The sequence below is a fragment of the Alcaligenes sp. PF14 genome, assembly GCF_037150615.1.
In the GTDB taxonomy this organism is placed as follows: domain Bacteria; phylum Pseudomonadota; class Gammaproteobacteria; order Burkholderiales; family Burkholderiaceae_B; genus Alcaligenes; species Alcaligenes phenolicus.
In genome coordinates this window covers 403,320-518,662 of record NZ_JBAGRS010000003.1, presented here as the reverse complement: position 1 = coordinate 518,662, position 115,343 = coordinate 403,320, and the positions used below count along the sequence as shown (strand labels likewise).

Annotated in this window: 103 protein-coding genes, 2 tRNA genes, 1 pseudogene and 1 riboswitch (2 of these 107 cut by a window edge); of the genes and pseudogenes, 32 read left to right on the top strand and 74 right to left on the bottom strand. The window is 56.8% G+C overall.

Annotation, left to right across the window (positions count from 1 at the left end; all coding sequences use genetic code 11):
- Positions 1 to 3,789, bottom strand: partial view of an ATP-dependent RNA helicase HrpA gene (gene hrpA, locus WFM49_RS09395; RefSeq protein WP_254499571.1) — the 5' portion only. The gene continues 3 nt to the left of window position 1, outside the view; 3,789 of the gene's 3,792 nt are visible here — the first part of the coding sequence; its start codon is at positions 3,787 to 3,789; the stop codon falls past the left edge of the window.
- A gap of 72 nt (positions 3,790 to 3,861) precedes the next feature.
- Here hrpA and argA point away from each other — a divergent pair, with 72 nt between their 5' ends.
- From argA to WFM49_RS09380, 3 genes are all read left to right on the top strand, one after another.
- On the top strand, positions 3,862 to 5,217 hold the full coding sequence (argA, locus tag WFM49_RS09390) for an amino-acid N-acetyltransferase (RefSeq protein ID WP_009461662.1): 1,356 nt from the start codon (positions 3,862 to 3,864) through the stop codon (positions 5,215 to 5,217).
- Between the two features lie 70 nt (positions 5,218 to 5,287).
- Positions 5,288 to 5,560 carry an oxidative damage protection protein gene (locus WFM49_RS09385; RefSeq protein WP_009461661.1) on the top strand — a complete coding sequence of 91 codons (273 nt, stop codon included), beginning with the start codon at positions 5,288 to 5,290 and terminating at the stop codon, positions 5,558 to 5,560.
- A gap of 368 nt (positions 5,561 to 5,928) precedes the next feature.
- Positions 5,929 to 7,215 carry an EAL domain-containing protein gene (locus tag WFM49_RS09380; protein WP_009461660.1) on the top strand — a complete coding sequence of 429 codons (1,287 nt, stop codon included), beginning with the start codon at positions 5,929 to 5,931 and terminating at the stop codon, positions 7,213 to 7,215.
- Positions 7,216 to 7,276: 61 nt separating this feature from the next.
- Here the strand turns inward: WFM49_RS09380 and phoU are convergent, their stop codons facing one another.
- From phoU to alr, 12 genes are all read right to left on the bottom strand, one after another.
- On the bottom strand, positions 7,277 to 8,011 hold the full coding sequence (phoU, locus tag WFM49_RS09375; RefSeq protein ID WP_009461659.1) for a phosphate signaling complex protein PhoU: 735 nt from the start codon (positions 8,009 to 8,011) through the stop codon (positions 7,277 to 7,279).
- Positions 8,012 to 8,098: 87 nt separating this feature from the next.
- Entirely contained in the window at positions 8,099 to 8,782 is a 684-nt protein-coding gene (gene rpiA, locus WFM49_RS09370) for a ribose-5-phosphate isomerase RpiA (RefSeq protein ID WP_009461658.1), read from the bottom strand.
- A gap of 38 nt (positions 8,783 to 8,820) precedes the next feature.
- The gene (locus WFM49_RS09365; protein ID WP_009461656.1) at positions 8,821 to 9,165 is read right to left on the bottom strand and encodes a Spx/MgsR family RNA polymerase-binding regulatory protein; all 345 of its coding nucleotides are present in this window, start codon (positions 9,163 to 9,165) and stop codon (positions 8,821 to 8,823) included.
- Between the two features lie 27 nt (positions 9,166 to 9,192).
- Positions 9,193 to 9,999 (bottom strand): ABC transporter permease subunit, encoded by an 807-nt coding sequence (locus WFM49_RS09360; protein ID WP_009461654.1) that lies wholly within the window; start codon positions 9,997 to 9,999, stop codon positions 9,193 to 9,195.
- Complete coding sequence (locus tag WFM49_RS09355; protein WP_254499573.1) at positions 9,996 to 10,916, bottom strand: ABC transporter permease subunit; 921 nt, start codon at positions 10,914 to 10,916, stop codon at positions 9,996 to 9,998. Before WFM49_RS09355 ends, WFM49_RS09360 begins: the two co-directional genes overlap by 4 nt.
- Positions 10,913 to 12,043 (bottom strand): ABC transporter ATP-binding protein, encoded by a 1,131-nt coding sequence (locus WFM49_RS09350; protein ID WP_009461650.1) that lies wholly within the window; start codon positions 12,041 to 12,043, stop codon positions 10,913 to 10,915. Before WFM49_RS09350 ends, WFM49_RS09355 begins: the two co-directional genes overlap by 4 nt.
- A gap of 5 nt (positions 12,044 to 12,048) precedes the next feature.
- Complete coding sequence (locus WFM49_RS09345) at positions 12,049 to 13,143, bottom strand: polyamine ABC transporter substrate-binding protein (RefSeq protein ID WP_376739611.1); 1,095 nt, start codon at positions 13,141 to 13,143, stop codon at positions 12,049 to 12,051.
- An 89-nt stretch (positions 13,144 to 13,232) separates the two neighbouring features.
- Positions 13,233 to 13,952, bottom strand: coding sequence for a 3-deoxy-D-manno-octulosonic acid kinase (locus WFM49_RS09340; RefSeq protein ID WP_336972912.1), 720 nt, complete (start codon positions 13,950 to 13,952; stop codon positions 13,233 to 13,235).
- A 9-nt stretch (positions 13,953 to 13,961) separates the two neighbouring features.
- The gene (locus WFM49_RS09335; protein ID WP_336972911.1) at positions 13,962 to 14,741 is read right to left on the bottom strand and encodes a sulfite exporter TauE/SafE family protein; all 780 of its coding nucleotides are present in this window, start codon (positions 14,739 to 14,741) and stop codon (positions 13,962 to 13,964) included.
- A gap of 5 nt (positions 14,742 to 14,746) precedes the next feature.
- Positions 14,747 to 16,132, bottom strand: coding sequence for a DNA repair protein RadA (radA, locus tag WFM49_RS09330; protein ID WP_026484350.1), 1,386 nt, complete (start codon positions 16,130 to 16,132; stop codon positions 14,747 to 14,749).
- Between the two features lie 9 nt (positions 16,133 to 16,141).
- Positions 16,142 to 16,858, bottom strand: coding sequence for an SDR family oxidoreductase (locus tag WFM49_RS09325; RefSeq protein WP_009461640.1), 717 nt, complete (start codon positions 16,856 to 16,858; stop codon positions 16,142 to 16,144).
- Positions 16,859 to 16,876: 18 nt separating this feature from the next.
- On the bottom strand, positions 16,877 to 18,007 hold the full coding sequence (gene alr / locus WFM49_RS09320) for an alanine racemase (RefSeq protein WP_045931122.1): 1,131 nt from the start codon (positions 18,005 to 18,007) through the stop codon (positions 16,877 to 16,879).
- A gap of 70 nt (positions 18,008 to 18,077) precedes the next feature.
- Between alr and hpnC the strand changes: the two genes are divergently transcribed.
- The 3 genes from hpnC to hpnE are packed head-to-tail and all read left to right on the top strand — an operon-like array spanning position 18,078 to position 21,091.
- On the top strand, positions 18,078 to 18,938 hold the full coding sequence (gene hpnC / locus WFM49_RS09315; RefSeq protein ID WP_336972910.1) for a squalene synthase HpnC: 861 nt from the start codon (positions 18,078 to 18,080) through the stop codon (positions 18,936 to 18,938).
- A gap of 6 nt (positions 18,939 to 18,944) precedes the next feature.
- Entirely contained in the window at positions 18,945 to 19,808 is an 864-nt protein-coding gene (gene hpnD, locus WFM49_RS09310; RefSeq protein WP_009461634.1) for a presqualene diphosphate synthase HpnD, read from the top strand.
- Complete coding sequence (gene hpnE, locus WFM49_RS09305) at positions 19,805 to 21,091, top strand: hydroxysqualene dehydroxylase HpnE (RefSeq protein WP_336972909.1); 1,287 nt, start codon at positions 19,805 to 19,807, stop codon at positions 21,089 to 21,091. The genes hpnD and hpnE overlap by 4 nt, the downstream gene beginning before the upstream one ends.
- 310 nt (positions 21,092 to 21,401) lie before the next feature.
- On the opposite strand, the gene speG is transcribed toward hpnE, so the two are convergent.
- From speG to alaC, 4 genes are all read right to left on the bottom strand, one after another.
- Positions 21,402 to 21,959 (bottom strand): spermidine N1-acetyltransferase, encoded by a 558-nt coding sequence (speG, locus tag WFM49_RS09300; RefSeq protein WP_009461630.1) that lies wholly within the window; start codon positions 21,957 to 21,959, stop codon positions 21,402 to 21,404.
- A gap of 311 nt (positions 21,960 to 22,270) precedes the next feature.
- Positions 22,271 to 23,680, bottom strand: coding sequence for a threonine synthase (gene thrC / locus WFM49_RS09295; protein WP_060185754.1), 1,410 nt, complete (start codon positions 23,678 to 23,680; stop codon positions 22,271 to 22,273).
- Complete coding sequence (locus tag WFM49_RS09290) at positions 23,680 to 24,978, bottom strand: homoserine dehydrogenase (protein ID WP_022983573.1); 1,299 nt, start codon at positions 24,976 to 24,978, stop codon at positions 23,680 to 23,682. Before WFM49_RS09290 ends, thrC begins: the two co-directional genes overlap by 1 nt.
- Positions 24,975 to 26,162, bottom strand: a complete 1,188-nt coding sequence (gene alaC, locus WFM49_RS09285) for an alanine transaminase (RefSeq protein ID WP_026484343.1) — start codon at positions 26,160 to 26,162, stop codon at positions 24,975 to 24,977. Before alaC ends, WFM49_RS09290 begins: the two co-directional genes overlap by 4 nt.
- A 167-nt stretch (positions 26,163 to 26,329) precedes the next feature.
- On the opposite strand from alaC, the gene WFM49_RS09280 reads away from it, so the two are divergent.
- From WFM49_RS09280 to WFM49_RS09260, 5 genes are all read left to right on the top strand, one after another.
- Positions 26,330 to 26,773 carry an Mth938-like domain-containing protein gene (locus WFM49_RS09280; protein ID WP_009457563.1) on the top strand — a complete coding sequence of 148 codons (444 nt, stop codon included), beginning with the start codon at positions 26,330 to 26,332 and terminating at the stop codon, positions 26,771 to 26,773.
- Positions 26,770 to 27,237, top strand: a complete 468-nt coding sequence (locus WFM49_RS09275; RefSeq protein ID WP_009457565.1) for a peroxiredoxin — start codon at positions 26,770 to 26,772, stop codon at positions 27,235 to 27,237. The genes WFM49_RS09280 and WFM49_RS09275 overlap by 4 nt, the downstream gene beginning before the upstream one ends.
- 52 nt (positions 27,238 to 27,289) lie before the next feature.
- Positions 27,290 to 29,014, top strand: coding sequence for a PhoH family protein (locus tag WFM49_RS09270; protein WP_336972907.1), 1,725 nt, complete (start codon positions 27,290 to 27,292; stop codon positions 29,012 to 29,014).
- A 116-nt stretch (positions 29,015 to 29,130) separates the two neighbouring features.
- Positions 29,131 to 30,123 (top strand): 4-hydroxythreonine-4-phosphate dehydrogenase PdxA, encoded by a 993-nt coding sequence (gene pdxA, locus WFM49_RS09265; protein ID WP_336972932.1) that lies wholly within the window; start codon positions 29,131 to 29,133, stop codon positions 30,121 to 30,123.
- Positions 30,120 to 31,091, top strand: coding sequence for a bile acid:sodium symporter family protein (locus tag WFM49_RS09260; protein WP_022983571.1), 972 nt, complete (start codon positions 30,120 to 30,122; stop codon positions 31,089 to 31,091). The genes pdxA and WFM49_RS09260 overlap by 4 nt, the downstream gene beginning before the upstream one ends.
- 144 nt (positions 31,092 to 31,235) lie before the next feature.
- Here WFM49_RS09260 and WFM49_RS09255 read toward each other — a convergent pair whose 3' ends face one another.
- The 12 genes from WFM49_RS09255 to WFM49_RS09200 all read right to left on the bottom strand — a co-directional run bounded on the left by WFM49_RS09255 (position 31,236) and on the right by WFM49_RS09200 (position 40,830).
- Entirely contained in the window at positions 31,236 to 32,606 is a 1,371-nt protein-coding gene (locus WFM49_RS09255; protein ID WP_009457570.1) for a replicative DNA helicase, read from the bottom strand.
- Between the two features lie 226 nt (positions 32,607 to 32,832).
- Positions 32,833 to 33,288, bottom strand: a complete 456-nt coding sequence (rplI, locus tag WFM49_RS09250) for a 50S ribosomal protein L9 (protein WP_009457571.1) — start codon at positions 33,286 to 33,288, stop codon at positions 32,833 to 32,835.
- An 18-nt stretch (positions 33,289 to 33,306) separates the two neighbouring features.
- Entirely contained in the window at positions 33,307 to 33,579 is a 273-nt protein-coding gene (gene rpsR, locus WFM49_RS09245; protein WP_003802444.1) for a 30S ribosomal protein S18, read from the bottom strand.
- Positions 33,580 to 33,668: 89 nt separating this feature from the next.
- Positions 33,669 to 33,986 (bottom strand): primosomal replication protein N, encoded by a 318-nt coding sequence (priB, locus tag WFM49_RS09240; protein ID WP_009457572.1) that lies wholly within the window; start codon positions 33,984 to 33,986, stop codon positions 33,669 to 33,671.
- Between the two features lie 13 nt (positions 33,987 to 33,999).
- Positions 34,000 to 34,398 (bottom strand): 30S ribosomal protein S6, encoded by a 399-nt coding sequence (rpsF, locus tag WFM49_RS09235; RefSeq protein WP_009457573.1) that lies wholly within the window; start codon positions 34,396 to 34,398, stop codon positions 34,000 to 34,002.
- A 143-nt stretch (positions 34,399 to 34,541) separates the two neighbouring features.
- Complete coding sequence (gene folE2 / locus WFM49_RS09230; RefSeq protein WP_022983570.1) at positions 34,542 to 35,345, bottom strand: GTP cyclohydrolase FolE2; 804 nt, start codon at positions 35,343 to 35,345, stop codon at positions 34,542 to 34,544.
- Positions 35,346 to 35,494: 149 nt separating this feature from the next.
- On the bottom strand, positions 35,495 to 37,360 hold the full coding sequence (gene dxs, locus WFM49_RS09225) for a 1-deoxy-D-xylulose-5-phosphate synthase (RefSeq protein ID WP_336972904.1): 1,866 nt from the start codon (positions 37,358 to 37,360) through the stop codon (positions 35,495 to 35,497).
- A 113-nt stretch (positions 37,361 to 37,473) separates the two neighbouring features.
- Positions 37,474 to 38,382 (bottom strand): polyprenyl synthetase family protein, encoded by a 909-nt coding sequence (locus WFM49_RS09220; RefSeq protein WP_022983568.1) that lies wholly within the window; start codon positions 38,380 to 38,382, stop codon positions 37,474 to 37,476.
- A 1-nt stretch (position 38,383) separates the two neighbouring features.
- Complete coding sequence (locus WFM49_RS09215; protein WP_003802451.1) at positions 38,384 to 38,650, bottom strand: exodeoxyribonuclease VII small subunit; 267 nt, start codon at positions 38,648 to 38,650, stop codon at positions 38,384 to 38,386.
- Positions 38,651 to 38,829: 179 nt separating this feature from the next.
- Positions 38,830 to 39,681, bottom strand: a complete 852-nt coding sequence (locus tag WFM49_RS09210) for a sulfurtransferase (protein ID WP_022983567.1) — start codon at positions 39,679 to 39,681, stop codon at positions 38,830 to 38,832.
- A complete protein-coding gene (locus WFM49_RS09205; protein ID WP_336972903.1) occupies positions 39,674 to 40,582 on the bottom strand; it encodes a DMT family transporter in 909 nt (302 codons plus the stop codon). Before WFM49_RS09205 ends, WFM49_RS09210 begins: the two co-directional genes overlap by 8 nt.
- A gap of 89 nt (positions 40,583 to 40,671) precedes the next feature.
- Positions 40,672 to 40,830, bottom strand: coding sequence for a hypothetical protein (locus WFM49_RS09200; protein ID WP_155624324.1), 159 nt, complete (start codon positions 40,828 to 40,830; stop codon positions 40,672 to 40,674).
- Between WFM49_RS09200 and htpX the strand changes: the two genes are divergently transcribed.
- Positions 40,829 to 41,710, top strand: coding sequence for a protease HtpX (gene htpX, locus WFM49_RS09195; RefSeq protein WP_009457574.1), 882 nt, complete (start codon positions 40,829 to 40,831; stop codon positions 41,708 to 41,710). The genes WFM49_RS09200 and htpX overlap by 2 nt on opposite strands.
- A gap of 133 nt (positions 41,711 to 41,843) precedes the next feature.
- Here htpX and WFM49_RS09190 read toward each other — a convergent pair whose 3' ends face one another.
- The 4 genes and pseudogenes from WFM49_RS09190 to WFM49_RS09180 all read right to left on the bottom strand — a co-directional run.
- Positions 41,844 to 42,302 (bottom strand): GNAT family N-acetyltransferase, encoded by a 459-nt coding sequence (locus WFM49_RS09190; protein WP_336972901.1) that lies wholly within the window; start codon positions 42,300 to 42,302, stop codon positions 41,844 to 41,846.
- Between the two features lie 64 nt (positions 42,303 to 42,366).
- Positions 42,367 to 43,311 carry an alpha/beta hydrolase gene (locus WFM49_RS09185; protein WP_336972899.1) on the bottom strand — a complete coding sequence of 315 codons (945 nt, stop codon included), beginning with the start codon at positions 43,309 to 43,311 and terminating at the stop codon, positions 42,367 to 42,369.
- A gap of 186 nt (positions 43,312 to 43,497) precedes the next feature.
- Positions 43,498 to 43,632 (bottom strand): hypothetical protein, encoded by a 135-nt coding sequence (locus WFM49_RS18640; protein ID WP_425541749.1) that lies wholly within the window; start codon positions 43,630 to 43,632, stop codon positions 43,498 to 43,500.
- 38 nt (positions 43,633 to 43,670) lie between these two features.
- A pseudogene (locus WFM49_RS09180) lies at positions 43,671 to 44,853 on the bottom strand (transketolase-like TK C-terminal-containing protein); the annotation flags it as partial.
- Between the two features lie 175 nt (positions 44,854 to 45,028).
- On the opposite strand from WFM49_RS09180, the gene WFM49_RS09175 reads away from it, so the two are divergent.
- Positions 45,029 to 45,478 (top strand): MarR family winged helix-turn-helix transcriptional regulator, encoded by a 450-nt coding sequence (locus WFM49_RS09175; RefSeq protein ID WP_250756909.1) that lies wholly within the window; start codon positions 45,029 to 45,031, stop codon positions 45,476 to 45,478.
- Positions 45,479 to 45,538: 60 nt separating this feature from the next.
- Positions 45,539 to 47,203, top strand: coding sequence for a Na/Pi cotransporter family protein (locus WFM49_RS09170; RefSeq protein ID WP_026484327.1), 1,665 nt, complete (start codon positions 45,539 to 45,541; stop codon positions 47,201 to 47,203).
- 94 nt (positions 47,204 to 47,297) lie between these two features.
- Here WFM49_RS09170 and polA read toward each other — a convergent pair whose 3' ends face one another.
- Complete coding sequence (polA, locus tag WFM49_RS09165; RefSeq protein ID WP_336972897.1) at positions 47,298 to 50,015, bottom strand: DNA polymerase I; 2,718 nt, start codon at positions 50,013 to 50,015, stop codon at positions 47,298 to 47,300.
- On the opposite strand from polA, the gene WFM49_RS09160 reads away from it, so the two are divergent.
- From WFM49_RS09160 to hisM, 4 genes are all read left to right on the top strand, one after another.
- Positions 50,014 to 50,682, top strand: coding sequence for a TIGR00730 family Rossman fold protein (locus WFM49_RS09160; RefSeq protein ID WP_336972896.1), 669 nt, complete (start codon positions 50,014 to 50,016; stop codon positions 50,680 to 50,682). The genes polA and WFM49_RS09160 overlap by 2 nt on opposite strands.
- Before the next feature lie 102 nt (positions 50,683 to 50,784).
- Positions 50,785 to 51,579: an ABC transporter substrate-binding protein gene (locus WFM49_RS09155; RefSeq protein ID WP_009457593.1), complete on the top strand. Its 795-nt coding sequence runs from the start codon at positions 50,785 to 50,787 to the stop codon at positions 51,577 to 51,579.
- A gap of 16 nt (positions 51,580 to 51,595) precedes the next feature.
- On the top strand, positions 51,596 to 52,285 hold the full coding sequence (locus WFM49_RS09150) for an ABC transporter permease (protein ID WP_009457595.1): 690 nt from the start codon (positions 51,596 to 51,598) through the stop codon (positions 52,283 to 52,285).
- Positions 52,285 to 52,986: a histidine ABC transporter permease HisM gene (gene hisM, locus WFM49_RS09145; RefSeq protein WP_022983563.1), complete on the top strand. Its 702-nt coding sequence runs from the start codon at positions 52,285 to 52,287 to the stop codon at positions 52,984 to 52,986. The genes WFM49_RS09150 and hisM overlap by 1 nt, the downstream gene beginning before the upstream one ends.
- A gap of 76 nt (positions 52,987 to 53,062) precedes the next feature.
- Here hisM and WFM49_RS09140 read toward each other — a convergent pair whose 3' ends face one another.
- From WFM49_RS09140 to scpB, 10 genes are all read right to left on the bottom strand, one after another.
- The gene (locus WFM49_RS09140; protein WP_009457599.1) at positions 53,063 to 53,521 is read right to left on the bottom strand and encodes a DUF1641 domain-containing protein; all 459 of its coding nucleotides are present in this window, start codon (positions 53,519 to 53,521) and stop codon (positions 53,063 to 53,065) included.
- Positions 53,522 to 53,535: 14 nt separating this feature from the next.
- The gene (locus tag WFM49_RS09135; RefSeq protein ID WP_035275100.1) at positions 53,536 to 54,726 is read right to left on the bottom strand and encodes an NAD(P)/FAD-dependent oxidoreductase; all 1,191 of its coding nucleotides are present in this window, start codon (positions 54,724 to 54,726) and stop codon (positions 53,536 to 53,538) included.
- Between the two features lie 363 nt (positions 54,727 to 55,089).
- On the bottom strand, positions 55,090 to 56,907 hold the full coding sequence (gene typA, locus WFM49_RS09130; RefSeq protein ID WP_009457601.1) for a translational GTPase TypA: 1,818 nt from the start codon (positions 56,905 to 56,907) through the stop codon (positions 55,090 to 55,092).
- Between the two features lie 3 nt (positions 56,908 to 56,910).
- Positions 56,911 to 57,663, bottom strand: a complete 753-nt coding sequence (gene truB, locus WFM49_RS09125) for a tRNA pseudouridine(55) synthase TruB (protein ID WP_022983561.1) — start codon at positions 57,661 to 57,663, stop codon at positions 56,911 to 56,913.
- A gap of 33 nt (positions 57,664 to 57,696) precedes the next feature.
- Positions 57,697 to 58,110 carry a 30S ribosome-binding factor RbfA gene (gene rbfA, locus WFM49_RS09120; protein ID WP_009457603.1) on the bottom strand — a complete coding sequence of 138 codons (414 nt, stop codon included), beginning with the start codon at positions 58,108 to 58,110 and terminating at the stop codon, positions 57,697 to 57,699.
- Positions 58,111 to 58,113: 3 nt separating this feature from the next.
- Positions 58,114 to 61,170 carry a translation initiation factor IF-2 gene (infB, locus tag WFM49_RS09115; RefSeq protein WP_009457605.1) on the bottom strand — a complete coding sequence of 1,019 codons (3,057 nt, stop codon included), beginning with the start codon at positions 61,168 to 61,170 and terminating at the stop codon, positions 58,114 to 58,116.
- 67 nt (positions 61,171 to 61,237) lie between these two features.
- A complete protein-coding gene (gene nusA, locus WFM49_RS09110; protein WP_026484319.1) occupies positions 61,238 to 62,722 on the bottom strand; it encodes a transcription termination factor NusA in 1,485 nt (494 codons plus the stop codon).
- On the bottom strand, positions 62,719 to 63,210 hold the full coding sequence (gene rimP / locus WFM49_RS09105) for a ribosome maturation factor RimP (RefSeq protein WP_009457607.1): 492 nt from the start codon (positions 63,208 to 63,210) through the stop codon (positions 62,719 to 62,721). Before rimP ends, nusA begins: the two co-directional genes overlap by 4 nt.
- Before the next feature lie 323 nt (positions 63,211 to 63,533).
- Positions 63,534 to 65,366: a 23S rRNA pseudouridine(2605) synthase RluB gene (rluB, locus tag WFM49_RS09100; protein ID WP_336972892.1), complete on the bottom strand. Its 1,833-nt coding sequence runs from the start codon at positions 65,364 to 65,366 to the stop codon at positions 63,534 to 63,536.
- 2 nt (positions 65,367 to 65,368) lie between these two features.
- Positions 65,369 to 66,292, bottom strand: a complete 924-nt coding sequence (scpB, locus tag WFM49_RS09095) for an SMC-Scp complex subunit ScpB (protein WP_442893030.1) — start codon at positions 66,290 to 66,292, stop codon at positions 65,369 to 65,371.
- A gap of 132 nt (positions 66,293 to 66,424) precedes the next feature.
- On the opposite strand from scpB, the gene WFM49_RS09090 reads away from it, so the two are divergent.
- From WFM49_RS09090 to WFM49_RS09080, 3 genes are all read left to right on the top strand, one after another.
- Positions 66,425 to 66,501, top strand: a tRNA-Met gene (locus WFM49_RS09090).
- A 134-nt stretch (positions 66,502 to 66,635) separates the two neighbouring features.
- On the top strand, positions 66,636 to 66,809 hold the full coding sequence (locus WFM49_RS09085; protein WP_336972890.1) for a hypothetical protein: 174 nt from the start codon (positions 66,636 to 66,638) through the stop codon (positions 66,807 to 66,809).
- Between the two features lie 523 nt (positions 66,810 to 67,332).
- A tRNA-Met gene (locus tag WFM49_RS09080) sits at positions 67,333 to 67,409 on the top strand.
- A 7-nt stretch (positions 67,410 to 67,416) separates the two neighbouring features.
- Here the strand turns inward: WFM49_RS09080 and WFM49_RS09075 are convergent.
- Positions 67,417 to 67,593 carry a hypothetical protein gene (locus WFM49_RS09075; RefSeq protein WP_254002828.1) on the bottom strand — a complete coding sequence of 59 codons (177 nt, stop codon included), beginning with the start codon at positions 67,591 to 67,593 and terminating at the stop codon, positions 67,417 to 67,419.
- Between the two features lie 374 nt (positions 67,594 to 67,967).
- On the opposite strand from WFM49_RS09075, the gene WFM49_RS09070 reads away from it, so the two are divergent.
- Together WFM49_RS09070 and WFM49_RS09065 are read left to right on the top strand one after the other, a co-directional pair.
- Entirely contained in the window at positions 67,968 to 68,330 is a 363-nt protein-coding gene (locus WFM49_RS09070; protein WP_336972889.1) for a hypothetical protein, read from the top strand.
- 72 nt (positions 68,331 to 68,402) lie between these two features.
- Positions 68,403 to 69,428: a DUF3829 domain-containing protein gene (locus WFM49_RS09065; protein ID WP_035270781.1), complete on the top strand. Its 1,026-nt coding sequence runs from the start codon at positions 68,403 to 68,405 to the stop codon at positions 69,426 to 69,428.
- Between the two features lie 131 nt (positions 69,429 to 69,559).
- On the opposite strand, the gene WFM49_RS09060 is transcribed toward WFM49_RS09065, so the two are convergent.
- The gene (locus WFM49_RS09060; protein ID WP_324577929.1) at positions 69,560 to 70,525 is read right to left on the bottom strand and encodes a hypothetical protein; all 966 of its coding nucleotides are present in this window, start codon (positions 70,523 to 70,525) and stop codon (positions 69,560 to 69,562) included.
- Between the two features lie 140 nt (positions 70,526 to 70,665).
- Between WFM49_RS09060 and WFM49_RS09055 the strand changes: the two genes are divergently transcribed.
- Positions 70,666 to 71,808: a GNAT family N-acetyltransferase gene (locus WFM49_RS09055; protein ID WP_324577930.1), complete on the top strand. Its 1,143-nt coding sequence runs from the start codon at positions 70,666 to 70,668 to the stop codon at positions 71,806 to 71,808.
- A 3-nt stretch (positions 71,809 to 71,811) separates the two neighbouring features.
- Here the strand turns inward: WFM49_RS09055 and phaR are convergent, their stop codons facing one another.
- The 5 genes from phaR to WFM49_RS09030 all read right to left on the bottom strand — a co-directional run bounded on the left by phaR (position 71,812) and on the right by WFM49_RS09030 (position 76,764).
- Positions 71,812 to 72,354 (bottom strand): polyhydroxyalkanoate synthesis repressor PhaR, encoded by a 543-nt coding sequence (gene phaR, locus WFM49_RS09050; protein WP_009457627.1) that lies wholly within the window; start codon positions 72,352 to 72,354, stop codon positions 71,812 to 71,814.
- Positions 72,355 to 72,413: 59 nt separating this feature from the next.
- Positions 72,414 to 73,151, bottom strand: a complete 738-nt coding sequence (phbB, locus tag WFM49_RS09045; RefSeq protein WP_009457629.1) for an acetoacetyl-CoA reductase — start codon at positions 73,149 to 73,151, stop codon at positions 72,414 to 72,416.
- 124 nt (positions 73,152 to 73,275) lie between these two features.
- The gene (locus tag WFM49_RS09040; protein ID WP_009457630.1) at positions 73,276 to 74,907 is read right to left on the bottom strand and encodes a PHA/PHB synthase family protein; all 1,632 of its coding nucleotides are present in this window, start codon (positions 74,905 to 74,907) and stop codon (positions 73,276 to 73,278) included.
- Between the two features lie 142 nt (positions 74,908 to 75,049).
- Entirely contained in the window at positions 75,050 to 75,817 is a 768-nt protein-coding gene (gene pgeF, locus WFM49_RS09035) for a peptidoglycan editing factor PgeF (RefSeq protein WP_009457632.1), read from the bottom strand.
- On the bottom strand, positions 75,799 to 76,764 hold the full coding sequence (locus WFM49_RS09030) for an RluA family pseudouridine synthase (RefSeq protein ID WP_026484310.1): 966 nt from the start codon (positions 76,762 to 76,764) through the stop codon (positions 75,799 to 75,801). The genes pgeF and WFM49_RS09030 overlap by 19 nt, the downstream gene beginning before the upstream one ends.
- A 95-nt stretch (positions 76,765 to 76,859) precedes the next feature.
- Here WFM49_RS09030 and WFM49_RS09025 point away from each other — a divergent pair, with 95 nt between their 5' ends.
- Positions 76,860 to 77,657, top strand: coding sequence for an outer membrane protein assembly factor BamD (locus WFM49_RS09025; protein WP_026484309.1), 798 nt, complete (start codon positions 76,860 to 76,862; stop codon positions 77,655 to 77,657).
- Positions 77,658 to 77,909: 252 nt separating this feature from the next.
- On the opposite strand, the gene WFM49_RS09020 is transcribed toward WFM49_RS09025, so the two are convergent.
- The 6 genes from WFM49_RS09020 to WFM49_RS08995 are packed head-to-tail and all read right to left on the bottom strand — an operon-like array spanning position 77,910 to position 83,195.
- A complete protein-coding gene (locus WFM49_RS09020) occupies positions 77,910 to 78,590 on the bottom strand; it encodes a TetR/AcrR family transcriptional regulator (RefSeq protein WP_022983556.1) in 681 nt (226 codons plus the stop codon).
- Positions 78,591 to 78,641: 51 nt separating this feature from the next.
- Positions 78,642 to 79,937, bottom strand: coding sequence for a TRAP transporter large permease (locus tag WFM49_RS09015; protein ID WP_022983555.1), 1,296 nt, complete (start codon positions 79,935 to 79,937; stop codon positions 78,642 to 78,644).
- A 2-nt stretch (positions 79,938 to 79,939) separates the two neighbouring features.
- Positions 79,940 to 80,446 carry a TRAP transporter small permease gene (locus WFM49_RS09010; RefSeq protein ID WP_009457636.1) on the bottom strand — a complete coding sequence of 169 codons (507 nt, stop codon included), beginning with the start codon at positions 80,444 to 80,446 and terminating at the stop codon, positions 79,940 to 79,942.
- A gap of 20 nt (positions 80,447 to 80,466) precedes the next feature.
- On the bottom strand, positions 80,467 to 81,459 hold the full coding sequence (gene dctP / locus WFM49_RS09005; RefSeq protein ID WP_336972885.1) for a TRAP transporter substrate-binding protein DctP: 993 nt from the start codon (positions 81,457 to 81,459) through the stop codon (positions 80,467 to 80,469).
- A gap of 48 nt (positions 81,460 to 81,507) precedes the next feature.
- Entirely contained in the window at positions 81,508 to 82,833 is a 1,326-nt protein-coding gene (locus WFM49_RS09000; RefSeq protein WP_254499587.1) for an NAD(P)/FAD-dependent oxidoreductase, read from the bottom strand.
- Entirely contained in the window at positions 82,830 to 83,195 is a 366-nt protein-coding gene (locus WFM49_RS08995; RefSeq protein ID WP_031233022.1) for an ethanolamine utilization protein EutQ, read from the bottom strand. Before WFM49_RS08995 ends, WFM49_RS09000 begins: the two co-directional genes overlap by 4 nt.
- 358 nt (positions 83,196 to 83,553) lie before the next feature.
- Between WFM49_RS08995 and WFM49_RS08990 the strand changes: the two genes are divergently transcribed.
- A complete protein-coding gene (locus tag WFM49_RS08990) occupies positions 83,554 to 84,033 on the top strand; it encodes a hypothetical protein (RefSeq protein ID WP_009457651.1) in 480 nt (159 codons plus the stop codon).
- Between the two features lie 130 nt (positions 84,034 to 84,163).
- Here WFM49_RS08990 and WFM49_RS08985 read toward each other — a convergent pair whose 3' ends face one another.
- Complete coding sequence (locus tag WFM49_RS08985; protein WP_026484303.1) at positions 84,164 to 86,218, bottom strand: ATP-dependent DNA helicase; 2,055 nt, start codon at positions 86,216 to 86,218, stop codon at positions 84,164 to 84,166.
- 160 nt (positions 86,219 to 86,378) lie between these two features.
- On the opposite strand from WFM49_RS08985, the gene WFM49_RS08980 reads away from it, so the two are divergent.
- From WFM49_RS08980 to WFM49_RS08970, 3 genes are all read left to right on the top strand, one after another.
- The gene (locus WFM49_RS08980) at positions 86,379 to 88,727 is read left to right on the top strand and encodes a Tex family protein (RefSeq protein WP_336972884.1); all 2,349 of its coding nucleotides are present in this window, start codon (positions 86,379 to 86,381) and stop codon (positions 88,725 to 88,727) included.
- Positions 88,728 to 88,730: 3 nt separating this feature from the next.
- Entirely contained in the window at positions 88,731 to 89,243 is a 513-nt protein-coding gene (locus tag WFM49_RS08975) for a hypothetical protein (RefSeq protein ID WP_009457658.1), read from the top strand.
- Positions 89,244 to 89,478: 235 nt separating this feature from the next.
- Positions 89,479 to 90,138 (top strand): CatB-related O-acetyltransferase, encoded by a 660-nt coding sequence (locus WFM49_RS08970; RefSeq protein WP_009457660.1) that lies wholly within the window; start codon positions 89,479 to 89,481, stop codon positions 90,136 to 90,138.
- Positions 90,139 to 90,521: 383 nt separating this feature from the next.
- Here the strand turns inward: WFM49_RS08970 and WFM49_RS08965 are convergent, their stop codons facing one another.
- The 5 genes from WFM49_RS08965 to WFM49_RS08945 all read right to left on the bottom strand — a co-directional run bounded on the left by WFM49_RS08965 (position 90,522) and on the right by WFM49_RS08945 (position 98,935).
- Positions 90,522 to 91,844, bottom strand: coding sequence for a tryptophan--tRNA ligase (locus tag WFM49_RS08965; protein ID WP_022983551.1), 1,323 nt, complete (start codon positions 91,842 to 91,844; stop codon positions 90,522 to 90,524).
- A gap of 76 nt (positions 91,845 to 91,920) precedes the next feature.
- Positions 91,921 to 93,012 (bottom strand): cell division protein ZapE, encoded by a 1,092-nt coding sequence (gene zapE / locus WFM49_RS08960; RefSeq protein ID WP_336972929.1) that lies wholly within the window; start codon positions 93,010 to 93,012, stop codon positions 91,921 to 91,923.
- Between the two features lie 217 nt (positions 93,013 to 93,229).
- A complete protein-coding gene (gene lpdA / locus WFM49_RS08955) occupies positions 93,230 to 94,657 on the bottom strand; it encodes a dihydrolipoyl dehydrogenase (RefSeq protein ID WP_009457672.1) in 1,428 nt (475 codons plus the stop codon).
- 161 nt (positions 94,658 to 94,818) lie between these two features.
- Complete coding sequence (gene odhB / locus WFM49_RS08950; RefSeq protein WP_009457673.1) at positions 94,819 to 96,033, bottom strand: 2-oxoglutarate dehydrogenase complex dihydrolipoyllysine-residue succinyltransferase; 1,215 nt, start codon at positions 96,031 to 96,033, stop codon at positions 94,819 to 94,821.
- Positions 96,034 to 96,067: 34 nt separating this feature from the next.
- Entirely contained in the window at positions 96,068 to 98,935 is a 2,868-nt protein-coding gene (locus WFM49_RS08945; protein ID WP_009457674.1) for a 2-oxoglutarate dehydrogenase E1 component, read from the bottom strand.
- A gap of 520 nt (positions 98,936 to 99,455) precedes the next feature.
- Between WFM49_RS08945 and WFM49_RS08940 the strand changes: the two genes are divergently transcribed.
- Positions 99,456 to 101,750, top strand: coding sequence for an NADP-dependent malic enzyme (locus WFM49_RS08940; RefSeq protein WP_336972882.1), 2,295 nt, complete (start codon positions 99,456 to 99,458; stop codon positions 101,748 to 101,750).
- A gap of 274 nt (positions 101,751 to 102,024) precedes the next feature.
- On the opposite strand, the gene WFM49_RS08935 is transcribed toward WFM49_RS08940, so the two are convergent.
- The 3 genes from WFM49_RS08935 to WFM49_RS08925 form a co-directional block, all read right to left on the bottom strand.
- Complete coding sequence (locus WFM49_RS08935; protein WP_009457675.1) at positions 102,025 to 102,783, bottom strand: class I SAM-dependent methyltransferase; 759 nt, start codon at positions 102,781 to 102,783, stop codon at positions 102,025 to 102,027.
- Positions 102,784 to 102,937: 154 nt separating this feature from the next.
- Positions 102,938 to 104,179: a voltage-gated chloride channel family protein gene (locus tag WFM49_RS08930; protein WP_336972881.1), complete on the bottom strand. Its 1,242-nt coding sequence runs from the start codon at positions 104,177 to 104,179 to the stop codon at positions 102,938 to 102,940.
- Between the two features lie 80 nt (positions 104,180 to 104,259).
- Positions 104,260 to 104,332: riboswitch (Fluoride riboswitch) on the bottom strand.
- 45 nt (positions 104,333 to 104,377) lie between these two features.
- On the bottom strand, positions 104,378 to 106,141 hold the full coding sequence (locus tag WFM49_RS08925) for an L-lactate permease (RefSeq protein ID WP_137431269.1): 1,764 nt from the start codon (positions 106,139 to 106,141) through the stop codon (positions 104,378 to 104,380).
- A gap of 241 nt (positions 106,142 to 106,382) precedes the next feature.
- Here WFM49_RS08925 and lldR point away from each other — a divergent pair, with 241 nt between their 5' ends.
- The gene (gene lldR, locus WFM49_RS08920) at positions 106,383 to 107,162 is read left to right on the top strand and encodes a transcriptional regulator LldR (protein WP_009457683.1); all 780 of its coding nucleotides are present in this window, start codon (positions 106,383 to 106,385) and stop codon (positions 107,160 to 107,162) included.
- Between the two features lie 260 nt (positions 107,163 to 107,422).
- Here the strand turns inward: lldR and gltA are convergent, their stop codons facing one another.
- From gltA to WFM49_RS08885, 7 genes are all read right to left on the bottom strand, one after another.
- Positions 107,423 to 108,727, bottom strand: a complete 1,305-nt coding sequence (gltA, locus tag WFM49_RS08915) for a citrate synthase (RefSeq protein ID WP_022983549.1) — start codon at positions 108,725 to 108,727, stop codon at positions 107,423 to 107,425.
- An 18-nt stretch (positions 108,728 to 108,745) separates the two neighbouring features.
- A complete protein-coding gene (locus tag WFM49_RS08910; RefSeq protein ID WP_003802528.1) occupies positions 108,746 to 109,006 on the bottom strand; it encodes an FAD assembly factor SdhE in 261 nt (86 codons plus the stop codon).
- Between the two features lie 18 nt (positions 109,007 to 109,024).
- Positions 109,025 to 109,741 (bottom strand): succinate dehydrogenase iron-sulfur subunit, encoded by a 717-nt coding sequence (locus tag WFM49_RS08905; RefSeq protein ID WP_003802530.1) that lies wholly within the window; start codon positions 109,739 to 109,741, stop codon positions 109,025 to 109,027.
- A 13-nt stretch (positions 109,742 to 109,754) separates the two neighbouring features.
- Positions 109,755 to 111,533 (bottom strand): succinate dehydrogenase flavoprotein subunit, encoded by a 1,779-nt coding sequence (gene sdhA, locus WFM49_RS08900; RefSeq protein WP_022983547.1) that lies wholly within the window; start codon positions 111,531 to 111,533, stop codon positions 109,755 to 109,757.
- A 3-nt stretch (positions 111,534 to 111,536) separates the two neighbouring features.
- Complete coding sequence (gene sdhD, locus WFM49_RS08895; RefSeq protein WP_003802535.1) at positions 111,537 to 111,920, bottom strand: succinate dehydrogenase, hydrophobic membrane anchor protein; 384 nt, start codon at positions 111,918 to 111,920, stop codon at positions 111,537 to 111,539.
- A complete protein-coding gene (gene sdhC, locus WFM49_RS08890; protein WP_009457694.1) occupies positions 111,920 to 112,333 on the bottom strand; it encodes a succinate dehydrogenase, cytochrome b556 subunit in 414 nt (137 codons plus the stop codon). The genes sdhD and sdhC overlap by 1 nt, the downstream gene beginning before the upstream one ends.
- Positions 112,334 to 112,435: 102 nt before the next feature.
- A complete protein-coding gene (locus tag WFM49_RS08885; protein WP_009457695.1) occupies positions 112,436 to 113,206 on the bottom strand; it encodes a GntR family transcriptional regulator in 771 nt (256 codons plus the stop codon).
- 289 nt (positions 113,207 to 113,495) lie between these two features.
- Here WFM49_RS08885 and WFM49_RS08880 point away from each other — a divergent pair, with 289 nt between their 5' ends.
- Complete coding sequence (locus tag WFM49_RS08880) at positions 113,496 to 114,485, top strand: malate dehydrogenase (RefSeq protein ID WP_022983546.1); 990 nt, start codon at positions 113,496 to 113,498, stop codon at positions 114,483 to 114,485.
- A gap of 154 nt (positions 114,486 to 114,639) precedes the next feature.
- On the opposite strand, the gene WFM49_RS08875 is transcribed toward WFM49_RS08880, so the two are convergent.
- Positions 114,640 to 115,343: the 3' portion of a helix-turn-helix transcriptional regulator gene (locus tag WFM49_RS08875; RefSeq protein WP_250756853.1), read on the bottom strand. The gene runs 76 nt beyond the window's last position; 704 of the gene's 780 nt are visible here — the last part of the coding sequence; the start codon falls outside the window, past its right edge; it ends in the stop codon at positions 114,640 to 114,642.

Genomic DNA, 115,343 nt, shown 5'->3' with positions numbered 1-115,343 from the left:
GCGCTGCAAGGCAGCCCAGGCTTTTTCCAGCCGCTTGACCGAGACAGGCATGGGGGTGCGCAGTTCCTGGGCAAACAAGGACACACGCAGTTCCTCCAGCATCCAGCGGAAATCCCGCAAACCGCTATCAGTCGCACCTTTCAGCGCGGCCACGGCACGCTGGTACTTGGTCAGCAAAACCGACATATCCTGCATCAGGCGTTGATCGCGAGCCGGGTCGGCACGCAGCTTGTCCACCCGTGTTTGTACCGCTTTCAAGTAACGCGGCATATGCGCCAACTGCGCGTATTCATTGCTTTCCAGAAACAAGGTGGGCATCAAGGCGTTCAATTGCTGCTGTATGTCTTTCAAAGCCTCGGGGTGGGCCTTGATTTGCGCCAGTTTCTTCTGGGCGGCACTCCATTCAGTCAGAATCTGCCCGGCCAGACGCGCCACTTCCTGGGCCACCAGACCCAGACGGCTGCGGCCCTCCTGCACGCGAGCCTCGAACTCGGCCTGGTTCTTGGGCCAGGGCTCCATCATGCAGGACTGCTCCAGAGCCACATCAATAATCTGGTCACGCAATTGCTCCTGCGTCCCCAGATTGATGTACAGCATGCTGATACGAGTCAGGTCCGTAATGTTCTTTTCCAGAAAGCGCACCTGCTCGCGCAGGGCCAAACGGAACAAGCGGCGCAAACCCTGACGGTGCTGACGCTGGGCCTGGGCCGGGTCATCGAACACATCCAGATCGCAATGGGTTTTCTTGTCGATCAAGGCCGGATAGCCAATAAAGCTGCGCCCCTTGCGTTTGATTTCCATCAGCTCGGGCAGTTCACCAAAGCTCCAGCTGGTCAGTTGCTCGTGATCCAGCACTTGCGCTACCTGTTCGTCGCTGGCGGCCATTTGCTGGAAGGAGGCCTGGGCCTGACGGCCATGCTCGGCCTTGAGCTGATCCAGATTGCGACCGCCCGACAACATGCGGCCATGCTCGTCAATGACCCGGAAGTTCATGAACAAGTGCGTCGCCAGCGTCTCGGGCTTGAAGTCACTGCGCTGCGGCCTTTGCTTGAGCTGAGTCCACATATCCTGCGAAATGGCGTCCAGCAGACTCATGCCCGGATCGGCTGCTTTTTCAAACCAGCGTTGGTGAAAAGCGGCAGCATAATCGGGCAGCGGCACACAATGGCGGCGGATGCGTTGCGGCAAGGATTTCAGCAAAGCCAGCACTTTTTCTTTCAGCATGCCGGGCACCAGCCACTCGCAACGCGCAGCGTCGATCTGGTTCAAGGCGAACAAGGGAACGCTCAAGGTCACCCCATCGCGCACCGAGCCCGGCTCGAAGTGATAATCCAGCGCCATCTTCACGCCCTGCCATTCAACGGAGCGCGGAAAGACCTCGGTGGTGATGCCGGCTGCGTCGTGCTGCATCAATTCGTCGCGGTTCAGCTCCAGGCCCTTGGCCTCTTCTTTGGACAAGCCCTTGAACCACTTTTCCAATGTGGCGGTCTGGTACACGTCCTTGGGAATGCGCTGATCGTAAAACGCGTAAATCAGTTCTTCGTCCACCAGAATATCGGGACGGCGGGATTGGTGCTCCAAACGCTCTACCGCCTGTATCTGCTGACGGTTATGACGCAGGAAAGGCAGGTTGGAGTCGATCTCGCCTGGCACCAGAGCCTGGCGCAAGAACAACTCGCGTGCCTGCACCGGATCAATGCGGCCAAAGTGAATGCGACGGCCACTGTAAATCAGCAAGCCATACAAGGTAGCGCGCTCATTGGCCACTACCTGCCCGGCTTTCTTCTCCCAGCGCGGATCGCCCCAGGTTTTGCGCAGCAAATGGGCACCGACTTTCTCAATCCACTGCGGCTCGATACGCGCCACACAGCGGGCAAAGAGTCGCGTGGTTTCCATCAGCTCGCCCGCAAGTATCCAACGGCCTGCTTTCTTGACCAGCTTGGAGCCGGGGTGAATCACAAAGCGCAATTCACGCGTGCCTTGGTAGACACCCGTTTCTTCACTCTTGTAGCCAATATTGCCGATCAAGCCCGTCAACAAGGCCAGATGCACCTGCTCATACGTGGCTGCCGAGGGGTTGGCGACCCAGCGCTGCTCCTGTACCAGACTGCGTAATTGGGTATGAACATCCCGCCATTCACGAATACGCAAAGGGGACAACAAAGCCTGTTTGACGCTATTGGCAAACTTGCGCTGCGAGCTTTGTTCCTGCGACAGCTCTTCCAACCAGTTCCACAGCTTTACATAGGACAGGAACTCGGACTTGTCGTCGTTGAAACGGGCATGGGCCTGATTGGCTGCTTCACGCTCATGGACAGGACGATCACGCGGATCTTGCACGGACATAGCCGAGGCCACGATCAGCATTTCCGTCAAACAATGATGTTCATGACCGGCCAGAATCATGCGGGCCACACGCGGGTCCACAGGCAGTTTGGCCAGGGAACGGCCTACCTTGGTCAGGCGCTGCTGTTCATCCAGCGCACCCAGCTCTTGCAGAATTTGATACCCATCGGCAATCGCACGGCCAGTGGGCGGCTCCACAAAGGGGAAGGTTTCCACATCGTCCAGATGCAAGGCCTTCATGCGCAAAATCACCGAGGCCAGCGAGGAGCGCAAAATCTCGGGATCCGTAAAGGGGGGGCGGCTCTTGAAATCCTGCTCGTCATACAGACGAATACAGATACCGGGGCCAATACGACCGCAACGCCCTGCCCGCTGGCTGGCCGAGGCCTGACTGATCGCTTCAATACGCAGTTGCTCGACCTTGTTGCGCCAGGAATAGCGCTTGATACGCGCCAGACCACTATCGACCACAAAGCGAATGCCGGGCACGGTCAGCGAGGTTTCTGCCACATTGGTCGCCAGCACCACACGGCGCGCATTGCCTTTGGGTCGGAAAATACGTTCCTGATCCGCCTGCGACAGACGCGCAAACAAGGGCAGGATCACGGTATTGATGGGCTTTTCTTTTTCCAGCGCCTCGGTGGCTTCGCGGATTTCACGCTCACCTGGCAGGAAGACCAGAATGTCGCCCGTACCATGCCGGGCACATTCCTGCACCGCATCCACAATGCCTTGCATCAGATCCCGCTCCTCCTCGGAGGCGGAACGGCGTTCTTCGGCATCGACCAAAGACGGGTCCAGAATCGGGCGGTACACAATATCGACGGGATACAGACGGCCCGAAACTTCAATGACAGGCGCCTTCCTGCCCTTGTGGGCAAAGTGCTGCGCGAAACGCTCGGCATCAATTGTGGCCGAGGTAATGATCAGCTTCAGGTCCGGACGCCGTGGCAACAGTTGCTTTAAAAAACCCAGCAGAAAGTCGATGTTCAGACTGCGTTCATGGGCCTCGTCAATAATGATCGTGTCATAGCGGCTTAACAGGGGATCGCGCTGGGACTCGGCCAGCAAGATCCCGTCTGTCATCAATTTGATGGCCGAGCGCGGTCCGGTCTTGTCGTTAAAGCGGATTTGGTACCCTACCCAGTCACCAATCTCCGATTGCAGCTCCTGGGCAATACGCTTGGCGACCGACGTGGCGGCCAGACGGCGCGGCTGAGTATGACCAATAATCTTGCCCTGCAGGCCACGGCCCAGCTCCAGACAGATTTTGGGTAATTGGGTGGTTTTGCCCGAGCCGGTTTCACCACACACAATGACCACCTGATGGTCTTTGATCGCCTGCGCAATTTCGGCCCGTCGGGCGCTGACTGGCAGGTCATCAGGATAAGAAATTGTTGGTAAAGAGTGTGGGTTTTCAGTCAATTCGTCGGACTCGTGCATGAAAGGTAGTTTCTGGTACAGACATCATTATAATTTTGGCTTGAAACCATTTGGACGCAAAGATCCCCCGCAATGAACACAGACATCCCCGACTCGTACAACGCCATCGAACCACCTGATGAATCCCAGGCACAATTTGTGCGATGGTTCAGGGAAGTGGCGCCTTATGTACACGATTTTCGTGGCAAGACGTTCGTGGTGGCCTTTGGGGGCGAGCTCATCAACGATGGACTGCTCTACACCCTGATCCCGGATTTGTCGCTGCTGTCAGCACTGGGCATCAAGCTGGTGCTGGTGCATGGCTCCCGCCCCCAGGTCAATGAGCAACTGCGCCTGAAAGGCGAAACCACGCAATTCGGTCGCGGTACCGAGCCAACCAGTGCGGTCGCTCTGGAATGCGCCAAAGAAGCCGCTGGTGAAATTCGCCTGGATATTGAAGCCGCTTTCAGCCAGGGTTTGCCCAACACCCCCATGTCACATGCCCAGATTCGCATCATTTCGGGCAACTTTGTGACCGCGCGTCCGGTGGGCGTGATTGATGGCCTGGACTTCAAGCATTCTGGCGCGGTACGCAAACTGGACGTGGACGCCATGCGGCTGATCATGAGCCAAGGAGCGCTTATTCTACTCTCCCCATTGGGTTTTTCTCCAACTGGCGAGGCCTTTACCCTGGACATGGAAGACCTGGCCACCAGCACGGCCATCGCCCTGCGCGCTGAAAAGCTGATTTTCCTGACCCCGGAGCATATCGGGCACTCCAATAATCTGGATATCGATTCGGAGCTGGCTCGTGCCGATGCCGACTCCCTGCTGGCCTCGGGCAAGCTGGACGAGGACTGCTCCACCTTCCTGCGCTACGCCTCGCAAGCCGTCAAACGCGGTATTGCCCGTGCGCACCTGGTGCCCTACAAGCAGGACGGCAGCATTTTGCTGGAGATCTTCACCCACGATGGGGTGGGCACCATGGTGGTGGAAGACACACTGGACGATTTGCGCCCGGCCAATCTGGACGATGTGGGTGCAATCGTGCAACTGATCGAACCCCTTGAAATTGACGGCACCCTGGTCCCCCGCGGCCGTTCGGTCATCGAGCGCGAGGTGGAGCAGTTCACGGTTCTGGAGCACGACGGCATTATTTACGGCTGTGTGGCATTAATTCCGTACGAAGAAGAAAGCATGGCCGAAATGGCCTGTCTCATCGTGCACCCGGAATGGCAAGGCTCGGGCGAAGGTGAAATTCTCTTGCGCCATACCGAAGCCAAGGCCCGTGCGGCCGGCTTCAAGCGTCTTTTTGTGCTGACCACCCGCACGTCTCACTGGTTTATCAAGCGTGGCTTTGTACAAGGTGGCGTGTCCGATCTGCCCAAGGGCAAGCAGTCGCATTACAACCGTTCGCGCAACAGCATGGTCTTTATTAAAAAGCTGTAAGCCGGTTTGCCACTCCTGCGCCCCTAAGTACAATACGCCCATCCAAGCATTTGATTGAAAAGGAACACATATGGCACGCATGATTCACTGTGTGAAGCTGAAACAGGAAGCCGAGGGCCTGGAGTTTCCCCCCTACCCCGGCGAGCTGGGCACCAAGATCTGGCACTCGATTTCCAAACAGGCCTGGGCCAACTGGATGGACGTGCAAACCCGTCTGGTGAACGAGAACCGCCTGAACCTGGCCGACGCCCGTGCCCGCACGTATTTGAAAGAACAGATGGAGCAATATCTGTTTGAAGACAAGGACGTGGAAGCCGACGGTTTTACCGCCCCTTCCGCTTAAGTCCCGATTCAGGACACGCACGCAGACCCCGGAGCATTACCATCGTGCTCCGGGGTTTCTTTATTTTTGCCCCCGACTCCCCCGCCTTTCCCCGCATTCTTATCAAATAGCCCCACCTTCAGCACGCAGCCAAAACGTAATTAAATGAAACGCTGCGCGACAAGTTAGTTTCAGACTGGTCAAAAATCAAAAGAAATGGGATTTTTCTACAGTTACCTGAAGCCCTAAGGCACAAAATCACGGCTGGCCTTGATGCGCATACAGTGCCCAAGCCACACCGGCCCATCACGTGTCCATGTCTGAGCAGCCTTGCGCCGAGCCCTGCACAGCACCGCCGCTTACTGCTTTACCCACAGGAAAAGAAGTTCATGTGCCGCCTAGACCTACCCGAGATTGACCAGTACTCCACTCACTTGCGCCTGTGGCTGGTCAACCTGAGCTATTTGGAGGCTTTGTATGGGCCGCAGTTTCATGCTTTTGTGCTGGATACCGTGCAGCAAAGGCTGCTGGACTGTGGGCTGACTGCCAATGAAATCTTTATCCGGGGAGATTTTGTCCTGATTGCCTTGAAGCAGTTGGGCAAGCAACACCGCTTTCAGCGTACCCATCCCAATGCCCTGGCCCAATTGCTGGGTGCGGCACTGGAGTGTGACCCCATCACCCAGGATGAGCACCGCATCTACCTGCACACCCAGATGGCTTACCACTACGATAGCCGTCAGTACGACACGAATCAGCTCCACCCTCCCGCTCCCAACCCCTGCTCTCATAATCATCCAGCCACGCTGGCCGCCTGGCACAAAGTTTGGGCCAAGACGTACCGGGACGATATGAGTCTGGCAGTTCGCATGCTGGATGATTTACAAAATGGGCTGCTGGCCCTGGCCTTTCAGCCCATCTATCACCTGGGTGAAAAACACAAGAACAAGGACTTTTATGAAGAAGCCTTGATTCGTCACTGTGGCACGGCGGATTACTCTTTACCCGAGGCCATCGCCGCTCTGGAGCGATTAGGTCTGGTGTCCCGGCTGGATCGCAGTGTCTTGGGCAGTGTGGTGGAGCTGCTCAGTACAAAACCTGGTCTTTGTCTGGGAGTGAATATCTCCGCAGGCTCCCTGCAGGACGATTTGTGGTGGCAGGATCTGTTCAGCTATCTGGACAGTCGCCCGGATGTGGCCCAGCGCCTGATTCTGGAGGTGACGGAAACCGGCACCATCGCCCACAAGCCCACGGCGCTGCGCCTGATTGCCCAACTGCAAAACCTGGGGGTACGGATTGCTCTGGACGACACGGGATCGGGCAATAGCACCCTCGCCTTTCTGGTGCAGACCCATGCCGACATTATCAAAATTGACCGCTCGATCTTGCTGCGGGCACGCAGCCCCGGTCAGCCAGCCCATTTGCTGCGCAATCTGGTCAATGTCTGCGCCGATTACAGCCCCTACGTGATCATCGAAGGTGTCGAGGACGAGGCTGATCTGGAGTTTGTGCGCCAGTCCGGTGCGCACGGCGTGCAGGGCTATCTGCTGGCCTTGCCAACGCTGACCCCGCCCTGGTGGAACTCAGCAGTATTGATTACGGTGCAGGATGCGGTACTGCTACGTACCCAGTTCTATCCTGACCAAGCCCCCCAAGGCTACGGCTTTAGTTTTTGAAAAGCAAACAAGCCTTGCATGGTGTCATGCAAGGCTTGCAGCAAGAAGGCCCGGGTCGGAATCAGGCTTTGTCTTCGGATTCCGGTTCTGGCAAGGGTTCACCACGTGCAGTACGCTCGGTGTTTTTCACACCGGTGTGACGCACGTCGTCACCACGCACCATGTAGATCACGCGTTCAGCCATGTTCTTGGCGTGGTCGCCAATACGCTCCAGCGCACGGGCGATAAAGATCAGGTCGATAGAGTGCGAGATCGTGCGTGGATCTTCAATCATGTAAGTGATGATGTGACGCAGCGAACCCTTCCACTCACGATCCACTTCCTTGTCGCTACGCACAATCTGTGCTGCGTGTACGGCATCCTGGCGCGCAAAGGCGTCCAGCACATCGTTGATCATGCCAGCGACTGAGGAGCTCATGTGACGCAGTTCCACCACGGGCTCGTAGCCAGCGGTACCTTCGTGCAGACGGCGAGCCATCTTGGCGATGCGCTCGGCCTCGTCCCCGCAGCGTTCCATATCGGTCAGCATTTTGGAGATGGACAGCAACATGCGCAAGTCAATGGCGGTGGGTTGATTACGGGCGATCAGGTTGGTGATGCGCTCGTCAATTTCCACTTCCAGGCGGTTGATTTCTTTTTCACGCTCGCGAACCTGGTCAACCAGCGACATATCCCCGGTTTGCAGGGCTTCGGTCGCACTGCGAACCATAGATTCAACAATACCGCCCATCTGCAAGAACAGCGAACGGGTGGCCTCCAGATCGGAGTGAAACTGCTTATTGGTATGTTCGTTCATAGTGGCCTTCTGTAACAGCAAAATGGCTCGCGCCAGCGCTTAATCCGTGCATAGATTAAGCACCGATTATGACAGAGACATTAAAATTCAGAAACCGTCGCCAGGCAGGGTACGCACACCCTGTTGACCGGCAATCAAGGCCACGCTGGCTGGGGTAATCGCGAACAGGCCACAGCACACCACACCGGGCATATTGTTGATCTGGGCTTCCAGAGCAGCCGGGTCTGCAATCGACAAACCGGACACGTCCAGAATCAGGCCACCGTTATCGGTGACAAAGCCCGTACGCTCGACGGGATTACCGCCCAAGGCGCGCAATTGGCGAGCCACGGCATTCTTGGCCATGGGGATGACTTCCACCGGCAAGGGGAACGCACCCAGGCGATCCACCAGTTTGGAGTCGTCCACAATGCACAGGAACTTGTCCGAGACCGAAGCCACGATTTTCTCGCGGGTCAAAGCGCCACCACCGCCCTTGGTCATGTTCAACGCCGCATCGATTTCGTCGGCACCGTCCACATACCAGTCCATGCGTTCGATGGTGTTCAAGTCTTGCACTGCAATACCCAGACTTTGCAGGCGAGCGGTCGAGCGCTCCGAGCTGGAAGCAGCAGCCTTGAAGGCATGTTTGTGCGCCGCCAGAGCATCAATAAACAAATCAACCGTGGAACCCGTACCCACACCCAGAATGGAATCCGGGGTCAGGAAAGGAAGGACGTAATCAACCGCAGCCTGAGCCACCTGTTGTTTGAGTTCGGTCTGTGTGTACATGGCAGATATAAAAATGGGGGGGCTTGGCCCCCCTTGGTTTACTTAAGAAAACGAGCGGCAAATTTGCCTTCGTTGAAACCCACGCTGACCTCGCCCTCGGGCGTAATCAGCAAGGGGCGGCGCACCAGCGCCGGAAATTCAGCAATCAAGGCCAGCCATTGGGCATCGTCCTGCGGCTCTTTACGTTCCGCAGGCAGATTACGCCAGGTCATGGAGGCACGATTGACCAGCTTGGGCCAGCCACCCAGCTCCTGCGCCCATTGTTGCAGGCGGGCCGCTTCCAAGGGATGTTCACGGTAATCCACAAAGTTCAAAGGCAGACCGTTTTGCTCAAACCAGGCAATCGCCTTTTGGCAGGTGCTGCAATTTTTCAAACCATACATCGTGAACACGGCAATACTCCTTATCAATCAGGCGCGACGCTCGCGGCGTACCTGCAAGCGGCTGGCGACCACAACAAAAATACCAATCACCAAAATTAGCAGGGTCGCCAACGCGTTGATCTCGGGCTTGAGACCCAAGCGTACGCGCGAAAACACTTCCACCGGCAAGGTGGTAAAGCCCGGACCGGACAGGAAGGAGGCGATCACCACATCGTCCAGCGACAAGGTAAAGGCCAGCAACCAGGCCGCCATCAAGGCAGGCACGATCGAAGGCAGGACCACCTGGAAAAACGCCCTCAAGGGGGTGGCACCCAAATCAAGCGCCGCTTCTTCCTGAGAGCGATCCAGCTCACGCATACGCGATTGCAGAATCACGGTCGCGTACGCGGTGCACAGCACCACGTGACCAATCCAGATAGTGAAGATACCGTTCTGTTCCGGCCAGCCAAACAGGGAGTTCAGCTCCACAAACATCAGCAGCAGGGAAATACCCAGCACCACTTCCGGGATGACCAGCGGTGCACTGACCAGACCGATATACAGAGCAAAGCCCTTGAAGCGTCCCATACGGGCCAGCACATAGGCGGCCCAGGTGCCCAGAATGGTGGCCATGGTCGCGGTCAGCACGGCTATCAGGAAAGACAGCTTGGCAGCACTGAGCAGCGCTTTATCCTGAAACAGGGATTCGTACCAGCGGAAGGAAAAACCCGACCAGGACGTCATGATGGCCGATTCATTAAATGAAAAGACGATCAGGAACAGGATAGGAATGTACAGAAAACCAAAGCCCAGCGTCAGGACGATGGCACGCAGCCAGGGATTAGGCTTGGTCATGAGCGGCCTCCCCGTTGCGCTTCTATCTGTCGCATCTGGCTGTACTGGAAGAAAATCAAGGGAATGATCAAGAGCAGGACCATCACGCAAGTGACGGCAGCAGCCATCGGCCAGTCCGCATTATTGAAGAACTCGGTCCACATGACACGGCCCATCATCAAGGTGTCAGCCCCACCCAGCATTTCCGGAATCACGTACTCGCCTACGGCCGGAATAAACACCAGCATGGCACCGGCAATCACGCCGGACATGGACATGGGCAAGGTGATATTCCAGAACGCCGACCAGGGACGTGCGCCCAGATCGTAAGCCGCTTCCAGCAAGCGCATATCCAGCTTTACCAGATTCGCATACAAAGGGAGGATGAAAAATGGCAGATAGGCATAGATCAAACCGATATAGACGGCCAGATCGGTGCGGTAGATTTCCAGCGGCGCATCAATAATGCCTATCCACAGCAAGACCTGATTGAGCAGGCCATCGCCACGCAAGATGCCTACCCAGGCGTAGACACGCAGCAGCATGGAGGTCCAGAAAGGCAGAATCACCGCCAGCAACAACAGACTACGCACGGCGGGTGAAGAGCGCGCAATGTAGTAAGCCACCGGGTAGCCGATCAGGATACAAAAGATCGTGGTGACGGCAGCCATCTTCAAGGAGCTGACGTAGGTGGCCAAATACAGATTGTCGCTGAACAGCAGGATATAGCCGCGCAGGTTCAGTACAAAGGAAATGCTTTCCTCGGCAAACTGGGCCAAGGGCGTATACGGCGGCACCCCGAAATCAAGATCGGCAAAACTGATCTTGAGCACGAGCAAAAATGGCACCAGCAGAAACAGGATCATCCACAGGAATGTGGGTGCGACCACCAGCGTGCGACTGGTGGGCAGCAGTTTGCGCCAGGACAGGTTCTTCATGTGCTCAGTACCGTTGCGCTGTCGTCGGACCAGGACACGTAGACCTCTTCGTCCACGCCGGGAGCATCTGGCTGGGCCAAGGTGCCGCTAGGCATTTGCGCCTCGATCAACATGCCGGCGTCCAGACGAATCTGGTAGCGGGTGTAGCTACCCATCCAGGACACATGAGTCACGATGCCGTGGCCCCAGTTGGTGTCCTCGGAAGGCAACTCACGACTCACCTTGATCTGCTCGGGACGAATGGACACATACACGTCCATGCCCAGCGGTTCGCTGATCCCGTGGCTGACATACAAGGGGCGGTTTAACTCCTCGCACTCGATATGAACGTGGTCCGGTTCGTCCACCGTCACTACGCCGGTGAACAAATTGGTGGAACCGATAAAGCCCGCCACAAAGCGCGAGTTCGGGAAGGAGTACACATCGTAAGGCGTACCGGACTGGATGATCTGCCCATCGGACATTACCGCCAGTCGGCTGGCCATGGTCATGGCCTCTTCCTGGTCGTGAGTCACCATAATGCAGGTCACTCCCACACGCTCCAGAATCTTGACCAGTTCAATCTGGGTTTTCTGACGAATCTGCTTGTCCAATGCGGACATGGGTTCATCCAGCAAGAGCAGCTTGGGACGCTTGACCAGGCTACGCGCCAAAGCGACACGCTGTTGCTGGCCGCCTGACAACTGATTGGGTTTGCGGCGTGAAAAACCCGCCATCTGCACCAGGTCCAGCGCCTCGAACACACGCTCGTGGATTTCGTTGCGGGGCACGCCTTCCTGCTTCAGGCCAAACGCCACATTGGCCTCGACCGACATGTGCGGAAACAGCGCATAGGACTGGAACATCATATTGACCGGCCGCCGATAAGGCGGCAGGTCGGTAATGTCCTCGTTGTCCAGGTAAATCCGACCGGAAGTCGGCTCCTCAAACCCTGCCAGCATGCGCAGCAAGGTGGACTTGCCGCTGCCCGAACTGCCCAGCAGTGCAAAAATCTCGTGACGGGCCACGTCCAGACTCACGGACTGAACAGCCACGGTGTCGCCAAAGATCTTGACGACTTCGTCCACACGCACGAAAGCATCCTCGCCATCCATCCAGGGCGAGGTTCCGGTACGGATATCTTGCATGATGCCTAGCGTCCAGACTTGAGTTCAGCCCACAGGCGCGTTTGCAGACGCTGCACCTTCAATGGCTGTGGTTTGATCACGAACAAAGTCTTGGAGACTTCGGGCGAAGGGTAAATCATGGGGTTGTCAGCCACTTCCTTGACCACGAACTCGCGCGCATCTTTATTGGCGTTCGGGTAGAACATGGTGTTGGTAATGGCAGCATGGACTTCCGGCGTTTCAATGTAGTTGATAAAGGCATGGGCCTCTTTCACATTGTTCGCACTCTTGGGGATGGCCATGGTGTCAAACCAGACCGGCGCCCCGCCTTGCGGAATGTAGTAGTCGATGGCGTACGGCTTTTTCGCCTGACGCGCACGGTCGGCCGAAATCATTACGTCGCCAGAGAAACCGTAGACCATGCACAGATCACCCGCAGCCAGCTCGTCGATGTACCCCGAGGAGCTGAACTGACGCACGTAAGGACGGATGGTCTTGAGCAGATCCAGCGCTTCGCGGTAGTCAGCTTCGTTGCTGCTGTTGGGGTCTTTGCCAATGTAGTGCAGCACGGCGGGAAATACCTGGGCGGCTTCGTCCAGGATGGAAATGCCACAGCCTTTCAGCTTCTCGGCATTTTCAGGCTTGAACAGCATGTCCCAGTTACCCAGGTCCACCTGCTCGCCCATGATTTCCTTGACCTTGGTGACGTTGTAGCCCAGGCCATTGGTGCCGTAGCCCCAGGGAATCAGGTATTCATTGCCGGGGTCCACATCCGAGAGCAAGGCCATGATGTCCGGGTCCAGGTGGGACCAGTTGGGAATCTGACTTTTATCCAGCTTCTGGAACAAACCGCCTTCGATCTGACGCGCTGCGTAATGCGTGGAGGGAACCACCACGTCGTAACCTGACTTGCCCGTCAACAACTTGGCTTGCAAGGTGTCGTTATTATCGTAAACGTCATAACGCACCGTAATGCCCGTGGCTTTCTGAAAGCCGGACAAGGTATCGGGGGCCGTATATTCAGCCCAGTTATAGACATTAACAACCTGATTTTGTGCCTGTGCAACAGGCATGATGGCAGCAGCGGCCAGCAGGCCGGCGAGTACCTGTGGTGTGTTCATCCCAAAAGACATCACGAGTCCCCTTCCTATCGAAAGCGAAAAACCCAAAAGGCGAGATGATAAAGCTTTTTTAAAGCCCGTAGTCGTAATTAACGCTGCGTTTCGTGGCGGTAAGCAGAAAACATCTGCTGCCACCACTGATCGCCACGCGGCCCACACACTTTGAGCAAGGATCGTCTGAGGCGTTGCACATTACCCAGCGCCTGGGCGGGGCTGACAGGCTCCTGTCGTGCACGGTCAAAATCGATCAGCCAGACTTTGTCATTCGCATCCAGCAAAATATTGTAGGCGTTAAGGTCAGCGTGCCAAACCTCGAATTGGTGCATGCGGACAATCTCGTGCGCCACCGCTTCGGGGGAGGCGCGGTCCAGGCACAGAGTCAAAGGCTGCACATCGGGCACCCGCTGGCTTATCAGGGCCGCATGGTACCAAAAACTCTGCTGCCACCACGCGCCCGCCAGCACTTTGGGGACGGCCAAACCCTTGTTGTGCAAATAAGACATCACCTGAAATTCTCGCCAGCTGCGAGTCCGCGATGCCCCTTGCCACAAGTAGGAAGACTCATTGAAGCGAGCCACCAGGCCACCACGGCGGTAGTGACGCAGCACCGCCTGACCAAAGGGCCCGTTCACAAACCAGGCGGCCTGACGCCCCCCCTGCCCCACCTTGCTGGCCTGGTCGCCATACGAGGTGGCCTCGAACCAGCGCTGCAAGGCCTCGGGTTCCAGATCCAGCTGATTGGCCAGCTCCGGAGCCAACAAGGCACCGCCACCGGGCAAAGAATAGACAGTTTCGGATTGGGTGCTCACAGCAGCTCCTCAGGCACGAACCAGCAACAGGGCCATGATCAATACCAGCATGCAGGCAAAAATAAACTTCAGACGATTCTCGGGCAAACGATAGGCCAAGCGCACGCCAAACGGCACCAGCAGCAGGCTGCCCATCGCCATCGGTATGCCGACCTGCCAGGTAGCCTGACCATGAAACGCGTACGTCGCCAAGGCGACCAACGTGCCGGGAATAATCATGGACAGTGCCAAGCCTTGCGCACCGGTCTGGCTATAACCCATACGGCTGGTCAGGAACGGCACCACCAGCACCGCACCGCCCACACCAAACACGCCTCCGGCCAAGCCCGCCATCATGCCTACCGCGATATACCACAGCTGGCCAAACGACTCCGGGTCCGGACGCGGCTTGTCACTGCGACGACGCCGCCGGGAAAAACCCAGGCTCTGGTCGAAATAGTACAAGGCAATGGCCATCACAAATATCGAATAGATACGACGCAACAAGATCGCATCCATGCCCAAGGCCAGACGTGCGCCCAGCCAGGTAAAGATGATGGAGGAAATCGCCCCCAGTGCAGCCCGGCGGAAATCAATATGGTTGCGGCGATGGTACTGGCGCACAGTCAGCAGCACGGCGGGCACCACCATGATGAGAGCCGTCCCCTGAGCCGTTTGCTGATCCATACCCAGAATCAGGCCCAGCAGCGGAATGGCCAACAAGCCGCCACCAATCCCCAGAACCCCGCCGGTATAGCCAATAAGCGCGCCTCCCAGCAAACAGGCCAGGATCAATTCAATACTTGTCATGGCGATTACAGGTTGCGCAGACGGTCGACAGCGTCTTCTACCCGGTCTACCGCCCAGATTTCCAGGCCTTCGATCGACTGACGCGGGGCGTTGCTCTTGGGAATCAAGGCAATGCTGAACCCCAACTTGGCCGCTTCGCGCAAACGCTCCTGCCCACGCGGGGCCGGACGAATTTCACCGGCCAGACCGATTTCACCAAACACGACCAGGCCGCGTGGCAAGGGACGGTTATTCAAGGAGGACAAAATAGCCAGCAGCACCGCCAGGTCAGCCGCTGGTTCGGTAATCTTGACGCCACCGACGGCGTTCACAAACACGTCCTGGTCGTAGGTGACCACACCAGCATGGCGATGCATTACCGCCAGCAACATGGCCAGACGGGAGCTTTCCAGCCCCACAGACAGGCGACGCGGATTGGGCACATGGGCCGAGTCCACCAAAGCCTGAATTTCCACCAGCAAAGGCCGTGTGCCTTCCTGAGTAGCCATGACGCAGGAACCGGCTACCGACTGGGAGTGCTGCGACAAGAACAGGGCCGAAGGATTGCTGACCCCTTTCAACCCCTTTTCCGTCATGGCAAATACGCCCAGCTCATTGACCGCGCCAAAGCGGTTCTTGAACGCGCGCACCATGCGGAAGGAAGAATGGGTATCCCCCTCGAAATACAGCACCGTATCCACGATGTGCTCCAGCACTCGTGGCCCGGCCAAGGTCCCGTCTTTGGTGACGTGACCGATAAAAATCATGGAGGTGCCGCTTTGCTTGGCCAGGCGGGTAAGCTGAGCCGCGCATTCGCGCACCTGCGACACCGAGCCTGGAGCGGCGCTGAGCTGATCGGAATACAGGGTTTGAATCGAGTCGATCACCACCACGCTAGGCTGGTGCGACTGCAAGGCCTGGCTGATGGACTCCAGACGAATTTCGGCCAGCAAGTCCACACCTTCGGTAGGCACACCCAGACGACGAGCACGCAAGGCGACCTGTTCGGCAGATTCCTCGCCTGTCACATACAGCACTTTGGTTTGCTGGGCCAAGGCAGCCATGGCTTGCAGCAGCAGCGTGGATTTACCGACTCCGGGATCGCCCCCGATCAGGATCACGCCGCCCTCAACCAGACCGCCGCCCAGGACGCGATCGAACTCGCCTATGCCGGTGGGCACACGCGGCAATTCCCGCGCCTGCACATCGGAAAGACTTTGAACCGGGCTGGAACCGGCCAGGGAAGCAAAACGGTGGGCGCTGGCCGCAGCCGGCGTCTCCACCGTTTCCTGCAAACTGTTCCAAGCCCCGCAGGCCGGGCATTTGCCCGCCCACTTGGGTGTATCTGCCCCGCACTCTGTGCAAACAAATACAACTTTGGCCTTGCGGGCCGCACGAGTACTGGTGGCCATAGAAATTCCTTAACGTCCGGCCAGGCTGCCGCCGCCATCCACGCCCAGATTCTGGCCGGTGATATAAGCGGCTTCATCGCTTAGCAGGAAGGTGACCGCAGCAGCCACTTCCGCGGCCTGCCCAAAACGTCCCAAGGGAATGGAGGACAGGCTACGTTGTTCGGCTTCACTACCAACGGGATGATTGGCACGGAACAATTCGGTTTCGATCGGACCAGGAGAGACCGCATTGACGGTAATGCCGTAAGGAGCCAGTTCCAGCGCCCAGGTGCGGGTACAACCCAGCAAGGCACTTTTGGCCGCGGCATAGCTGGTGCGGTCGGAACCGCCGTGCACGACACGACTGCAAATATTGACGATGCGGCCTTCCTTGCGCGCTTTCATCGAGGGGATGAAAGCCTGGGCCACTTGCACCGCCACACGCACATTCAGGTCAAATACCTGATAGAGATTGCCCAGGTCCACCTGACCAATCGGCTCGGGCGCGACCATACCCACATTGTTCACCACCGCATCAACGGGGTATTTTTCGCGGATAACGCGCAGCATTTCCTCGGTTTCGCCTGCATTGCTCAGGTCGCAGGAGTACAGATATCCGGGGAAATCAATGCTTTCGGTATGGCGTGCCAGACCCACCACGTGGGCCCCGGCATCGGCCAGCCTTTGGCTGATTGCCCAGCCTATTCCTTTGGTAGCGCCGGTAACGAGTACACATTTATTTTTCATGGCTATACCTTATTGGTGTTAATCCTGGATGATGCGCGGCACACGTGGGGCGACCGCGCAAATCAATTCGTAGCCCAGGGTTCCGGCTGCCGCAGCAACCTCATCCACACTGGGCCCGCCTTGACCGAACAACACCGCCTGACTGCCTACACCGGCGGCGGGCACCGGCGTCAGGTCTACTGCCAACATGTCCATGGAGACACGACCGAGCAAACGGGTACGCACACCGTTGACGGTAATGGGGGTGCCGGTTCCCGCATGGCGCGGGTAACCATCGGCATAGCCGCAAGCCACCACGCCAACGCGCATGGCCTGCTCGGCAATATAGGTATGGCCGTAACCAATGCCCTCGCCCTGCTTGACGCCGCGCACGCTGATCAGCTCGGCTGCCAGCGTCATGCCGGGCTGCAAACCGAAGTCATCGGCGCTGATGTCCGCAAAAGGAGAGCTGCCGTACAAACAGATACCGGGCCGCACCCAGTGATCCGGACCGGAAGGCATGTAGGCCCCCAGGTCAGGGCTTAGGGTTGCGGCTGAATTGCACACACTGACCGGGCCGGGCAAGCCGTCGGTGATCCGGTCAAAGCAGCGAATCTGCTCCAGCGTGGCATCGATATTGTCGTCGGCGCGCGCAAAGTGCGTCATGCGACCGACCGTGCCCAGCTTGCCCGCTTTTTGCAGACGCTGGGCGCGCTCGAAAGCAGCGGGGTAATCGTCCACGCTGAAACCCAGACGGTTCATGCCGCTATTGAGCTTGACCATGGCATTCAAGGCCACCCCGCCCTTCCACTGCTCCAGCATCTTGAGTTGCTCGTGGCAATGAATGACGGTCGTCAAGCCAAATTCGGCCAGCACATCCAGATCTTCAGGCTGGAAAAAACCTTCCAGCAACATGATGGGGCCGGTCCAGCCGGCAGCCCGACAGCGTATGGCTTCTTTCAGGTCCAGCATCGCCATGCCTTCGGCGGCACTGAATGCCCGCACCGCATTTTCGATGTCATGACCGTAAGCATTGGCCTTCATGACGGCCCAGATATGGGGCCGTTTTACGCCGGATGGAGCCGTGGCGTTATTCAGGCTCTGAATAACCATATCGAGATTGTGACGCAGTGACGCAATATGAATGGTGGCCGAGATAGGACGTGGCATGGTTCTCCCCGAAGCAATACGAAAGTCTAAACCAGCCCTAGTGGAAACGAAAGCCGTATACTGGCGGACTATGTCTATCGAGCACTATGAAAACTTCCCTGTCGCCTCTGTGCTGCTACCTCGTCGGCTACGCCGACCGGTCACCGATATTTATCGTTTTGCCCGCAGCGCCGACGACATTGCTGATGAAGGCGATTTAAGCGCTGCCGAGCGCCTGGAACTGCTGGCGCAGTTCGAAGCCGGAATAGAACAACTGCAATATCACCAGCCTGTCCTGGCCGATACCCCGCACAGCGAAATTTTTGTCCCTTTGGCCGGCAGCATCAGCAACTTCCAGTTGCCACTCAAGCCTTTTCTGGACCTGCTGTCGGCATTCCGCCAGGATGTTACCACCCATCGCTATAGCGATATGGCGCAGGTGCTGGATTACTGTACCCGCTCGGCCAACCCGGTTGGCCGCTTGATGCTGCATCTGTATGAAGCCCACAGCCCGGAGCTGGTCGAGATGGCCGACTCCACCTGTACGGGGCTGCAATTGGTTAATTTCTGGCAGGACGTGGCGCTGGACTGGCACAAGAACCGTGTCTATATCCCGCAAGACCTGCTTGCCCAATACGATCTGGATGACGATTACATCCAGGCACGCACCCAGCTGCTGCGCCAGCCCGAGGCCGATGCACGCTGGCAGGAAATGATGCAGCTGCTGGTTACCGATGCCCGCCAGCGCCTGCAAGCCGGCCTGCTACTGTCCTCCCACCTGTCCGGGCGCATCAGCCTGGAACTGAAAATGATGGTGCTGGGCGGCCTGCGTATTCTGGAACGCCTGGAAGCGGTACAGTTTGATGTCTTCAGCCACCGCCCCACCCTGTCCCGCCTGGACTGGCTACGCCTGATTACCCGCGGCCTGAGCCGTACCTCTTACCGACCCTGAACGTCCATGAGCCCAGACGAGTATTGTCAGAACAAGGCAGCCCAAAGCGGCTCCAGCTTCTACTACGCCTTTTTGTTTCTGCCGCCCGAACGCCGCCGTGCCATCACGGCCTTGTACGCGTTTTGCCGCGAGGTTGACGACGTGGTGGACGAGGTTCACGAGGAATCGGTTGCCCGCATGAAGCTGGTGTGGTGGCGCACACAAGTGGCTGATCTGTACGAAGGCCGTGCCCATCACCCGGTCATGCAGGCCCTGGCTCCCCATATCAAGGCCTTCGACCTGCCCCAGGACGAGCTGCTGGCCGTCATTGACGGCATGGAAATGGATCTGGACCAGGTGCGTTACCAGAGCTGGAGCGAGCTGGAACGCTACTGTTGGCACGCCGCCAGCGTGGTGGGACTGCTGTCGGCGCGTATTTTTGGCCAAACCCAGGAACAGACCAGCGACTATGCCCAAAAACTGGGCCTGGCTTTTCAGCTGACCAATATTATCCGTGATGTAGGCGATGACGCTCGTCGTGGCCGCATCTACCTGCCTCAGGAAGATCTGGACAAGTTTGGCGTATCGCCCCATGAGATTCTGGATCAGCAACACTCGGAGCGCTTCGAGGCCCTGATGGCCTTTCAAACCGAACGTGCCCAGGATCTGTACCGCCAGGCCATGCGTGCCCTGCCCGCTGTTGATCGCCGGGCACAACGCCCCGGCCTGTTGATGGCGGCCATCTACCATGCCCTGCTGGTGGAAATTGCCAATGATCGCTGGCATGTGCTGGAACAGCGCATTTCGCTGACGCCCATTCGCAAGTTCTGGCTCGCCTGGAAAACCTGGGTATCGGGCGGCCGCAGCTTGCAACGCAAACTGGGCCGATGAAAGTCGCCGTTATCGGGGCGGGCTGGGCGGGCTGTGCCGCTGCCTGGCGCTTGAAGACCCAGGGCCATCAGGTCAGTGTCTTTGAAGCCTCGCGCCATATCGGCGGGCGTGCCCGCCGCATTCACAGCCCCAATCTGGGGCGCGACACCGATAACGGCCAGCACATCATGCTGGGGGCCTACTCCGTCATTCTGGGTTTGATGGGGGAAATCGGCCTGGACGAAGCCTCGCGTCTGGAACGCAAGGATCTGGACGTGATCTCGGCCGACGGACATTTTCGCCTGCGTAATCGCGCCCTGCCCGCCCCCTTCCATTTATTGACCGGCCTACTGGGTGCCCAGGGTCTGAGCTGGTCGCAAAAAATCAAGCTGGCGCGTTTTTGCCGCTGGCTGATGACACAGCAATGGCGCACGCCAGCCGGTCTGACGGTGTTACAGCTTCTGGAGCAGCACCAGCAAGACAGCCATGTCGTCCGTCTGTTCTGGCAACCGCTGTGTGTGGCCGCCATGAACACCCCGATTGAGCAAGCCTGCGCCCAGCTGTTTGCCCATGTCCTGCGCGATAGTCTGGGCGGCCCACGACAAGCCAGCCAAACCTTGATTCCGCTGACAGACTTAAGCCAGCTCTGGTGCGAATCCGCCCTGCGCGATATTCAGCTGCAGCTAGGCCACCGGGTACAAAGGCTGGAACTGACGGAAGCGGGTGTACATATTGACGGCCTGCAGTTTGATGCAGTCATTGTCGCTTGCCCGCCCGTCCAAGCTGCGCGCCTGCTGCATAGCCTGCCCAACAGCCCGGCCAGCGAACAGTTGCTGGCGGATCTGGAGGCATTCAGCTATGTCCCTATCGCCACCCTGTATCTGGAATTGGAACAGGCCTGGAATCTGCCCCATTCCATGTTGATGCTGGACGATAAAAGCGGCAGTGGTGGCCAATGGCTGTTTGATCACAGCGCCCTGAAACCGGGCAGCGGTGAAACGCTGGTGGGGATCGTCATCAGCGATGCTGTGCGCCTGCAAGCGCTGGACCGCGAGCAAGCCATTGCCGCGATCATCGAGCAGGTACGCTGCCAGACCCGGCACCTGAAAGCCATGCCTGCCATACGGGCCAGCGAGCTGATTATCGAAAAACGGGCCACGTTTGCGGCTGTGCCCGGTCTGCGTCGCCCTTCGGTAGCGACACCTTGGCCAGCTATTCGCCTGGCAGGCGACTGGACCGATACCGGCTACCCCGGTGTGCTGGAAGGCGCTGTGCGCAGCGGTCTGAAAGCGGCACATCTATAAGCACCAGCTCTGAGCGCATCACAGCTGGAAAGAATCTGCCGAGTAACCGTCTTCCCTGCCACCCGTTTATCCAGCTCTTGCTCTACCGCCGACTTAGCTCTGCTTGGCGTAGCCTGGCTTGAACCGTAGGCTCGGCTTTGGCAGCTATTCTGACTAGTACGGCATCCGCCCTTTGCAAAGCGGTCCTGCACAAACCAGCAAACACTCACTACGCATCAAGGCAATCAAACAGAGTCATGCCCAGAAACCCGGCCATCAGCGAAGGCCTCGTTTAAGACACTCTAAACACAAGCGCTATTGAGGCAAAACACTATTGTGCCGACGGTGTCAGCAAAGTCTGCGCAGGCTTATGAGCGGCCAGAAACTCCGATTGAAACAGGCACATGCGCACCACATCCCGATATTGGCCGTTAATGAAGAATTCGTGCTTGAGCTCGCCTTCCACCTGAAAACCAAACTTCTGATAAATGTGGATGGCCTTGTGGTTTTCCTTGTCCACAATCAGCACGATCTTGTACAGGTTCAGCACTCCAAAGCCGTACTCGATAGCCAGCTTGGTCGCCCGCGAGGCAATGCCCTTGCCCTGGAACTCCGGCGCAATAATGATCTGGAACTCTGCCCGGCGGTGTACATAATCAATTTCCACCAGTTCCACCACGCCGGACGGCTGCCCTTCCCACTCCACAACGAAACGACGTTCACGCTGATCGTGAATATGCTCATCGTACAGAGCCGCCAGCTCGCCATAGGTTTCGTAAGGTTCCTCGAACCAGTAGCGCATCACGCTGGCGTTATTGTCCAGCAAATGCACAAAGCGCAAGTCTTCGCGCTCCAGCGGGCGTAATTTAACGTGAGTCGTTTTACTCATGATTTTTCTATCCTTTCTCTATGTTCGATAGACGAGCCGCCTATCTGCCTATACCAAAGGCCATAGACATCATGCCCGCATATCGTGTGTTTTTGATGAAGGCCTGATAGAAAAAGTTCAGTTGGCTGCAAAACCGCAGCCCGACCAGTCTTGCGGCAAAACCGGCCAAAAACGCAAAAACCCCGATTTCTGCTTTCCTGCATAGCAAACTGAACATCAGTCAGGCCAGCAGGAATATCAAAATCGGGGTTTGAAACTACTACCTGGCCGCTATGGCTGCGCCAGCCCGGAGATAGCGCAGGTAGCGGGCATCAGGTTGGGGCGTGTTCCTCGATGTAGCGACGTACTTGAGCTACATCCGAATCCATCACCACCACCTTCTGTGGCAAGTCTGCCAGACCGGTCAGGTGTGCAGGCACCGGAGCGGGCTGACCAATCGCTTCTTCGATTGTCTCGGAGAACTTGGCAGGCAGCGCGGTTTCCAGCACCAGCATGGGGATGCCTTCTTCGCGGAAGTTCTGAGCCACCTTGACGGCGTCTGCCGTGTGCGGGTCGATCAGAGTCTGGTACTGCTTGTTCACCTGAGCAATGGTGTTCAGACGATCCTGGTGCGAGCTGGCACCAGCCACAAAGCCGAACTCTTCCTGGAAGCGTGGCAGATGCTCGCTCAGGTCGAATTGGCCTTCTTTGGCCAGCTGCTCCCACAATGCCTTCACCTTGCTACCATCACGGCCCAGCAAATCAAACACAAAGCGCTCGAAGTTGGAGGCACGGGAAATGTCCATGGATGGGCTGGACGTGGCGTAAGTTTGCTCGGAACCACGGGGACGATAAATACCGGTGCGGAAGAACTCTTCCAGCACGTTGTTTTCGTTGGTGGCCAGAACCAGCTTGGCGATAGGCAGCCCCATCTGACGAGCAATGTGGCCCGACAGAATATTGCCGAAGTTACCCGAAGGAACGGCAAAAGAGACTTTCTGACCCGCCTGGCTGGTGCTTCGCAGCCAGCCCCAGAAGTAGTACACCACCTGAGCCGAAATGCGGGCCCAGTTAATGGAGTTCACGGCGCCCAAATGCCATTTGGACTTGAACTCCAGATCACCCGCCAAGGCCTTGACGATGTCCTGGCAATCATCGAACACACCTTTCACCGACAGGTTGTGGATGTTTTCGTCTTGCAAGGAGTACATCTGAGCGCGTTGGAAAGCACTCATGCGACCGTAAGGCGAGAGCATGAACACGCTGACGCCACGCTTGCCGCGCAAGGCGTATTCAGCCGCCGAACCCGTGTCGCCGGACGTGGCACCCACAATGTTCAAGGTGCTGTTGCGCTGTGTCAGCACGTATTCGAAAACCTGGCCCAGGAACTGCATGGCCATGTCTTTAAAAGCCAGGGTTGGGCCTTGGGACAAGCCCAGCAAGGAGAAACCGGGTTCCAGTTCCTTGACCGGTACCACCTGCTCGCTGTCGAACACGCCGGGGGCATAAGCACGTGCCGTCAAGGCGGACAGTTCATCAGCCGGAATATCGGTGACAAACAAGCCCAGCACTTTGGCGGCCAGTTCGGGGTAGCTCAGGGCGCGCCAGGACTCCAGCGTTTCTGCACTGACTTGAGGGTAGCTCTCTGGCATGGCCAAACCGCCATCCGGAGCCAGGCCTTCCAGCAAGATGTCCGAAAATGGCTGGGCCTTCATGCCGCCACGAGTAGAGATGTAATTCATTACAGGTTCTCCACGCGCAGACGGGTCACGGCAGACTGAACAAAAGGCAGATTCTGAATCTGGCTGATCGCACCATTGATGGCACCTTCACGCGCTTCATGCGTCAGGAAGATGATGTCAGCCTGTTCACCGGCTGGCTCCTGGAACATGGAACCGATCGAGATCGAGGCTTGCGCCAGAATGCGAGCCACATCAGCCAGCACGCCAGGACGGTCATCCACACGCAAACGCAGGTAGTACGAGGACACCACTTCATCCATAGGCAGGATGGGCGTATCGGACATGGCGTTGTGCTGGAAGGCCAGGTAAGGCACGCGATGTTCCGGTTCTGCCGTTTGCAGACGGGTCACATCCACCAGGTCCGCCACCACCGCCGAGGCGGTGGGCAAGGCGCCGGCACCGGCACCGTAGTAAACGGTTTGGCCCACGGCATCGCCATGCACCAGCACCGCGTTCATGGCACCTTGGACATTGGCCAGCATGCTTTGCAGTGGAACCAGTGTGGGGTGTACGCGCAGTTCGATACCTTCTTCACGGGCGCGGGTAATACCCAGCAGCTTGATGTTGTAGCCCAGGCGTTGTGCGTGTTGCAGGTCTTCCAGTGCCAGGCTGGTAATGCCTTCCACGTGAGCCTTGCTAAATTGCACGGGGATACCAAAGGCCAGGGAGGCCAGCAGGCTCAGCTTGTGCGCAGCATCCACACCTTCAATGTCGAAAGTAGGATCGGCTTCGGCGTAACCCAGACGCTGGGCATCGGCCAGGGCTTCAGCAAAGCTGACACCACGGTTGCGCATTTCGGACAGGATGTAGTTGGTGGTGCCGTTGATAATGCCGGCCAGCCACTGAATACGGTTGGCCGTCAGGCCTTCGCGAATTGCCTTGATGATAGGAATACCACCGGCCACAGCGGCTTCGAAGGCCACCATGACGCTACGCTCGTGAGCAGCGGCAAAAATCTTGTTGCCATGCTTGGCCAGCAGCGCCTTGTTGGCGGTGACCACGTGCTTGCCCTGGGCAATGGCTTCCATGACCCACTCGCGTGCCAGGGTGTCGCCACCCACCAGCTCGACCACAATATCGATCTCGGGGTTGCGCACCACATCCATGCCGTCTGTGGTCAGGGTGACCTCGTCCCCCACCAGCGCGCGTGCCTTTTCCAGGTCACGCACAGCAATAGCGACCACCTCAATACGGCGACCGGCGCGGCGAGCGATTTCATCTGCATTGCGTTTCAATACGTTCCAGGTGCCGCTGCCAACCACACCCAAACCCAGCAAACCTACTTTGATAGGACTCATTGAACAAATCCGTCCTTACGGAACATTTCTTTGATGCCGCGTACCGCCTGACGGGTACGTTGCTCGTTTTCGATCAGCGCAAAGCGCACATAGTTGTCGCCATACTCACCAAAGCCGATGCCGGGGGATACGGCTACTTTGGCATCGCTCAGTAAGCGCTTGGCAAACTCCAGCGAACCGATGTCCTTGTAGAACTCGGGAATCTTGGCCCAGATATACATTGATGCCTTGGGGACATCGACCATCCAGCCTGCTTCATGCAGGCCCTTGGCCAATACGTCGCGACGGCGGCGGTACTGCTCCACCACCTCGCTGACACAATCTTGTGGTCCTTCCAGCGCCGCAATGGCGGCCACCTGAATCGGTGTGAAGGTACCGTAGTCGTGATAGCTCTTGATACGTGCCAGGGCATTGACCAAGGACTCGTTCCCCACCATGAAGCCAATACGCCAGCCGGCCATATTGTAGCTTTTGCTCATGGTAAAAAACTCGACTGCGACATCGCGCGCACCTTCCACCTGCATGATGGAGGGGGCCACGTAGCCGTCAAAGGTAATGTCGGCATAGGCCAGATCGTGTACCACCAGAATATTGTGCTCGCGTGCCAGCGCCACAATACGCTCAAAAAAGGACAGTTCCACACACTGGGCCGTCGGATTGCTGGGAAAACCCAGAATCATCATTTTGGGCTTGGGAATGGACTCCCGCACGGCTTTTTCGATTTCCTCGAAAAAGTCCACGCCGGGGACCATGGGCACCGAACGGATATTCGCGCCGGCAATGACGGCACCATATATATGAATCGGGTAGCTGGGGTTGGGCACCAGAACGGTGTCGCCCTTGTCCAGGGTTGCCAGCATCAAGTGGGCCAGACCTTCTTTGGAACCGATGGTAACGATCGCTTCACTATCAGGATCCAAGTGCACATTGTAGCGGCGCTCGTACCAATTGGTCACGGCTCGGCGCAGACGCGGAATGCCTTTGGAGACAGAATAACCATGAGTGTCCGGGCGGGTGGCCGCCTCGACCAGCTTTTCCACGATGTGCGCCGGTGTCGCGCCGTCCGGGTTCCCCATGGACATGTCGATAATGTCCTCGCCACGACGGCGGGCGGCCATTTTCAGCTCGCCTGTAATGTTGAACACGTAAGGCGGCAAACGCTCGATGCGCGGAAAGCGAATCATGACATTCCTTGAGAAGAAAACAGCGAAGACCCAAACCAAAAGGTGCGAAGTAAATCAAAGAGTTTAATCCATGATTGACTTACTGAGAATCACTGCAAACAGATCAGGTGCCGCATCGTCCCTGACTCTTTGCGCTATCATCGACCCTGTAACGGGAGAGACTCATCGTGCAACTGCAACGCGAACACAATCCAGCCATGAATGCCATCACCGCTTACGGTGAGGACTATGTGGCAATCAACTTTCAAAACCACGATCATTCCATCTTCTTTAGCCCTGAAGGTCCTGTGCAGGACCTGGCCATTCAAAGCGCAACCGAGCTGACAGCCCCGTTGCTGCGCCGGATTGCCGGACTGGAATCGGTCAAGCAAGACCCCATGGCCTTTCTGGACGACGCCCCGCCGGCGCGCCCTGACAACGCCCCCGAATTGATCTTGATTGGGACTGGCCAGCGCCAACACTTTCTGCACCCGGCTGTCACGCAGGAAATGCTGCAGTGGGGCATAGGTGTGGAAATCATGGATACCCAGGCCGCCGCCAGAACCTACAATATCCTCATGTCCGAAGGCCGCAAAGTTGTCGCCGCCTTACTCATACAGGAAAAAGCATGACAGCCCTACAAATTGGTGCCCCCATCCCCGACTTTTCCGTGCCCTCCACCCAGGGCGAGTTCAGCGCCGCTGACCTGAAAGGAAAAATGACAGTGTTGTACTTTTACCCCAAAGACAACACGCCGGGCTGCACCACCGAGTCCCAGAATTTCCGCGATGCCCTGCCCGAATTTCAGGCTGCAGGCGCACAAATCATTGGCGTTTCGCGCGACTCGCTCAGTTCGCACGAACGTTTTATCGACAAGCAAGCCCTGACTTTCCCTTTGCTTGCCGACACCGAAGAGCGCTTGTGCGAACTGTTTGGGGTCATGAAAATGAAAAACATGTACGGTAAACAGGTACGTGGCATCGAGCGCAGCACCTTTTTGATCGACGCCCAAGGTGTGTTGATTCAAGAATGGCGTGGCATCAAAGTGCCCGGCCACGTCCAAGCTGTATTACAGGCTGTTCAGCAAGCCGCCTGAAACCTTACCGTGCCGACTTGCAGGTCGGCACACAACCAGGAGTACGTGTTATATGCCGCTACCAACGTTGCCCACCAAGCTGGGAACCCTGCTTAGCGAAAAAGATGACAGTGTCATCCTTGCCGATCCACCCGTACCACTAGACGAACCCGACACTCCCCCCGCCAGCCCCAAAGCCGCCACCAGCAAAGCGGCTGCTACGCCACGCTCCAAAAAGCCTGCGCCCGTCAAAACGGCGCCCGCGGCCCCCGCAGCAGCGCCTGCGCCCGCCAGTGTGGCCAAAGTAGCTCCCAGCAAAAGCGCTGCCGCCATCCCTGCCCAGCCCCCCAAGCCTGTCGCCGGCGCAGCCAGCAAACGCACCCGTCTGGCCCCCACCCAGCGCAAATTGTTTGTGCTGGATACCAACGTCTTGCTGCACGACTCCAATTCGCTGTTCAAGTTTGAAGAGCACGACATCTTCCTGCCCATGATGGTGCTGGAAGAACTGGATCACCAGAAAAAGGGCCTGTCTGAAGTGGCTCGCAATGCGCGTCAGGTCAGCCGCTCCCTGGAAGGTCTGGTGGGCGATCATGGTCTGGACAAGCCCATCAATCTGGATGGCATCGGCAATACCGAAGCGCGTGGCGCCGTCACCTTCCAGACCAGCGCTCTGGATACCACCCTGCCTATCCAGCTGCCGCTGGGCAAGGCGGACAACGCCATTTTGGCCGTGGTCAATGCACTGACCCAGAGCATGCCCAAGCGCGAAGTGGTGCTGGTATCCAAAGACATCAATATGCGCCTGAAGGCCAAGGCCCTGGGCCTGCTGGCAGAAGACTACCGCCACGATCACGTTCTGGATGACTCCGACCTGCTGTATGACGGCGTCATGCCCTTGCCGGACAATTTCTGGACCAAGCACGGCAAGAACATGGAGTCCTGGCAACAGGGTGGCACCACCTTCTACCGTATCAGCGGGCCGCTGTGCAGCCAGTTCATGGTCAACCAGTTCGTGTTTACCGAAGGCGACGATCCCTTGTACGCCCAGGTACGCGAAACCGCTGGCAATACCGCCGTACTGGCCACCTTGCGCGACTACAGTCACGGCAAGAACAACGTCTGGGGCATTACGGCTCGCAACCGCGAACAGAACTTTGCCCTGAATCTGTTGATGAACCCGGATTTTGATTTCGTCTCCCTGCTGGGCCATGCCGGTACGGGTAAAACGCTGCTGGCCCTGGCCAGTGCGTTGACCCAAACCCTGGAGACCAAGCGCTACAACGAGATCATCATCACCCGTGCCACCGTGCCTGTGGGAGATGACATCGGCTTCCTGCCCGGTACCGAGGAAGAAAAAATGCAGCCCTGGATGGGTGCGCTGGAAGACAACCTGGAAGTGCTGCATCTGGGCACCGGCAAGTCCTCCAGCAACCTGAACAACCCCCAAGGCACCGAGGCTCCGCGCAACTCCACCATGGAACTGGTGCGCTCCAAGATCAAGGTCAAATCCCTGAGCTTCATGCGCGGTCGTACCTTCATGAACAAGTTCCTGATCATCGACGAGGCGCAGAACCTGACGCCCAAGCAGATGAAAACACTGGTGACGCGCGCCGGTCCAGGAACTAAAATTGTCTGCTTGGGCAATATTGCCCAGATCGACACGCCCTACCTGACCGAGGGCAGTTCGGGGCTGACCTACGTAGTAGACCGATTCAAAGGCTGGCCGCATGCAGGCCACATTACCTTGCAACGTGGTGAGCGCTCCCGTCTGGCCGACTACGCCAGCGACGCACTCTAAACCGAATCGCTACTCACTCAAACCGGGTCCAGGACCCGGTTTTTTTTTACCGCCAGGCTGCATCAAGGCCAACAAGCACAGCAAAGACGCAGCGTGGGGGATTTTTAATGACTGTTATGAAACGTACCGCACAGCCCATCGGGCTTACCATGGGCGATGCCGCTGGCATAGGCCCGGAAATTATTGCCCGCCTGATTGTTGAAGGCCTGCCCCACCCCGCCGTAGTCTATGGCGATGCGGGTGCGCTGCGCCGTGCCCTGACACTGATTGGCGCCGACCAGGACTGGCACGTCGAGGAGGTGGAGCAGCCTGTTTGCACACCCAAGGGGCTCATTGCCGTCCTGAATCGCTGGCAAGCCCTGCCCGACGATCTGCCCTATGGCGAAGTTAACGCTCAGGCCGGACGCGGCGCCTACGAATACCTGTGCCACGCTATTGATGATGCCCAAGCCGGTCTGATCCGTGCCGTCGTCACCGCCCCACTGAACAAGCTGGCCATGCAAAAAGGCGGTATCGATGCCCCTGGCCACACCGAGATTCTGGCCGAGCGCAGCCACACCGAGCACTACGCCATGATGCTGGCTAACGAGCATTTGCGCTCCATTCTGGTCACCATTCATGAGCCGCTGGCCCGTGTCCCTTCCCTGATTACTACAGAACGCGTCTTGCAAACCATCCGGCTAGCACAGTTGGCCTGCACCCAGGCCGGGATCGCCAAGCCCCGTGTGGCGGTGGCAGGTTTGAACCCCCATGCCGGTGAGGGTGGCAAATTCGGCTCTGAGGATATTGAGCAGATCACACCGGCCATTGAACAAGCCTGCGCCGAAGGCATCCAGGCCAGCGGCCCCTGGCCTGGCGATACGATTTTCATGCGGGCTCGTCAGGGAGAGTTCGATATTGTGGTGGCCCAGTACCATGACCAAGGGCTGATTCCCATCAAGCTGCTGGGTCTGGACGAAGGCGTGAACGTGACAGTGGGCCTGCCCTTTATCCGCACCAGTGTCGACCACGGCACCGCGTACGACATTGCCGGACAGGGTAAGGCCGACGCCTCCTCCCTGGGCTATGCCTACCGTATGGCTCTTTCCATGAGCGCGCATCAAGCATGATCAAGCGCTTACCGATTGACCCGTTTTTGCTGAAGCTGTTTGCCACGGTTGCACTTGCCAGTCTGCTGCCTGCCCAAGGTTGGGGCGTGCCTCTGTTCCAACACATCACGCAGATCGCGATTGCCCTGCTGTTCTTTCTGCATGGTGCCCGCCTGTCTCGTGAGGCTATCTGGGGCGGCCTGTCCCACTGGCGTTTGCACCTGTTGATTCTGTCCGTCACCTTTGTGCTCTTCCCTATTCTGGGCAGCGGCGTGGCGGCTGTGCTGCGTCCCTGGCTAACCGACAATCTGTACCTGGGAATACTGTTTCTGGCTTGCCTGCCCAGCACCGTGCAGTCTGCCGTGGCGCTGACCGCAATGGCCAGAGGGAATGTGCCGGTGTCGATTTGCAGCGCCTCGGCCTCCACCTTGCTGGGCGTGTTCATCACTCCCTTGCTGGTCGGCATCATGCTGGCGGGTGCCACCAGCGCCCAGGCCACCGTGTCGCTGGAGGCGGTGGGCAAGATCATGCTGCAGCTATTTTTCCCCTTTGTCTTCGGGCATATGCTGCGTCCCGTGATCGGGGCCTGGGTCATGAAGCGTCAGCAACTACTGAAAGTCGTGGATCAAGGCTCGATTCTGCTGGTGGTGTATACGGCTTTTTCAGGCGCGGTGGTGGGCGGTCTGTGGTCCTCCACCCCATTGAGTGCCTTGGGACTGATTGTGCTGTCCAACGCCGTTCTGCTGACCTTGGCGCAAGTGCTGGCCTGGAACCTGGGGCGCTGGCTGGGCTTTTCTTTTGAGGACCGTGTCAGCCTGCTGATGTGTGGTTCCAATAAAAGCCTGAGCAGCGGCATCCCGATTGCCAATGTCATTTTCCCCAGTGCCATGGTCGGGCCTATCATCTTGCCGATCATGTTGTTTCACCAGTGGCAGCTACTGGTGTGTGCATGGCTGGCGAAACGGCTGGCGGCCCGGAGTGAAAACTAAGAGAACGACGAACCTCCTCGCCTGACTACCCATACACGCTGAACGATGAATAAAAAAGAGGCATACCAAGGTATGCCTCTTTTTTGTCCTGACATCTGGCAAACGGCCTCACAAGCCCGCGCACTGAAGCAGCCACTGTGCTTTTTAATTGGGCATGTAATCCAGAAAGCGCGTGCTGGCTCCGGCGAAGGTCAAGCGAACCGAACCAATAGGACCGTTACGCTGTTTACCAATAATAATTTCAGCCGTGCCTTTATCGGGCGAGTCCGGGTTGTAGACCTCGTCACGGTAAATAAACAAGATCAAGTCAGCATCCTGCTCAATAGCGCCGGATTCGCGCAAGTCACTCATCACTGGGCGCTTGTTGGGCCGTTGCTCCAGGCTTCGGTTCAACTGCGACAAAGCAATCAAGGGACAATTCAATTCTTTGGCCAGACCTTTCAAGGAACGACTGATTTCAGAAATTTCCGTTGCCCGGTTCTCGCCACCGCTTGAGGACATCAGCTGCAAGTAGTCGATGATGATCAAGCCCAGTTGGCCACACTGTCGTGCCAGACGTCGAGCCCGTGCACGCACTTCCATGGACGACAGGCCGGGCGTTTCATCAATGTAAATCTGGGCCTCCTGCACCTGCTGCACGGCATGTGTCAGACGTGGCCAATCGTCGGCTGTCAGCTTGCCGGTACGCATACGGTGCTGGTCCAGCAAACCGACCGAACCGACCATACGCATGGCCAACTGTACCGCGCCCATTTCCATGGAGAACACGGCAACGGGCAAACCCTGGGCAATCGCAACGTGCTCGCCAATATTCATGGAGAACGAAGTTTTACCCATGGAAGGACGACCCGCCACAATCACCAGGTCGCCTGGCTGCAAGCCTGACGTCATCTTGTCCAGGTCAATAAAGCCAGTTGGCACCCCGGTTACTTCCGAGTCGCCTTCGCGGTGATACAGCTCGTCAATACGTTCCACCACCTGGCTTAGCAGGGGCTGGATTTCCAGAAAGCCTTGCGAGCCACGCGCCCCTTCCTGGGCAATCTGAAACACACGGGTTTCCGCCTCGTCCAGAATCTGCCGGGCCTCCTTGCCCTGCGGATTGAAGGCGGCCGAGGAAATATCATCAGCCACGGTGACCAGCTTGCGTAGAGTGGAACGCTCGCGCACGATTTCGGCGTAGCGACGAATGTTAGCAGCCGATGGCGTGTTGTGAGCCAGCGCATTCAAATAGGCCAGCCCACCCACCTCTTCCTGCTTGCCTGCAACCGACAAGGACTCAAAGACCGTGACGACGTCAGCAGGACGGGCCAGACCAATCAAGCGGGTAATGTGTTGCCAGATCAGCTTGTGATCAAAACGATAAAAATCCTCGTCGGTGACAATATCGGCCACCCGGTCAAACGCGGCATTATCGAGCAACAAGCCACCGAGCACCGACTGCTCCGCCTCAATGGAATGAGGCGGGACCCTGAGGTAATCCAGCGTTGAATCGGATTTGGCTGACTTGCTTTCCATGCATATACCTTCAAATCAAGGAAAAAAATCGACGCCGCAGCCAACAGAATGTGTTGTGCGGGCTTGAACAGTATGTGTATCTGGGGTCAGAACAGTCAGGCTCAACAGCGTGCTGGCTCTCTTCAAACAGAATGAAGAGAAAACAAAAAAGCCGGCTTGCACCGGCTTTTTTGAGCTTGGCAGATACACTCCATGAAAGAATGTACCATGCGTCAACGCGCTAGTCTTAGGCTACGTCGCCTTGAACCACAACGTTGATTTCAGCGATCACGTCAGGGTGCAGAACAACCTGAACGGGGTACTCGCCAATGGCTTTCAGGTGACCGTCTGGCAGACGAACCTGAGTCTTGACCAGGTCGGCAAAGCCGGCATTTTGCAATGCATTGGCGATGTCCATGGTGGTCACGGAACCAAACAAACGACCGTCCACGCCGGCTTTTTGAACCAGGGTGAAAGCTTGGCCGTTCAGCTTTTCGTTCTGAGCCTGAGCAGCGGCCAGCTTTTCAGCTTGCAGCTTTTCCAATTCGGCACGGCGTGCTTCGAACTCTTGCAGAGCGGCAGCCGTAGCACGGCGAGCAACTTTGCGTGGCAGCAGGAAATTACGGGCGTAACCATCACGTACGCGCACAACGTCACCCAGATTACCCAGGTTGGCGACTTTTTCGAGCAAAATAACTTGCATGACTAAGGTTCCTCTGGATTATTTGTGGTTGTCGGTGTACGGCAACAGCGCCAGGAAACGAGCGCGCTTGACAGCGGTGTCCAGCTGACGCTGGTAGTGAGCTTTGGTGCCCGTCAAACGTGCAGGGATGATCTTGCCATTTTCCTGGATGAAATCACGCAGGGTGTCCAGATCTTTGTAATCAATTTCTTCAACGCCAGCGACGGTGAAGCGGCAGAATTTGCGGCGCTTGAACAGTGGGTTCTGTTGTGCAAATTTGCGTTTTTTGTCTTTGCCTCTACGGAAAGCCATTTTGTGCCTCGTTAGTAACCGGGCTATACCCGGAAGAATTCAGTGTGAAGCGAGGTGTTGAACACTTCGCGACGATCGAGCCAGACCAGTCAAACCGTAACAGAGCCTTGTCCCGGAAAGTGACGCTGATATTGCTGTACATGCAGCACCAGACGCGTCGAACCTTTACGGGCTGGGGCAATAAAACCTTGTAGCTGCAAACGGGCTCCCAAAGGAGTGTCTGCCAGACCCAGTGCATTATTTCCCAAAGCCACTACCTGCATCGTCAAAGCGATTTGCCGGGAGTGACCGGCTTCCATTACGGAAGATTCGTGTTCCAGGACCAATTCCAGAGCTGGGACACCAGCCGGCGTATAACGCAAGGGCTTGATGTCGACAAGCTGACCGGCAAGAGAGAACTGGTTCACGTAGTCGGAGCTATTACTCTTCAGCTTGAGCTTCGGCTTCAGCGGCTGCAGGAGCGCTGGCTTCAGTACTTGCTTTACGTGCTTCTTCGCGTTCGACGGACTTCATCATGACCGAAGCGCCTTCAGGGGCTTTCTTCGTGCCAGCGATGAGGTAACGCAAGATAGCGTCGTTGTAGCGGAAGGAATGCTCCAGCTCGTCCAGGGTGGACTGACCGCATTCGATGTTCAGGCACACGTAGTGAGCCTTGACCAGTTTCTGGATTGGGTAAGCCAGTTGACGGCGGCCCCAGTCTTCCAGACGATGAATAGCACCGCCTTCGGAAGTAACAATCGCCGAATAGCGCTCGATCATGGCGGGCACTTGCTCGCTTTGATCGGGATGCACAATGAACACTACTTCGTAGTGACGCATGGAACAACTCCTTGTGGATATCGCCTACTACCCGCTGTAAAACCAGTCAGGCACCAAGCGCGACAGCCCGCCCATTCAATCCGGGTCGAGCAAGAAACCATAGATACTAGCACCAAGAAAGGCTGACTGACAAGCCAAAAGCCTTAGCCCTGCACGCTTGCGTAGGCAGAGTGATTATGAATCGACTCAAAATTCTCGGCTTCGATGCTATAACGCAACACTCCGGGCAAGCTGCGCACGCTGACGGCTACATCACGCACCAGATCTTCGACGAATTTGGGATTGTCGTACGCGTATTCGGTAACGTACTTTTCGTCAGTGCGCTTGAGCAAGCCCCACAGCTGACAGGACGCCTGCTCTTCAACCGATTTGATCAGCGTAGGCAAGTCCAGCGTAGCCGGATCCGCAAACACGGCCTGCACGGTAACGTGCGAGCGCTGATTATGCGCACCGTACTCCGAAATGGCCTTGGAGCACGGGCACAGGCTGGTAACCGGAACCAGTACGGACAACTCAAATTCGGGCTGGGCATCCACACCGACACGTGCTGTCCAGCTGACGGTGTAATCCATCAGGCTGGCCACACCGGATACGGGCGCCACTTTTTCCAGGAAAACGGGGAAGGTGGCTGTCATGTCGCCACGTCCGGCATTGAGCAAAGGCAACATGGCCTGGGCCATCTGCACAAAACCGGCGGGCGTCATGGCTTGACGGCGGTACTCTTCCAGCAAAGCGACAAAGCGCGACATATGGGTGCCTTTTTCTTCGGGCGGCAAGGCCACCGTCAACTCCCATTGCGCCACGGTGGGCACGGCCTGCCCCTGCAGGTCCAGCATCATCGGATGCCGCACCCCGCGCACACCCACGCGCTGAATCGCAACACGGCGTGTATCCGTGCTGCTTTGCACATCTGGCATGGCCAAAGGCGATTCCGACACTGTATTCATATCCATCAGGTTCAGCTACGACAGAGCCGCAACCGTAAATAAAAACAATAATGAATTATTATCTTACGCTTATCGCACACGAGGTTCGATAACCTTAATAAGAACGCGCATATTGGGGTATTTAAACCCTAAACTGTGCAGAAATTGCCTCACGCCTCAAGCAAACTTGAGAAACGTGCACGAATGGAGCGCTCGATGCCGGCGGCATCCAGACCCAGATCCTGAGCAATTTTCTTCTGATCGCCGTGGTCGATGAATTCGTCGGGGTAGCCCAGTTGCAATACCGGCATCACCAGCGCTTCACGACTGACAAACTCCAGCACCGCACTGCCTGCGCCCCCCATCAAACAGCCCTCTTCCACGGTAACAAATGCCTGATGGCTTTGTGCCAGCTCTTGCAGCAAGGCTTCGTCCATAGGTTTTACAAAACGCATGTCTACCACGGTGGCATCCAGAACCTCGGCTGCTTTCAGCGCCTCGTGCAACACGGGACCAAAAGCCAGAATGGCCAGATTCTTGCCCTGACGGCGCAGATTGGCCTTGCCCAGCGGCACGGTATGGAGCTCCTGATCCACTTCAGCACCGATACCCGCTCCGCGCGGATAGCGCACCGAGCTGGGCCCTGGGTGCTGATAGCAACAGGTCAGCAACAAGCGGGTTTCGTTTTCGTCCGAAGGCGTGGCCACCACCATGTTCGGAATGCAGCGCAAAAAGGCGATGTCGTAATTACCGGCATGCGTTGCCCCGTCTGCGCCCACAATACCGGCGCGATCCAGCGCAAAAGTGACATCCAGATTCTGCAGGGCTACATCGTGAATCAGTTGATCGTAGCCGCGCTGCAAAAAGGTAGAGTAAATCGCCACAACCGGCTTCTGCCCTTCACAGGCCAAGCCACCGGCAAAGGTCACGGCGTGCTGTTCGGCAATGCCCACATCAAAATAACGACGGGGGAATTGTTGCTCGAACTCCACCATGCCACTGCCTTCACGCATGGCGGGAGTAATACCGTACAGACGTTGATCCTGCCTGGCCATATCGCACAACCACTGACCGAAAATCTGTGTAAAGGTAGGGCGCGGCTTGGTCGTAGGCGTGACCAAACCCACAGAAGGATCGAATTTGCCTGGACCGTGGTAGAGCACCGGATCGGCTTCAGCCAGCTTGTAGCCCTGCCCTTTACGGGTCACCACATGCAGGAACTGCAAACCACCCAGATCACGCAGATTGCTCAAGGTAGAGACCAGCGCATCCAGATCGTGACCATCAATCGGGCCCACGTAGTTAAAACCCAGCTCTTCAAACAGCGTGGCCGGAGACAGAATCCCCTTGGCGTGGCCTTCAAACTTGCGCGCCAGTTCCAGCACAGGCGGGACATGCTGCAAGACAGTACGGCCTACATTCTTGGCAGCGGCGTAGAACCGGCCCGACATCAGGCGAGCCAGATAATGATTCAAGGCGCCCACCGGCGGCGAGATCGACATGTCGTTGTCGTTCAACACCACCAGCACATTTACATCGGGCGTTACACCAGCATTGTTCAGGGCTTCAAACGCCATACCGGCCGTCATCGCGCCATCACCGATCACGGCAATGTGCTGACGCTCGATCCCGGCATTGCGCGAGGCCACGGCCATCCCCAGTACCGCGGAAATCGAGGTTGAGGAATGCGCCGTACCAAAGTCGTCGTACTCGGACTCGGAGCGCTTGGGAAAACCGGAGATGCCATCTTGCTGACGCAAACCACTCATCTGATCGCGGCGGCCTGTCAGAATCTTGTGCGGATAGGACTGGTGACCCACATCCCACACGATACGGTCGTGGGGAGTCTCGAACACATAGTGCAAGGCAGTGGTCAATTCAACCGTGCCCAGATTGGACGACAAATGCCCACCGGTTTTGGATACGGATTGCAGAACAAACTCGCGCAGTTGTCGTGCCAGCTCGGGAAGATCACGTTGATCAAGCTGGCGCAAGTCGGCGGGAGACTGGATCTGCTCTAGGGAAACGGTTGTCATACTAAAGACGTCTATCCGGGCAAATAAGTGAAACGACTGTCTAAAAACAATCGCCAATCGGCTATTGTAAAACGCTTCGCGGCCTGTGCCAAAGTAGCACAGGCCCGCGTCGCTTAATGATTGCGACCCACGATGTAATCAGCCAGTTGTGTCAGACGTGCCGCAGCAGGTCCCAAAGGACGCAAGGCCAACTGGGCCTGCTCATTCAGAGCACCGAGCAACTCGCGCGATCCGTCCATACCCAGGATGGAGACATAGGTGGGCTTGTTATCGGCGGCGTCTTTGCCAGCCGTCTTGCCCAGCGTGGCAGTATCAGCCGTCACATCCAGAATATCGTCCACGACCTGGAAGGCCAGACCCACAGCCTGGGCGTACTCTTCCAAACCATTACGCACGGTAGAGGAAGCACCCGCCACAATACCACCCAGCAAAACGCTGGCTTGCAACATGGCGCCGGTTTTCATGCTGTGCATCTCTTGCAACTGATCACGGTCCAGGGCAATGCCCACGCTGGCGCAATCAATAGCCTGACCACCGGCCATACCGGCACTGCCGGCGGCCTGCGCCAACTGAGTAATGGCTTGCACAATCAGCGCAGGGGCAATCGGCATTTGTGCCAATAACTCAAAGGCCAAGGGTTGCAAGGCATCGCCAGCCAGCATGGCGCAAGCTTCATCAAACTGAACATGAGTGGTTGGGCGACCACGACGCAATTTGTCGTCATCCATGCACGGCAAATCGTCGTGAACCAGCGAGTAGGCGTGGATCAATTCCACCGCCGCCGCTGCCAACTCCAATGCTTTCAATTGGGCTGCGGCCATGGGCTTGCCTTGCAAGGCAGCCTCACCGGCGGCATACACCAAGGCAGCGCGCACGCGCTTGCCACCACCCAGCACGGAGTAGCGCATGGCTTCGTGCAAACGAGCAGGTTCCTGGCTGACAGGGGGCAGCAATTGTTCCAGTACGGTCTCAGTCTGCTCAACCCGCGCCTGCAGCCAATCAGAAAAACTGGTAGAACTCATCTTAACTATCTCCAACAGCTTCATCCCCGGACAAGGGGCGCAGCAGATTGCCTTGCAATACGCTGACTTGTTCTTGTGCAAGGTCCAGCTTGCGCTGACACAATTGGGCTAATTCCACGCCCTGCTCGTAAGCTTGCAAAGCCTGCTCCAGCGGCAATGCCCCGCTTTCCATGCGAGCGACCAGCGCTTCCAGTTGTGCCAGAGCGGACTCGAAATCCTGCTGGGCTGGCGCCTGGGCGCTTTGATTATCATCGCGAGATTTAACCATAACTATTCCTGATCAATGAGGGCCGTCAGGACTGGCTGAGACCCAATTGGAAGTGGCATTGTACGGGAGGCGGCGGCTTGCTGCCCTTCCCAAGGAGTACTTTCTACTTTGGGACCGCTCCACAGCAAAAAAGCCGCTCCGGAGCGGCTTTCTCAGCACCAGAAACTCAGGGCGTTGAACTAGCTGCGCGCAACAGGTCGGCTGGCGTCACTCACCCATTCACTCCAGGAGCCGGGGTAAATGCTGGAGCCAGACAAACCGGCCAACTCCATGGCAAAAAGATTGTGACAAGCTGTAATGCCGGAACCACACTGGTGCACAACCATCTCTGCCGAAATCGCTCCCAGCAAGTCCTGAAACTCCTGGCGCAGCTGATCGGCCGGTTTGAAACGCCCCTGTTCACCCAGATTATTCAGGTGCGACCGATTAAGCGCATCGGGGATATGACCCGCGACCGGGTCCATCGGTTCCACGTCACCGCGATATCGCTCGGCAGCACGTGCGTCCAATACGGTAAAGATAGGTTTGGACAGGTTTTTCAGTACCTGCTCGGTCTGCACAGTAGGCATGGCAGCCTGCTCAGGCACACTCAATTTAGCAGCTGCTGGTACAGGCCTGGCCGGGCCGCATTCTTCGGCTCCGCCCAACTGCTGCCAGGCCTGCCAGCCCCCATCCAGAATGGCGACTTGAGGATGCCCCAACCAGCGCAGCATCCACCACATATGGCTGGCGAATAAAGAACCTTGGGCGTCGTAGACCACGACCTGCATACCATCACGCAAGCCGTTTTTCTGCAAAAGCTGCGCCAGCTCCTGACGGCTGGGCAAAGGATGACGGCCATTCAGACCCGTCTTGGGTGCCGCCAGATCCAGCTCGTGATCCAGAAACACGGCACCCGGAATATGCCCCTGTTCGTAAGCGCGTCGTCCTGCCTGGTGGTCGGCCAAATCATGGCGTACATCCAGAATCAGCCACTCCGAATTATTCAGATTGGCCTGGACTTGCTCTGCGCTAATCAGAAATTCAAACACGTTCTGCCTCCTTGACGGGAGCCTGCTCCGCTGTCGCGGCCTGACCTCGCAAGATACGATCCTCGCTGTAGGTACGCCAGGCCGACAACAGACCAGACCCAATAATCAATGCCATACCTGCCCAGGCTAACCAGTCAGGCAGATCCCCCCAGAAAGCAATGCCAATCAGGGCGGCGAAAATAATGGTGGTGTATTGCAAGGCTGCGGTCAACAAGGCCGAGCCCAAGCCAAAAGCACGCGTCATGGTCAATTGCCCGAACAAACCGGACAGGCCCACGCCCAGCAAGGCCAGCCACGCGCGCCAGCTCAGCTCGCGCCAGCCTTCCCACAAAAGTCCAACCAGGCTGGAACAGACGACAAAACAGGAGAACAGCAGCACGGTGCGCCATTCCGGCTCGCCAGAGCGCCCCAGAGCGCGTACCTGCATCATGGCCACCGCGCTCAAGGCGCCGGCACACAGGCCCAGCATGGCGGCCCACCATTGGTCTGGCGTAATGCTGGGGCGCAGGACACCGATCACGCCCATAAAGCCCAGCAACACGGCAATCAGACGCACAGGGTCACGCTGGGTGCCCCCCCAGGCAAGCATCCAGAAAGCAATAAACAAGGGAGCGGTGTAGTTCAGGCTGACCGCGGTGGACAAGGGCAGATTAGCCAGAGCCAGAAAGCCCAGCCACATGGAACTGACCCCGGAGACATTACGCCGGATATGCAGTTTCCAGCTTTGAGGAGCCAGCCTCAAACCACGGCTTTTAGCCCAGAACACCAGCAGAAGAACCGAGGGCACACCCCGGAACAAAACAATTTGCGCCATCGACGCCCCGGCATCGGCGGACACTTTGACACAGGCCCCCATAATGGCAAACATGGCGCAGGCTACCAGCATCCATAATGACTGCATGTGATCAAACCAGATTCAGTAATAAGGGAAAGCCACTACTATACTCCCCACCTTGTAAAAGTGGACCGGTAACCCCATATCCAGACCACTTACGCAACAGCAAGAACCTCGGCGCAAGAAACTATCTTGCCCGGAAGCTGACTAAAAGCTGAATATTTTATTTTCACGCCTGGAATCAAGGCTAAAATTCGCGCAGATCGTGTTCTCACGATCACGATTTTTTCTGTTACACCGGAATCCGCATTCATGAAACGAATTGTCCTTTTCTTAATCACCAACCTGGCCGTCATGCTGGTGCTCAGCGCCTCCATGAATATTTTGGGTGTGGGACGTTACCTGAACGCGCAAGGTCTGGACCTGACTCAATTGCTGATTTTCTCGGCTTTGGTCGGTTTTACCGGCGCCATTATCTCCTTGCTGATGAGCAAATGGATGGCCAAGCAAAGCGTGAACGCCCGTGTCATTGACCCGAACGCCCCCGCCAATGCCGAAGAGGCCTGGCTGGTCGATACCGTGCACCAACTGGCCGACCGTGCCGGTATTGGCCGCCCCGAAGTGGCCATTTACGAAGGCGAGCCCAATGCCTTTGCCACCGGCGCTTTCAAGAATGATGCTCTGGTCGCCGTGTCCACGGGCTTGCTGCGAGGCATGACCGAAGAAGAAGTCATGGCGGTGCTCGGCCACGAAGTTGCCCACATTGCCAATGGCGACATGGTCACCCTGACCTTGATCCAAGGCGTGGTGAACACCTTTGTGATCTTTCTGGCCCGTCTGGCCGGCTACTTTGTTGACCGCGTGCTACTGCGCAATGATCGCGACGTGGGCATGGGTTACTACGCCTCGGTCTTTGTGTTTGAGCTGATTTTTGGCGTGCTGGCCTCCATCATCGTGGCCTGGTTCTCGCGTCAGCGTGAATACCGTGCTGATGCCGGTTCCGCTCAGTTGCTGGGTTCGCGTCAGCCCATGATTCACGCGCTGGCCCGCCTGGGCGGCATGGCTCCTGGCGAACTGCCCAAGAACTTTGAAGCCTCCGGTATTTCGGGTGGTCGTTCGATCAGTGCGATCTTCGCCTCCCACCCCCCTATCGCTGCACGCATTCAGGCTTTGCAAAGCGCTCAATCAGTCTAAGATCCCAGGCGGCCTGAACGGCACAGCCAAATAAAACGCCCCAAAAGCACACAGGCTTTTGGGGCGTTTTTTATACCTTGGCGCAAACTTAGCGTATCGGCTGCCGGACAAAGGGCCACACACAGATCCAAACCTAATCAGCAAAGTGATATTCCAAAATATCGTCACCGAGCTCATCACGCTGGCCGCTTTCGGCCCAGCCTAAATGACGATAAAAACCATAGGAGCGCACCTGAGGATCACTATTACAAGCCAGGAACAGGCGCGTAAAACCACGCCCCTGCAAATCCTGCATCATCTGGGTCAGCAAACGACGGCCCAGACCCAGGCTTTCATAGTCGGGCAACAGCGCCAGCACCATGATCTCGCCGGTCTCGCTTTCACCGAAGCAATAGCCAGCCATCTGCTCATCGACCAGGGCCACATAGCCGGGGCAACTACCATCCTCAATACCTGCGGCCCAGCTTTCGGCGGTAACTCCCAAGGCGGCCAGATCCTCTTCAGAAAAAGCATTTTCACGAGCCAGTCCCCGGATACGCAGGCATTCGCGGGCGTCATCAGGCACTGCAGCGCGCAAGACTATCTTGCTCATTCACTACTCCAATATAAAAAGGGCAATGACGGCAAATCATCACGTCATCGACCATACAAAAGACTTAAGGGGTGTCAGTGTTGAGTTGGCTCAACCACTGGGCAATGTCGCCCACGACCTGGGGCATGGCCGAGCTGCCATCGGCCTGCGTCATGACGTGGTCCAGATCGGAATAGCTGCGCCACACCACATGCGAGTTATCCACCAGTGCCACCATCTGGGCAGCGGCTTGCGGCGAGACCGAGGTATCGCGCCCGGACTGAATCACCAGAGTGGGGATAGCAATCCGTCGCAGCACCTCGGCCTGATCCAGATTCAGCATCTGCTGCCACCAATCGCGTCCATGTCCGCTCATCCGAGTATCCAGGCCGGCCCTGGCCTGCCTCAAAAATTCGCCCAAGCCATCAAGCATGGCTTGCTTGTCGGCAGCCGGCATCTCTTGGATCGAGGCGCTATAGAGCACATCATCCTGGAACCAGCGCCCGCCGCCATTAAAACTGATGGCCGCATCCAGATGCAAAGTCTGGGCCGCCAGCAAATGAACAATCACCGCTCCCTCGCTGCCACCCAAGGCAAAAAGCTTGTCATAGCGGGTCTGACTTTGCAGCTGTTTTAAAACCGCATCCAGATCAGCCACACGCTGTTGGGGCTGGTCGCGCTGAATATAGTCTGTCGGGCAGTCGCTACGCTCGGGATCGTCGCTATCAGGCAGCGCGGCCGTCAGCGCATATTTTTCCACCGCCAGCACCTGGGCTTGTGGACGAGCCTTGGCCAGGGCTTCCCAAACAACTTTCTTGTGCGCCACGCTATTGCAATCCGAGCCTTGCACAATCAGAAGCAGCTCATGCACACCTTCTTGAGGGGCGATGGCAGGCTGGACGTAATAATGAATGGTGCTGCCATCTGCACGCGCCAATTCATGTGGCTGCGCTTGAGCATAAGCCTGGCTGCCCACGACCCCAGAGATAGCAAGGCCCGCCAGGCGGGCCAGAGAAATTGAATAATCCATGCCGCACTGTGGCACAGAATGATGAAGATTTGATGGAGAAAAATGGCGGACTCGCCGCCATGAAAAGGGACCAGCCAGCAAAGAGCTGACCTGACCGGGGGAGACATCAAGCCATCACACCCTTTGCTGGCTGGTGTCCCGCCGCCGGTCGCCATTTGCCCAAAAAGACGACCGGACTGGCAAGACTCAAGGCTTCATGGGATTGGTCTTTTCTGGATTGATTTGATAGCGCTGCAAAGCATCGCTGACCAGCGAGCGTGGCAACGAACCTTCGTCGGCCAAGGCCTTCAGGGCCGAGACCACGATAAAGTGCCGGTCCACTTCAAATCCGTGGCAACCACAATCGGGCCTGCATGCCCTTCCAGGCAAGACTGCACATAAGGGATACGCGGCTCGCTTTCCGGGTGCAAGGTGTTCCAGCGCTCCGTATCCAGGCCATCACGACGCAGTTGGTTCAGGCTGGGCGCATTCCACACATCGCTGGCCACACCAAAGTCCTCTTGCAGCAACTGTGCGGCAGCCAGCACCTCCATCAAGATAGAGCCACTGCCCATCAACTGCACACGCGGGGCCTTGGCTTTTTGCTGCGGTCCCGCCTGCAAGAGATACAGCCCTTTGATAATGCCCTGCTCCACCCCTTCCGGCATCTCGGGATGCGGGTAGTTTTCATTGAGCACGGTAATGTAATAGAACACGTCCTCCTGATCCTGATACATGCGACGAACACCATCCTGCATGATCACGGCCAGCTCATAGGAGAAGGTGGGGTCAAAAGAGCGGAATCGTGGGCACACCGTGATTGCTGTAGGCCGTGCCTGCTGCAATCCAGGAGGAGATTGCCCCGGACTCATTCAGGCCTTCCTGCAAGATCTGCCCGTCCTTGGCTTCTTTGTAATAGCTCAACTGGCCAGCATCCTGTGGCGTGTACAACTGCCCTAAATAAGAGTGGATACCAATCTGGCGGAACAGACCTTCCATCCCGAAGGTGCGCGACTCATCCGGCACGATGGGCACAATCAATTTGCCCAGCACCGGGTCTTTCAACAAGGTGCTCAAAATACGCACAAAGGCCATGGTCGTGGACAGACCACGCTCGCCCGTACCCTTCAACTGTGCGGCAAAACTGTCCAGTGCGGGAACAGCCAAGGCCGGAACGGAAGTTCTGCGCGATGGCACAAAACCGCCCAGAGCAGCACGACGTTGCTGCAAGTAAACCGCTTCCGGGCTGCCTGGCTCGGGGCGCAGATAAGGCAAGGCTTCCAGTTGCTCGTCCGAAACAGGTAGCAGGAAACGATCCCGGAAAGCACGCACGGCATCCGCGCTCATTTGCTTGAGCTGGTGATTGATGTTCTGGCCTTCACCGGCCTCGCCCATACCAAAACCCTTCACGGTTTTCACCAGAATTGCGGTCGGCCCGCCATGGCTGTTACGTGCGGCTTGGGCATAAGCGGCGTAGACCTTGTCAGGATCGTGACCACCACGGGCCAGGGCCCAGATGTCGTCGTCCGACAAATCCGCTACCAGTTCCAGCCACTCAGTCGTCTCTTGCGGGTCCTCATCTGCGATCTGCAAAGCGTGATTCATAACAATCTCCAGGTGGATAGGCCGGATCCGCCACGCGACGTCCTCACGGCCTGAACAAGACGCAGGGCAGGACAGACCCTCACCCATACGATTGCAATTGCAACTAAAAAATAAATTCCTGGGGGAAAGAACGATGAGTCGCTCCGACACGGATCTGTGGTTTTCCTTTGTGCGCGCGCACCGCAGCATCCTGAAAGAAATCGAACGCAGACTGGCTACCGAAAAGTTGCCACCCTATGCCTGGTACGACGTGTTGTGGGGACTGGAAAGCGGACCGGAGGGGACCCGTCGCATGCATGAGCTGGCCGATCGACTGGTCATAGAACGCTATAACCTGACGCGACTGATCGACCGGCTGGAAGCCCAGGGGCTGGTCCAGCGCAGTCGTTCCTCGGAAGATGGTCGGGCCGCCTTTGCCAGCATCACGGATGAAGGCCGGGCCTTGCGCAAACAGATGTGGCAGATCTACCAAAGCGCTGTGCAGGAGCTGTTTCTGTCGGCCTTTTCCGATCAGGAACAAACGCAGTTTGCACACGGGCTGGATCAGGCTGCCCGACAAGCGCGGCAATCCTCCAACACCTAGATGTGTCTAACTGATACCTGAGGCTCACGCTTGTAAGAGGCGCTGGGCTATTATTTAGCAATGAAAGAAATCTTCGCACTTCTCGATTTCGGGGGTTATATCGCCTTGCTCCTGTGGGGTATCCACATGGTGCAAAGCGGTGTGCAACGCGCCTTTGGTGCTGAGCTGGGCGTCTGGATGGGCCATGCCCTGGGCCGCCCCCGCCGCGCCTTTTTTGCGGGTGCGGCCATTACCGCCGCCATTCAAAGCAGTACCGCCACCGGACTGATGATTACCAGCTTTGCCGCCACTGGCATGGTTGCCCTGGTTCCAGCCCTGGCCGCCATGCTGGGCGCCAATGTGGGCACGACGCTGATCGTGCAACTGCTGTCCTTCAAAATGACCGCGCTGGCCCCGGCCCTGATTCTTCTGGGCGTCTGGCTGTTCCGCTCGCAGGAGCCTGGACGCCGTCGTGACCTGGGTCGCGTCTTTATTGGTCTGGGCCTCTTGCTGCTGTCCCTGCATGAACTGGTGGGCTTGTTCTCCCCCATTCAGGACGCCCCCCTGCTGCAAACCATTCTGGAAGCGCTGGCAGGCAGTCCCATGACGGGCATGCTGCTGGCCGCTCTGCTGACCTGGGCCGCACACTCCAGTGTGGCCATTGTGGTGCTGATCATCTCGCTGGCCAGTCACCAGCATATGGACCCGCAACTGACCTACGCATTGGTGCTGGGTGCCAATGTGGGTACCGCCATCAACCCGATTCTGGAAGGGGCTGGCGGCTCCAAGGACCCAGCCAACAAACGTCTGCCCATCGGCAACTTGGGCACACGTGTGTTTGGTTGTCTGGTCGGCATGATTTTGCTGCCCTGGATTCCGGATTTGATGAGCTGGTTCACCAATGATCCAGCTCGTGCTGTGGCCAACTTCCATACCTTCTTCAACCTGGCCGTGGCAGCCTTGTTCCTGCCTTTACTCAAACCCTATTCGCGTCTGCTGAGCCGTTATCTGCCCCGCCGCACCGACCCGGATGATCCCGGCCTGCCCTTGTATCTGGACCAGTCCGCTCAGGAAGTGCCTGCCGTGGCCTTGGGCAATGCAGCGCGTGAGGCGTTACGTCTGTCCGATATGCTGCAGGAAATCCTGGATACGGCTCGCCAGAACATGCTGAACAATAGCGCCCAAAGCATTAACCATGCGCGCTATATCAGCAATGCCGTCAACCGTCTGGAGCCGCTGATCACCACTTATCTGGCCAGTATGGACCAGGAAAACCTCAGCAAGAAGGATACCCGTCGTCTGAACGATATTCTGACGTTCTCCACCAATATCTCGCACGCCGCCACGATCAGCGTCAATGGCTTGCTCAGCCACACGGCCAAGCTGCGTAAACAAGGCTGGATACTGCAATCGGAAGAACAGGCCGAAATCGGCAAAGTCATGGACAGGCTGATTCGCAACCAGCGTCAGGCAGCAGCCCTGTTTGTGGCCGAAGATGTAAAAACCGCCCGCTTCCTGGCCTTTGAAAAAGACTTCTTCCGCGAACTGGAAGTGGCGGCGGGAGACCGTCATATTCGCAAGATCAAGGCCGGTCAGCTGGACTCCGCCGAGCAGGGCTCCTTGTACCTGGAGATTTTGCGCGACGTGCGTACCATCAACTCCTATCTGGTCAGCGCCGCCGCCTATCCAATTCTGGCCAAGCACGACGAGTTGCTGCCCAACCGAGTGCGCTCCAACGAGGAATAAACAGACTGCAGCCAGGCGGTGAAAACAAGCCGCTCTGCTACTTAAAAAAAAGGCGACCATCAGGTCGCCTTTTCCTTTAGCTTGCCAGGAAGCCTTAGTGAGCCTGTTCCCAGTTATCACCCACGCCGACTTCAGCCACCAGCGGCACATCCAGCTTGGCTACATTGCACATCAAGCCCGGCAGGTTTTCACGCAGAACATCCAGCTCGTCTTCGGGTACATCGAATACCAGCTCGTCATGTACCTGCATCACCATCTGCGTGCGCAGCCCTTTTTCTTCCAGCCAGCGCTGCACAGCCACCATGGCCATCTTGATCAGGTCGGCCGACGTGCCCTGCATTGGCGCGTTAATGGCGGCACGCTCTGCACCGGCCATGCGTGGCCCTTTCGCACCCTTCAGTTCAGGTAGCCACAGACGGCGACCGAACACGGTTTCCACATAACCCTGCTCATGCGCCTGCGCTTTGATGCGCGTCATGTAGCTGGCCACGCCAGGATAGCGGGCGAAGTAGCGATCAATATAGGCACGGGCTGCATCACGAGTAATGCCCAGATTGCTGGCCAGACCAAATTCGCCCATGCCGTAGATCAGACCAAAGTTGATCGCCTTGGCCGCACGACGCTGGTCCGAGCTGACGTCCTTGGCATCCACACCGAAGATCTCGGCAGCGGTTGCCGTGTGCACGTCCCCACCCTGCTCAAACACCTGCTGCAGATTCTCGTCGCCCGATACATGGGCCATGACGCGCAATTCGATCTGGGAATAGTCAGCCGACACCACTTTGCCCAGTTCAGACACGAAAGCGGCGCGAACACGGCGGCCTTCTGCGGTACGCACAGGAATGTTCTGCAAGTTGGGATCGGAGGAAGCCAGACGTCCGGTAATGACGGCAGCCTGTGCATAACGGGTATGCACACGGCCACTGTCCGGATTTACCATTTTGGGCAGTTTGTCCGTGTAGGTGGACTTGAGTTTGGCCAGACCACGGTACTCCAGCAGTACCTGCGGCAAGGGGTAATCCTGAGCCAAACGGGTCAGCACATCCTCATCGGTAGAGGGAGCACCGCTGGCGGTTTTACGAACCACCGGAATACCCAGCTTGCCGAACAGAATCTCGCCCACTTGCTTGGGGGAGTTCATATTGAAAGGTTGGTCGGCCAGTTCGTAAGCCTTGTTTTCCAGTTCCAGCATTTTCTGGCCCAGCTCGTGGCTTTGGCGCGCCAGAGTAGGCACATCAATCTTGACGCCATTGCGCTCCACAATGGTCAGCACGTCCGACGCCTGCACTTCCAGCAAATAGATACGCTCCAGCCCCTCTTCCTTGGCTACTTGAGGGCGCAGGCACTGATGCAGACGCAAGGTGTAATCCGCGTCTTCACAAGCGTATTGCGAGGCCACAGGAATATCCACCTCGTCAAAGCCGATCTGCTTGGCCCCCTTGCCGCAAATATCCTCGTAAGAGGCGCCTTTCAGACCCAGCCATTGCAAGGCCAGCTCTTCCATGCCGACACGCTTGTGCGATTGCAGAACATAAGCCTGCAACATGGTGTCCTCGCGAATACCGCGCAGGCTGACTTTTTCATTCAGCAGGACATGGGTATCGTATTTGGCGTTATGCAGGACCTTGGCCGCCTCTGCGCTTTCCAACCAGGGGCGCAGCGTTTCCAAGACATAGTCTTTATCCAGCTGTTCTACATCCAGCGAGCCACGATGAGCCACCGGCACATAAAAAGCCTGCCCCGCCTTGACCGACACCGACAGGCCCACCAGACGCGCTATCAAGGGGTCCAGGGAGGTGGTTTCAGTATCCAAGGCCACCAGCTCGGCTTTTTCCAGCAGGCTTAGCAGGGTCTGTAGTTGTTCTTTCGTCGTGACGGTCTGGTAATCCAGCTCGGCAGGCGCAGCAGGTGTTTCAGCCTCGACACGGGCATCCTGGGCGGGAACGCGTTTGGGATCATCCGTCAATTCACGCAACCAGCTGCGGAAACCGAAGGTCTCGTAGATATCCTGCAACACGGCGTTGTCGCGGGGCTCTGGCTCCAGCGCCTCGAAATCCCCCGTAAACCCAGGCACTTCGCAATCAAGTTTGACGGTGACCAATTTGCGCGTCATTTCAAAGTTGGAACTGAAGTCGCGCAGATTCTGGCCGGCCACCCCCTTGATTTTGTCGGCATGCTGCAACAGTTCATCCAGACTGCCATATTCGCCCAACCACTTGGCAGCCGTCTTGGGCCCCACCTTGGGAACGCCGGGAATATTGTCCGAGGTGTCGCCAATCAACATCAAATAATCGATAATCTGATCTGGGCGTACCCCATACTTGCTGGTAACGCCTTCTACATCCAGCTTTTCGTTACTCATGGTGTTGACCAGCTGCACATGCTCATTGACCAGTTGGGCCAGGTCCTTGTCCCCAGTAGACACCACGGTCTCGATGCCATTTTCTGCCGCCAGACGGGAAAGCGTGCCGATGATATCGTCGGCCTCTACGCCAGGCTGACAAATCAGATGCCAGCCCATGGCGCGTACCGCTTTATGAATAGGCTCTATTTGCACCGCCATATCTTCGGGCATGGAGGGCCGGTTAGCCTTGTATTGATCGTACAGATCGTCCCGGAATGTGCGGCCTTTGGCATCAAATACGCATACCATATAGTCCGCTTGATAATCCTGTAGCAGACGGCGCAGCATATTGATGACCCCGTACAAGGCGCCTGTGGGCTGGCCTTGCGCGTTTCGCAGATCGGGCATCGCATGGTACGCTCGGTACAGATAGCTGGAACCATCAACGAGCAACAAGGTTTTTTTCATGTCTAACAATAAAATCGTCCGTTTACCGGCCTCTGAGCAGATTCCTACCATCATGAAGGAGCTGCAAACTGCGGTCGATACATTAAAAGAAATGGGTGCTGGCGTTAGTGTTTTCGGCAGCGCACGCATCAAACCCGGTCATCCTTACTACGAACTGGCCCAGGAACTGGGCCGTCGTCTGGCCGAAGCGGGCGTCACCCTGATTGCTGGCGGTGGCCCTGGCCTGATGGAAGCCTCCAATAAAGGCGCGTACGAAGCAGGCGGGCAAAGTATTGGCCTGAATATACGCTTGCCTCACGAAACCACCAACAACCCTTACCAGACACAAAGTCTGCAGTTCGAGTACTTCTACTCGCGCAAGGCCACCTTTTTCATGCACAGCTGGGCCTACATTGCCCTGCCTGGCGGTTTCGGTACCCTGGACGAGCTGTTTGAAGTCATGACCCTGGTTCAAACAGGCAAAGTCCCACCCGCACCCATTGTACTGATCGGCACTTCCTTTTGGTCCGGCCTGATCGAATGGATTGGTGACCAATTGATGGAGATGGGCCTGATTGGTCCGAAAGACCTGAATTTGCTGGTCCTGACCGACGATCTGGACGAGGTCATGGGCTACATCAACCAGTGCTGCGTACTGCCTAGGACGGAACCCGCATTGCCCCAGTAAGGCGTACGGGTTAAATTTGCAGTCTTTCTTCGGCCCTCCATCAGCAGGGCCGAATTTGTATTGAATGCCACAAGCTAGTCGATATTTGCCGGAGTCCTCCACATGAACAAAATGCTTGCCCGCCTCCTGATGGTGGCTTTTTGCAGTGCCTTGGTGCCCGCTGCTGCCCATGCAGCCGGGCCGTCCGAAATCCGTTTTGCCACTGAAGCGGGTTATCCCCCCTTCGAGTTTCTGGACCCCAGTGGCGAGCTGCAAGGCTTTGACATCGACATCGGCAACGAAATCTGTAAGCGCCTGCAAGCCAAGTGCGTGTGGATCGATCAGTCCTTTGACAGCTTGATCCCCGGCCTGCAAGCCCGCAAATTCGATCTGGCCAATTCCACCATGACCGCCACCGAGGCACGCGCCAAGGTGATCGACTTTAGCGAGCCCATGTATATCGTGCCGGTTCGCCTGGCCGCCCGCAAAGGCAGCGGTCTGGAGCCCACCGCCGAATCCCTGAAAGGCAAGCGTGTCGGTGTGCAGCAAGGCACCACCATGGAAACCTATGCGCGCCAGAACTGGGCCAACAACGGTGTCACCATCGTGGCTTACCCCAGCTACACCGACGCCTTCAATGACCTGGCCGGTGGCCGCGTGGACGCCACCTTCCAGGAAGCCCAGAACGCCGTTGAAGGCTTTTTGACCAAGCCTGCCGGTGCCGACTTTGAGCTGACTGGCAGCACCGTGGACGACAGCCCTATCCTGAACGAACCTATCGCCATGGGTATTCGCAAGGGCAACAAGAAACTCAAGAAAACTGTTGATGAAGTTCTGCGTGAAATGAAGGCCGATGGCACCATGCAGACCTTTGCCGACAAATACTTCCAAAAAGAAAACATTCGCATCGCGCCCTGACCTGGATACCTGAACCATGTTGCTTTACGGTTATGGGCCGCAGTTGCTGGTCGGCACCTGGGAAACCATCAAACTGGCCGTGCTCTCGCTGCTGGTTTCCCTGGTGCTGGGTCTGGTCGCTGCCCTGATGAAACTGTCCCGCACCTCGCTGCTGCGATGGGTGGGCGGTTTGTACACCACCTTGATCCGGGGCGTCCCGGATCTGGTGCTTTTGATGTTGTTCTTTTTCAGCTTGCAAATCTGGTTGAACGAACTGACTGACTGGCTGGAATGGGACATGATCGAGATCGATCCCTTCGGAGCCGGTGTGGTCACGCTGGGCTTTATTTATGGTGCTTACTTCGCCGAAACCTTCCGCGGCGCCCTGATGGCCATCCCCAAGGGCCAGATGGAAGCGGGCAAAGCCTGTGGCTGGAGCGCCTGGCAAGTTCTGCATCGCATCCAGATTCCTCAGATGATGCGCTACGCCCTGCCCGGACTGGGCAATAACTGGCAGATCCTGCTCAAATCCACCGCGCTGGTGTCCCTGATCGGCCTGAGCGATGTGGTCAAGATTGCGCAAAATGCCGGTAACGCGACCTTCAACTCCTTCCTCTTTGTGGGCATCACTGCCCTGATCTATCTGGGCCTGACCGCCGTCAGCAATATTGGACTGGGCTACCTGGAACGACGCTACAACATTGGCGTGAAAGGAGCACAGTTCTAATGGATGTTCTGAACGAATTCTGGCGCGCCTATCTGTACCAAAGCAATGGTCAGCTCTCGGGTCTGGCCATGACACTTTGGCTGCTGGTGATCTCGGTTGCCATCGGCTTTTTCCTGTCGATTTTCATGGCCATTGGCCGTGTCTCGGGCAAGGCCTGGCTATCGCGCCCTATTGGTGCCTTCACCTACTTTTTCCGTGGCACTCCCTTGTACGTGCAGATCCTTTTGATCTACACCGCCATGTACAAGCTGGCCATCGTCAAATCCGTACCTGCATTGGAAGCCTTCTTCATGAGTGGCTTCAATTGCATGATTCTGGCACTGACCTTGAACACTGTTGGCTACACCACCGAGATTTTTGCCGGAGCCATCCGCTCCATGCCTCCCGGTGAAGTGGAGTCGGCCCGTGCGTATGGCATGTCCGGCTGGACCTTGTACCGCCGCGTGATTCTGCCGCAAGCCCTGCGTCGTGTGCTGCCTGCTTACAGCAATGAAGTGGTGCTGATGCTGCATGCCACCTCGCTGGCTTTTACCGCTACCGTTCCTGACCTGCTCAAGATCGCGCGCGATGCCAATGCGGCCACCTACCAAACCTTTACCTCCTACGGGATTGCTGCACTGATTTACCTGTGCGTGTCCTTCATTCTGGTGGGCATTTTCCGTATCGTGGAAAAGCGCCAAATGGCATTTTTGAATCACTGAACGCTGAGGTGCTGAACAAGAAAAAAGGGCCGCTTTCACAAGCCGCCCTTTTTTCTTTAGCGATACAGCTACCGTATCAATCCCCCATATGGTCCAGGTTCTGATAACGCATCTGACGCCCCATCACACCGGCCATCATCAGAAAGAACGTCAGGCCACGTCGCACTTCCGGCTCCTTAGCCAGGCGTATAAGCCCCATCAGGGTCGGGGTGGTCTCCGTAGCTCTCACCTGGTCCGCAGCCATACGTGCGGCGTTTCCAACCGACCAGGCAGCCCCTACACCCTCCTCAAAGCCCTTCATGAGCTTTTCAAGCATATAGTCGTCGCTCATATCGACCAGATCGGCCAGCAGGGACACCGCATCCACCACCCGATTCAAACGACCACCGGCCAGCAAAGGTTCGATCTTGCCGATCAGTTCATCCAGGCCCTTGATGCCCGGATCCTCTCCAAGCAGGCTTTCCAGGGCGGAAGGGGACTTCTGAGCAGCGCCCGCATCACCGGGATTCAAGGATTTATCCGATACCGAATTCATCTGTCTCTCCTGAATTAGACCAAGCCACGGGCCACGGCCCAGTAAATACCCCGGTTAAAACCCTTGCGCAGCAGTCCACCCAGTTTGGTGGGCGGCGTAGGATGCACATCCTCCTTGTAGTCGTACCAGAGGGGCATACCGCCCTCCAGACCCATTTGGGCTACCGCCACCACACGGCCATCGTATTCGTCGCTGGTGCGCCCAAATCGCAACTCTGAGGCCAGGTTGTTGACCACCACGGGCGATTGGTTATGGCAGGAGCCGCCCGCTTTACTGATAGGCAGGTCCACCGTGTCACCCAGCACGTATACATTGTCCAGCCCCAGCACCTTCATGGTTTGGTGATCAGTGGGGACCCAGCCTTCGTTGTCGGCGGCTTGAGAAATCCCCGAGTCACGCACAGCAGGCACCGCCGTAATGGGAGGAGTCGCCATCAGGAGGTCGAACGGCTCTTCTGCGCCTTCTTCGGAATAGGCAATCTTGCGTTCAGGGTCTACACGGCTCAGGGTGAAACCGCGTTGATGCTTGATGTCCCGATCCTCAAAAATGGGCGGCAAGACCTGACAAACCTCATTCTGCATGAACAGACAATTACGCAAAAGCTGGGAGGTCGTGGGATAGGTATAAGCAATCTCCACCTTGTCGCGTACACCACGACGACGCAGGTACTCGTCCAGCATCAAGGTTGTTTCTACTGGGGCAATACCGCACTGGTGAGGGACGTTATGGGTTTTGGGGAAGGTGACCGTTACCAGTACGCGGCCTTTTTCCAACTTGCTCAGGCGGTCAGCCAGTTGACGCGCAGGAGCATGCTGATAGAAGTGATCACCGCCCTCTTTCAAACCTTCAATTTTTTCCGGAGAGGGCACGCAGCCCGTAGACAGCACCAGGTAGTCGTAATCAATCTTCTTGCCACTGGCGCAATGCAGGCGGCTGGCCTTGAAGTCAAAACCACTGACTTCCTCTAGCTGAAAATCAATTTCGGGGCGCAAAAGTGAAATTTGCGGACGTCGCAACTCGTCCCTGAAAAAAGCATCAAACGCCACGTACATAAAAGCGGGCTTGTAATAATGCCAGGGAGAGTTGGACAGCATGGTAATGCGGACTTTACCAGAGCGAATTTCCGGGTATAGCTTGGTCACTAAATGATTGGCGGTCATCGTACCGCCAATACCACCACCTACAATCACAATATGCTGCACCATCAGTATTCTCCTTAATGGGGGAAACTACGCACCGGCTCTTGCAATGAAAAAATCTTTTCAAAAACAAGAAGATGCCCAGCTACAACTGAGACTTTGCAAAGCGAGCTTGGTAATGTGTCCAGCCAGTTTGTATCAGGCGGGTATTAAGCAGAAATTAAAGCAACTCATCAGACTCAATAAGCCACTTAATCAATTTTATTTATCCCACACCCTTTCTTGAATTTAAAAATCAAGCTGGGGTGCTTATGCATACACCCCAGCTTTTTAATACCGCGTTCTAAATCCGGCTGACGCCAACCATAGTAAGACAAAAAAAACGCCTGCATCAAGCAGGCGTTTTCTCGTATCGCTAAACCCGAAAAATTAACTTTCGCGTTGGCTGCGACGGCGCTCGTGTTCTTTCAGGTAACGCTTGCGCAGGCGAATGGACTTGGGAGTCACTTCAACCAGCTCGTCGTCATCCAGGAAGTCCACGGCGTATTCAAGAGTCAGACGAATAGGTGGAACCAGATCAATGTGCTCGTCCTTGCCGGAAGCACGCACGTTGGTCAGTTTCTTTTCCTTGATGGGGTTAACCACCAGGTCGTTGTCGCGGCTGTGAATACCGATGATCATGCCTTCGTACAGAGCATCACCCGGGGACACGAACATGCGACCACGATCCTGCAGCTTCCACAAGGCGTAGGCCACGGCATCACCGTCGTCCTGGCTGATCAGCACGCCGTTACGACGCTCGCCAACCGTGCCTTCGCGCATGGGGCGGAACTCGTCAAAGGTGTGGCTCATCAAGCCGGTACCGCGTGTCAGCGTCATGAACTCGCCCTGGAAACCGATCAGGCCACGGGCGGGAATACGGTACTCCAGACGTGTACGACCACGGCCGTCAGCAACCATATCCTGCAAGTCACCACGACGGCGACCCAGCTCTTCCATTACGCCGCCTTGGTGGCCGTCTTCGACGTCCACGGTCAGCTGCTCGTAGGGCTCCATCTTGACGCCGTTCTCTTCACGAATCAGCACGCGTGGACGCGACACGGCCATTTCATAGCCCTCGCGACGCATGTTTTCGATCAGAATGGTCAGGTGCAACTCACCGCGACCGCACACTTCAAATACGGTGTCGTCGTCGGTTTCGTTAACACGCAAAGCCACGTTGGACTTCAATTCACGGTCCAGGCGATCACGCAACTGACGGCTGGTCACGAACTTGCCTTCACGGCCTGCCAGAGGCGAGGTGTTCACCATGAAGTTCATGGTCAGCGTAGGCTCGTCAATGCGCAGCAAAGGCAGAGCTTCCTGGTGAGCAGGATCGGTCACCGTGCAACCAATGCCCAGCTCTTCAATACCGTTGATCAGCACGATGTCGCCGGCTTCAGCTTCATCTACCGATACACGCTCCAGGCCCTTGAACTTCAGAACCTGATTGATACGGCCTTTGATGACTTCGCCATCAGGACCAAATTTCACGACCACGTCCTGGGCAGCGCGCACGCGGCCACGGTTCACACGGCCTACACCGATCTTGCCCACGTAGGAGCTGTAGTCCAGCGAACAGATCTGCAACTGCAACGGTGCGTTGACGTCGTCCTCACGCTGGGGCACATGCTCCAGGATAGCGTCGAACAAAGGACGCATATCGCCTTCACGCACGTCTTCGGTCAAACCGGCGTAGCCCGACAGACCCGATGCGTAAATGATGGGGAAATCCAGCTGTTCGTCGGTCGCGCCCAGTTTGTCGAACAAGTCGAACGTGGCGTTGATCGCGAAGTCAGGACGGGCGCCGGGACGGTCAACCTTGTTGACCACCACAATCGGACGCAGACCTAGTTCCAGAGCTTTGCGAGTCACAAAGCGGGTTTGAGGCATGGGGCCTTCAACCGCATCCACCAGCAACAACACGCCGTCAACCATGGACAGCACGCGTTCGACCTCACCACCGAAGTCAGCGTGACCGGGGGTGTCGATAATGTTGATGTGGGTGCCTTCGTACTCAACGGCACAATTCTTCGCCAGAATGGTAATACCGCGTTCTTTCTCGATATCGCCCGAGTCCATGACACGTTCGGAGATATGTTCGTTGTCACGGAACGTACCTGCCTGTCTCAACAATTGATCGACCAGGGTGGTCTTCCCGTGGTCAACGTGGGCAATAATGGCCACATTGCGCAATGCGCGTCTCATAACTCATCCTTCTGATTGAAGTTTTTTGGGCAAAATCTCGGTAGGCAAGCTCTCGATGGCCAGCAAGGCCGACATCGGGTCTTCCATCGCCTGCAACCCGTCCAGGGTGTAGGCGTCGTCGATATGAAAAGGTCCTAATTCTGTCCGGCGCAAGGCCGTCAGATGGGCAAAACACCCCAGAGCACGTCCAATGTCTTGCGCCAGGGTCCGGATATAGGTTCCCTTGCTGCAACGTACAAACAAACGCGCCGATTGCGGCGTAAAGTCTTGCACCTGCAAATCGTGAATCACGAGATGTCGTGCTTCACGTTCCAGCTCTATACCCTGACGGGCATATTCATACAGGGGCTTGCCATCGCGCTTGAGCGCGGAATACATGGGCGGCACCTGGGTAATGGGTCCTCGGAAAGCAGGTAGAACTGCCTCCAGCGCCTCGAGGGTGACACCGGCAAAATCTGCCGGAGCCTGGGACACCACATTGCCGGTCAAGTCACCTGAATCGGTTTCCTGCCCAAACTGCAAGGTAGCTTCATAGGCTTTGTCTGCTTCCAGCATCGTGGCGGAAATCTTGGTAGCCCGGCCAAAACAGCAAACCAGCAGGCCCGTTGCAAACGGGTCCAGGGTTCCAGTATGGCCAGCTTTGCGGGCATCCAGAGTGCGGCGGGCACGCTGCAAAGCGTGGTTGCTGGACATTCCGTCGGACTTGTCCAGTAGCAGCACACCATCAATCAACTGCCCGCGTTTTCGCGTAGCCATCGTGTGTCAATCCGTGAAGAAACAACAGCCGCGTCAGGGCTGTTCGTCTGGCTCGTCCGATTTGGAAGCAGAGCCAGTCAATTCGCTATCGGCCTGGTTGGCGCTGTCGATGAGCTTGGAGAGCTCCATGCCGCGTTCCAACTGTCGGTCGTGATGAAAATGCAGAGTAGGAACCGTGTGGATGTGCAGCAGCTTGAACAACAGCGAGTGCAACCAACCGGCCTTCTCGGTCAAAGCCGCCTGAGCGACTTCAGGCTCGGCGCCCAGCACCGAGTAATACACTTTGGCGTGTGCGTAGTCTGGAGACAGCTCCACGCCGGTCAAGGTAATCAGACCAGCGCGGGTCATGTCGATCTCGCGCTGGATCAGGACCGCCAGATCCTTCTGGATCTGGTCGGCCAGGCGCAGGTTGCGCCCCGGGTTTGGTTTGGACTTGTGTCGTGCCATAAATTACAGTGTCCGGGCGATCTCTTTGATCTCGAAGATCTCAAGCTGGTCGCCCACTTGGATGTCGTTGTTGCCACGCAGCGTGATACCGCAATCGAAGCCGGAACGCACTTCCTTGACGTCGTCCTTGAAGCGGCGCAGGGAATCCAGGTAGCCACTCCAGTGCACGACGTTGTTGCGCAGCAAGCGAACTTGCGAATCGCGACGGACCACGCCTTCGGTAACCATACAACCGGCGATATTACCAATACGCGACACGTTGTAGACTTCGCGGATTTCAACCATACCGATGACTTCTTCGCGCTGCTCGGGAGCCAGCATGCCGGACAGGGCTGCTTTGACCTCGTCAACCGCATCGTAAATGATGTTGTAGTAACGCAGATCAATGCCGTTGGCTTCAGCCAGTTTCTTGGCGCTTTGCTCGGCACGGACGTTAAAGCCGATCACTACCGCGTTGGATGCAATCGCCAGGTTGACGTCGCTCTCGGAGATGCCACCCACGGCGGCGTGTACAACCACCACACGCACTTCGTCGGTAGACAGCTTGACCAGCGACTGTACCAGCGCTTCTTGCGAGCCCTGAACGTCGGTCTTGATGATGAGCGACAGGGTTTGCATGCCTTCGCCCAGATTGTCGAACATGGACTCCAGCTTGGCGGCCTGTTGACGCGACAGTTTCACATCACGGAACTTGCCTTGACGGAACAGTGCGATCTCACGAGCTTTACGTTCGTCAGCCATCACAACCAGTTCATCACCCGCAGCGGGCACTTCAGTCAGACCCTGGATTTCTACAGGAATCGACGGACCAGCCGAATTCAGCGACTTGCCGGTTTCGTTCAGCATGGCGCGAACGCGACCGAAGGAGGCACCGACCAGCACGCTGTCACCACGGTTCAAGGTACCGCTTTGAACCAGGATGGTGGCCACAGGACCGCGACCCTTGTCCAGACGGGCTTCAATAACCGTACCCTTGGCAGGTGCGTCAACCGGAGCTTTCAACTCCAGCATTTCGGCCTGCAACAGCACGTTTTCCAGCAATTCGTCGATGCCCTGGCCGGTCTTGGCCGACACAGGAATAAAGGGCACATCGCCACCGTATTCTTCAGGCACCACTTCTTCGGCTACCAGTTCCTGCTTGACGCGCTCTGGATTAGCTTCAGGTTTATCAATCTTGTTGATCGCCACTACCAGCGGCACACCAGCGGCACGAGCATGGTGAATGGCTTCACGGGTCTGGGGCATCACACCGTCATCGGAGGCCACCACCAGAATCACCACGTCAGTGGCTTTGGTACCGCGGGCACGCATGGCCGTAAAGGCTTCGTGACCGGGAGTGTCCAGGAACGTAGCCGTGCCGCGTTCTGTCTTGACGTTGTACGCACCGATGTGCTGGGTAATACCACCGGCCTCGCCCGAGGCGATCTTGGCGCGACGGATGTAGTCCAGCAGCGAAGTCTTACCGTGGTCAACGTGACCCATGACAGTTACCACTGGAGCACGGGGCTTCAGTTCGGCGTCGTTCTGAGCATCGGTATCGACCAGGAAGGCTTCAGGATCGTCCAGCTTGGCAGCAATCGCCTTGTGACCCAGCTCTTCGACCAGAATCATGGCTGTTTCCTGATCCAGAACCTGGTTGATGGTAACCATCTGACCCAGCTTCATCAGGTGCTTGATCACCTCGGCAGCCTTGACGGCCATCCGGTGAGCCAGATCGCTGACCGAAATGGTTTCCGGCACGTGCACTTCACGGGCAATGAATTCTGCCACTTGCGGTTCACGGCGCTCGGCCTGAGCGTTGCGGCCACCACGACCACCCTTGCCACGACCTGCCTTGGCATTGGCTTTCCAGCCTTCACGACCACCACCGGCACCGGCGGAAGCCACATCAGCCTTGGAAGGCTGCTTCTTGCGGCTGGCATCGCTGGTCCAGCCAGGGGTGCTGTCAGTCTTGACGGGTTTGCCCGGGGCCTTCTCGGTCTTGGAGCCTTTGGCGTCTTTCTTCTGAGCGCCCTTGGCACCTGCCTTGCTATCAGCCTCTGGCTCGGGAGCACGCAAGACCTTACGAGGACGGTTCAACATATCGCGCAACGCAGCGGCTTCGGCCTCTGCGGCCTTACGGGCGCGATCACGATCCTGGTCTTGCTCCACATCGGCGGCAACAGGAGGAATCACCGGGCCACGCACTGCACGGCGCTGACCAGTAGCAGCCATATCCCGAGGTTTTCCAGTCGAAGTGGGCGTTTTAGTCCCTTGAGGGTGCTGATTTTTATTCACAGAGTTAGCTTGACGGGCGTCGTTTACAGATTTAGTAGGTTCCACGGGCTTTTCTTGGGCCGTAGGAGAGGGAGCCGATTCGGCCTTTTCCTGAACAGGCGCTGCCGCAGCTTCGGATGGCTCCGTTGCAGCAGGTGCTTGTTCCTGAGGCTGAGGCTCGGGTTTCTTTGTATCTTCCTGAGCAGCCTCAACGGGCTGTGCAGGAGCAGCAGGTTCGGGCGCAGGCTCGGCAACAGGAGTCGGCTCGGGAGCAGCGACCACTTCGGGCTCAGGCTCTGGCTTGGGCTCAGGCTTGGACTCGACAGGGGCTTGCTCTTTCACAGGAGCTTCAGGAGTTGCTGCCACAGGATCTACGGGCTTGCTGACAGGCGCGGCAGGCGCCTGTTCAACAGCCGGTTTTTCCTGACTGGCCGCCTGGGCCTGAGCAGCTTGCTCCTTTGCATTTTCCTGTGCCAATGCCGCATTGGCTTCTGCCACCAGCTCGGAGGGATCACGCTTTACAAACACGCGTTTTTTGCGTGTTTCCACCTGAATCGTGCGGGAGCGACCCGATCCGTCATCCTGACGGATCTCCGATGTTTGACGGCGAGTCAGGGTGATCTTGTTGCCTTCCTGACTGCCGTGCGAGCGGCGCAACGATTCAAGCAGCTTCGCCTTATCCGAATCAGTGATGGCGTCATCAACTGATTTGAGCTCAATACCTGCGCTACGCAACTGCTCCAGCAGAACATTCGCAGGCATTTTCAGTTCTTGAGCGAACTGGGCGACAGTGTTACTCGACATTCGACTCTCTCTTGCTTTACTACAACTATTCTTAATGAATACAACGCGCGGGACCTAGCTAGACATATCAGGCCTCGTCGTCAAACCAGTGGGCACGGGCACGCATGATCAGTTCGCTGGCCGCATCTTGCGCCAGGCCGGTCATCTCGGACAGTTCGTCCGTTGCCAGTTCCGCCAGTTCATCCAGCGTTGTAATCTCGTTTTCGGCCAGTACGGCGATCAGCTCAGGCGTCATGCCCTCGACTCCTGCCAGTTCCTTGACCGCGGTCTGTACCAATTCTTCCTTGGCGATGGCCTCGCTCAGCAGCGCATTGCGGGCGCGGGCACGCAGCTCGTTGACGGTTTCTTCGTCAAAGGCTTCGATGTCCTGCAATTCCTGCAGAGGCACATAAGCGATTTCTTCCAGACCGGTAAACCCTTCGTCGATCAGAATATCGGCCACGGCTTCGTCCACATCCAGACGGGACATGAAGGTAGCACGCAATTCTTCGCGCTCTTCGTCCTGACGGTTGCGGCTTTCTTCCGGTGTCATGATGTTGATCTGCCAGCCCGTCAATTCCGATGCCAGACGCACGTTCTGACCACGCGAACCAATCGCCTTGGGCAGGTTTTCCTCGTCTACCACCACATCCATGGCGTGCTTGTCTTCGTCCACCAGAATGGATTCGACGTGTGCCGGTGCCAGAGCACCGATCACGAATTCGGCCGGATCATCGGCCCACAACACGATATCGACCTGCTCGCCGCCCAGTTCGTTACGCACCGCAGTAACGCGCGAACCTCGCATGCCCACACAAGTACCGATAGGATCGATACGCTTGTCGTAAGCAATAACAGCGATCTTGGCGCGCACACCCGCATCACGGGCAGCGGCCTTGATTTCCAGCAGGCCCTGTTCGATCTCGGGTACTTCGTTCTCGAACAGTTCTTTAATGAATTCAGGTGCTGTACGCGACAAGATGACCTGCTGGCCACGTGCTGCGTAGTCCACCTTCTGTACCCAGGCGCGGACACGGTCGCCCACGCGGATATTTTCCTTGGGGATCATTTCCGAACGAGGCAAACGTGCTTCGATCTTGCCCATTTCGATAATGGCATCGCCCTTGTCCATGCGCTTGACCGTACCGGAAACGATGGTCTCACCACGCTCCAGGAAGTCGTTGAGCACTTGCTCGCGCTCGGCATCACGGATTTTTTGCAGGATGGCCTGCTTGGCAGCCTGGGCACCGATACGGCCAAACTCGATAGGCTCGAGTGGCTCTTCGATGTAATCGTCCACTTGCAGCTCGGGATCGATCTCCTGGGCGTCCGACAGCATCTCCTGCTTGTCGGGCTCTTGCAGACCGGCCTCGTCGGGCACGACCAGCCAGCGCCGGAAGCCTTCGTGGGCGCCGGTTTCCCTGTCGATTTCCACACGGATATCGACATCTTCCTTGAAGCGCTTTTTCATGGCCGAGGCCAAGGCGCTCTCGAGCGCGGTGAACACGACATCACGCGCTACGGATTTTTCACGCGCCAGCGCATCGACCAGCAATAGAATTTCGCGACTCATCGCTTCTTACCCTTGAAATCAAGAACGGGATCCAATTTGGCACGATCCACCTGGTCATAGGTGAATTCGACCTGCGTCAGCTTGCCCGATGCTTCGTCCAGTTCCAGCCTAAAAACGGTATCCAGCGGAACACTAGCCGGTAGCGCCCCTTCAGGAGCGTGGAGCGTACCCACAAACACTTTCCGATTGTCGAGCGCCTCGTGCAGGCGCACCTGCACCCGACTGCCCGCAAAGCGCACGTAATCGCCAATACGCAACAAGGGGCGATCTATCCCCGGCGAGGCCACTTCCATGCGCTTGTAATCCACGTTTTCCACTTCGAAAACGCGTGATAATTGTTTAGACACCCATTCACAGTGTTCGATACGCACCCCTTCCGGGTGATCGATGACGATGCGTAACAAGCCTAGCGGCGCACGCTCCACGTCCACCAGTTCGTACTCGGTACCCGCCAGGGTCTCTTGTGCCAAAGCTAGAATGTCTGCCATAAAATCCAAAAAAAATGGGCTGTACGCCAGCCCATGGTCACCATGCACGCTTGAGAATCAAGCGGGCCCTGGTCTTGCGCATTGCCAACGTCAAATCGGGATAGTTGCAGGCGCAACCGAACCGGATGATCCACGCGGTCTTTGCCTTGAAAGACCGCCCTATTCGCTGGCGCGCAGCATCAAAAAAGACCCAGCCGACACAAACGTCTCTGAGCCAAGTTCTATATTCTACCAGAAAACCGGAAAATACGTGCATTCACACGGCCTTACAGGCCCAAACCGCGGGGTTCGGGCCACAAACTCAAAGTCCGTGCGTCCTGGCTTTACCGGCGCCCGCGTCCCAGGTGGGATTCATGGGCCGCCGAGCTGGCTGGTTGCCAGTCATCATCACGACGGCTGACACGGCGCACCACCGTTGTTTTCTTCACATGAGCCTTGGGCGTTTGCCCGGCTCCGGCACGATCGGACGCGCCGCGACGGGCCGAAGGCGCACGTCCTTCCTGAGCACCGCGAGCGTGACCACCACGGGCCTGATCACCACGCCCCTGCTCACCGCGCGCCTGGTCGCCACGCACTGGACGGCGGCCATTTTGCACACGCGCACCTTCCTGCGAACGCCCCTCGCGACTGCGACCTTCATGCGCGCGTCCTTCCGAAGAACGACCTTCCGCCGAACGACCGCGTTGCTGGCCACCACGTACACCCTGACCGCTACGTGGAGCACCACGCCCTTGACCACCGTGTTCACGACGGCCACCATCAGGATGGCCATTGGCCAGACCACCGCTAATGAACAAGGCACCGCTGACGGATTCGTTTACACGCACATTATTTGAGGAGCGACCGCGACCTGCCACACGACCACCACGCCCCATGCGAGCACCACTCAGACCGTTGTGCTCCAGCGTACCGAAACCGGGAGGCAAAGCGCTGTCGTGGGACAGAGGTTGACGTTCGCGACGCTGGTGGGTGCCTTCGTCATCCGATTCTTTCACCAGCCCCAGGCGCAGCATGAATGCCATCACCACATCAGCATCCAATTCTTCCCAACGGCCACGGCGCAGATTTTTAGGCAGACCCACATCCCCAAAACGGGTGCGAATCAGACGGCTGACCGTCACACCCATCGCTTCAAACATACGGCGCACTTCACGGTTACGGCCTTCATGAATAGTGACGCGATACCAACGGTTGCTGCCTTCGCCACCCAAAAATTCGATCATGCCGAACTTGGCCACACCGTCTTCCAACTGCACGCCATCGCGCATGGATTGCATTTGCTCTTCGCTCAGCTCACCCAGAACACGTACAGCATATTCACGCTCGGCACCGTAGCGCGGATGCATCATGCGGTTGGCAATATCACCCGATGTCGTGAAGATCAGCAAACCCTCGGTATTCAAATCCAGTCGACCGACCGACAACCACTTGCCCACTTTCAGGGAAGGCAGGCGACCAAACACGGTGGCACGGCCTTCGGGATCGTCGTGCGTGACAATTTCGCCAGCCGGCTTGTGATACAGAATCACGCGCGGAGGACGCTTGGTGTTGGCACGATTGATCAGTTGACCATTGATACGCACCTTGTCATCGGCACTGACACGCTGACCGATATGGGCAGGTTCGCCATTCACGGAGACACGACCTGCAACGATCAGTTCTTCCATATCGCGGCGCGAGCCGATACCGGCTTCAGCCAGCACCTTGTGCAATTTAGGCTGCACCAAGTCGCTGCCCATGTATTTACCCAGGCGCTGCGACAAACGACTTTGCTTGTCCAGATGGCTGAATGCGATGTCATCATCACCATCCAGAATCACAACCGGAGCGTCGTCAGCAGGGTTGGAGTAACGGGCGGCCTGGGTGTTGCCTGGTCGCTTGTTGGCGCCACCGCGTGTATCTGGACGACGACCAGCAGCCGCAGGTTTGCGTCGATTGTTTTGTGGGCGAGCTGGGCGGGCCTTGGCCTCACCAGGAGCGGCCGCCTGGACCTCTTCATTCTGACGGGGAGCCGACTCTTGCGTGGCATCGCCACGACGGCGGCGAAACGGCGTGCGCAGCTTGCGCCCCTGGCCCTTCGCGCGGGGATTCTTGGGGTCGGCCGCGCCAGAGGCGTCCGACATGGAGGCTGTGTTCGTCTCGTGCGAATCAGTCATTTTTAATCATTTACTCCAGAGTTTTTTATTTCGTCCGGTACCTGTATATCCGATAGGCCAGCCGCAGCCTGGGCCTCATCCACGGGGTCCGGTGTCGTATTCACTTCAGCTTGTTCGGTTTGTGGCAGCTCCGCTTCTGAAACTGCCTCAAGCAAATCGTCCTGACTGCCTGGCTCGGAATCCGGTTCGGACTCCAGCTCAAGCTGAGCAACAGAGGCCTGTAGCGGCTCCATGCTCACTTCCAAAGCAGCGTCTTGCTCTGCTTCTAGTTCTATTTCTTGCCCTGCTTCGGAACCAGTTTGCTGCCCTGCCACTTGCTCCTGGCTCTGATCCTGATGATCCCCGCCCTGCTGTTGATCTTGCTGTTGATCCTGTTGCTGATCCCGTTCTTGATCCAATTCTTTGTTCTGCTCCTGATCAGCCGACGCAGCTGCTTGCCCGTTTGGCAAGGAAGCCAAGGCATCCAGGGAGTCCAGAGTTTCAACCGAAGGCAACTCATCCAAAGAGCGCAGACCCAGATCATTCAGAAACTGACGGGTCGTTCCCAGCAATGCCGGACGTCCGGGCGCATCACGATAGCCCAGCACTTCAATCCAGCCCCGATCCTCCAGGGTACGCACAATTTGAGTCGATACGCTCACACCACGTATGTCCTCAATATCCCCACGGGTAACAGGTTGCCGCCAAGCAATAATCGCCAAGGTTTCCAGCACGGCCCGCGAATACTTGGGCGCGCGCTCCAGACTAAGACGGGACAAAAACACTTGCATGGCCGGGCGACTTTGAAAGCGCCAACCCGAGGCAACCTGAACCAATTCCAGGCCACGCTCTTTCCAATCCAATTGCAAGATAGCCAGATAACGGCGCAGATCATCCGCGCTCAGCGGCGGGGAGACAAACATTTTGCGCAACTCGGCGCTGTTCATGGGCTGCTGTGCACACAGCAAAGCCGTCTCCAGGACTCGGATTATTTCACTTTCAGTCACTGCTGGGAAGCCTCACTTTCTGGCGATACTTGCATAAAGCAAAAATTCCATGTTAGTATTTATCTTTTCCGGCGCGGGGTGGAGCAGCATGGTAGCTCGTCGGGCTCATAACCCGAAGGTCGTAGGTTCAAATCCTGCCCCCGCAACCATCACCCGGAACTGCTTAGCAGAATCAAACAAGCCAGCCAATTTGTGCTGGCTTTTTTGTTGCCCGCTATTTTGATCTGCAATCTTGCGCGCGGCGCAGCCCACAGTCAGAACACGCAGGCCAGCCATCAGCGCTATGGCAACAACCCCAGCCCAAGCAAAGGCCACCACAGCAGCCGCAGCACGCATCCGAATCACCATCGTCGCCATCATCGGGCCTTTTTGCATCGGGCCGGAAGCGCACGCAAGCCCGCCGCCCTGGCTCAAACCAGAAACAGCCGCTTTAAAAGCAATTAAAAATGTTGTGTAAGCACACATGCTGATGATGAGTATGTCCGCAAGCCCTATCGGACTGGATTTGAATTGGCGCTCCGGATTGGCGGAACGCGAAAACAGCACAACAACGTTTGGGGCAATAACTGATCGGGGCGACAGGTCTACATTGTCAAATGCCAACATCAAGGCACCAACAGACCACCGCAGGGCTTATCGATTGCCTAAACCTGAAGCAAAGCCAGAAACAGAGAAATTCGTTTTGCCGGGACATCCCGCCTAGTAGGGGAGCCGACTGCTATCAAAGCCAGATGCCAGCCATCAAGAACTGGTCGCTATACAGGAAGCCGCTTGCGCGTTTGAACTTTTTGAAATGCCAGTCCGGCTGAACCTGTAAGCACAGTTCGTATTACACCATTGCGACCAGCAAGACGCAAGAAAATTGAGGATCGTTTTATCCAGCCTTTATGCCCCTTCCAGCGGCAATCGCCAAATATTGATGAAATAAACACGCCACACTATGTACATAATCAAAAACTATGTTATAGTTACTTTTCTGACGCGGGGTGGAGCAGCATGGTAGCTCGTCGGGCTCATAACCCGAAGGTCGTAGGTTCAAATCCTGCCCCCGCAACCAAATTCATTTATCGGCTTCTTGCAGATAAATTTAAAAAAACCGGATTTATTCCGGTTTTTTTTATGCCTGTTATTTTTAAATAGTCCGGCTTCGTCAAAACAATAAACAAGGCGAACCCAAGACAAGCCCCCCCTTCCTGCAGTAACTCCCATCCCGCCAGTACGCCCCCATCTACTTCAAGCACGAAATGTTCTTGACGACCGCAGTCTCACCGTGCGATAAACCTTCCCGTGCGGGTGATTAGCCAGCTTGAGCATGACCAGAACACAGAATAACAAGTCAGCTCCAGCCCCTCTAATCGCGCTTCAAATCCCGCCAATCAGCTTGTTTGTGCGTGAACACAGTGACGCCTCATGGGCGTGGTCTACGCTGCACGCTCACGCCTCACAGCCAAGCTGAGTTTCAAGAAAGACGAAATCCCTTACGAAAGCCAGGCCACCTCTTCTCCAGCGTTGGAGCCAAGTACGTGCCTGCGCGATCCCAGGATGAGTCGTACTTTTTGCAGTCACTCACACCCAAGCAGAATCGGCTGGAGACAGCCGACTAAAGGATCAAGACATGAAACGAGTACCCGCAATCGCAGGGGCCGCTCTGGCCTTGCTGATGGCCAGCACCAGCTCCTTTGCCGCCACCACCTATTTGACTTGCGAGTTTGCCGACCCCTCTGGCAAGCCCCAGGTCTTCAATTTCGCCCTGGATCAAGAGGCCGGCACCTTTGGGGTGTACGTTCCTGCTTCGGGCAGCGAAAGAATGGAACGAGGCACCTTTGCCGACAACAAAGCCAGCTTGAATGAAGGCGCGATTGCCTGGGAGATTGACCTGACAAGCGGCACCATCATCCGTGATCGCCGCATGGTAGGCGAGAAAGATCAAGGCAGCTGCAGCGCCATTTCCGCCGAACGCAGCGGCTTCGAGCAGTAATCCCCTCTCCCCAAAAAGACATGCTTCTGCCCCCTTCCCAGGGGCAGCGCAGCTTATCTCTACAGCGCGAAAATGAAGAAACTTACAAGTATTGTGATCCTGGGCGCGATCGGCATTGCCATCGGCGCCTACGCCAGCGGCCAATTCAACACCTGGCTGCCACAGGAAATGAAGGTCGGCACCTCTGGCAGTTCCCTTCTGGGCAATGGTGAAGTGAGCCTGCAAAAGCAGGATATGCAACTGGCCGAGAAACTGCAGCCAGTAATTGCCTGCCTGAATGACGTCGCCAGCCCCTTGAGCCAGCATGCCCAGAAATACATCAAGGAATATCAGAACCTTGTCGCTACCCCCGGCTCCACCCGCATTGCCGCCAGCTTCAAGATCAAGGTGTACGAGCAGAACAACTCCATCTCGCGCGAATGCATCACCCAAATGCGCAATGCCATCGCCATGCCGCCAGCAGACGCTGGACTGGACAAGCCTGGTCAAGTGTTTGCTGACACGCTGGAAAAGCTGATTCCCGTCATGAATGAAGCGGATCTCTATTACAGTCGCAAGGACAATATTGACGACCAGATGAAGAAAGGCCGCGAGCTGGACGAGCAGATCATGCCTCTGTTCATCAGCTTCTTTGATGCGGAAGACACGCTCAGACAAACAGTCTCGGAGCGCAATCACAGTCTGCGGGAAAAACAGCTGGTAGCGATTGAAGAGGCTTACGGCACCGAGAACTTTGCTTGGCACACGCTGAATGTCTCTCTGGCCGCCCGCCGCGCCGTTGATGCCATCAGCACGTTGGCAGAGTCCGAGCAGCTCACTGGCCAGTCCATCGAGAAAATCGAGCAAGCGTATCAAGCCGCCTTCGACAAGGCTGATGCCTTTGCCAAAGCACATCCCGACACCAAAACGCAGCTGGGCAACGCGCCCAAGTGGTTTGCCCTGTCCAGCAACTTCAATACCTTCCTGGTGGGCTTGAAGGATCTGCGCCGAGCCCTGGCATCGGACGCAAAGCAAGCCAATGTGGAGTACCAGCTCTCCAAGCTGGAGAACGACTACAACAGCATGATCAGAAACTACAACATGCTACCCGACGCCTGACGAAACCAGGCTAATGGCTGCGTTTTCCGTAAGCAGGAGAGCGCAGCCTGCGCACTGGCAATGGCAGACCCCAAGCAAGATGGGGTTGGTCCGGTATTACAGGGCCTCCCGCCACCAGGGCCAAACGCTCATTAGCGCGCCGCGTCATCCTTGCGAAGATCGAAAAACCGCAAACCATCACGCAGACGATCACGCAGCCACACATAGACAGACGGGGCTTCTTGCCCTGTATTGAATCTGGCTTGCACCTTCATGCCAGACATCAATTTACGCACCTGATCCACAGACAAGCCAGACTCCAGACGTGCCGCTGGCCAAGGGGGATCCATTGTCATATTCAACGACAAGCGCCCCTGAGGCGCGGGTAGCTGAGCAATAAATGCCAGCAAGGCATCGCGGCTGTCCCGATCCGCCACCGAGTCAGGCATCAACTGCACGGAAGTGCGTGCGGCCAACAAGGCCTTCTCGATACCAGGGCGCGGGTCTTCGTACATGCTCATGTTCATCACCAACGCAGGCATGATCATGGACTGGATCAGATTCTGATTATCCAGGTACAGATTCAGACTTTTAAGCTCCGCCTGCTCAAGATCATCGGCACCCAAGGGGCGTCCTGCGGCCGACTCAATCCCGAATTGCGCCTGAGCACGAACCTCACGCAGGTACTGACTACGCAGTCGAACCTGCTCCAAATTCAATTGTGCCAAGGCCGAGTCCCACTTGTACTTGAAAGTAAAATCCATAGGCTTGGCTTGCAGGCGCATTACGTAGTCCTGCCCTGGCAAACGTCCCGTCAGAACATAGATCCCGCTTACTTGTAGATCCATGGAGTCTGGAATAACTTGCCGCTCGGACAAGGATGCCAAGCCCTCATCACGCAAGACCAGCTCATCAAAGGCCAGCAGCATTGACGAAAAACCGGCCGACCATTGCCCGTTCTGAACCAGACAACCCCCCTCCTGATCCTGAATCTGCAGCTCGTCGCCGGATTGCGGCTGTAAAGCGACATAATTACGCAAATACTCACAAGCAGGACCCGCTTGAGCCGAACCTGCCAGCACCATCCACGTACCCAGCGCCAAGGCAATTTTCTTCATGAATTCCTCTTATTGGGCAAGCGCTGGCAACAATACCAATCAAGCCTTCCCTTTGCATGAAACGCTGGCTAGTATACAAAGCCGTCAGGGTCTATGCCCTAGCCCTGTTTCAAGTTGAGCTTACCGACATACTCCCTGCCATGGTCAGCACTGAACCGATCCAATTCTCACTTTGCACACAACTGAGTCAGCTCGACGCAGCACACTGGGACGCGCTCTCTGGCCATCACCTGTTGCTCAGTCATGCTTTTCTGACGTCATTGGACAAAGCTGGCTGCGCCATTCCACAAACAGGCTGGTCACCACATTACCTCTTGATGCATCGTGGACAGACGCTGTGTGGTGCCGTGCCCCTGTATCTTAAGCACCATTCGCGCGGCGAGTATGTGTTTGATCAGGGCTGGGCTCAGGCTTATCAACGCCATGGGCTGGACTACTACCCCAAGCTGCTCAGTGCCGTCCCCTTCACGCCCGTCAGCGGCCCTCGCCTGCTGGCCCACACCCAGGAGGATCGCGTACTGCTGGCCAGGCAACTGATCCAGCTGACGCGAAGTAATCAGCTGTCCTCTGTGCATGTCCTGTTCCCGAATCCAGAGGACAGGCAAGCTCTGGAGCAGGCGGGCTTCATGATTCGCCACGATGTGCAGTTTCACTGGCAAAACCAGAACTACGCCAGCTACGAGGACTTCCTGGCTTCCCTGACCCAGCAAAAGCGCAAAAAAATGCGACAGGACAGCCGCAAGGTTTACGAGCAGGGGCTGTCCTTTGAGCACAAACAGGGCCAGGAGATTAGCGAGCAGAACCTGGACTACTTTTACCAGTGCTATGCCAATACCTATCAGGAGCGCGGACAACGCCCCTATCTGAATCGGGATTTCTTTGCGCGCCTGCACGAACATCTACCCGACTCTCTGGTACTGATTCTGGCGCAGCAAGATGGGCAAGATGTAGCCTGCGCCCTGTCGCTGCGGGACGGGCATACACTTTATGGACGTTACTGGGGCTGTACTCGATACGTGCCAGGCCTGCATTTCGAGACCTGCTACAACCAGGCAATTCAGTTCTGCATTGCGCAGCAACTGCGTTTCTTTGAAGGCGGTGCTCAAGGGGAGCACAAGCTCTCGCGAGGTTTGCTGCCCACTCCCACCAGCTCGGCGCACTGGATTGCTGACCCCCGCTTTGCCCACGCCATTGAAGAGTTCCTGCATGAAGAAGCGGGCCATGTGGCCCGCTATCAGGAAGCATTAAGCAGCCATACCCCGTTTAAAACGCTGGCAGGCTAAAAATCAGTCTTTCTTGTCTTTGCCTGGTGGCGCAAAGGGAAAGACCGAGAACATTTGCCGGGTCTGATCCTGCATTTGGTCCTGCATTTGCACGAACAGATTCTTGCTCTGATCAATATAGCTGTTCATGACGGTTTGCATCACAGGCGCCTGTATGCTCATGAATTGCGCCCAGGCTTCCGGGCCGAATTGCCCGCCGTAGACGCCCTTGGACTGCTCGGTCATGCGCTCCTGGATTTCCATGAAGGCCTGAATGTTCTTTTCCAGATACGAACCCATCACCCCCTGCATGGCATTGCCATAAAAGCGGATGATCTGCATCAGCACTGGAGTGGAGAACATGGGGATACCCCCGCTTTCTTCCTCAAGAATGATCTGCAACAGAATACTGCGCGTCAGGTCCTCGCCGCTTTTGGCATCGACGACCGCGAACTCCTCTCCTGACAGGACCAGTTGCTTGACATCGACCATAGTGATGTAAGCGCTGGCCTGCGTGTCGTACAAGCGACGATTGGGGTATTTCTTGATGAGTCGAGGGGATCCCATGCTGGTGCTTACTTCCTAATCAATAAATCAAAAACACGCGCTATGCACTGCAACAAGCCTTAGCTCATGTGCAAGCCACCGTTCAGGGAGAAATCCGCACCCGTGGCAAAGCCGGAATCACCCGAGGCCAGCCAGGCCACCATGGAGCCAATTTCATCCGGTGTACCCAAACGGCCCACTGGAATGGTCGCCACGATTTTCTCCAGAACGTCGGGGCGAATCGCACGCACCATGTCCGTACCAATATAACCGGGGGAAATAGTATTGACCGTCACCCCCTTATTGGCAACCTCCTGAGCCAGAGCCATGGTAAAGCCGTGGATCCCGGCTTTAGCCGTGGAGTAGTTGGTCTGGCCAAACTGCCCTTTCTGCCCGTTTACTGAGCTGATATTGATGATGCGGCCCCATTGGCGCTCTACCATGCCATCAATGACTTGTTTGGTCACGTTGAACAGGCTGTTCAGGTTGGTGTCAATCACCGCGCGCCAATCTTCCTGACTCATTTTACGGAAGGTGCCGTCGCGTGTAATCCCGGCATTATTGACCAGAACATCCACACGACCAAAATCGGCAAAGACTTTTTTAAAGGTTTCAACGGTCGAGTCCCAGTCTGCTACGTTGCCCACCGAAGCATGAAATGTGTAGCCCAGCTCGGCCTGCTCACCCAACCATTTCTGAAAATCGCGATTGGGGCCGCAGCCTGCAATAACGGTAAAACCGTCTTTGGCCAGACGCTGACAAATGACTGTCCCTATCCCTCCCATACCACCAGTGACGTAAGCTACTTTGCTGCTCATATACTTCTCCTGAAAGGGGTGACAAAGCTCGATCCCTGGGCCGGCCCGGACAATGAAAAAGCCTGGCGTCGGGATAATGGAAGCAGGCAGACCGCCCGGCTCCCGAAACCTGAAAAATTGAAAATTAACTGGCGCGCACTTTCACATAACTGCCGGGCGCATCCTCCAGCACGGGATAACGCGCATGGCCCAGACGACGTTTTGCGCGACGCCGCGAACCCGACAAAGGTGCAAGCCACGCAATCCAATCGGACCACCAGCTACCAGGTACGGACTGAGCCCGCTCCATATACTGCTGGGCATCCAGCGTGGCGACTGGCTCGCCATCTTGCAGCACCCAGTAATTACGGCGCTGCTTGGCAGGTGGATTGATCACGCCTGCGATATGGCCCGAAGCTCCCAGCACAAAACGATGCTGAGCCGCAGGCAGTGCCTGCAAGGACGCATAGGCCGACTGCCAGGGCACGATATGGTCTTCTTTGGAGCCATACAGGTACACGGGCAAATCCAGTTGGCTCAGATCGGCGCGGTGCGCCCCCACGGGAACACCACCTTTTTGAACCAGACGATTTTCCAGATAGGTATTGCGCAAATACCAGGTAAAGAAAGGACCGGGCAAATGGGTGCCGTCGGAGTTCCAGTACAGCAAGTCAAAGGCAGGTGGTTTTTTACCCTGCAAGTAGTTACTGTTCACATAGTTCCAAACCAGCTCGGCGGGGCGCAGGAAAGAAAAGGTACTGGCCAGCTCACGGGCATTGAGCAATCCGCCCTGCCCCAACTGCCACTCCCGAAACGCAACCTGTGCTTCGTCGATAAAGACATTCAGCATGCCCACATCGGTGAAATCCAACATGGTGGTCAGCAAGGTCATGGAAACGGCCGGGTCCTGACCTTTATCGCGTGCCAGAGCCAAAGCGCTGGCCAGCAAGGTGCCACCGATACAAAAGCCCAGCGTATTGATTTTTTCCTGGCCCGACAGCTCCTGGCTGACACGAATCGCTTCCAGCACGCCCTGCTCCAGATAATCCTGCCAACTCAGTGCATGGATATGGGCCGCGTCATTCGGCTGGGGATTGCGCCAGGACATCAGGTACACCGTCAGCCCCTGATCCAGAGCGTGGCGTACAAAGGAATTCTCCGGCTGCAGGTCCAGAATGTAGAACTTGTTGATGCAGGGCGGCACGATCAGCAAGGGCACGGCATGGACCATGCTGGTAGTAGGTGCGTATTGAATCAGTTGAAAAATATCGTTCTGGAATACCACGGCACCGGGGGTAGCACCCACGTTTTTCCCCAGTTGAAACTGGCTTTCATCCGTTTGTGTCAGACGGCCTTTTTGCCAGTCGTCCATAAAATTGGACATTCCTTCCAGCACCGACTGGCCGCCCGTATCCATCATGGTTTGCAGGGCCTGGGGGTTGAGCATCAAATAGTTGCTGGGCGACATGGCCTCAGCCCACTGCATCATGGAAAAGCTCAGGCGCTCACGCTGCGGGGCTTCCAGCTCCATCGAGTCCAGCATCTCGTTCATGGCCTGAACGCTAAGCTGCCAGATATGGGCATTGAACAAGGCGGTGGGATTGCTCTGCCAGGCGGCATCCGCAAACCGGCGATCCTGGGGAGGTGGCAAGGCACCGCGCTGGGCCTGGTCCCACAACTCCTGCCACTGTTGCATATAACGAGCTTGCAGTTCAGCACAGCGGGTGGCATCGATCGGTTTGCCAAAACCTTGAAAAGCTCTGTTGTTACTCGACATCTGCCACCTGTAAACGAATTGCAAATACGCTTAGAGCATGACGTTCGTAACAAAAGCAGTCAATTGGGGTAATTAATTAGGCTGGCACGCCAATAGACGGAATTAAAGATTCCATATCGTATTTAATACGATTAAAAAACCGTTAAAGCAGGTTCAAGCGAGCAATGGTGGCCTGTCGGCCGGTCAAGGGCGAGCGGCGGTAGGAATAAAACAATTCATTCTCTTGAAACGTACACAAGCCACTCAAGTGCACGGTCATTGTTCCAGGGCTTAATTTTTCCAAACGGTGGCGGGCAATACCGGGCAAATCCGCCTGCCATTTTCCAGGACGCTTTCCCTGAATAAAAAAGGCGGCCAATTCCGGCTCATCCTGAACATAGGCATCAAAGACTTCCTGCCCGACTTCAAAGTGTTCTTGACTGATTGCCGGACCAATCCAGGCTTGCCAGGATTGCGCTTGGGGACAACGGGCGGCCATCGCCTGCCAGGTACGCTCCAGGACTCCGGCTTGCAGACCACGCCAACCGGCATGGGCCACACCCAAGACCTGAGATTGCTCGTCCCAGATCACCACCGGCAGGCAATCGGCGGTCAGAATGGCCAGGGTACGGTCCCGGCGTGTAGTGATGGCAGCATCAAACTGTCTGGGCACGGCAGGCAAAACATCCTGATCTGCATCCAGCACATCTGTGCCGTGTACCTGTGCCAGCCAGACTGGCTCCGAACCCAGGAAGTCCGCCAGCCGCTGGCGATTTACCTGCACCCGCTCCGGATCGTCGCCGGTATTCAGGCCCAGATTCAGGCTGTCACGCTCGTCCTGGCTGACGCCCCCAGCCCGAGTCGTACAGAAATAAAGCAGCCCCGCTTGTTCGGGGCCGCTAACACCAGGAATCAGCTTTGAGTGTGCCATTCAATCGCCTCTGCAACAGACTGATAGTCAGACGGTGGCTCCGCCGAGAAGCGACGGCGCTCGCCCGTATCGGGATCATCAAACTCCAGCACATGGGCATGCAGCATTTGGCGCTGCGCCCCCGCGACAACGCGGCCACCATATAAGGTATCGGCCAGCAGAGGATGCTTGATTGAGCTCAGGTGGACACGAATCTGGTGGGTACGCCCTGTCTCCAGTCGGCAAGCCACCTCGGTCACTGCTTCCTCGCCTGCATAACCCTGACGCAACATTTGATAATGCGTTACAGCATGCTTGGGAGCGACGGACGGCCCAGTACTCATGCGCACTGGCACGCGCAAATCGCGTCCAATCGGCTCATCGACCGAGCCCTGGCCCGGCAAGACGCCATGGACCAACGCCAGATACTGGCGTCCCATGCTACGCTCTTGCAGTTGTCGGACAAAGTGAGTTTGTGCGACTTCCGTGCGGGCCACGACCAGCAAGCCGGAAGTGTCTTTGTCCAGCCGGTGTACAACACCGGCACGGGGTACCTGACGCAGATTGGGGAAGCGAAACAGCAAACCATTGAGCAAGGTGCCACGCCAGTTACCCGCGCCAGGATGCGTGACCAGACCCACTGGCTTGTTAACCACCAGCCAGGAGTCGCTTTGAGCCACAATCTCGAAGTCCACGTCATCAGGTTCGAAGGCCATGTCTTCTGGGGCCTGTTGCTCCCAGACCAGCACGGTATCACCGGGGTAAACCGTATGCTTGACCTTGACGGCCTGGCCGTTGACGAGAACATGCCCACTCTCGACCCAGGACTGTAGACGGCTGCGCGAATGCTGTGGCAGTAAACGCGCTAAGGTCTTGTCCAGACGATCGGGAGACGCAGTGATGGGAAGGATAAAACGCAGTGCGTCGGAAGAAACAACACTATCTTTTTCAGTATCTGTGTCAGGCATGGCGACAAATCATATAATTGAGCAGCAATGCTAACACCAAGGACGCTTTTGTGACTCGCCTGAACCTGAACTTGCCACGTATTCGTGGTACCAAGCTGGCCCAAGTAGCCGCATTAATGCTGGCTGCCACTTTGCTTGCTGGCTGCGGCACTACCAAAAAAGAAGTTGACCCCACCTCGGGTTGGACCGCCGAGCGCCTGTATAAAGACGCCCGTGAAGAAATGTCCGCCGGCAACTGGAAAGACGCGCGTACCCGCCTGGAAGCCGTCGAGTCCCGCTACCCCTTTGGCACTTACGCACAGCAATCGCTGATCGACCAGGCCTATATCAACTGGAAAGACGAAGAGCCTGCCAAAGCCCTGGCCGCTATCGACCGCTTCCAGAAGCAGTACCCCAGCCACCCCGGTACCGACTACATGCTGTACCTGAAAGGGCTGATCTCCTTTACGCCTCCTAGCGCTGCCCTGTCTAACATTACCCAACAGGATCCCAGCGAGCGTGACCCCAAAGGTCTGCGCGAATCCTACGAAGCCTTTAACGATCTGCTGCAACGCTACCCCAATAGCCGTTACGCACCGGATGCCGCCAAGCGCTTGACCTGGCTGGTCAGCACCATCGCCCAGAACGAAGTACACGTAGCCGAGTACTACTACAAGCGTGGCGCTTACGTGGCTGCTGTGAACCGTGCGCAAACCGTGATTACGGACTTCAAGGGCGTGCCTATTGCTGAACGCGCGCTGTACTTGATGTACCTGTCCTACGACAAGATGGGTCAAACCGAGCTGCGTGACACCACCAAACGCGTGATGGATCAGAACTTCCCGGACTCCACCTACTTCAAGGACGGTCTGGATGCCAAGGTTAACTACTGGAACCCGATTAACTGGTTCTAAACCTTTAGGCAAAGCAGCACAAAACACAGGCTGCCTTTGTGAAGCGACAATAAAACGCCTCACAGAACGCAGTCAAAAAAGGCCGAATCTCATACAGGATTCGGCCTTTTCAGTTTTCCGGCTTCAAGCTGATATTCCTTACCAGTCTGCTCTGCCCTGCTCATCAAAACAGTAACGACAAGTCAGGTAGCTCCTTAGCCTGCAGCCATCTAAACACACCCCGCCCCCACAGGCCCCAGAGCATCCTGAATATCACCCCACCTTCTTGGCATTGTCCTTTTGCACGCTATACATACGCTCTGCAAAAGCCTTGGCCTTGGCTGGGTCCAGGGGCTGGCCTCCCAGAATCTTCATAGTGTCGTCCAGATACACCATGCGGTCTTCCAGCTCTTCCTGCAGGCCAATCAGGTAATAGCCAATCTGACAAAAGTACGTCGTCCGGGCTCGGGTCTGGGCTTCAATCTCTTCCACACCCATGCGCTGAAAGAAATTGGCCAAGGCATTCATGCAGGCCTTGTCCGCCCGCTCGACGGCTTGACGCACTCGCTCGGAGCGCCTTGCCCAATCCCGCATGGCCATATCCAGGCCCGGCTCAAAACGGGACACGTCCAACCAGGTAGAGAACAGGGACAACATGCCATCTTGCAGATTGTCCACATTCTCCAGCGCCAACATGGTGGAGCGCATATTCTTTTGTTCCCAGAAACCGACCAGCCCATCCAGCAGATCGTCCCTGTCCTTGAAATGCCAATAAAAACTGCCTCGCGTGACGGCCATCACCTGCGCCAGACGAGTGATGCGCACCGCCTCCACGCCTTCCTGCATGAACAGGCGAATGGCCGCCTCCAGCCAATCCGCCCGCGTCAAATGCACATTGGGCTCGGTCAGTGCGCCGGCCTGGGCCACACGTTCAATCAATTCCTTATCGCTCATATCGCCTGCTTGTAGAGTCGCTTTAGTCGCCAAAGTATACCGGCGCTCCTCTTATAACAGGCCCAGCATTCGTGGAAACGCCAAGGAAACAGCGGGCACGAAGGTGGTGATCAATTGAATCGGAATAGCCACAAACACGATCATGGCGATGGCCGGGCCAAAGGAACGATGTACCGTCACCTTGCTGATACGGCAGGACATGTACAGCACAGGTGCCATCGGCGGGCTGTTGGAACCCACAATCACCGCACACGCCACAATCGCGGCAAACTGTATCGGATTGACATCGGCCACGCCCACCAAAGGCAGCAGCAAGGGAGCCACCACCACGGTCAAGGACACATCGTCAATAATCATGCCCACCAGAATCAGGAACACATTGACCATCAAGAGAATGCCGATGGGGCTATCCACCAGACCTGTCACAAAGGCGGTCAGGTCCTGAGGCACGCCTTGCGCAACCAAAATACGGCCGATCAGAAAGGAGAACAGCAAGATCAGGATAACGGTGCCCGTAGTCTCTGCCGTGCGAACGAAGCTGTCACGCAGCTTGCGCAGGGTCAGTTCACGATACACAAAGCAGCCGATGCCAATCACCAGCACAACCGCCACCGCCGCAGCTTCCGTGGGTGTGAATACGCCCCCGTAAATACCACCCAGAATCAAGGTGGGAATACACAAGGCGGGCACGGCATAAAGCAAAGTCTTGAGGGAAGAACGACGGGATTTTTCATCAACAGCTTGTGCTGGCAGTTCCTTGAACCAGCGTCCAGCCACCACATAATTGAACAGCGTCAGCCCGACCATCAACAGAATCCCTGGCCCGATCGTGGCTGCAAAACACGCCACTACCGACTGCTGCGTCACCACCGCGAACAGAATCATGGTGATGGACGGCGGAATCAGAATCCCTAGCAAAGAGGAAATCCCCAGCAAGGCCGCCGAGTACTGACGCGGATAACCGCGCTGCTCCATGGGATCGACCAGAATGGTGCCAATGGACGCCACCGCCGCCGAGGCCGTACCCGAAATCGCCCCGAACACCCCGGAAGCCAGCACCATGCTGGCCCCCATGCCACCACGACGATTCTTGACCAGCATCTCGGCAAAGCCCACCAAACGGTGTGCAATCCCGCCTGCCTGCATCAAGTACCCCGCCATGATGAACAAAGGCAAAGCCAGCAGAACCAGGGAGTTCAAGGAACGGAAACCTTGCAGCATCAAGGTGTTCAAGTTGACGTCATACACCAGCGTCAACATCAGCAGCGTGCCGGCAAAGGACCAGGCCACTGGCACCCCGACACCTAGCAGGAACAGGAGCAAGAGAACAGAAAATCCAGCATGCATAATCAATGGCCTCCATGGCGCAAGGCCATTAAAGACTGATAAACATCGCGCAAGGCATACATCAGGCTACCGGCGGCGTTCAGACCAATAGCGGCTTGCGGTACCCAGACAGGAATTCCCAGCTCGGCCATCGTGGTCGAGAACCGGGAACCCCACATGAACATGCGCAAGGTCCAATAGGCAAAAGCCACCACAATGATCAGCACCAGTACGGACACGATGAAACGATGGATAGCACGCGCCCGTGGGGTCTTCAAACGATGCGACAGGTAATCCACCACCAAATGCTGACGGGACTGGCTGGCGATCAAGGCCCCCGTCATGTACAGCCAGATCGCCGCCACCATCACAATGGTGTGCACACCGGCTGCCGGCCAATTCAGGTAATAACGTGCGGCCACCACATAGGCCAAACCTGCCGCCACCACAACGCTGGACGCAATGGCCAGCCATTCCAGAGCGATCAGGGTCGGCCCTCGCTTGATCAGAGGGTCCTCACTCACATTCATACTCCCTTGTTCCAAGGTGTTCACTTGAGAGCCGAGGCGTTTTTCTCGATATGGGCCATGATGCTGTCGCCCACTTCAGCGTGCATCGCAGGCCAGACCTTGGCACGCACATGGGTGCCCAAAGCAGCCAGTTGATCCTTGTCGAGCTCAAGGTAGGTTTTACCCAGCGCTTTCCACTTCTCCACAATGGCCGCGTCCGATACCTGGGCCTTGGAAAACTGATCTTGCATGATGGTGATGGCCGAGGCCTGAATCACTTCCTGCTGCTCGGGCTTCAAGGCTTCCCAGGCTTCCAGGTTCATGGACAACACGCCGGTAATGAACTGCTGCTTGCTGCGCACGTAGTAATCCAGCGTGTCACGGAAATATTCGTAGTCGTAATAAATGACGTTGGCTGCATCGCCATCCACCACGCCGGTCTGAATTGACGTAAACACTTCGCCCCAGTCAATGGCTGCCGTCTGGTAACCCATGGCTTGCACGGACTGCTGCATCATGGAGATCGGGGGAACACGTACCTTGATGTTCCTGGCGTCTTCTACCGTCACCGCATGTTTGCCTTTGGTGGCGACGCCATTGAATCCTTCAGGCCAGGCACCGAAGAACTTCAAGCCGTTCTCTTTGTAGATACCGTCCAGCGTTTCATTCAACCAGCCACCGGGCTGGTACGCGGCCAAGGCTTCTTCCCAGGTGGTGAACATGTAGGGCGTGTAGATCACCGCAATGCGCTTGTCGTAGGAAGTCATGGGCCAGTTCAGCATCAACTGCACATCACCGGCTACATGCTGGTCGAACACCTCTTCCTGACCACCCAACTGGTTTTGATAGAAAACGCGTGGCGACACCGCGCCTTGCGTACCCTCCTTGATCAGCGCAGCCCATTTCTCGATTGCATCACCGCTAGGCGAGCCTTGCGCGCCCGAGTCCGTTGCAATGCGCATGGTCTGTGCGGACACGGTGGCCGCGCTCAGGCTGAACATCACCGTCAGCAAGGTCTTGCTCAAAAGCTTCATAACTCCTCCTGGGTATGTCTTTTAAATTTATTGTTCAAACGTCGGCTATCAGGCTTCCGCCCGGTGCCGCCATAACTCCCAGCCCAAACGGGCCCGGACACCCACATCCAGAAACGGACGTGGCGGCAAGGCATCGGGTTGCCCCAAAGCCTGCATATCGGCAATCAAGGGATTGTCCACACCGCAAGCCAGATCGGCGACCAACATGCCGGAAATCGTGCCCTTGGTCAGACCCACCCCGTTCTGACACACCGCGGAATACACATGCGGTGCCACCTGCCCAAAGCCTGGGGAGCCATTACGGGACAAGCAGATAAAGCCGGTCCAGGTGTGCTCCATTTCCACGTTTTTCAGATTCGGGAAACGCTCGTCAAACAGGGTTTTGTGCTCAATGCGCACGCGGCGGCGGCTTTCATCATCACTGCGCAAATTGGGCGCGTAAGTCATGTGCTGGCGGATCAGAATGCGTTGGTCATTGGTTCGACGCATGGTGATGCCCACAAAGGCATTGGCGGGGGTCAATCCCCAACTGGGCAAACCACCCAGCTCGCGCTGTTCGCTTTCCGTCAGGCAGCGGGTCAGGCTGGCATGAGCCGCCATCGGCATCAGCTTGCCGCTGTAAAAACCGAACTGCTCGGCAAACACGTTCACAGCCAGAATCATCTTGCCGGCACGCACTTTGCCACCGGGTGTTTCCAGCGTGACGCCATCACCTTGCTGCACAGAAAGCACAGGCGTTTTTTCGTAGACGGTAACGTTGGGAGGCATGTTGTCGGCCAGACCACGCGACAGACCCGCCGGGTTCAGCAACACGGTACCGGGGGTATAAATGCCTGTGCGGAAATGCGTGAACCCCAACTTGTCCTGCAAGGCTTTGCCGTCCAGCCATTCGTACGGCTCTTGCAAGGAATCCAGAACCTGACGCGTCGGCTTCAGTGTTTTCTCTACGCCTTCTTGCGAGACCGCAGCGTGGAACTTACCGATGGGACTCCAGTCGCATTCAATGCCGTAACGCTCTACCTGTGTTTTCAGATATGCAATCGCCGTACGTGCCAGGCGCAGATGCGAACGCGCGGCATCCAGCTCGCCCATCGAGCTACCCACGTTGTGGGGGCTATCAATGGCAAAGCCGGAGTTTCGACCTTGAGCACCCTCGCCCACCTGATCCGCTTCCAGTACCACGATGCTGTCACCGGGGCGGTTCTCTGCCAGACGACGGGCGGCGGCCAAACCGGCCAGACCACCACCGACAATCACCCAATCCGCCTGTATGTCTTTAGCCAGGGACGGTTTGGGGGTACGAGGAGTCAGCAGCCGACTCCACCCATTGGTCTTGTCGTTCTCCGGCAAGCGCGTGATTTTCCGGATGCTCATGCGGCCGTCCGTGCGCTAGCCCAGTTGCTGGGATGCAGACAGTAATGAATCAAGGCGGATTCTGTTTCGTAAATCAAGGGTGTGCCAGCAGGCAGCCAGATGCAATCCAGAGGCCCAGCCGTCAACACTCCTTGTGGGGTGTGAATGTTGATGCTGCCTTCAATCACCGTGACCACTTCGTCATACAGGACGGTCCATTCAATCCGTGCCTTGCTCAAGCGGGCATAACCGGCACTTAAAGGCGTACCGTCCTGTTCTCCCACGATCTCGGCCAGTTGTGCCATCTCGGGCTTTTCCTGTCGAGGCTGGAAGGCCAACTCATCAAAACGCATTACCCGCGGCATAGTCTTTTCTGTCGTCATTAGGATCACCAAACACAAGTGGATTTAGAACATACATAGTTGTATGCTGTGATGGTAATGAGCCAGATTTGGGGAGTCAATCTATTGGAGGATGGGGATTACCCTGCGTTCGGCAGTCAAGTGTTTTACATTTAAACAATGAAGCCGGCGTCACAAGCACCCTTCGGAATGATGTTTCTCATGGAGCGGCAAACCGTTTTTTTGACGGGCCTCGTGCTGAGGATCCTGGCTAAAATTACCCGGATGCAAAATCAGCAGAATGGATTGTTGATTTCTGAACAAGTGTGGACATGCACCACACTTTTCCTCGCCACCGTTTCCCCGTCCCCGGACGTGCCTCCTTCTTAAAGCAGACACCATGAATCACGAACAAGCAGAAAAACAGGTGCTGCAAGCCATTCCTGTCCTGGCAGCGAAGCAAAGCATTGACGAATGCATCACTCAACTGCAAGCCAGCGGCCTGTCAGAAGTCCGTGCGACCAAGCTTTGCGTAATGATTCCCGAAGCCTTCGGGCTGGCACTGGCCTGGCGTCTGGGTGCCAAGCTGCCTGATGAAGAGCAGATGTTTGATGTGCGCAATCGCGCAGGCGAAACGGTCCAAGTCTCCATGCTGGGCCAGCATGTATTTTCCATGGCGCTGGCCATGGCTGTCGCTGTACTCAAGCAGGGCTGGTATCCGCCTATCACTCGGGAAGCATTTGAGGCAGTCAGCAATCGCAGCGCCATCATGTCCGTGCTGCAGCAGATAGAGGGCAATCTGGAAGGTGCTGGCACGCCCGATCTGTTCTTGTGGGGCTTGGTGGCAGAGGACATCATCGCAGACGAGTCCTTGCCCTAGATTTATATAAAAAAGCCAGCCCGCGGTGGGCTGCACAGGGAGCGGCTGGCTTTATTTCCTCTGCTCCTCTGCCTCAAGCTTCTACAAGCGTGTAGTCCAAGCCAAGGCAAACGGAATACAAGCCGTATTCTCAAGCCTGTTCAGAGCTGTCGTTCAGTTCCACATCGCTGGCTTGAGCACTCTGCCGCCTGGCTTTCTGCTCCCGCAGAAACGCCAAGGCACGGGCAGGATCACGAGTACGCGCAAAGGGGGGCAAACCACGCCACAGCAATTTGCCGTAGGGCTTCTCGACAATACGGGTGTCGCCCACCATCAGCACGCCCCAATCACGTTCGGTACGAATCAAACGCCCTGCCCCTTGCTTCAAGGCAATGGCGGCTTCGGGCAACTGATATTCCATGAAGGGATTACCGCCCCTGTCCTTGCACTCCTTGATACGCGCTTCCAGCACCGGATCATCCGGCGGAGCAAAGGGCAGCTTGTCGATAGCAACCAGCGTCAAGGCATCACCGGGCAGGTCAATCCCTTCCCAGAAGCTGGCGCTTCCCACCAAAACCGCATTACCACGGGCACGGAACTCGTCCAGCAGAACTTGCCGTGAACGCTCCCCCTGGCGCAACACATTGCGTTCGATGTCTTCCCGATCAAATCGGTCCCGCAGCATATCTGCAATCCGCTCGACCGAGCGCAAGGTGGTACAGAGCACCAGCACACCACCCTGACCCGCCTTGATCAGCGGAATGAGCGCATCCACGAAGGCCTGATTGAAGTTGGGATGGCTAGGAAGCGGCAAGGTGCTGGGGACGTAGAACAACGCCTGGTTCGGATAGTCGAACGGCGAAGCCCAGGCTTCGGTGCGAGCATCAAACAAGCCCAACTGTCGCTTGAAGTGGTTGAAATCCCCATGCACCGACAAGGTGGCTGAGGTCAGCACCCAGGACTGCTCCTTGCCTCGGTAGCGCGAGAAAATCTTGGCCACCGACAAAGGGGCACTGTGCAGGCGCAGATAGTGCTGACCGCTTTCTACCCAACGCACGAACTCGTCGGGCTGGTCTTCGTCTTTTTCACTTTCTGGCAAATAGGCGTGGCGGCCTTGACGATCCGGCTGGCTCCATTGGAACAAGCGCGCACGTAACTCCAAGGCGCTTTTATGCGCCGCCGTCAGATCAGGATGGCGCTCAGCCACCATGGCCAGCATCTTGATGACCTTGTCGAAGGTCTCCAGCAAATTCTCCAGCGCCTCGTCAAAAAGCTCGGGCTCGGGCAAGGCCTGAAAAGTGGCACGGCCACCTTGGGCGGCCAGCGACGCGGTGCGCAAATGCAAATCCCGAGCAGCTTGCTCCAGCTTGCGCGCCACCTGACTCCAGTCCACGGTCTCGCGCGCCTGGGCCAGACCCGCCGCTTCTATCTGACGACACAAATCCGTCAATTGATACAAGGACACGCTACTACCCAGAAAACGGGTGGCCACGTCGGGCAGTTGGTGTGCCTCGTCAAACACCACCAGATCCACGCTAGGCAGCAAATCCGTCACACCCTCTTCGCGCAAGGCCAGGTCCGCCATGAATAGAGCATGGTTCACCACTACTACATCCGCATCCTGGGCATGACGGCGCGCCTTCATCACAAAGCAGTCGCGCACAAAGGGGCAATCCTGTCCCAGGCAGTTATCGCGTGTGGAAGTGACTCGGTGCCAGATATCCGCGTCTTCCGGGACTTCGGCCAGCTCACCCTTGTCGCCGCTACGGCTGCGCTCCGTAAAAAGCTGGATGGCCCGCAGATAAGCAATTTCCGCACGGGACTTCAGGGCACGGTCATCCTGCCCCAATCGTTCCAAATGGTAATGACAAACGTAGTTGCTGCGCCCCTTGAGCAAGGCCACATCCACCGGCAAGGCCAGCGCCTTGCGCAGGTGGGGAATATCCCGACGGAACAATTGGTCCTGCAAGGTGCGCGTACCGGTCGAGACCAAGGCTTTGCCACCTTGCATGAACACAGGCACCAGATAGGCCCAGGTCTTGCCCGTTCCGGTACCAGCCTCGGCAATCAATACACCGGACTCGGCAACCGTCTCGCTGATGGCTTGGGCCAGCTCCAGCTGAGCCTGCCGCGGACGATAGTGCGAGACAGACTCTGCCAGAGGGCCTTGGGGAGAAAAGATATCGGAATAATCCTGCAACAACATGGGGCAAAACCGCTCAGGGAGAGGTGACGAATGACAGAACTGTCTACAATCACAGTGGAATACATACAAGATGATACCTGCCAATTCTGGGTCGCTGCCGGTCTTTATGGCAAAATGCGGCGCTTGCAGACCCTTTTACAACGATGGACCCATAACTGAAATGACTGTGGAAACCCTCGCCCAGCAACAGGATCACCAACAGATTCTGGCGCTACTGGCCTCTGAACTGAACATCCGCATCCAACAAGCCGCCTCTACGGTTGAGCTCTTGGACAACGGGGCCACGGTCCCTTTTATTGCCCGTTACCGCAAGGAAGCTACCGGCGGCCTGGACGATAATGTCCTGCGTGATCTGGAAGTGCGCCTGATCTATTTGCGCGATATGCAATCGCGTCGTCATGCCATTCTGGAATCGATCCGCCAGCAGGAAAAACTGACGCCCGAGCTGGAGCAAGCCATTTTGGCGGCTGACACCAAGCAGCGTCTGGAAGACTTGTACGCCCCTTACAAGCCCAAGCGCCGTACCCGTGCCCAGATTGCCCGCGAAGCCGGCCTGGAGCCGCTGGCGGACGCCATTCTGGCCCAGAAGGATGCAGACCCTGTGGCGCTGGCCGAAGGCTATCTGAATGCCGAAGCCAAGATCGACACGACCAAAGCCGCCCTGGACGGTGCCCGCGACATTCTGGCCGAACGCTTTGCCGAGCAGGCCGATCTGCTGGAAGCCATGCGCGACTATCTGTGGAAGTCCGCTCACCTGTACTCCAAGGTTGCCGAAGGCAAGGAACAGGAAGGCGACAAGTTCCGCGACTGGTTCGACTTTAACGAAGCGCTGCGCCAACTACCTTCTCACCGTGTACTGGCTTTGTTGCGCGGTCGTCAGCAAGGTGCACTGGACCTGCGCCTGGGCCTGAACCCCGAGCAGGATGCGCTTCTGCCCCACCCTTGTGTACTGAAAGTCGCCGAGCTGACCGATATTGGCGCTGACTTTTCCGCCGACGCCAGCCCACGCGACCATTGGCTGGCCGAGGTTTGCCGCTGGACCTGGCGCGTCAAGTTGCTGACAGCATTCGAATCCGAACTGATTGGCCGTCTGCGCGAAGAAGCCGAGCAAGAATCCACCCGCGTGTTTGCCGCCAATCTGCGCGATTTGCTGCTGGCAGCCCCCGCTGGCAATAAAGCCGTTCTGGGCCTGGACCCAGGTATTCGTACCGGCGTAAAAGCCGCTGTGATCGATGCAACCGGCAAGGTGCTGGATACCGCCACCGTCTACCCCTTTGAACCCCGTCGTGACCGCGAAGGCGCCATTCGTACCCTGGCCGGCCTGGCGACTCGCTACCAAGTTGAACTGGTGGCGATTGGTAACGGCACAGCGTCACGCGAAACCGAGAAACTGGTTGCCGACCTGCAATCCGCTTTCCCGCAGTTGCCTTTGACCCGCGTCGTCGTGTCCGAGGCGGGCGCTTCGGTGTACTCCGCCTCTGAACTGGCCGCACAAGAATTCCCGGATATGGACGTCAGCCTGCGCGGTGCCGTCTCTATTGCCCGCCGCCTGCAAGACCCACTGGCCGAGCTGGTCAAGATCGACCCCAAATCCATTGGTGTGGGTCAGTACCAGCACGACGTGAACCAGCGCGAACTGGCTCGCAGCCTGGACGCCGTAGTTGAGGATTGTGTGAACGCCGTGGGTGTGGACGTCAACACCGCCTCTGCTCCCCTGCTGGCGCGCGTTTCCGGCCTGAACAACACGCTGGCCAAAAACATCGTCACCTGGCGTGACGAAAACGGTGCCTTCCAAAGCCGCAAGCAGTTGCGTGAAGTGCCGCGCTTTGGTGAAAAAGCCTTTGAACAGGCAGCGGGCTTTTTGCGTATTCCCGGTGCAGCCAACCCTCTGGATGCCTCGGCAGTTCACCCCGAAGCCTACCCGGTTGCCGCCCGCATTCTGGAGCGCCTGCAAACCGAAGCCAGCGATGTCATGGGTAAATCCGGCGCATTGAAAGGCTTGTCGCCTTCGGACTTCACGGATGAACGCTTTGGTTTGCCCACCGTGCGTGATATTTTTAATGAAATTGAAAAGCCCGGTCGCGACCCTCGCCCTGAATTCACCACCGCCAAGTTCCAGGAAGGCATCAACTCCCTGAACGATTTGACGCCCGGCATGATTCTGGAAGGCGTGGTCACCAATGTGGCCAACTTTGGTGCCTTTGTGGACGTGGGTGTGCACCAGGACGGTCTGGTGCATATCTCGGCCCTGTCCGAGACCTTTGTCAAAGATCCGCGTGATGTGGTTCGCGTTGGGCAGACCGTTAAGGTTAAAGTCCAGGAAGTGGATGTAGCTCGTAAGCGTATCGGCTTGACCATGCGCCTGAACGACGACAGCGGCCCTGTGCGTGGTTCCAGCAACACCAGCAACGCACCCCAGCGCCGTTCCGGAAACAATCGCCCCAACCGGCAAGCTGAACCGGCACCGACAGGTGCTATGGCAGCCGCCTTTAGCAAACTTCGGAGATAAGCCATGACTGAGACCGAGCGCCTTTCCCAACTGACGCGTCTGCTCAATCTGCTGACCGGATTTGATCAGAAGGAACAGGATATTGCAGCCATCAGCCAGTCCGTGCTGACAGCCAGCGCCAGCCCGACAGCGATGGGTGAGGCGTATGGCAAGCACGCCCAGAACTTGATGGAACACGATCCGGATGGCGCTCTGATCCTGGCCATCAGCTACGAGCTGGACGACTATCTGGCTCTGGCCGATACCGTGGACGAACTGTGGGAAGAGATTCTGGCTGCCTTTGAAAGCCAGGATCTGCCCGCCTTTCCCTACGACGACATGCCTTTTCAGGACGTGGACGGCTTTTTCCAATGGGCGAACGAGCAGTTGCAGGAGTTTCACCCCTCCTACTGCCTGCTGGAATTTGCCCAAAGCTATGACGAGGAGTTTCAGCTGATCGTGGTCAAACGCGAGAACCTGGAGGAAATCCTGAGTCTGTGTGAAAAGTTGGATATTCCTGCCCAGCCAGCCGAATAAGGCCAGCAATCCCGGCCTAAACACACCAAGCCCTGCGTGAGCATTCATGCAGGGCTTGATGCTTTTGGCCCGCTTGAATGCCAAGCAGCTCAAAGCGCATTAGTCTAGTCCCGCCATCAACATCAGCAAGCGAGCCTCTTGTGCTCGCTTGGCTGCTTGGCCCAAACATGAACACCCACTTTGCCGGGACCGGCGCAAAGTCAGTTCCAGCGCGGCAAGGTCCAGAAGGAAAAACATGGAGCAAAAACACTGGTCGCAGGTCGAACTCCTGCACGAAACCGTATCCAACCCCAATATCCATGTGCGTGGCACGCACAGCTACTACAGCCATGCCTGGACCGGCAGTTTTGAAGAAAGCGTGGTGCGTTACCTGTACGGGGACGAGTACAGCCTCAAGGCATGGACCTCGCAATGGCCAGTGGACCAGCTCCACATCGGTGACTACGTCTGCATCGGTGCCGAGGCCGTCATCCTGATGGGTGGCAATCACACCCACCGCATGGACTGGTTCAGCCTGTATCCCTTCGTAGACAAAATTACGGAGGCCTACGTTGGCAAAGGTGACACCTACATCCATGACGGTGCCTGGATCGGTATGCGGGCCATGATCATGCCCGGCGTGGTCATTGGTGAAGGTGCCGTAATTGCCTCGGGTGCACTGGTCACCAAGAATGTGGCCCCGTATACGATTGTGGCAGGCAACCCAGCTGTGCCGGTGCGCAAGCGCTTTGAGGACGCAGCGATTGACCGGCTATTGGCCTTGAAGATTTACGACTGGTCGGAAGAGAAATTCACGGCGTTGCGAGATGTGATCTGCGCAGAAGATATTGCAGCATTGGAGCTGGCCAGCCAGGACTGGGATCAGAAGTCCAAAGCCCAAGGGCGACTGGCCTAGGCTCAAGTCCAGCTCTTAAGTCCGAATCCAGATTTCGGGCTCAGAATTCAGAGTTCACGTTCGAATCAGATCTGATTTGGCTTGGTTTGGCTTGGTTTGGCTTGGTTTGTTTTGGCTTGGTTTGACCTGACCTGATTTCAAGAATGAATTTAAGGCCAAAGCCGATTACACGAGCAAGCTCAAGCCAAGCTCCAGCTTTGATCTTCTGCACACGTTCAATACAACGCAGAAAGAACAGCCCCAAAAGTGAGATAGGTCTCTCTTTTGGGGCTGCTCATTTTCAAGCAATCTTCAAGCTGAAGCGTTGCTGCTCAAAGAAGCTTGCTGCCTCCACTGCGGCATCAATCCTGAACAGCCGATCAATCCCACAGTAGACAAACCACTTAGTCGCGCATCGAATCCAAAGCGGCTGCAACGGCATCACGCAGATCTGCCGATACTCGTGCCACTTCTTCACCGGCACAATGGATTTGCAACTCCTGACCTTCCTGCTTGGCAACTTCGGCAAAAGCCGCAGTCTGCAGTGCCTTGATCGCCACACCAGCCTGTTTTGGGTCTGCATAAGAGCGAGACAGAAACAGCTCTTGTCCAGCAGCATCTTGCAGGCGGAAACGGAAGGTGCCGTCTTCGTCGCGGAAGTTCACAAAACGAGCTTTACGAGCCTTGGCTTCAGTCTTGCTAACTGCCACGCTCAAGGGGTCACGCAGGCCCACGGCCGCCTTCAATTCATGGATGAAGGGAGTAGCGTAGGCACGAGCCTTGCGCGCGCCGACTTGCAGCAAATCCTCAATATCCTGGGGACGAGCCATCAAGGCTTCGTAGCGATCACGCATGGGCGCAATCATGGCTTCCAGCAACTGATGCAAGGCATCCTTGGCCTCGCCCCAGGCCATGCCGTCGATCAACTGCTGACGAAAGGCCTGGGTCTGCTCGGGTGTCGCAAATGCCTTGTACAAGGCCGTCAGGTGCGAATCATCGGGATCTTTAGACTCGCCGGGACCTTTGGAGTCCGTCACGATGCGGGCAATGGCTGCCTTCAGTGCCTTGGCACCACCCTCGAACAGAGGAATCGTGTTGTCGTAGCTCTTGGACATCTTGCGGCCATCCAGACCAGGCAAGAGGGCCACGTCCTCTTCCACCTGCACTTCAGGCAATACAAACAGCTCCTTGCCACGGCCATACAGGTGGTTGAAGCTCTTGGCGATATCGCGTGCCATTTCCAGGTGCTGCACCTGATCCCGGCCCACGGGCACCTTGTGGGCATTGAACATCAGGATGTCGGCCGCCATCAGTACGGGGTAGCTGAACAGGCCCATGGTGACGCCATCATCAGGCTCTACGCCCGCCGCTTCATTCTTGTCGACAGAAGCCTTGTAGGCGTGGGCACGGTTCATCAAGCCCTTGCCGGTTACGCAACCCAGCATCCAGGACAGCTCCGGAATTTCCGGAATATCGGATTGACGGTAGAACGTTACTTTTTCCACATCCAGGCCGCAGGCCAGCCAGGTAGCAGCAATCGCACGGCGCGAAATGGCTACGCGCTCCGGATCGTCACATTTGATCAGGGCGTGGTAGTCCGCCATGAAGAAAAATGCGTCGACATCGGCTTGCTGGCTAGCACGGATAGCAGGGCGAATCGCCCCGGCATAATTACCCAAGTGTGGAATACCGGTCGTTGTAACGCCGGTCAGTACTCGTGTCGTCATGATAAAAAATACGCTTATAAAACTACGTGTCAGGGTTCAGGAATCAGACGCGTGGCCAGTGGCCGCGCCCAGCATCCTACAAAATAACTGCCTGGCGCCGTTCTGACTCCAGGTACTCCCGCGATTGCATTTCCATCAAACGCGAGACAGTACGGTGGAACTCATTGGCCATAGGGCCATCCACATACAATTCTTCTTCAGGCACCGCTGCGGACATGATGAACTTCACCTTGTGATCGTAAAAAACGTCGACCAGCCAGGTGAAGCGTCGCGCCGCAGAGGCATCACGCGCCGTCATGCGAGGTACGTCAGACAAAATCACGGTCTGGAAGCGGTTCGCCAGTTCCAGATAGTCGTTTTGCGAACGTGGGCTGACGCACAGGGTCTCGAAATCAAACCAGACGGCTGAACCGGACAAGGCGACCGCTTTTACATCCCGGTTTTCAATACTGAGCACCGGCTCTTGAGGGGCCGTGTCCGACAAGGCGGTGAACATTGATTGCAGCTCTGTGGTGGTCTGCGGGCCCAATGGCGTCAAATAGGTTTTCACCTGCTCCAGAGCACGACGGCGATAATCCACGCCCGTATCCACGTTCATGATATCCATGTTCTTCTGGATCAGCGCAATCGCAGGCAAGATGCGGTCGCGGTGCAGGCCTTCCGGATACAAGGTGGAAGGCTCATAGTTGGAGGTCATCACAAAGGACGTACCGCGCTCGAACAGACCCAGCAGCAGCTTGTACAGAATCATGGCATCGGCCACATCCGAGACGTGGAACTCGTCAAAACAGATCAGGCGATAACGCTTGGCGATACGTTTGGCGACCTCATCCAAGGGATCGCTCATGCCTTTGACCTGATTCAGCTCTTTGTGCACGCCGCGCATGAACTCATGGAAGTGAATCCGAGTTTTGCGCTTGAGCGGCACCGTCAGGTAGAAGGCGTCCATCAGGAAGCTCTTGCCGCGCCCGACCCCACCCCACAGGTACACACCACGCGGCACCTCCGGGCGGGAGAACATACGACGCAAGGCGCTGGAGCGCATTTTGCGAAACTCTACCCACTCGTCGTAATAGCGTTGCAGCCGGTCTATAGCTTGCTCCTGTGCCTGGTCGGCACGGTAGCCTTTTTCCGCTAAAGCCTGATGGTAATACTCGCGAACATTCATATCACTGAAAATAAAAGAACCTGTCCAAGACAGGTAGTAGTCTGCCAGCATGCACTGCGATCCACAGCAGCACCGCTTTTGATGCAGGGTCTGAGCATACTGCGCGGTCAATTATCTCACGCATCGCAACCGCTACGGACTGCTGTGATCAGCCTTTCGTGACGAAAAAAAGAGCGAGCCTGTGCCCGCCCTTTTCCAACAACACCCTGAAAGTCTATCAGAAGTTCAGAGCGCGTTTGTCCACTGCCAAGGCCGCTTCTTTCAGGGCTTCGGACAGGGTTGGGTGAGCATGGCAAATACGGGCGATATCTTCCGACGCGCCACGGAATTCCATGATTGCAACAGCTTCAGCCACCAGCTCGGAAGCCACAGGGCCCACAAAGTGCACGCCCAGAACTTCGTCCGTCTTGGCATCCGCCAGAACCTTCACAAAGCCGGTCGTGTCACCCAGTGCGCGGGCACGGCCGTTAGCCAGGAAGGGGAAGCTGCCAGCGCGGTAAGCACGGCCTTCGGTCTTCAGTTGCTGCTCGGTCTTGCCAACCCAAGCGATTTCGGGCGAGGTGTAGATAACCCAAGGTACAGTGTCGAAGTTGACGTGGGGCTGCTGACCAGCCAGACGCTCGGCCACAGCCACACCTTCCTCTTCGGCTTTGTGAGCCAGCATAGGACCACGCACCACGTCACCCACCGCCCAGATACCTGGCAGGCTGGTGGCGCAATCGTCGTCCACAACCACGAAGCCGCGCTCGTCCAGTTTCAGACCGATGGTGTCTGCACCCAGACCGGCAGTGTTAGGCACACGGCCGATGGATACGATCAGCTTGTCGGCTTCCAGCTTGTGCTCGGCACCAGCGGCGTCCACGTAGTTGATGGTGACCTGTTTGGCAGACTTCTTGATTTCGCCAACTTTCACGCCCACATTGATCTTCAGACCTTGCTTGGTGAAAGCCTTCAGGGCTTCCTTGGCAACGTCGCGATCCACGGCGGAAAGGAACTCGGGAGCACCTTCCAGAATGGTCACTTCGGCACCCAGGCGACGCCACACGCTACCCAGTTCCAGACCAATCACGCCGGCACCGATAACGGCCAGCTTCTTGGGAACCTTGGGCAGACGCAGTGCGCCGTCGTTGGACAGAATTTGCTCTTCGTCGAACTCGGCACCGGGCAAGGCACGAGCCGAGCTACCGGTAGCGATGATGACGTTCTTGGCAACCAGCTCTTCAGCGTTGGCACCGGCCACGTTCACCGACCAGCCGCCGTCAACCTTGGCGCCAAAGGAAGCGGTGCCGTGGAAGAAAGTGACCTTGTTCTTTTTGAACAGGTACAGGATGCCGTCGTTGTTCTGCTTGACGACCACGTCTTTGCGACCGATCAGCTTGTCCAGATTCAGCGATACGCCCTTGACGTCCACACCGTGATCAGCCAGATGCAGATTGGCGTGCTCGAAGTGCTCGGACGATTGCAGCAAGGCCTTGGAAGGAATGCAACCAACGTTGGTGCAAGTACCGCCAGGAGCGGGTTTGCCTTCAGCGGTGGACCATGCGTCCACGCAAGCGACGCTCATACCCAGTTGAGCAGCACGGATGGCGGCGATGTAGCCACCAGGGCCTGCACCAATCACGACAACATCAAATTGCTTAGCCATAAAAAATCCCATAAATGTGAAAAGGCACGCTGGACCGCCCGGAAGTCGGGCGGGAAAGTATCAGGTGGCGAACGCCAACCCCCAGGGCCTTAAACAAAGTCGGCCAAGGCTTAGAAGCAAGCACTTGGCCGTAAACATACTAGACCGAAACTACCGCGTGCTTAGACGTTCAACAGCAGACGCTGTGGATCTTCCAAGGCTTCCTTCATGGCCACCAGACCCAGAACGGCTTCGCGGCCGTCGATGATACGGTGGTCGTAGGACATGGCCAGGTAGTTCATGGGGCGAATCACGATCTGACCGTTTTCCACAACAGCACGGTCCTTGGTGGCGTGAATGCCCAGGATGGCGGACTGAGGTGGGTTGATGATGGGGGTGGACAGCATGGAGCCGAACACGCCACCGTTGGAGATCGAGAAGGTACCGCCTGTCATTTCTTCCAGGGTCAGCTTGCCGTCGCGGGCACGGGCACCGAAGTCAGCGATTTGCTTTTCGATGTCAGCGATGGACATTTGATCAGCGTTACGCAGGATAGGCACCACCAGACCGCGTGGGCTACCAACGGCCACACCGATGTCAAAGTAACCGTGGTAGATGATGTCCTTGCCATCAACCGAGGCGTTCAGTACAGGGTATTTCTTCAGGGCGGCAACAGCAGCCTTGACGAAGAAGGACATGAAGCCCAGTTTCACGCCGTGCTCTTTCTCGAACTGATCTTTGTATTTCTTGCGCAGATCCAGCACAGCTTGCATGTTGACTTCGTTGAACGTGGTCAGCATGGCGTTTTCGGACTGCGACTGCAGCAGACGCTCGGCGATGCGAGCGCGCAGACGGCTCATGGGCACGCGCTGCTCTGGACGGCCGTCCAGGGACAGGGTTGGGGGGGCAACAGGAGCAGCAGCAGGTTTAGCAGCAGCGGCGTTGGCTTCCAGAGCGTCACCCTTGGTGATGCGACCACCACGGCCGGAACCTTCCACGGAGCTGGCTTCCACACCCTTTTCAGCCAGGATCTTGGCAGCAGCAGGCGAAGCAACCGAAGAGGCGGCGGAGCTGGCAGCAGGAGCGGCAGCGGCTGGGGCAGCAGCAGGAGCGGCTTCTTGTGCAGCGGCGGCAGGAGCGGCAGCGCTGGCCTTGCCTTCGGAGTCGATACGGGCCAGCACGTCGCCGGAAGTCACAGTGCTGCCGTTGGCCTTGACGATTTCGCTCAGCACGCCCGAGGCAGGAGCGGGAACTTCCAGCACAACCTTGTCGGTTTCGACTTCGATCAGGATTTCATCAGCCTGGACCATTTCGCCAGGTTGTTTTTTCCACTCCAGCAAAGTGGCTTCGGAGATGGATTCAGAGAGTTGGGGAACCAGAACGTCGGTAATTGCCATGATTATATTTTCCGTATTTAAAATTTAGGGTGCGTTATTTGGTCAGCATGAAGCCTTTGCGAGCGCCGAAAGCCTGCTCCAGCAGCGCCTTTTGTTGTTCCTGGTGTTTGGCCAGGTAACCAACGGCAGGCGAAGCGGACGCGGCACGGCCGGCGTAACCCAGCTTCTGACCTTCGGTCATGTTCTCGTAGATGTGATGCTGAATGTAGAACCATGCACCTTGGTTTTGAGGTTCGTCCTGAACCCAGATAACTTCCTTGGCGTTGCTGTACTTGGCCAGCTCTGCCTGGAAGGCCTTGTGGGCAAACGGATACAACTGCTCCACACGGATAATGGCAATATCGTTGCGCTCCAGCTCTTTACGGTGGTTCACCAGATCGTAGTAAACCTTGCCCGAGCAAGCCAGAACACGTTTGACAGCGGCTGCATCAATTGCCTGATCGGTCTCGCCGATCACGGGCATGAAGTGACCCTCAGCCAGATCGCTCAGTGGCGAGGTAGCGTCTTTATTACGCAGCAAGGACTTGGGCGTCATGATGACCAAAGGCTTGCGGAAAGGACGGATCATCTGACGACGCAGCACGTGGAAGATCTGGGCGCCGTTGGTGGGCTGAACAACCTGGATATTGTTGTCAGCGCACAGTTGCAAGAAGCGCTCGATACGGGCCGAGGAGTGCTCCGGACCCTGACCTTCGTAGCCGTGTGGCAGCATCAGAGTCAGACCGCAATGACGGCCCCACTTGGCTTCACCCGACGTAATGAACTGGTCGATCACAACCTGGGCACCGTTGGCGAAGTCGCCGAACTGAGCTTCCCAGATAGTCAAAATGTTGGGCTCTGCCGAAGCGTAACCGTATTCAAATGCCAGCACGGCTTCTTCGGACAGAACCGAGTCGATCACCGTGAAGTTGGCCTGGCCTTCGGAGACGTTCTGCAAAGGAATGTAGGTGCCGTCGTTCCAGCGCTCACGTTTTTGATCGTGCAGCACAGCGTGACGGTGGGTAAACGTACCACGGCCCGAGTCCTGGCCGGTAATACGGATGGCGTAGCCGTTGTTCACCAAGGTTGCAAAGGCCAAGTGCTCGCCCATGCCCCAGTCCACCTGAGCTTCGCCACGTGCCATGGCACGACGGTCGTTCAGCATGCGGTTGACCAGTGGGTGAACCGTAAAGCCTTCTGGCACGGTGGTCAGTTTTTCACCAATGCGTGTCAGTTCGGACATAGGCAAGGCGGTGTCAGCCTGGTCAGTCCATTTGGCGCCCAGGAAAGCAGACCAGTCGGTGGCGTATTTGTTCTTGTAGTCTGTCAGAACAGGTTCAACCGTGCGCTTGCCATCTTCCATCAGTTGACGGTAAGCCTTGACCAGATCTTCGGGTTCGTTCTCGGACAGAATGCCTTGAGCAACCAGCTTGTCGGCATACAGTTTGCGTGTACCGTTGTGCTGACCAATCTTCTTGTACATCAGCGGCTGGGTCATCGAAGGAGTGTCTTGCTCGTTGTGGCCCAGTTTGCGGAAGCAAACAATATCAACCACCACGTCGTGCTTGAACTCGCGGCGGAAGTCCAGAGCCAGCTGAGTCACGAACACCACGGCTTCAGGATCGTCGCCGTTCACGTGGAAGACGGGGGCTTCAATCATCTTGACCACGTCCGTGCAATACAGCGTGGAGCGTGTATCGCGAGGATCAGAGGTGGTGAAACCGATCTGGTTGTTAATAACGATGTGCAGCGTACCACCGGTACCGTAGCCACGGGTCTGGGCCAGGTTCAGTGTTTCCATGACCACACCCTGACCGGCAAAAGCCGCGTCACCGTGAACCAGCACGGGCAGAACCTGGCTGCCGTCTTCGTCGCTACGACGATCCTGACGAGCACGGACCGACCCCTCGACCACTGGGTTAACAATTTCCAGGTGGGATGGGTTAAAGGCCAGAGACAGGTGAACCGGACCGCCACGAGTGGACAGGTCGCTGGAGAAACCGTTGTGGTACTTCACGTCGCCGTCGGTCAAGCCTTCAGCGTGACGGCCTTCAAACTCGGCAAACAGGTCACCGGGCATCTTGCCCATGATGTTGACCAGCATGTTCAGACGACCACGGTGAGCCATACCCACGATGATTTCCTGAACGCCGTTCTCGCCAGCGTGGTTGACCACTTCATCCATACAAGCGATGAAGCTCTCGCCACCTTCCAGGGAGAAGCGTTTCTGACCGACGTATTTGGTGTGCAGGAAGCGCTCCAGGCCTTCAGCCTCGGTCAGCTGCTGCAAGATGTTGCGTTTTTGCTCAACGTTGAAAGAACCTGTGCCATGCACCGACTCCAGGCGCTGCTGAATCCAGCGCTTGACGACCGGGTCGGAGATGTACATGAATTCTGCGCCCACCGAACGGGAGTACGTATCACGCAAGGCCTTGAGCATGTCGCGCAGCGTCATGGTGTCGGCTTTGGTGAAGTAAGTGTTGGTGGCGGAGTAGACCTGGTCCAGATCTGCTTCGGTCAAACCGTAGAAAGCAGGGTCCAGTTCAGGGATGCTGGGGCGTTCGGAGCGCTTCAGGGGATCCAGATCAGCAATGCGTGCACCCAGGGAGCGGTAAGCAGCAATCATGGACTGAATCGACACTTGCTTCATGGCAACTGTCAGGTCCGGTGCTTGGGCGCTGGTCAGGAAGGCATTGGCTTTGGCACGCTGAGCGAAGGACTCGACAATGGGAGCGTGAGCTTGATCGCGGGTGCTGTCGCGGCCGTCAGTCGCAGGCTGGTGCTGCAGCTGGTCGAAGTACTCGCGCCATTGGTCGGCGACGGAGCCTGGATTGTCGAGGTAGGACTCGTAGAGTTCTTCGACGTAAGGAGCATTGCTCCCGAACAAATAAGAGTTACTGAGCAGTTCTTTTTGCGATGACATTATTACGCTTCACCTATCCGAGTGTTTCACTCGTGTTGAGATGCAGGAAAACCTTCCGCGACACGGACCTCGCCGGTTAGCGGATAGCAGGAGCAGAAGGCAACGTGGGACGCCTTATACAAGCCGTATTGATCTAGTATAACGCCGCACACAAAAGGCGCAATTAATGACATCTAAAATGCTTGGCGACTGCGTCATACCGTTGGCATTAACAAACACATCGATCTATCACGAGGGCGAATTCTTACAAAAGAAGCGCTCCAAATCATGATTGACGCCCCTTGGCTGCCCCACATGAAGGAAAAATTCCGATATGCTAATCGGGTGCAGCAAGTACGCGCTTCGCGGGCCCCTTTTCCACCAAACCGAGCCCAGCCTGCCCTTGGTCACCTTGAGGCAGGCAACAAGCGTTGCCATGACATATGCTGCCTATAACAAATCAGCACCTACCTGGCGACTGTATTTCTTATAAATTAGATTCACTTTTACACTAGAAAATCCTATCAGGAGCTTTACCAAAATGGATGCCAACGCCGATCTGGCCAAACTTGCGCTGGACTATCACGCGTATCCCACTCCCGGGAAAATCTCGGTGGTCCCTACCAAGACCCTAGCCAATCAAGATGACCTCTCGCTAGCCTACTCCCCCGGCGTCGCATCTGCTTGCATGGCCATCCACGCCGAAGGCGAAGAAGCCGCCGCCAAGTACACCTCGCGCGCCAACCTGGTTGCCGTGGTTACCAACGGTACCGCCGTGCTGGGTCTGGGCAATATCGGCCCCCTGGCCGCCAAGCCCGTCATGGAAGGCAAAGGCTGCCTGTTCAAGAAATTCGCCGGCATCGACGTGTTCGATATCGAATTGAACGAAACCGATCCGGACAAGCTGGTCGACATCATTGCCGCACTGGAACCCACCCTGGGTGGTGTGAACCTGGAAGACATCAAGGCCCCCGAATGCTTCTACATCGAGAAGAAGCTGCGCGAGCGCATGAGCATTCCCGTGTTCCACGATGACCAGCACGGTACCGCCATCATCTCGTCCTCCGCTGTTCTGAACGGCCTGAAAGTCGTCAACAAGAACATCGCCGACATCAAGCTGGTTTGCTCGGGCGCTGGCGCTGCTGCCATTGCTTGCCTGGACTTGCTGGTTGCCCTGGGAGTGAAGCTGAGCAACATTTTCGTGGCTGACTCGCGCGGCATCATCTGGAAAGGTCGCGACGAGAACATGGAGCCCAACAAGGCTCGCTACGCTCAGGAAACCGATGCCCGCACCCTGGCTGATGCCATGGTTGGCGCTGACGTGTTCCTGGGTTGTTCCGCTCCTGGCGTATTGTCCGCCGACATGGTCAAGACCATGGCCGACAAGCCCCTGATTCTGGCCCTGGCCAACCCCGAGCCTGAAATCCGTCCTGAAGTAGCCAAGGCTGCCCGCCCTGACTGCATTATCGCGACTGGCCGTTCGGACTACCCGAACCAGGTCAACAACGTGCTGTGCTTCCCCTTCATCTTCCGTGGTGCCCTGGACGTTGGCGCCAGCGTGATCAACGAAGAAATGAAGCTGGCTTGCGTGAAAGCCATTGCCGATCTGGCCCAGGTCGAGCAAAGCGACGATATGGCCACTGCTTACGGCGGCGAAGATCTGCGTTTTGGTCCTGAGTACATCATCCCCAAACCGTTCGACTCCCGTCTGATCGTTCAGATCGCACCTGCCGTGGCCCAAGCTGCGATGGACTCCGGCGTTGCCGCCCGTCCTATCGAAGACATGGACGCCTACCGTCAGAAGCTGATCGCCATGACCTACCACACCGGCCCGCTGATGCGTCCGTTGTACATGCAGGCCAAGGCTGCGCCCAAGCGCATCATTTACGCTGACGGCGAAGACGAACGCGTATTGCGTGCCGTGCAAACCGTCGTGGACGAGAAGCTGGCCCAGCCTATTCTGGTGGGTCGCCCCAGCGTGATCGACATGCGCGTCAAGAAAGCTGGCCTGCGTCTGGAAGCGGGCAAGAACGTGCAAATCGTTGATCCTGAAGACGACGATCGCTTCACCGAGACCTGGACTGCCTACTACAAGCTCAAGGCACGTGAAGGCGTGACTCCAGACATCGCCAAAGCCATGATACGCAAGCACAACTCGCTGATCGGCGTGATGCTGCTGCAACGTGGTGATGCTGACGGCATGATCTGCGGCGTGGCCAGCAACTACGACAGCCAGCTGCACTATGTTGAGCAAGTCATTGGCCTGAAGAAAGAAGCCCAGACTTTCGCCGCCATGAACGTACTGATGCTGCCTACACAAACTCTGTTTGTGTGCGACACCCACGTCAACGAGAACCCCAACGCCGAACAGATCGCCGACATGACGATCCAGGCCGCCGAGGAAGTTCGTCGTTTTGGTGTGGTGCCTCGCGTGGCTCTCCTGTCGCACTCGAACTTTGGCAGCCGCCAGACCGAGTCGTCCCGCAAGATGGCCAAGGCTCGTCAGATCCTGGCTGAACGCGCTCCCGACCTGGAAGTGGACGGCGAAATGCACGCTGACTCCGCCCTGTCCGAGAAAATCCGCCTGAAGGCCTTCCCCGACAGCACGCTGCGCGGTTCGGCCAACCTGCTGATTACTCCTAACCTGGACGCCGGCAACATCACCTACAACATGCTGAAGATGACAGGCAGCAACGGTGTGGCCATGGGCCCCATCCTGCTGGGTGCAGCTCGCCCCATCCACATCCTGACCACCAGCGCTACGGTGCGTCGCATCATCAACATGACAGCCCTGGCTGTTGTGGATGCACAGCAAGAAGCCCAGCAAAACAGCTAATCCTGTTTAGCTGAATAAAAACCGGATGCAGCGTAAAGCAGCATCCGGTTTTTTATTTCATGATGACTTTGGCACCCAGTTTCGCTGAACAAAGCTGTCGCCTGATCCAACAGAGTATCGGTGCTCAGGATCAAGCTCATTTAGCCACAATGGACACAACACAGCCGCGTATCCTCTCTCAGGGTTAGCGGGTGCCCGGAATCTTGTGCAAGTTCACTCCGTCAGCCGCGAAGTGTCCGAACCAGATGAGCAGACATCGCACTCCAAGAGCAGCCTATTTCCGCACCCGCCCTGCTCGCACAGACAAAGGCCAACTGATTCGGCGACGCTGATCGGGATCACCCCACTGCTTGCGCAACTCCACTTCCACTGCGCTCAAGGGACTGGCGCCCAGCGCTTTTTCAGCCGCTTTCACAGCCGACCAGGTTCTGATGTATCCCAGGAGCTGTGGCAAACTCCAATCCACCTCCATGGCCAAAGGCGGCAAGCTCAGCTCCTGAAAAGGAAAGGCCAGGCTGCGATACCCCTCTTCCACATGACGGCGCTCCGGTGGCCAGTAAGCGCCGATGGTTTCATAGTAGAAATGCTGCATGACGCTATCCACTGCACCCTCCACATGCAAGACGCCATAGGTGATCAAGGCCAGCAAGGCATCGGGGCGAGCGATACGCTGAACCTCGGCATAGAAAGGCCCCAGATCCAGCCAATGAGCCGCTTGCGCGACGGTGATCAAATCCACGCTGTTATCAGCCAGACCGCTGTTGTCAGCCAAAGCCGTGCGATAGCTCACACCCTCTTGCGGCTGCGCCTGAGCAATCTGATCGGCGCTGCCATCCGTGGCAATCACTTCCTTGAATCGCTTGGCCAGCAACACAGAAAGCTGCCCAGTCCCGCAGGCACAATCCAGCGCCCTATCCTGTGCGGGACTCAGTTCGGCCAACACATCCGCCAGCTTTTGCGGATAGCTGGGGCGGTAACTGGCATAGTCGGCTGCAACTTGGGAAAAGTGATCTTTGAACTGGGAGTCTGCCATCGCTTCACCTTTGTCTCTTGATATCAAGTCATATAGTAGTTTGCTAAACGCGGAGCCTGGAAACCAGCGTAACAAAGAGACTATTTTTAAGCAGGCACATGGGGCATCCCTAGCCACTCGCTCACCGAGTGGCCGAGTGACTGACTGACCCAGATCAAACAGGCCGACGATGCTTGAACTTGCGATGACCCACACGTTGCGCATGATAGATCCCTGCATGTCCCGAGAACACATAGGCTGCTACACAAGCGATCGCCGCCCAAGGCCCCAGTTCGGTGCCAAACAGCTCCATCGCCATCAGCGTGCACGCAATCGGTACATTGGCTGCGCCGGCAAAGACGGCCACAAAGCCCAAGCCCGCCATCATGGAAAAAGGCATGTGCAGCAAGGGAGCCAAGGCATTACCCAGAGTCGCCCCTATGTAGAACAAGGGCGTGACCTCCCCTCCTTTAAAACCGGAGCCTAAAGACAGGACAGTAAACACCAGCTTGCCCAGAAAATCCCATGACTGCATAGGCTCGTGGAAAGCGCGCACTATTTCCGGAACACCCAGGCCAATGTACTGGTAGGCATCCAACGCCCAGACAGCTATCGCCACCACCAGCCCGCCCCAGAAGGGGCGCATGGGTGCGTACTTGATGATCTTTTTCATCCAGGCGGAAAGCTGGTGAGTCAGCATGGCGAACAACATGCCGATCAGGCCGAACAGAACCCCGGCGATCAACACAGCCAGCATGCTCCAGCCGCCTAATGGCACGACCTGCTCAACGACATAATGGGCATGCTGCACACCCCAGGCCAGGCCCACCTGGTCGGCAACAATCGCGGCGATCAGACAAGGGAACAAGGCGTTGTAGCGCATACGGCCTATCGCCAGCACTTCCATGCCAAACACGGCTCCGGCTAAAGGCGTGCCAAACACAGATGAAAAGCCGGCACTCATACCTGCCATCAACAGAATGCGTCGATCTTCCCGGTCCAAGCGAAACACATGGGTTAGCTGGTCCGACAAGGCGGCACCCATTTGTACGGCGGTGCCCTCTCGGCCTACCGATGCACCGAACAAATGGGAAATCACGGTTCCACCAAGCACCAAAGGCGCCATGCGCAACGGCACCACTTTCTTGGGATCGTGAATTTCCTCGATCAGCAGGTTATTACCTGCACTAACAGACTGCCCTACGCGTTCATACACCCAGCCTACGGCCAAGCCTGCCAGCGGCAGTAGCCAGATCAGCCAGGCATGGTGCATCCGCCAGGAGGTAGCCTGCTCGAGTGAAAAAAGGAAAAAAGCGGAAGCGCTGCCTGCCAGCACGGCAATCAAGCAAGCGAGCACAAACCATTTGCCGTAATAGGCCAGCAGGTTTAGCGAGAGTGAGGTTTTGAGTCTGTTCATGGGTCGTAAGCTCAATGGAATCGGGCTGACCACAAACAGAAGATGTAAACGCAGACGCCTACAGCCCCGACGGTGGTCAGGTCGCTGTAGACGTCATCAGCTGCTTCAGAACGAAACGGCGGTTAAAGGAGGAACGTCATCTCCAGGAAGAAATTGTACAACGACTCCTTTAAGCCGCAAATAAACAGAGCGAAATGTTCAAGCCATGGCCGGCGTCATCTGACGGCCTCGGGACAGGCTCAAGCCCCCTATGGTCAGTGCCAGGAAGACTGCGGCAGCTATCCACCAGCCCATGGCACCAGTAATCAAGGCCTGGCCGATCAGGCCTGCCTGAATGACGTAATACACCATGGGTATCAAGGTCTTGCGAACAATCTCGCCCTCACGTCCCAACATGCCGACAACCGCACCGGCAGCCACCACGTTATGGACGCAAATCATATTGCCAGCCGCTCCACCTACCGCCTGCAATGCAACCACAATAGCGGACTGGTCCACACTCAAGCCAATTTGCTGAGCGGTAGAGAACTGGAAGTACGAAAACATCATGTTGCTGACAGTATTGGAGCCCGCAATAAATGCCCCCAAACTACCCACCCAGGGTGAAACCGTAGGCCATGCCTGCCCAACCGCCGACGCGGCCCCTTGAGCCAGCACCAGCGGCATGCTGGCAATGGAACCATCAGCCGCTGCCGAGTTGATAAACACCTGCACCATAGGCACGGCCAACAACAAAGCAGGAGCTGCGCTGCCCATGGTACGCAGCGATGCTTTCACACCGACGACATACTGCTGACTGTTCATGCGAAAAATCGCAATGCAGGCCAGTGAGACCAGAATCAAGATGGCCCCGGGCGAGAACAGCAACTGAGCCGATGTAGAAATACCAGTACCCAAAATACCTTCCACCTTGATTGTGGCCGAAGGCCCCGTCAACCAGGCTTTTACGGCAGGAACAGTACGAGTAAAGATCAAAAGTGCAACCACCAGCACATACGGCGAGAAAGCCCGCAATACCGAAAAGCGTTGCTGCGATTCCGTGTTATCCATCGCCACTGTGCCCAGCCAGTGGGACGGCCATTGACTGCGATCCGGGAAATCAAAGGTTTTGCGAGGTGCAAACCAGCCCTTTCGAGCTGCGCTCACCACGATTACCAGTCCGACCATCGAACCCAGCATGGAGGGGAACTCAGGGCCCAGGGTAATGGCAATCAGGTAGTACGGAACGGTAAAGGCCAAACCGGCAAACAAAGCAAACTTCCATGCCCCCAGCCCCTCGGCAAAGGAGCGGCGTTCACCGAAAAAGCGAGTCAACAAACCGCAGAGCAACAGTGGAATCACAAAGCCGGTCATGGCATGAATCAAGGCGACGTTCTCGACGATCTGCTGCAAATACTCAAGCGGCTGCAAGGGCGAAATGGCAGCTGCAACATCAACCTTGTTATCAATACCTGAACGCACTCCAACCAGCATGGGCGTACCAACCGCCCCGAAAGACACAGGCGTGGACTGGATAACCAACACAGCCATCACCGCTGCCATGGCTGGAAAGCCCAGCGCCAGCAGCAAGGGAGCCCCAACAGCGGAAGGCGTACCGAAACCCGACGAGCCCTCGATCAGGGAGCCGAACAGCCAGGCAACAATAATGACCTGAATGCGACGATCCGGCGATACATCCATAAAGCCCTGGCGAATCGCACTTAATGCTCCGCCCACCTTGAGCGTATTCAAAAGCAGCACGGCACCAAATACAATGAACAGCAGGGTCAATGCGGTAACAATACCGTTGATCGTGGCTGCAGCAATAACTTCGGCCTGGCTCCCCCATACAAATAAAGCGAGAATCGCCGTAACCAGATACGCGGCCCCCATCGATAGTTTGGCTGATCGCCCCATCACCACCATCAATAGAAAAACAACCAATAATGGCGTCAGAGCCAACAAGGTGTATAAAAGACTCATCCCGGATTCTCCTTTGTGTGACTGCACGTATAGGAGGAAGAGGTTTTGTTGGTGAACAAATGCGGCTATGAGCCCGGCCCTGGGCAGCGCAACCACTTCCCGTTTTGTATTTTTGAGCATCATAGCGGTATTACCACCTTTGCATTACCAGCAGAAACCCTGACTAGTTTGGCGCCTCAAGGCCTTAATACGATTAAAAAACCAAGAAAGTGGTAATACCAAATTTAAAGAAGCGTCCTATATGACTATGAATCCCAGCACTCGCCTATCGGACCTGGTTGCTGAAAAAATCCGGCAACTTATACAGGATGAACAGTTGCAACCCGGTGACCGAATCCCGTCCGAGCGTCAATTGGCTGAACGGCTGGATGTGTCGCGTGTACCGATACGGGAGGCCTTGCGCTCGCTAAGCTCTGAAGGCTTGCTGATTACCCGCCGTGGTGGGGGTACTTATGTTCAAGACAGCGAGTTGATCAACTGGCCAGCCCAGAGCATTGCGCCTCTGGAGGAGCTGATCAATGAAGACCCCTTGTATCGCTATGATGTTCTAGAGGCACGTCGGGCCTTGGAAGCCAGCACAGCCTGGCATGCGGCACAACGAGCAACAGATGCGGACAAAAAGCACATTGAACAGTGCTTCCAAGTGATGGTTCGGCATCAACAAAACCAGGATGCAGACCTGTCGGCACGTGCAGACGCCCAATTTCATCTGGCAATTGCCATGGCCTCTCATAATGTCGTGCTGGTGCAACTGATGAATGGCTTGTTCCAGTTAGTGTTCTCTACAGTGAAAGAGAACCGGCGCGCCATGTTCGAGTTCGACAATGCACGGGAAGTGGAAATTTTGACCGAGCAGCACGCGGGAGTTATGAAAGCTATTTTGGATGGTGATGCAGAACGGGCTCGCGAGCTGATCGGGCACCACCTGGATCATGTCCAGGCCAAAGTCCGATTTTCTGAAGAGAACAAAGCTCGTGAACAGCGGATTTTCCGCTTCAACAACCACCTGTCTCAGCCTTGAAGCCTAGCCTGTCAGACATTGGGGCTGCTGCATGTTGACGTGCATAGGGTGATGACAATGCCAGCGACAATGCCGGCGACTCTGGCGGTGCGGGCAGTGTTGGTGATCGCTGTGGCTGTGGCTGTAGCCATAGCAATAAAAAAATAACGGGCAAAAAAAAGTGCACCCAATGGTGCACTTGACCTTCCAGCTACTGCTTCATAACGCTACGGGCTACATGAACACCCGGGGCACGCCCCAGGGATCGCAGCCCGAAAGCATTAACGTTGAGCAGGTACGTCGCGCTGAGTTGGGCCCACGTACAGCTGACGTGGACGGCCGATCTTGTAATCTGGATCGGACAGCATTTCGTTCCACTGAGCAATCCAGCCTACGGTACGAGCCAGGGCGAAGATAGCGGTGAACAAGGACGTTGGGATGCCGATAGCGCGCTGAACGATACCCGAGTAGAAGTCTACGTTGGGGTACAGCTTGCGTTCGACGAAGTATGGATCTTCCAGAGCAATACGCTCCAGTTCCATGGCCAGCTTGAACAGAGGATCGTTCTCCAGGCCCAGGGCTTCCAGAACTTCCTTGCAGGTTTCTTGCATCAGCTTGGCGCGTGGGTCGTAGTTCTTGTAGACACGGTGACCAAAGCCCATCAGGCGCACGCCCGAGTTCTTGTCCTTGACCTTCTCCATGAACTCGCCAACCTTGTCGATGCCGCCGTTGGCTTGCAACTCTTCCAGCATGTTCAGGCAAGCTTCGTTTGCACCACCGTGGGCAGGGCCCCACAAGCAAGCAACACCCGCAGCGATCGCAGCGAAAGGATTGGTACCCGACGAACCGCACAGACGCACGGTGGAGGTGGAGGCGTTTTGTTCGTGATCTGCATGCAGGATGAAGATACGGTCCAGAGCGCGCTCAACCACTTCGTTGACCTTGTAGTCTTCGCAAGGGGTAGCGAACATCATGCGCAAGAAGTTGCCGGTGTAGGACAAATCATTCTTGGGATAGATGAAAGGCTGTCCCAAAGAATACTTGTACGCCATCGCAACCAGAGTAGGCAGCTTGGCGATCAAGCGGATAGCCGACACATGACGGTGATGAGGATTCGTGATGTCCGTGGAATCATGGTAGAACGCCGACAGGGCACCGACCAGGCCGGTCAGTATTGCCATGGGGTGAGCGTCCGGACGGAAGCCGCGCAGGAAGTGCTGCATCTGTTCCTGAACCATGGTGTGGTTCGTGACCAGGGAGTCAAATTCCTGCTTCTGATCTGCGTTGGGCAACTCGCCGTTCAGGATCAGGTAGCACACATCCATGAAATCGCACTTTTGTGCCAACTGGTCGATCGGGTAACCACGGTACATCAACTGGCCCTTGTCGCCGTCAATGTAGGTGATACCGGATTCGCAAGCCGCCGTTGCCATAAAGCCCGGGTCATAGGTAAACATACCTGTCTGACCGTAGAGCTTACGGATATCGATCACGTCCGGACCTACGGTGCCCTTGTGTACAGGGAACTCAACCGAAGGGCTACCGTCGGAGAAGGATAGCGTGGCTTTTTTATCTGACAATTCCATCACTTTTTTCCTCAATGGTTATAGCTTTCGCATAATGTCTACTAGTCGCTGAATGTCCGGTGTGGCGTACTGCCCTTCCGGCTCGGAGCGAGCCAGAAGGACATCCAGCAAAACTGTATCGTCCATTTCGAACAAGCGGGTCAGGGCCGAGACGTCCTGATCAGTCAGCTCGTTTTCGTATTGATCCAGAAAACGGGTGATCATCAAGTCGTTTTCAAGCAAGCCCCGGCGCGCACGCCAGCGCAGGCGCGCACGCTCCAATTCCGTCAATGTTCTCATCGGTACATACCCACCTTTTTAGATACTGCGACGCACCAGCATTTCTTTGATCTTGCCGATGGCATGCGACGGGTTCAGTCCTTTTGGACAGACGTCCGTGCAATTCATGATCGTGTGGCAGCGGAACAAGCGGTATGGATCTTCCAGATTGTCCAGACGCTCGCCCGTTGCTTCGTCACGCGAGTCGGCAATGAAACGATAGGCTTGCAACAAACCAGCAGGACCGACGAACTTGTCGGGGTTCCACCAGAACGATGGGCAAGAGGTCGAGCAGCAGGCGCACAGAATGCACTCGTACAGACCATCGAGCTCCTCACGGGCTTCGGGCGTTTGCAAACGCTCTTTCTCTGGAGGAGGAGCATCGTTGATCAGGAACGGCTTGACCGAATGGTACTGATCGAAGAAGTGGGTCATGTCCACGATCAGGTCACGGATAACCGGCAGACCTGGCAGTGGGCGCAGAACCACAGGCTCTTTCAAGTCGCGCATATTGGTGGTGCAGGCCAGTCCGTTCTTGCCATTGATGTTCATGGCATCGGAACCGCACACACCTTCACGGCAGGAGCGACGCAACGCCAGGCTGTCGTCCATGTCGTTTTTAATGCGCAGGATCGCATCGAGCAGCATCTTGTCGGTGGGCTCCAGCTCGACTTCGATCTTCTGCATGTAGGGACGCTCGTCCTTGTCAGGATCGTAGCGGTAGATTTCAAATTTGACCTTACGTTTTTGGCTCATGTCAGTATCCTGCTTAGAAAGTCCGGGCCTTGGGCGGAATCGTTTCGGCTGTCAGAGGCTTCATCTGGACAGGCTTGTACTCCAGACGGCTGCCTTCCGAGAACCACAAGGTGTGACGCAGCCAGTTTTCGTCGTCACGTTCTGGGTGGTCGTTCAGGGCATGAGCACCGCGACTTTCAGTACGATTGGCGGCCGACTTCGTCGTAGCGCGAGCCACTTCGATCATGTTGGCCACTTCCAGAGCTTCAATACGGGCGGTATTGAACACCTTGGACTTGTCTTTGAAGTAAATATCCTTGACTTCGGGAACCAGGGATTCGATCTGGTCGACACCCTTGTGCAACAGATCCAGGGTACGGAACACGCCGCAGTGAGCCTGCATGGCCACACGAATCTTGTTGCCCACGTCCTGTGCCTTTTCGCCCGATGTACGGGATTCCAGACGGTTGACGCGGTCCAGCGAGTACTCGATGGAGGACTCGTTGATTTCCTGGTGCGCGTGCGTTTTCTCGGGGTGCGAATCCACAATGTGGTTGCCGGCAGCGCGACCGAACACGATCAGGTCCAGCAGGGAGTTCGTACCCAGACGGTTGGCACCGTGCACGGAAGTAGCGGCACATTCACCGATGGCGTACAGACCGTTGACGATCTTGTTCTCGCCTGTTGGCGTTTGAGTCACAACCTGACCGTAGTAGTTCGTGGGGATACCGCCCATCTGATAGTGGATGGTTGGAACCACAGGGATTGGGTCTTTGATCGGGTCCACGTTACCGAACTTGATCGCGATTTCGCGAATCGAAGGCAGACGTTTCTTGATGACATCAGCGCCCAGGTGATCCAGTTTCAGAACCACGTAGCTGCCGTCGCCACAACCGCGACCTTCCTTGATTTCCTGGTCCATGGAACGGGACACGAAGTCACGTGGGGCCAAGTCCTTCAGGGTGGGAGCGTAACGCTCCATGAAGCGCTCGCCGTCTTTATTGAGCAAGATACCGCCTTCACCGCGCACGCCTTCGGTAATCAGCACGCCAGCACCGGCTACGCCAGTGGGGTGGAATTGCCAGAATTCCATGTCCTGCAAAGGCAGACCGGCACGAGCAGCCATACCCAGGCCGTCACCCGTGTTGATGAAGGCGTTGGTGGAGGCAGCCCAGATACGGCCAGCACCACCGGTAGCCAGCACCACGCGCTTGCCTTCCAGAACGTAGATTTCGCCGGTTTCCATTTCCAGAGCGGTTACGCCCAGAACGTCACCCGCTTCGTTACGCAGCAAGTCCAGCGCCATCCATTCCACGAAGAACTGGGTGCGGGCAGCTACGTTACGCTGGTACAGGGTGTGCAACATGGCGTGGCCGGTACGGTCAGCAGCGGCACAGGCACGTTGAACAGGTTTTTCACCAAAGTTGGCAGTGTGACCACCAAATGGACGCTGGTAAATCGTACCGTCCTGGTTACGGTCAAACGGCATACCGAAGTGCTCAAGCTCGTACACAGCGTGTGGAGCTTCACGGCACATGAATTCAATGGCGTCCTGGTCGCCCAGCCAGTCCGAACCCTTGACGGTGTCGTACATGTGCCAGTACCAGTGATCCTCGCTCATGTTACCCAGGGAAGCACTGACGCCACCTTGAGCCGCCACGGTGTGGGAGCGGGTTGGGAACACCTTGCTGAGCACGGCCACGGACAAGCCAGCCTGAGCCAATTGCAGGGAACAACGCATACCGGCGCCACCGGCACCGACCACCACTACGTCAAACTGACGGCGGGGCAAAGATTTTGTGATGGAAGCCACGGTTTAGAGACTCCAGATAATTTTTGCAAAAAAGACGACACTGGCAACCAGCCACAGCAAGGTCAACACTTGCAGGAACAAGCGCAGACCAGCGGGCTTGACGTAGTCCATCCAGATGTCACGCACACCAATCCAGGCGTGCCAGGACAAAGACAGGAAGAACAAGGTTGCCAGCAACTGACCCAAAGGCAGGGAGCCGACCGTGAACGAGAACAGGCCGCGCCAGGTCTCGAAATTCAGTTCACTGCTAAACAGGATGCCGCCGATGATGACCAAGGTGTAGATGGCCATGATGACTGCGGTGACACGCTGTGCCAGAAAGTCCAAGGTACCGTAGTGGGCACCCACTACCAGGCGGTTTGCGCCAATGCGCTCACGATTTGCCATTACCACACCCCAAACAGTTTCAAACCAAACACAACGGTCAGCGCCAGGCTGACCCCGAACACCATACCGGCCGACTTCTTGGCGGACTCTTTGTCGTTACCCAGGTGCAGGTCCAGTGCCAGATAGCGGATGCCGGCACAGAAGTGGTGCAGGTAGCCCCAGATCAGGACCAGAAGGATCAGCTTACAGACAGGGTTGTCGACGTAGCTGCGCAAGGTCTCGAAGGACTCTGGAGAGCTGACGCTCAAAGAGAACAGTGGCAATAGAACGAGCGGCAGGCAAAGAAACAGCAATGCACCACTGACACGATGCAAAATCGACGATTTTGCAGCCAGGGGCAAGCGGTAGCTCAATATCTGCGGCACGCTGATATTGCGATACTGCGGACGCTGCTTGGGTGCGGTATCAGACATGATGGCCTCGAAGTAGATAAAAAAAAGTCATAAAATTTTTAACCTTGGTATTTTCACCTATTTGACACTACGGCGCAGTATCAAATACCGTATGCCGCCGAACTAGCTGAGCGTGTTTCGGTAATGGAAGCGCTCAGTCAGGTACAAGCCCCGGCGCAACTCCATCGGTCGATCACCATAGGTATAGGACACGCGTTCCACGTGCAGGAGCGGCGAACCGGCAGCGACCTGCAAGACCGAGGCGGCCTCTTCGGTGGCACTGACAGCACCAATCTTTTCATCGGCGCGCACCATGCTCACGCCGAATTTGCTCTCGAACCAGGCGTACATCGGGCCCTTGTTCTGCTCGACGGCCTCCAGGGTCAAACCCTTGAAGACGGAGCCAGGCAGCCAGATATCGTCATAAATGGTCGGGACCTGATCAAAGGACAAAACCCGGCGCAGGTTCACCACCATGTCGGAGGTGCGCAAATCCAGCAGCACGGCAACATCCGTAGGCGCTTTCATTCGACGCACATCCAGAATACGGCTCTGGGAAGCCACAGGCTTGCCATCATCCGGGGCCAGGCGCAGGAAACGAAAGCGCACACGAGCTTCGTGATGGGTGGCCACAAAGGTACCCTTGCCTTGACGACGGATCAGGAGGTTGTCGGCGGCCAGCTCATCAATGGCCTTGCGCACCGTGCCCTGGCTGACCTGAAAGCGGGCAGCCAGCTCCAGTTCACTGGGGATGGCTTCGCCGGGCTTCCACTCGCCACGATCCAGCCCCTGCAGCAACAAAGCCTTGATCTGTTGATACAGAGGGCTATAGGCCGCGCTAGGAGCGGATTTTTCGATTTCCTGGGTGCGTAGCGGCGGCACGTTATCAGACATGGGGCTCATAAAAAATGCGCGGCAGATACAGCTTGAAACGCGCATTTGTTCATAAAATAGACAGTGCACTAATTTTCGCATGACCGGCCCCGAATGTCTAACGCTCTTATGTCTTATATAAGATATAAGACGTTTGACGCCGCTATCGTTTTGGTCTAGTCTGCGCAGTGAAAAAAGAGGCTTTTCCTCTTGCGAAAAACCGTTTTCCACGCCAGCCGCCCGGTCTGCAAAAGATTTAAACTGTGTTTTTCGTCACCGTCTTCAAACCCAAAAACGGAGTCTTACTCTCATGTCCAAACCCGCAATGCGCGTCGCCGTTACCGGCGCTGCTGGCCAGATTGGCTACGCCCTGCTGTTTCGCATCGCTTCCGGCGAAATGCTGGGCAAAGACCAGCCTGTAATCCTGCAGCTGCTGGAACTCGCCGACGAGAAAGCCCAAAAGGCCCTGAAGGGCGTCATGATGGAACTGGACGACTGCGCCTTCCCGCTGCTGCAAGGCATGTCCGCCCACAGCGATCCTGAAACCGCCTTCAAAGATGCTGATATCGCCCTGCTGGTCGGTGCCCGTCCTCGTGGCCCAGGCATGGAGCGTAAAGATCTGCTGGCCTTCAACGCCCAGATCTTCACAGCACAAGGCCGTGCCCTGAACAAAGTGGCCAGCCGTGACGTGAAAGTGCTGGTGGTCGGCAACCCTGCCAACACCAACGCCTACATTGCCATGAAGTCCGCTCCTGATCTGCCAGCGAAGAACTTCACTGCCATGCTGCGCCTGGACCACAACCGCGCCCTGTCGCAGTTGGCCACCAAGTCCGGCAAGGCTGTTGCTGACATCGAGAACCTGATCGTTTGGGGCAACCACTCGCCCACCATGTACCCTGACACCCGTTTCGCTACCGTGAACGGCGAGAAGATCGACGCGATCATCAACGATCAGGCCTGGAACCGCGAAACCTTCATCCCTACCGTGGGCAAACGTGGCGCCGCCATCATCGAAGCCCGTGGCCTGTCCTCGGCTGCTTCGGCTGCCAACGCCGCCATCGACCACGTGCGCGACTGGGTGCTGGGTTCGAACGGCAAATGGGTCACCATGGGTGTTCCTTCGGACGGCTCCTACGGCATTCCTGAAGGCATCATCTACGGCGTGCCTGTGACCACCGAAAACGGTGAGTACAAGCGTGTTGAAGGGCTGGAAATCGACGCCTTCTCGCGTGAGCGCATGGACCACACCCTGAACGAGCTGCTGGAAGAGCGTGACGGTGTGAAAGACCTGCTGGGTTAATTGACCCGCTAGTCTGCAAAATCCCCGCCTGAACGGCGGGGATTTTTTTGCAGACCACAAAGAAGTGCCGGGCGCTGCATGCCAAAGGCCGAGTTGCAGATAGCGCAACCCGCCATCCCTGCCTAAAAACCCAAGACAGAGCGCTGATCAGACGCTACACCGCGTCTACGTTCGCCTCATCCTGCAAAGACAGTGCATAGACCACCATCCGCAAATGGCGGCTTTCATCAATAATGAGCGAAGTCTGCTCGAACTCGCGCAGTTGCCCATCCAGGACCAGACTACGCAGGCCACTACAGGGCAAATGCACATCATGTTGATCCCAGTACTGCTTGAACTCCGGTGAGACCCGCTTGAGCTCATTGACCAGCTCCTGCATATCCGTACCCTCTGTCGCACGTGCGAAATCCCGCCGAAAGCCGGACAACATTTCTGCTGCCTGCTGTTCCCAAGATGCAAAACGCGTATGCAGCACCGGATCCGTAAACATCTGCCAGAGCAAATTACGCTGTCCTGGCTGATGAGCGCCAAAGCCCAGCAATTCATCGGCCATGTCATTGAAGCCCAAGACATCCCAACGGAGATTCAGAACAAAAGCAGGATGGGGCAAATCGTGCATCAAGCGTCGCACCAGAGGAGGCAAGACACACCAGGTGATACCCGGCTCAGCTGGCAGCCGCTCGTGAGCCAGCAAAAACAGATGACGTCGCTCGGCCGCGTCCAGCTTCAAAACGCGAGCCAAATTATCCAGAAAGCTGGCTGAGACCCCGATGTCACGGCCTTGCTCCAGCCAGGTATACCAGGTCAACCCCACTCCGGCCAAAGCAGCAACCTCCTCGCGCCGCAATCCGGGAGTAC

Coding starts and splice junctions, on each gene's coding strand:
- argA (WP_009461662.1), top strand. CDS start 3,862: ATGAACACAGACATCCCCGACTCGTACAACGCCATCGAACCACCTGAT.
- WFM49_RS09385 (WP_009461661.1), top strand. CDS start 5,288: ATGGCACGCATGATTCACTGTGTGAAGCTGAAACAGGAAGCCGAGGGC.
- WFM49_RS09380 (WP_009461660.1), top strand. CDS start 5,929: ATGTGCCGCCTAGACCTACCCGAGATTGACCAGTACTCCACTCACTTG.
- phoU (WP_009461659.1), bottom strand. CDS start 8,011: ATGAACGAACATACCAATAAGCAGTTTCACTCCGATCTGGAGGCCACC.
- rpiA (WP_009461658.1), bottom strand. CDS start 8,782: ATGTACACACAGACCGAACTCAAACAACAGGTGGCTCAGGCTGCGGTT.
- WFM49_RS09365 (WP_009461656.1), bottom strand. CDS start 9,165: ATGTATGGTTTGAAAAATTGCAGCACCTGCCAAAAGGCGATTGCCTGG.
- WFM49_RS09360 (WP_009461654.1), bottom strand. CDS start 9,999: ATGACCAAGCCTAATCCCTGGCTGCGTGCCATCGTCCTGACGCTGGGC.
- WFM49_RS09355 (WP_254499573.1), bottom strand. CDS start 10,916: ATGAAGAACCTGTCCTGGCGCAAACTGCTGCCCACCAGTCGCACGCTG.
- WFM49_RS09350 (WP_009461650.1), bottom strand. CDS start 12,043: ATGCAAGATATCCGTACCGGAACCTCGCCCTGGATGGATGGCGAGGAT.
- WFM49_RS09345 (WP_376739611.1), bottom strand. CDS start 13,143: ATGAACACACCACAGGTACTCGCCGGCCTGCTGGCCGCTGCTGCCATC.
- WFM49_RS09335 (WP_336972911.1), bottom strand. CDS start 14,741: ATGACAAGTATTGAATTGATCCTGGCCTGTTTGCTGGGAGGCGCGCTT.
- radA (WP_026484350.1), bottom strand. CDS start 16,132: ATGGCCACCAGTACTCGTGCGGCCCGCAAGGCCAAAGTTGTATTTGTT.
- WFM49_RS09325 (WP_009461640.1), bottom strand. CDS start 16,858: ATGAAAAATAAATGTGTACTCGTTACCGGCGCTACCAAAGGAATAGGC.
- alr (WP_045931122.1), bottom strand. CDS start 18,007: ATGCCACGTCCTATCTCGGCCACCATTCATATTGCGTCACTGCGTCAC.
- hpnC (WP_336972910.1), top strand. CDS start 18,078: ATGTCTATCGAGCACTATGAAAACTTCCCTGTCGCCTCTGTGCTGCTA.
- hpnD (WP_009461634.1), top strand. CDS start 18,945: ATGAGCCCAGACGAGTATTGTCAGAACAAGGCAGCCCAAAGCGGCTCC.
- hpnE (WP_336972909.1), top strand. CDS start 19,805: ATGAAAGTCGCCGTTATCGGGGCGGGCTGGGCGGGCTGTGCCGCTGCC.
- speG (WP_009461630.1), bottom strand. CDS start 21,959: ATGAGTAAAACGACTCACGTTAAATTACGCCCGCTGGAGCGCGAAGAC.
- thrC (WP_060185754.1), bottom strand. CDS start 23,680: ATGAATTACATCTCTACTCGTGGCGGCATGAAGGCCCAGCCATTTTCG.
- WFM49_RS09290 (WP_022983573.1), bottom strand. CDS start 24,978: ATGAGTCCTATCAAAGTAGGTTTGCTGGGTTTGGGTGTGGTTGGCAGC.
- alaC (WP_026484343.1), bottom strand. CDS start 26,162: ATGATTCGCTTTCCGCGCATCGAGCGTTTGCCGCCTTACGTGTTCAAC.
- WFM49_RS09275 (WP_009457565.1), top strand. CDS start 26,770: ATGACAGCCCTACAAATTGGTGCCCCCATCCCCGACTTTTCCGTGCCC.
- WFM49_RS09270 (WP_336972907.1), top strand. CDS start 27,290: ATGCCGCTACCAACGTTGCCCACCAAGCTGGGAACCCTGCTTAGCGAA.
- pdxA (WP_336972932.1), top strand. CDS start 29,131: ATGAAACGTACCGCACAGCCCATCGGGCTTACCATGGGCGATGCCGCT.
- WFM49_RS09260 (WP_022983571.1), top strand. CDS start 30,120: ATGATCAAGCGCTTACCGATTGACCCGTTTTTGCTGAAGCTGTTTGCC.
- WFM49_RS09255 (WP_009457570.1), bottom strand. CDS start 32,606: ATGGAAAGCAAGTCAGCCAAATCCGATTCAACGCTGGATTACCTCAGG.
- rplI (WP_009457571.1), bottom strand. CDS start 33,288: ATGCAAGTTATTTTGCTCGAAAAAGTCGCCAACCTGGGTAATCTGGGT.
- rpsR (WP_003802444.1), bottom strand. CDS start 33,579: ATGGCTTTCCGTAGAGGCAAAGACAAAAAACGCAAATTTGCACAACAG.
- rpsF (WP_009457573.1), bottom strand. CDS start 34,398: ATGCGTCACTACGAAGTAGTGTTCATTGTGCATCCCGATCAAAGCGAG.
- folE2 (WP_022983570.1), bottom strand. CDS start 35,345: ATGAATACAGTGTCGGAATCGCCTTTGGCCATGCCAGATGTGCAAAGC.
- dxs (WP_336972904.1), bottom strand. CDS start 37,360: ATGACAACCGTTTCCCTAGAGCAGATCCAGTCTCCCGCCGACTTGCGC.
- WFM49_RS09220 (WP_022983568.1), bottom strand. CDS start 38,382: ATGAGTTCTACCAGTTTTTCTGATTGGCTGCAGGCGCGGGTTGAGCAG.
- WFM49_RS09215 (WP_003802451.1), bottom strand. CDS start 38,650: ATGGTTAAATCTCGCGATGATAATCAAAGCGCCCAGGCGCCAGCCCAG.
- WFM49_RS09205 (WP_336972903.1), bottom strand. CDS start 40,582: ATGCAGTCATTATGGATGCTGGTAGCCTGCGCCATGTTTGCCATTATG.
- htpX (WP_009457574.1), top strand. CDS start 40,829: ATGAAACGAATTGTCCTTTTCTTAATCACCAACCTGGCCGTCATGCTG.
- WFM49_RS09200 (WP_155624324.1), bottom strand. CDS start 40,830: ATGAATGCGGATTCCGGTGTAACAGAAAAAATCGTGATCGTGAGAACA.
- WFM49_RS09190 (WP_336972901.1), bottom strand. CDS start 42,302: ATGAGCAAGATAGTCTTGCGCGCTGCAGTGCCTGATGACGCCCGCGAA.
- WFM49_RS09185 (WP_336972899.1), bottom strand. CDS start 43,311: ATGGATTATTCAATTTCTCTGGCCCGCCTGGCGGGCCTTGCTATCTCT.
- WFM49_RS09175 (WP_250756909.1), top strand. CDS start 45,029: ATGAGTCGCTCCGACACGGATCTGTGGTTTTCCTTTGTGCGCGCGCAC.
- WFM49_RS09170 (WP_026484327.1), top strand. CDS start 45,539: ATGAAAGAAATCTTCGCACTTCTCGATTTCGGGGGTTATATCGCCTTG.
- WFM49_RS09160 (WP_336972896.1), top strand. CDS start 50,014: ATGTCTAACAATAAAATCGTCCGTTTACCGGCCTCTGAGCAGATTCCT.
- polA (WP_336972897.1), bottom strand. CDS start 50,015: ATGAAAAAAACCTTGTTGCTCGTTGATGGTTCCAGCTATCTGTACCGA.
- WFM49_RS09155 (WP_009457593.1), top strand. CDS start 50,785: ATGAACAAAATGCTTGCCCGCCTCCTGATGGTGGCTTTTTGCAGTGCC.
- WFM49_RS09150 (WP_009457595.1), top strand. CDS start 51,596: ATGTTGCTTTACGGTTATGGGCCGCAGTTGCTGGTCGGCACCTGGGAA.
- hisM (WP_022983563.1), top strand. CDS start 52,285: ATGGATGTTCTGAACGAATTCTGGCGCGCCTATCTGTACCAAAGCAAT.
- WFM49_RS09140 (WP_009457599.1), bottom strand. CDS start 53,521: ATGAATTCGGTATCGGATAAATCCTTGAATCCCGGTGATGCGGGCGCT.
- WFM49_RS09135 (WP_035275100.1), bottom strand. CDS start 54,726: ATGGTGCAGCATATTGTGATTGTAGGTGGTGGTATTGGCGGTACGATG.
- typA (WP_009457601.1), bottom strand. CDS start 56,907: ATGAGACGCGCATTGCGCAATGTGGCCATTATTGCCCACGTTGACCAC.
- truB (WP_022983561.1), bottom strand. CDS start 57,663: ATGGCTACGCGAAAACGCGGGCAGTTGATTGATGGTGTGCTGCTACTG.
- rbfA (WP_009457603.1), bottom strand. CDS start 58,110: ATGGCACGACACAAGTCCAAACCAAACCCGGGGCGCAACCTGCGCCTG.
- infB (WP_009457605.1), bottom strand. CDS start 61,170: ATGTCGAGTAACACTGTCGCCCAGTTCGCTCAAGAACTGAAAATGCCT.
- nusA (WP_026484319.1), bottom strand. CDS start 62,722: ATGAGTCGCGAAATTCTATTGCTGGTCGATGCGCTGGCGCGTGAAAAA.
- rimP (WP_009457607.1), bottom strand. CDS start 63,210: ATGGCAGACATTCTAGCTTTGGCACAAGAGACCCTGGCGGGTACCGAG.
- rluB (WP_336972892.1), bottom strand. CDS start 65,366: ATGACTGATTCGCACGAGACGAACACAGCCTCCATGTCGGACGCCTCT.
- scpB (WP_442893030.1), bottom strand. CDS start 66,292: ATGAACAGCGCCGAGTTGCGCAAAATGTTTGTCTCCCCGCCGCTGAGC.
- WFM49_RS09085 (WP_336972890.1), top strand. CDS start 66,636: ATGGCAACAACCCCAGCCCAAGCAAAGGCCACCACAGCAGCCGCAGCA.
- WFM49_RS09070 (WP_336972889.1), top strand. CDS start 67,968: ATGAAACGAGTACCCGCAATCGCAGGGGCCGCTCTGGCCTTGCTGATG.
- WFM49_RS09065 (WP_035270781.1), top strand. CDS start 68,403: ATGAAGAAACTTACAAGTATTGTGATCCTGGGCGCGATCGGCATTGCC.
- WFM49_RS09060 (WP_324577929.1), bottom strand. CDS start 70,525: ATGAAGAAAATTGCCTTGGCGCTGGGTACGTGGATGGTGCTGGCAGGT.
- WFM49_RS09055 (WP_324577930.1), top strand. CDS start 70,666: ATGGTCAGCACTGAACCGATCCAATTCTCACTTTGCACACAACTGAGT.
- phaR (WP_009457627.1), bottom strand. CDS start 72,354: ATGGGATCCCCTCGACTCATCAAGAAATACCCCAATCGTCGCTTGTAC.
- phbB (WP_009457629.1), bottom strand. CDS start 73,151: ATGAGCAGCAAAGTAGCTTACGTCACTGGTGGTATGGGAGGGATAGGG.
- WFM49_RS09040 (WP_009457630.1), bottom strand. CDS start 74,907: ATGTCGAGTAACAACAGAGCTTTTCAAGGTTTTGGCAAACCGATCGAT.
- pgeF (WP_009457632.1), bottom strand. CDS start 75,817: ATGGCACACTCAAAGCTGATTCCTGGTGTTAGCGGCCCCGAACAAGCG.
- WFM49_RS09030 (WP_026484310.1), bottom strand. CDS start 76,764: ATGCCTGACACAGATACTGAAAAAGATAGTGTTGTTTCTTCCGACGCA.
- WFM49_RS09020 (WP_022983556.1), bottom strand. CDS start 78,590: ATGAGCGATAAGGAATTGATTGAACGTGTGGCCCAGGCCGGCGCACTG.
- WFM49_RS09015 (WP_022983555.1), bottom strand. CDS start 79,937: ATGCATGCTGGATTTTCTGTTCTCTTGCTCCTGTTCCTGCTAGGTGTC.
- WFM49_RS09010 (WP_009457636.1), bottom strand. CDS start 80,446: ATGAATGTGAGTGAGGACCCTCTGATCAAGCGAGGGCCGACCCTGATC.
- dctP (WP_336972885.1), bottom strand. CDS start 81,459: ATGAAGCTTTTGAGCAAGACCTTGCTGACGGTGATGTTCAGCCTGAGC.
- WFM49_RS09000 (WP_254499587.1), bottom strand. CDS start 82,833: ATGAGCATCCGGAAAATCACGCGCTTGCCGGAGAACGACAAGACCAAT.
- WFM49_RS08995 (WP_031233022.1), bottom strand. CDS start 83,195: ATGACGACAGAAAAGACTATGCCGCGGGTAATGCGTTTTGATGAGTTG.
- WFM49_RS08990 (WP_009457651.1), top strand. CDS start 83,554: ATGAATCACGAACAAGCAGAAAAACAGGTGCTGCAAGCCATTCCTGTC.
- WFM49_RS08985 (WP_026484303.1), bottom strand. CDS start 86,218: ATGTTGTTGCAGGATTATTCCGATATCTTTTCTCCCCAAGGCCCTCTG.
- WFM49_RS08980 (WP_336972884.1), top strand. CDS start 86,379: ATGACTGTGGAAACCCTCGCCCAGCAACAGGATCACCAACAGATTCTG.
- WFM49_RS08975 (WP_009457658.1), top strand. CDS start 88,731: ATGACTGAGACCGAGCGCCTTTCCCAACTGACGCGTCTGCTCAATCTG.
- WFM49_RS08970 (WP_009457660.1), top strand. CDS start 89,479: ATGGAGCAAAAACACTGGTCGCAGGTCGAACTCCTGCACGAAACCGTA.
- WFM49_RS08965 (WP_022983551.1), bottom strand. CDS start 91,844: ATGACGACACGAGTACTGACCGGCGTTACAACGACCGGTATTCCACAC.
- zapE (WP_336972929.1), bottom strand. CDS start 93,012: ATGAATGTTCGCGAGTATTACCATCAGGCTTTAGCGGAAAAAGGCTAC.
- lpdA (WP_009457672.1), bottom strand. CDS start 94,657: ATGGCTAAGCAATTTGATGTTGTCGTGATTGGTGCAGGCCCTGGTGGC.
- odhB (WP_009457673.1), bottom strand. CDS start 96,033: ATGGCAATTACCGACGTTCTGGTTCCCCAACTCTCTGAATCCATCTCC.
- WFM49_RS08945 (WP_009457674.1), bottom strand. CDS start 98,935: ATGTCATCGCAAAAAGAACTGCTCAGTAACTCTTATTTGTTCGGGAGC.
- WFM49_RS08940 (WP_336972882.1), top strand. CDS start 99,456: ATGGATGCCAACGCCGATCTGGCCAAACTTGCGCTGGACTATCACGCG.
- WFM49_RS08935 (WP_009457675.1), bottom strand. CDS start 102,783: ATGGCAGACTCCCAGTTCAAAGATCACTTTTCCCAAGTTGCAGCCGAC.
- WFM49_RS08930 (WP_336972881.1), bottom strand. CDS start 104,179: ATGAACAGACTCAAAACCTCACTCTCGCTAAACCTGCTGGCCTATTAC.
- WFM49_RS08925 (WP_137431269.1), bottom strand. CDS start 106,141: ATGAGTCTTTTATACACCTTGTTGGCTCTGACGCCATTATTGGTTGTT.
- lldR (WP_009457683.1), top strand. CDS start 106,383: ATGACTATGAATCCCAGCACTCGCCTATCGGACCTGGTTGCTGAAAAA.
- gltA (WP_022983549.1), bottom strand. CDS start 108,727: ATGGAATTGTCAGATAAAAAAGCCACGCTATCCTTCTCCGACGGTAGC.
- WFM49_RS08910 (WP_003802528.1), bottom strand. CDS start 109,006: ATGAGAACATTGACGGAATTGGAGCGTGCGCGCCTGCGCTGGCGTGCG.
- WFM49_RS08905 (WP_003802530.1), bottom strand. CDS start 109,741: ATGAGCCAAAAACGTAAGGTCAAATTTGAAATCTACCGCTACGATCCT.
- sdhD (WP_003802535.1), bottom strand. CDS start 111,920: ATGGCAAATCGTGAGCGCATTGGCGCAAACCGCCTGGTAGTGGGTGCC.
- sdhC (WP_009457694.1), bottom strand. CDS start 112,333: ATGTCTGATACCGCACCCAAGCAGCGTCCGCAGTATCGCAATATCAGC.
- WFM49_RS08885 (WP_009457695.1), bottom strand. CDS start 113,206: ATGTCTGATAACGTGCCGCCGCTACGCACCCAGGAAATCGAAAAATCC.
- WFM49_RS08880 (WP_022983546.1), top strand. CDS start 113,496: ATGTCCAAACCCGCAATGCGCGTCGCCGTTACCGGCGCTGCTGGCCAG.